At 48.4% G+C, this 115,343-nt stretch carries 111 protein-coding genes and 2 pseudogenes (2 of these 113 running past the window's edge); 86 read left to right on the top strand and 27 right to left on the bottom strand.

Translation table 11 applies throughout. The annotated features are described in order from the left end of the window. Positions 1-529, top strand: partial view of a hypothetical protein gene (locus Psch_RS12070; protein WP_190240476.1) — the 3' end only. Its footprint begins 638 nt before the window's first position; 529 of the gene's 1,167 nt are visible here — the last part of the coding sequence; its start codon lies off the left edge, out of view; it ends in the stop codon at positions 527-529. Between the two features lie 233 nt (positions 530-762). On the opposite strand, the gene Psch_RS12065 is transcribed toward Psch_RS12070, so the two are convergent. Further along, on the bottom strand, positions 763-2,010 hold the full coding sequence (locus Psch_RS12065) for a sensor histidine kinase (RefSeq protein WP_190240475.1): 1,248 nt from the start codon (positions 2,008-2,010) through the stop codon (positions 763-765). A gap of 343 nt (positions 2,011-2,353) precedes the next feature. Here Psch_RS12065 and Psch_RS12060 point away from each other — a divergent pair, with 343 nt between their 5' ends. The 4 genes from Psch_RS12060 to Psch_RS12045 are packed head-to-tail and all read left to right on the top strand — an operon-like array spanning position 2,354 to position 5,519. Next, positions 2,354-3,814, top strand: coding sequence for an aldehyde dehydrogenase family protein (locus Psch_RS12060; RefSeq protein WP_190240474.1), 1,461 nt, complete (start codon positions 2,354-2,356; stop codon positions 3,812-3,814). Between the two features lie 23 nt (positions 3,815-3,837). Beyond that, positions 3,838-4,425 carry a BMC domain-containing protein gene (locus Psch_RS21425; RefSeq protein WP_282432463.1) on the top strand — a complete coding sequence of 196 codons (588 nt, stop codon included), beginning with the start codon at positions 3,838-3,840 and terminating at the stop codon, positions 4,423-4,425. A 14-nt stretch (positions 4,426-4,439) separates the two neighbouring features. Continuing rightward, positions 4,440-5,228, top strand: coding sequence for a flavoprotein (locus Psch_RS12050; RefSeq protein ID WP_190240473.1), 789 nt, complete (start codon positions 4,440-4,442; stop codon positions 5,226-5,228). A gap of 21 nt (positions 5,229-5,249) precedes the next feature. Further along, positions 5,250-5,519: a EutN/CcmL family microcompartment protein gene (locus Psch_RS12045; RefSeq protein WP_190240472.1), complete on the top strand. Its 270-nt coding sequence runs from the start codon at positions 5,250-5,252 to the stop codon at positions 5,517-5,519. A gap of 41 nt (positions 5,520-5,560) precedes the next feature. Here the strand turns inward: Psch_RS12045 and Psch_RS12040 are convergent, their stop codons facing one another. After that, complete coding sequence (locus tag Psch_RS12040; RefSeq protein WP_190240471.1) at positions 5,561-6,640, bottom strand: response regulator transcription factor; 1,080 nt, start codon at positions 6,638-6,640, stop codon at positions 5,561-5,563. Between the two features lie 690 nt (positions 6,641-7,330). On the opposite strand from Psch_RS12040, the gene Psch_RS12035 reads away from it, so the two are divergent. Further along, positions 7,331-7,954, top strand: coding sequence for a DUF4145 domain-containing protein (locus Psch_RS12035; protein WP_190240470.1), 624 nt, complete (start codon positions 7,331-7,333; stop codon positions 7,952-7,954). Between the two features lie 249 nt (positions 7,955-8,203). Next, complete coding sequence (locus Psch_RS12030; RefSeq protein ID WP_190240469.1) at positions 8,204-8,356, top strand: hypothetical protein; 153 nt, start codon at positions 8,204-8,206, stop codon at positions 8,354-8,356. Between the two features lie 2 nt (positions 8,357-8,358). Here the strand turns inward: Psch_RS12030 and Psch_RS12025 are convergent. Further along, a pseudogene (locus Psch_RS12025) lies at positions 8,359-8,688 on the bottom strand (ATP-binding protein); the annotation flags it as partial. 338 nt (positions 8,689-9,026) lie between these two features. On the opposite strand from Psch_RS12025, the gene Psch_RS12020 reads away from it, so the two are divergent. Beyond that, entirely contained in the window at positions 9,027-10,232 is a 1,206-nt protein-coding gene (locus Psch_RS12020; protein ID WP_190240468.1) for an agmatine deiminase family protein, read from the top strand. 289 nt (positions 10,233-10,521) lie between these two features. Continuing rightward, a complete protein-coding gene (locus Psch_RS21420; protein WP_282432462.1) occupies positions 10,522-10,656 on the top strand; it encodes a hypothetical protein in 135 nt (44 codons plus the stop codon). Between the two features lie 76 nt (positions 10,657-10,732). Here Psch_RS21420 and Psch_RS12015 read toward each other — a convergent pair whose 3' ends face one another. Continuing rightward, positions 10,733-11,083 (bottom strand): spore coat protein, encoded by a 351-nt coding sequence (locus Psch_RS12015; protein WP_345789092.1) that lies wholly within the window; start codon positions 11,081-11,083, stop codon positions 10,733-10,735. A 422-nt stretch (positions 11,084-11,505) separates the two neighbouring features. On the opposite strand from Psch_RS12015, the gene Psch_RS12010 reads away from it, so the two are divergent. Further along, positions 11,506-11,982 carry a hypothetical protein gene (locus Psch_RS12010; RefSeq protein WP_243124070.1) on the top strand — a complete coding sequence of 159 codons (477 nt, stop codon included), beginning with the start codon at positions 11,506-11,508 and terminating at the stop codon, positions 11,980-11,982. Positions 11,983-12,403: 421 nt separating this feature from the next. Further along, entirely contained in the window at positions 12,404-12,682 is a 279-nt protein-coding gene (locus Psch_RS12005; protein ID WP_190240467.1) for a GNAT family N-acetyltransferase, read from the top strand. A 5-nt stretch (positions 12,683-12,687) separates the two neighbouring features. Here the strand turns inward: Psch_RS12005 and Psch_RS21685 are convergent, their stop codons facing one another. Together Psch_RS21685 and Psch_RS11995 are read right to left on the bottom strand one after the other, a co-directional pair. After that, a complete protein-coding gene (locus tag Psch_RS21685; protein ID WP_205079568.1) occupies positions 12,688-12,822 on the bottom strand; it encodes a helix-turn-helix domain-containing protein in 135 nt (44 codons plus the stop codon). Continuing rightward, entirely contained in the window at positions 12,792-13,022 is a 231-nt protein-coding gene (locus Psch_RS11995; RefSeq protein WP_486644311.1) for an AAA-type ATPase lid domain-containing protein, read from the bottom strand. The genes Psch_RS21685 and Psch_RS11995 overlap by 31 nt, the downstream gene beginning before the upstream one ends. A gap of 78 nt (positions 13,023-13,100) precedes the next feature. On the opposite strand from Psch_RS11995, the gene Psch_RS11990 reads away from it, so the two are divergent. Next, positions 13,101-13,316: a transcriptional regulator gene (locus Psch_RS11990; protein WP_427910097.1), complete on the top strand. Its 216-nt coding sequence runs from the start codon at positions 13,101-13,103 to the stop codon at positions 13,314-13,316. A gap of 813 nt (positions 13,317-14,129) precedes the next feature. Here Psch_RS11990 and map read toward each other — a convergent pair. The 3 genes from map to Psch_RS11975 all read right to left on the bottom strand — a co-directional run bounded on the left by map (position 14,130) and on the right by Psch_RS11975 (position 16,467). Then, the gene (gene map, locus Psch_RS11985) at positions 14,130-14,879 is read right to left on the bottom strand and encodes a type I methionyl aminopeptidase (RefSeq protein WP_190240465.1); all 750 of its coding nucleotides are present in this window, start codon (positions 14,877-14,879) and stop codon (positions 14,130-14,132) included. A 180-nt stretch (positions 14,880-15,059) separates the two neighbouring features. Then, the gene (locus Psch_RS11980; RefSeq protein ID WP_190240464.1) at positions 15,060-15,224 is read right to left on the bottom strand and encodes a hypothetical protein; all 165 of its coding nucleotides are present in this window, start codon (positions 15,222-15,224) and stop codon (positions 15,060-15,062) included. 133 nt (positions 15,225-15,357) lie between these two features. Next, on the bottom strand, positions 15,358-16,467 hold the full coding sequence (locus Psch_RS11975) for an HD-GYP domain-containing protein (protein ID WP_190240463.1): 1,110 nt from the start codon (positions 16,465-16,467) through the stop codon (positions 15,358-15,360). Between the two features lie 322 nt (positions 16,468-16,789). On the opposite strand from Psch_RS11975, the gene Psch_RS11970 reads away from it, so the two are divergent. From Psch_RS11970 to Psch_RS21415, 9 genes are all read left to right on the top strand, one after another. Continuing rightward, entirely contained in the window at positions 16,790-17,164 is a 375-nt protein-coding gene (locus Psch_RS11970) for an STAS domain-containing protein (protein WP_190258821.1), read from the top strand. A gap of 413 nt (positions 17,165-17,577) precedes the next feature. Then, on the top strand, positions 17,578-19,485 hold the full coding sequence (locus Psch_RS11965) for a cache domain-containing protein (RefSeq protein WP_190240462.1): 1,908 nt from the start codon (positions 17,578-17,580) through the stop codon (positions 19,483-19,485). Positions 19,486-19,521: 36 nt separating this feature from the next. Beyond that, positions 19,522-20,082, top strand: coding sequence for a SiaB family protein kinase (locus Psch_RS11960; protein ID WP_190240461.1), 561 nt, complete (start codon positions 19,522-19,524; stop codon positions 20,080-20,082). 39 nt (positions 20,083-20,121) lie between these two features. Further along, positions 20,122-20,493: a DUF1987 domain-containing protein gene (locus Psch_RS11955; RefSeq protein ID WP_190240460.1), complete on the top strand. Its 372-nt coding sequence runs from the start codon at positions 20,122-20,124 to the stop codon at positions 20,491-20,493. Next, positions 20,459-22,129, top strand: coding sequence for a diguanylate cyclase (locus tag Psch_RS11950; protein WP_190240459.1), 1,671 nt, complete (start codon positions 20,459-20,461; stop codon positions 22,127-22,129). The genes Psch_RS11955 and Psch_RS11950 overlap by 35 nt, the downstream gene beginning before the upstream one ends. A 214-nt stretch (positions 22,130-22,343) precedes the next feature. Further along, positions 22,344-23,240 (top strand): prenyltransferase, encoded by an 897-nt coding sequence (locus Psch_RS11945; protein WP_190240458.1) that lies wholly within the window; start codon positions 22,344-22,346, stop codon positions 23,238-23,240. Positions 23,241-23,346: 106 nt separating this feature from the next. After that, positions 23,347-23,625: a hypothetical protein gene (locus Psch_RS11940; protein WP_190240457.1), complete on the top strand. Its 279-nt coding sequence runs from the start codon at positions 23,347-23,349 to the stop codon at positions 23,623-23,625. Positions 23,626-24,114: 489 nt separating this feature from the next. Continuing rightward, on the top strand, positions 24,115-24,870 hold the full coding sequence (gene sigI / locus Psch_RS11935) for an RNA polymerase sigma-I factor (RefSeq protein ID WP_190240456.1): 756 nt from the start codon (positions 24,115-24,117) through the stop codon (positions 24,868-24,870). Further along, a complete protein-coding gene (locus Psch_RS21415; RefSeq protein WP_190240455.1) occupies positions 24,845-25,993 on the top strand; it encodes an anti-sigma factor domain-containing protein in 1,149 nt (382 codons plus the stop codon). The genes sigI and Psch_RS21415 overlap by 26 nt, the downstream gene beginning before the upstream one ends. A 100-nt stretch (positions 25,994-26,093) precedes the next feature. On the opposite strand, the gene Psch_RS11925 is transcribed toward Psch_RS21415, so the two are convergent. Both Psch_RS11925 and Psch_RS11920 read right to left on the bottom strand, forming a co-directional pair. Next, positions 26,094-26,570, bottom strand: a complete 477-nt coding sequence (locus tag Psch_RS11925; RefSeq protein ID WP_134216995.1) for a DUF441 domain-containing protein — start codon at positions 26,568-26,570, stop codon at positions 26,094-26,096. Further along, on the bottom strand, positions 26,567-27,208 hold the full coding sequence (locus Psch_RS11920; RefSeq protein ID WP_190240454.1) for a LysE family transporter: 642 nt from the start codon (positions 27,206-27,208) through the stop codon (positions 26,567-26,569). The genes Psch_RS11925 and Psch_RS11920 overlap by 4 nt, the downstream gene beginning before the upstream one ends. A 174-nt stretch (positions 27,209-27,382) precedes the next feature. Between Psch_RS11920 and Psch_RS11915 the strand changes: the two genes are divergently transcribed. From Psch_RS11915 to Psch_RS11865, 11 genes and pseudogenes are all read left to right on the top strand, one after another. Further along, positions 27,383-27,781, top strand: a complete 399-nt coding sequence (locus Psch_RS11915) for a thioesterase family protein (RefSeq protein ID WP_190240453.1) — start codon at positions 27,383-27,385, stop codon at positions 27,779-27,781. Between the two features lie 64 nt (positions 27,782-27,845). Then, positions 27,846-28,061, top strand: coding sequence for a hypothetical protein (locus tag Psch_RS11910; RefSeq protein WP_190240452.1), 216 nt, complete (start codon positions 27,846-27,848; stop codon positions 28,059-28,061). Between the two features lie 28 nt (positions 28,062-28,089). Beyond that, positions 28,090-28,881 (top strand): metallophosphoesterase family protein, encoded by a 792-nt coding sequence (locus tag Psch_RS11905; RefSeq protein WP_190240451.1) that lies wholly within the window; start codon positions 28,090-28,092, stop codon positions 28,879-28,881. A 925-nt stretch (positions 28,882-29,806) separates the two neighbouring features. Next, a complete protein-coding gene (locus Psch_RS11900; protein ID WP_190240450.1) occupies positions 29,807-30,265 on the top strand; it encodes a hypothetical protein in 459 nt (152 codons plus the stop codon). 23 nt (positions 30,266-30,288) lie between these two features. Then, a complete protein-coding gene (locus Psch_RS11895; protein WP_190240449.1) occupies positions 30,289-31,119 on the top strand; it encodes a sensor histidine kinase in 831 nt (276 codons plus the stop codon). Positions 31,120-31,132: 13 nt separating this feature from the next. Next, entirely contained in the window at positions 31,133-31,726 is a 594-nt protein-coding gene (locus tag Psch_RS11890; RefSeq protein WP_190240448.1) for an accessory gene regulator ArgB-like protein, read from the top strand. A 14-nt stretch (positions 31,727-31,740) separates the two neighbouring features. Next, the gene (locus tag Psch_RS11885) at positions 31,741-31,872 is read left to right on the top strand and encodes a cyclic lactone autoinducer peptide (RefSeq protein WP_345789078.1); all 132 of its coding nucleotides are present in this window, start codon (positions 31,741-31,743) and stop codon (positions 31,870-31,872) included. Between the two features lie 159 nt (positions 31,873-32,031). Continuing rightward, positions 32,032-32,265: an IS110 family transposase gene (locus Psch_RS21680; RefSeq protein WP_427910096.1), complete on the top strand. Its 234-nt coding sequence runs from the start codon at positions 32,032-32,034 to the stop codon at positions 32,263-32,265. 223 nt (positions 32,266-32,488) lie between these two features. Then, complete coding sequence (locus Psch_RS11875; RefSeq protein WP_190240446.1) at positions 32,489-33,193, top strand: LytR/AlgR family response regulator transcription factor; 705 nt, start codon at positions 32,489-32,491, stop codon at positions 33,191-33,193. Between the two features lie 176 nt (positions 33,194-33,369). Next, the gene (gene tnpA, locus Psch_RS11870) at positions 33,370-33,810 is read left to right on the top strand and encodes an IS200/IS605 family transposase (RefSeq protein ID WP_190240445.1); all 441 of its coding nucleotides are present in this window, start codon (positions 33,370-33,372) and stop codon (positions 33,808-33,810) included. Positions 33,811-33,987: 177 nt separating this feature from the next. After that, a pseudogene (locus Psch_RS11865) lies at positions 33,988-34,137 on the top strand (IS4-like element ISArch11 family transposase); the annotation flags it as partial. Positions 34,138-34,285: 148 nt separating this feature from the next. On the opposite strand, the gene Psch_RS11860 reads toward Psch_RS11865, so the two are convergent. Further along, complete coding sequence (locus Psch_RS11860; protein WP_190240443.1) at positions 34,286-35,107, bottom strand: hypothetical protein; 822 nt, start codon at positions 35,105-35,107, stop codon at positions 34,286-34,288. Positions 35,108-35,895: 788 nt separating this feature from the next. Between Psch_RS11860 and Psch_RS21675 the strand changes: the two genes are divergently transcribed. From Psch_RS21675 to Psch_RS11840, 5 genes are all read left to right on the top strand, one after another. Then, positions 35,896-36,141, top strand: a complete 246-nt coding sequence (locus Psch_RS21675; RefSeq protein WP_427910108.1) for an ATP-binding protein — start codon at positions 35,896-35,898, stop codon at positions 36,139-36,141. A 612-nt stretch (positions 36,142-36,753) separates the two neighbouring features. After that, positions 36,754-36,963 carry a hypothetical protein gene (locus tag Psch_RS11855; protein WP_190240442.1) on the top strand — a complete coding sequence of 70 codons (210 nt, stop codon included), beginning with the start codon at positions 36,754-36,756 and terminating at the stop codon, positions 36,961-36,963. 571 nt (positions 36,964-37,534) lie between these two features. Next, positions 37,535-41,017, top strand: a complete 3,483-nt coding sequence (gene addB / locus Psch_RS11850; RefSeq protein ID WP_190240441.1) for a helicase-exonuclease AddAB subunit AddB — start codon at positions 37,535-37,537, stop codon at positions 41,015-41,017. Further along, entirely contained in the window at positions 41,001-44,795 is a 3,795-nt protein-coding gene (addA, locus tag Psch_RS11845; RefSeq protein ID WP_190240440.1) for a helicase-exonuclease AddAB subunit AddA, read from the top strand. Before addB ends, addA begins: the two co-directional genes overlap by 17 nt. A 115-nt stretch (positions 44,796-44,910) precedes the next feature. Then, positions 44,911-45,543 carry a copper amine oxidase N-terminal domain-containing protein gene (locus tag Psch_RS11840; RefSeq protein WP_190240439.1) on the top strand — a complete coding sequence of 211 codons (633 nt, stop codon included), beginning with the start codon at positions 44,911-44,913 and terminating at the stop codon, positions 45,541-45,543. A 42-nt stretch (positions 45,544-45,585) separates the two neighbouring features. Here Psch_RS11840 and Psch_RS11835 read toward each other — a convergent pair whose 3' ends face one another. From Psch_RS11835 to Psch_RS11820, 4 genes are all read right to left on the bottom strand, one after another. Further along, positions 45,586-46,110, bottom strand: a complete 525-nt coding sequence (locus Psch_RS11835) for a DUF6125 family protein (protein ID WP_190240438.1) — start codon at positions 46,108-46,110, stop codon at positions 45,586-45,588. Positions 46,111-46,315: 205 nt separating this feature from the next. Beyond that, on the bottom strand, positions 46,316-49,381 hold the full coding sequence (locus Psch_RS11830) for an AAA family ATPase (protein WP_190240437.1): 3,066 nt from the start codon (positions 49,379-49,381) through the stop codon (positions 46,316-46,318). Next, positions 49,378-50,526 (bottom strand): exonuclease SbcCD subunit D, encoded by a 1,149-nt coding sequence (locus Psch_RS11825; RefSeq protein ID WP_190240436.1) that lies wholly within the window; start codon positions 50,524-50,526, stop codon positions 49,378-49,380. Before Psch_RS11825 ends, Psch_RS11830 begins: the two co-directional genes overlap by 4 nt. A gap of 176 nt (positions 50,527-50,702) precedes the next feature. After that, entirely contained in the window at positions 50,703-51,182 is a 480-nt protein-coding gene (locus tag Psch_RS11820; protein WP_282432461.1) for a hydrogenase maturation protease, read from the bottom strand. Positions 51,183-51,225: 43 nt separating this feature from the next. On the opposite strand from Psch_RS11820, the gene Psch_RS11815 reads away from it, so the two are divergent. The 6 genes from Psch_RS11815 to Psch_RS11790 all read left to right on the top strand — a co-directional run bounded on the left by Psch_RS11815 (position 51,226) and on the right by Psch_RS11790 (position 57,484). Next, positions 51,226-52,194: a hydrogenase small subunit gene (locus Psch_RS11815; RefSeq protein ID WP_190240434.1), complete on the top strand. Its 969-nt coding sequence runs from the start codon at positions 51,226-51,228 to the stop codon at positions 52,192-52,194. After that, positions 52,187-53,581, top strand: a complete 1,395-nt coding sequence (locus Psch_RS11810; protein ID WP_134217007.1) for a nickel-dependent hydrogenase large subunit — start codon at positions 52,187-52,189, stop codon at positions 53,579-53,581. The genes Psch_RS11815 and Psch_RS11810 overlap by 8 nt, the downstream gene beginning before the upstream one ends. Positions 53,582-53,799: 218 nt before the next feature. Further along, positions 53,800-54,021, top strand: coding sequence for a DUF433 domain-containing protein (locus Psch_RS11805; RefSeq protein ID WP_134217008.1), 222 nt, complete (start codon positions 53,800-53,802; stop codon positions 54,019-54,021). A 13-nt stretch (positions 54,022-54,034) separates the two neighbouring features. Further along, entirely contained in the window at positions 54,035-54,397 is a 363-nt protein-coding gene (locus Psch_RS11800; RefSeq protein ID WP_134217009.1) for a DUF5615 family PIN-like protein, read from the top strand. 48 nt (positions 54,398-54,445) lie between these two features. Next, positions 54,446-54,766 carry an HRDC domain-containing protein gene (locus Psch_RS11795; RefSeq protein ID WP_190240433.1) on the top strand — a complete coding sequence of 107 codons (321 nt, stop codon included), beginning with the start codon at positions 54,446-54,448 and terminating at the stop codon, positions 54,764-54,766. Between the two features lie 225 nt (positions 54,767-54,991). Next, positions 54,992-57,484 carry a DUF4855 domain-containing protein gene (locus Psch_RS11790; RefSeq protein WP_190240432.1) on the top strand — a complete coding sequence of 831 codons (2,493 nt, stop codon included), beginning with the start codon at positions 54,992-54,994 and terminating at the stop codon, positions 57,482-57,484. A 10-nt stretch (positions 57,485-57,494) separates the two neighbouring features. Here Psch_RS11790 and Psch_RS11785 read toward each other — a convergent pair whose 3' ends face one another. The 10 genes from Psch_RS11785 to Psch_RS11740 form a co-directional block, all read right to left on the bottom strand. Further along, positions 57,495-58,406 carry an alpha/beta fold hydrolase gene (locus tag Psch_RS11785; RefSeq protein WP_345789091.1) on the bottom strand — a complete coding sequence of 304 codons (912 nt, stop codon included), beginning with the start codon at positions 58,404-58,406 and terminating at the stop codon, positions 57,495-57,497. A gap of 254 nt (positions 58,407-58,660) precedes the next feature. Further along, the gene (locus tag Psch_RS11780) at positions 58,661-60,046 is read right to left on the bottom strand and encodes a C40 family peptidase (RefSeq protein ID WP_190240430.1); all 1,386 of its coding nucleotides are present in this window, start codon (positions 60,044-60,046) and stop codon (positions 58,661-58,663) included. A gap of 338 nt (positions 60,047-60,384) precedes the next feature. Further along, entirely contained in the window at positions 60,385-61,668 is a 1,284-nt protein-coding gene (locus tag Psch_RS11775; protein ID WP_134217014.1) for a phenylacetate--CoA ligase family protein, read from the bottom strand. Beyond that, positions 61,668-62,258: an indolepyruvate oxidoreductase subunit beta gene (locus Psch_RS11770; protein ID WP_190240429.1), complete on the bottom strand. Its 591-nt coding sequence runs from the start codon at positions 62,256-62,258 to the stop codon at positions 61,668-61,670. Before Psch_RS11770 ends, Psch_RS11775 begins: the two co-directional genes overlap by 1 nt. A gap of 7 nt (positions 62,259-62,265) precedes the next feature. After that, positions 62,266-64,041, bottom strand: coding sequence for an indolepyruvate ferredoxin oxidoreductase subunit alpha (gene iorA / locus Psch_RS11765; RefSeq protein ID WP_243124155.1), 1,776 nt, complete (start codon positions 64,039-64,041; stop codon positions 62,266-62,268). Positions 64,042-64,639: 598 nt separating this feature from the next. Further along, entirely contained in the window at positions 64,640-65,431 is a 792-nt protein-coding gene (locus tag Psch_RS11760; RefSeq protein ID WP_190240427.1) for an energy-coupling factor transporter transmembrane component T family protein, read from the bottom strand. Then, on the bottom strand, positions 65,415-66,263 hold the full coding sequence (locus Psch_RS11755; RefSeq protein WP_190240426.1) for an energy-coupling factor ABC transporter ATP-binding protein: 849 nt from the start codon (positions 66,261-66,263) through the stop codon (positions 65,415-65,417). Before Psch_RS11755 ends, Psch_RS11760 begins: the two co-directional genes overlap by 17 nt. Beyond that, positions 66,263-67,111 carry an energy-coupling factor ABC transporter ATP-binding protein gene (locus Psch_RS11750; protein ID WP_190258820.1) on the bottom strand — a complete coding sequence of 283 codons (849 nt, stop codon included), beginning with the start codon at positions 67,109-67,111 and terminating at the stop codon, positions 66,263-66,265. Before Psch_RS11750 ends, Psch_RS11755 begins: the two co-directional genes overlap by 1 nt. Before the next feature lie 111 nt (positions 67,112-67,222). Next, positions 67,223-67,789 carry a tryptophan transporter gene (locus Psch_RS11745; RefSeq protein ID WP_134217020.1) on the bottom strand — a complete coding sequence of 189 codons (567 nt, stop codon included), beginning with the start codon at positions 67,787-67,789 and terminating at the stop codon, positions 67,223-67,225. A 920-nt stretch (positions 67,790-68,709) separates the two neighbouring features. After that, positions 68,710-69,600, bottom strand: coding sequence for a S66 peptidase family protein (locus Psch_RS11740; RefSeq protein WP_282432473.1), 891 nt, complete (start codon positions 69,598-69,600; stop codon positions 68,710-68,712). A gap of 382 nt (positions 69,601-69,982) precedes the next feature. On the opposite strand from Psch_RS11740, the gene cbiQ reads away from it, so the two are divergent. From cbiQ to Psch_RS11610, 27 genes are all read left to right on the top strand, one after another. Continuing rightward, on the top strand, positions 69,983-70,759 hold the full coding sequence (gene cbiQ / locus Psch_RS11735; RefSeq protein WP_190240425.1) for a cobalt ECF transporter T component CbiQ: 777 nt from the start codon (positions 69,983-69,985) through the stop codon (positions 70,757-70,759). After that, on the top strand, positions 70,738-71,577 hold the full coding sequence (locus tag Psch_RS11730) for an ATP-binding cassette domain-containing protein (protein ID WP_190240424.1): 840 nt from the start codon (positions 70,738-70,740) through the stop codon (positions 71,575-71,577). Before cbiQ ends, Psch_RS11730 begins: the two co-directional genes overlap by 22 nt. A 105-nt stretch (positions 71,578-71,682) precedes the next feature. Further along, on the top strand, positions 71,683-71,964 hold the full coding sequence (locus Psch_RS11725; RefSeq protein ID WP_190240423.1) for an acylphosphatase: 282 nt from the start codon (positions 71,683-71,685) through the stop codon (positions 71,962-71,964). Between the two features lie 105 nt (positions 71,965-72,069). After that, entirely contained in the window at positions 72,070-73,023 is a 954-nt protein-coding gene (locus tag Psch_RS11720; RefSeq protein ID WP_190240422.1) for an MBL fold metallo-hydrolase, read from the top strand. Positions 73,024-73,047: 24 nt separating this feature from the next. Next, the gene (locus Psch_RS11715) at positions 73,048-74,451 is read left to right on the top strand and encodes a MurT ligase domain-containing protein (RefSeq protein WP_190240421.1); all 1,404 of its coding nucleotides are present in this window, start codon (positions 73,048-73,050) and stop codon (positions 74,449-74,451) included. Further along, positions 74,423-75,154, top strand: coding sequence for a type 1 glutamine amidotransferase (locus tag Psch_RS11710; protein ID WP_190240420.1), 732 nt, complete (start codon positions 74,423-74,425; stop codon positions 75,152-75,154). The genes Psch_RS11715 and Psch_RS11710 overlap by 29 nt, the downstream gene beginning before the upstream one ends. Positions 75,155-75,280: 126 nt before the next feature. Further along, on the top strand, positions 75,281-75,403 hold the full coding sequence (locus tag Psch_RS21410; protein ID WP_282432460.1) for a hypothetical protein: 123 nt from the start codon (positions 75,281-75,283) through the stop codon (positions 75,401-75,403). 160 nt (positions 75,404-75,563) lie between these two features. Next, positions 75,564-76,454, top strand: a complete 891-nt coding sequence (locus Psch_RS11705) for a Gmad2 immunoglobulin-like domain-containing protein (RefSeq protein ID WP_190240419.1) — start codon at positions 75,564-75,566, stop codon at positions 76,452-76,454. 917 nt (positions 76,455-77,371) lie between these two features. Continuing rightward, entirely contained in the window at positions 77,372-79,267 is a 1,896-nt protein-coding gene (locus tag Psch_RS11700; protein WP_190240418.1) for a PrkA family serine protein kinase, read from the top strand. Between the two features lie 12 nt (positions 79,268-79,279). Further along, positions 79,280-80,428, top strand: coding sequence for a sporulation protein YhbH (gene yhbH, locus Psch_RS11695; protein WP_190240417.1), 1,149 nt, complete (start codon positions 79,280-79,282; stop codon positions 80,426-80,428). Between the two features lie 267 nt (positions 80,429-80,695). After that, positions 80,696-82,099, top strand: coding sequence for a SpoVR family protein (locus Psch_RS11690; RefSeq protein WP_190258819.1), 1,404 nt, complete (start codon positions 80,696-80,698; stop codon positions 82,097-82,099). A gap of 114 nt (positions 82,100-82,213) precedes the next feature. Next, the gene (locus Psch_RS11685; RefSeq protein WP_134217033.1) at positions 82,214-83,491 is read left to right on the top strand and encodes an FAD-dependent oxidoreductase; all 1,278 of its coding nucleotides are present in this window, start codon (positions 82,214-82,216) and stop codon (positions 83,489-83,491) included. 119 nt (positions 83,492-83,610) lie between these two features. Then, positions 83,611-84,201, top strand: coding sequence for a nucleoside recognition domain-containing protein (locus tag Psch_RS11680; RefSeq protein WP_134217034.1), 591 nt, complete (start codon positions 83,611-83,613; stop codon positions 84,199-84,201). 4 nt (positions 84,202-84,205) lie between these two features. Further along, positions 84,206-84,736 carry a spore maturation protein gene (locus Psch_RS11675; RefSeq protein ID WP_134217035.1) on the top strand — a complete coding sequence of 177 codons (531 nt, stop codon included), beginning with the start codon at positions 84,206-84,208 and terminating at the stop codon, positions 84,734-84,736. Between the two features lie 440 nt (positions 84,737-85,176). Then, the gene (locus Psch_RS11670; protein ID WP_134217036.1) at positions 85,177-85,917 is read left to right on the top strand and encodes a pseudouridine synthase; all 741 of its coding nucleotides are present in this window, start codon (positions 85,177-85,179) and stop codon (positions 85,915-85,917) included. 126 nt (positions 85,918-86,043) lie between these two features. Next, a complete protein-coding gene (locus Psch_RS11665) occupies positions 86,044-86,514 on the top strand; it encodes a hypothetical protein (protein ID WP_190240416.1) in 471 nt (156 codons plus the stop codon). Between the two features lie 91 nt (positions 86,515-86,605). Next, the gene (locus Psch_RS11660; protein WP_134217037.1) at positions 86,606-87,073 is read left to right on the top strand and encodes a hypothetical protein; all 468 of its coding nucleotides are present in this window, start codon (positions 86,606-86,608) and stop codon (positions 87,071-87,073) included. A 117-nt stretch (positions 87,074-87,190) separates the two neighbouring features. Continuing rightward, the gene (locus Psch_RS11655) at positions 87,191-87,610 is read left to right on the top strand and encodes a HutP family protein (RefSeq protein WP_134217038.1); all 420 of its coding nucleotides are present in this window, start codon (positions 87,191-87,193) and stop codon (positions 87,608-87,610) included. Positions 87,611-87,943: 333 nt separating this feature from the next. Beyond that, a complete protein-coding gene (trpE, locus tag Psch_RS11650; RefSeq protein ID WP_134217039.1) occupies positions 87,944-89,422 on the top strand; it encodes an anthranilate synthase component I in 1,479 nt (492 codons plus the stop codon). After that, positions 89,406-89,975 carry an aminodeoxychorismate/anthranilate synthase component II gene (gene pabA / locus Psch_RS11645; protein WP_134217040.1) on the top strand — a complete coding sequence of 190 codons (570 nt, stop codon included), beginning with the start codon at positions 89,406-89,408 and terminating at the stop codon, positions 89,973-89,975. The genes trpE and pabA overlap by 17 nt, the downstream gene beginning before the upstream one ends. A 119-nt stretch (positions 89,976-90,094) precedes the next feature. Then, the gene (trpD, locus tag Psch_RS11640; protein WP_134217041.1) at positions 90,095-91,132 is read left to right on the top strand and encodes an anthranilate phosphoribosyltransferase; all 1,038 of its coding nucleotides are present in this window, start codon (positions 90,095-90,097) and stop codon (positions 91,130-91,132) included. After that, a complete protein-coding gene (trpC, locus tag Psch_RS11635) occupies positions 91,129-91,950 on the top strand; it encodes an indole-3-glycerol phosphate synthase TrpC (protein WP_134217042.1) in 822 nt (273 codons plus the stop codon). Before trpD ends, trpC begins: the two co-directional genes overlap by 4 nt. After that, complete coding sequence (locus Psch_RS11630) at positions 91,937-92,572, top strand: phosphoribosylanthranilate isomerase (RefSeq protein ID WP_134217043.1); 636 nt, start codon at positions 91,937-91,939, stop codon at positions 92,570-92,572. The genes trpC and Psch_RS11630 overlap by 14 nt, the downstream gene beginning before the upstream one ends. After that, positions 92,562-93,767, top strand: a complete 1,206-nt coding sequence (trpB, locus tag Psch_RS11625; protein WP_243120441.1) for a tryptophan synthase subunit beta — start codon at positions 92,562-92,564, stop codon at positions 93,765-93,767. Before Psch_RS11630 ends, trpB begins: the two co-directional genes overlap by 11 nt. After that, a complete protein-coding gene (gene trpA, locus Psch_RS11620; RefSeq protein ID WP_134217044.1) occupies positions 93,764-94,570 on the top strand; it encodes a tryptophan synthase subunit alpha in 807 nt (268 codons plus the stop codon). The genes trpB and trpA overlap by 4 nt, the downstream gene beginning before the upstream one ends. 340 nt (positions 94,571-94,910) lie before the next feature. Beyond that, on the top strand, positions 94,911-95,927 hold the full coding sequence (gene aroF / locus Psch_RS11615) for a 3-deoxy-7-phosphoheptulonate synthase (protein ID WP_134217045.1): 1,017 nt from the start codon (positions 94,911-94,913) through the stop codon (positions 95,925-95,927). A 23-nt stretch (positions 95,928-95,950) separates the two neighbouring features. Further along, positions 95,951-96,262, top strand: a complete 312-nt coding sequence (locus Psch_RS11610) for a hypothetical protein (protein WP_243120442.1) — start codon at positions 95,951-95,953, stop codon at positions 96,260-96,262. A gap of 187 nt (positions 96,263-96,449) precedes the next feature. On the opposite strand, the gene Psch_RS11605 is transcribed toward Psch_RS11610, so the two are convergent. Continuing rightward, complete coding sequence (locus tag Psch_RS11605; RefSeq protein ID WP_243120443.1) at positions 96,450-97,445, bottom strand: RNA-guided endonuclease InsQ/TnpB family protein; 996 nt, start codon at positions 97,443-97,445, stop codon at positions 96,450-96,452. Positions 97,446-98,123: 678 nt separating this feature from the next. Here Psch_RS11605 and Psch_RS11600 point away from each other — a divergent pair. The 16 genes from Psch_RS11600 to spoIIP form a co-directional block, all read left to right on the top strand. Further along, entirely contained in the window at positions 98,124-99,266 is a 1,143-nt protein-coding gene (locus tag Psch_RS11600) for an isochorismate synthase (protein ID WP_134217048.1), read from the top strand. Positions 99,267-99,281: 15 nt separating this feature from the next. Beyond that, positions 99,282-100,940 (top strand): 2-succinyl-5-enolpyruvyl-6-hydroxy-3-cyclohexene-1-carboxylic-acid synthase, encoded by a 1,659-nt coding sequence (menD, locus tag Psch_RS11595; protein WP_134217049.1) that lies wholly within the window; start codon positions 99,282-99,284, stop codon positions 100,938-100,940. A gap of 23 nt (positions 100,941-100,963) precedes the next feature. Beyond that, the gene (gene menH / locus Psch_RS11590) at positions 100,964-101,755 is read left to right on the top strand and encodes a 2-succinyl-6-hydroxy-2,4-cyclohexadiene-1-carboxylate synthase (protein ID WP_190240415.1); all 792 of its coding nucleotides are present in this window, start codon (positions 100,964-100,966) and stop codon (positions 101,753-101,755) included. 26 nt (positions 101,756-101,781) lie between these two features. Beyond that, positions 101,782-102,624 carry a 1,4-dihydroxy-2-naphthoyl-CoA synthase gene (gene menB, locus Psch_RS11585; RefSeq protein ID WP_190240414.1) on the top strand — a complete coding sequence of 281 codons (843 nt, stop codon included), beginning with the start codon at positions 101,782-101,784 and terminating at the stop codon, positions 102,622-102,624. 14 nt (positions 102,625-102,638) lie between these two features. Beyond that, positions 102,639-103,994: an o-succinylbenzoate--CoA ligase gene (menE, locus tag Psch_RS11580; protein WP_190240413.1), complete on the top strand. Its 1,356-nt coding sequence runs from the start codon at positions 102,639-102,641 to the stop codon at positions 103,992-103,994. Next, positions 103,984-105,093, top strand: a complete 1,110-nt coding sequence (menC, locus tag Psch_RS11575) for an o-succinylbenzoate synthase (protein ID WP_190240412.1) — start codon at positions 103,984-103,986, stop codon at positions 105,091-105,093. Before menE ends, menC begins: the two co-directional genes overlap by 11 nt. Before the next feature lies 1 nt (position 105,094). Continuing rightward, a complete protein-coding gene (locus tag Psch_RS11570; RefSeq protein WP_190240411.1) occupies positions 105,095-105,529 on the top strand; it encodes a PaaI family thioesterase in 435 nt (144 codons plus the stop codon). Positions 105,530-105,866: 337 nt separating this feature from the next. After that, positions 105,867-107,522, top strand: coding sequence for a spore germination protein (locus Psch_RS11565; RefSeq protein ID WP_206663770.1), 1,656 nt, complete (start codon positions 105,867-105,869; stop codon positions 107,520-107,522). A gap of 60 nt (positions 107,523-107,582) precedes the next feature. After that, on the top strand, positions 107,583-107,816 hold the full coding sequence (locus Psch_RS11560) for a hypothetical protein (RefSeq protein ID WP_190240409.1): 234 nt from the start codon (positions 107,583-107,585) through the stop codon (positions 107,814-107,816). 22 nt (positions 107,817-107,838) lie between these two features. After that, positions 107,839-108,954, top strand: coding sequence for a GerAB/ArcD/ProY family transporter (locus tag Psch_RS11555; protein WP_190240408.1), 1,116 nt, complete (start codon positions 107,839-107,841; stop codon positions 108,952-108,954). Continuing rightward, the gene (locus Psch_RS11550) at positions 108,951-110,189 is read left to right on the top strand and encodes a Ger(x)C family spore germination protein (RefSeq protein ID WP_190240407.1); all 1,239 of its coding nucleotides are present in this window, start codon (positions 108,951-108,953) and stop codon (positions 110,187-110,189) included. The genes Psch_RS11555 and Psch_RS11550 overlap by 4 nt, the downstream gene beginning before the upstream one ends. Before the next feature lie 378 nt (positions 110,190-110,567). Continuing rightward, positions 110,568-111,251, top strand: a complete 684-nt coding sequence (cmk, locus tag Psch_RS11545; RefSeq protein WP_190240406.1) for a (d)CMP kinase — start codon at positions 110,568-110,570, stop codon at positions 111,249-111,251. Then, positions 111,248-111,823 (top strand): lysophospholipid acyltransferase family protein, encoded by a 576-nt coding sequence (locus tag Psch_RS11540; protein ID WP_190240405.1) that lies wholly within the window; start codon positions 111,248-111,250, stop codon positions 111,821-111,823. Before cmk ends, Psch_RS11540 begins: the two co-directional genes overlap by 4 nt. 85 nt (positions 111,824-111,908) lie before the next feature. Further along, complete coding sequence (locus Psch_RS11535) at positions 111,909-113,909, top strand: bifunctional 4-hydroxy-3-methylbut-2-enyl diphosphate reductase/30S ribosomal protein S1 (protein ID WP_190240404.1); 2,001 nt, start codon at positions 111,909-111,911, stop codon at positions 113,907-113,909. 131 nt (positions 113,910-114,040) lie between these two features. After that, positions 114,041-114,829, top strand: coding sequence for a DUF1614 domain-containing protein (locus Psch_RS11530; protein ID WP_134217061.1), 789 nt, complete (start codon positions 114,041-114,043; stop codon positions 114,827-114,829). Next, positions 114,816-115,343, top strand: the start of a protein-coding gene (gene spoIIP, locus Psch_RS11525; protein ID WP_190240403.1) for a stage II sporulation protein P. It continues 771 nt past the right edge of the window; only the first 528 of its 1,299 coding nucleotides appear in the window; the start codon lies at positions 114,816-114,818; its stop codon lies beyond the right edge, outside the window. The genes Psch_RS11530 and spoIIP overlap by 14 nt, the downstream gene beginning before the upstream one ends.

Below are 115,343 nucleotides of genomic sequence, written 5' to 3'. Positions count from 1 at the left end.
GGTTGTGGGTTGGTATTACGCAGTGATTGTGTCTTGCTTTATGACGGCAAATATCCTTGACAACTGGCCATGGGTCTCACTTTTCCGTTCGCGCTGGACCCAAGCTATTGGTTCGTTCTTCGGTAACTTCATCTTAGGGACAGGAATTTACTGGTTTTTCCTGTTTTTACTTAAAACATGGCTGATTCCTGCGCAAGTTCAAATCAAGTTAGGAGAAGGGATTAACCAGTGGCCGGCTCAGCTGGGCGTAACCTTTGTCTTCTGGGTGCTGGTTTGGGCACTAATGTTTGGCAATTATCCGGATACGGGTAGGGCCGCTAGAGATCGAACAATACGTTTTGTCATAACCTTTGTTCTGTCTCTCATAACCTTTGTCTTCTATACCCAAGGGTTCGCCGTCGGGTTTTTACATGAACCTGCGGTAAGCGGCTCTTTTGGGGGGGATCCCTTGACTTTTATGGATTGGCTAATCTATGTCATGCTGGTTTACGTGGTCTATTTTGAGTCCTGGGGACTTAAGAGAAGATAAACCTAAATGGCCACATATCTATCAAATTGAACAACCTATACTGCAGGTAATATGTAAAAAAGTGAAAAAGGATGTTTTTCTAACACACAAGTCGGAAAAACATCCTACCAATAAAATATATACACCTTATTTTCTAGCCTTTCGGTTTTAATTGATGTACAAGTTTCCTGATTGCAGTAGTTTTTACTACTTTAACTTTACTCGTTGATAGGTCTTCCTTAGAATTACTTTTTCTACCTTTTCTGATAAGGAATACGAAGTGTGAATTTGGTTCCTTCGCCGTGAATGCTTTTCAAATCCCAGGAGAAGGATGCTCCGAAATAGTCATTTAGTATTCTTATGACATTATTTATTCCAATTGATACGGTTTTCGTATGCTCACTTGATTTGAGCAACAATATTTCTTTCAATACCTCATGTGGCATGCCGAGACCGGTATCTTCTATCTGAATGGTAACGGTATCGTTTTCTCTTACGAACGAAATCGAAAGATTACCGCCTTCTTCCTTTGGCTCCAGGCCGTGGGTCAAGGCATTATCAACCAGCGGTTGTATCGTAAAGATAGGAAGCTGACCATCTAGGCAGGATTCATCTACATGAAGCTCTATTTGTACGCGCCCTCTGATGACAAACTCCTTGATATAAAGATAGTTTTTAATGTAGTTTAATTCTTCTTCAATAGTTAAAATCTGGTTGGATGTTTTCAGGGTTTTTCTCAGAATAGCAGATAGAGCATGAATGATTTTTGGCGTTTCCACAGCCCCTTCTAATATAGCTTGCTGATTGATGGTGTTGAGCGTGTTGAAAAGAAAATGTGGATTCATTTGTGCTTGCATGTTTTTTAGTTTTAGCAAAGCGAGTCCTTTTTCCAATTCTGAATTGTTGTTTTTCTCTTGCAAGAGATTGACTTCATATTCACTAAGCTGCTTTTGAATAATATTACGATAGCCAATTTCGGCAATGTAATTGGCTATCACAAAAAGAAGATGCGCATAAGACAAAAACTTTTTCAACGAGACAAGGGTCAGACTCTGATAATGCCTGTCATAAAGTTCCTGTAAATCTGGCTGTAAATACTTGAGGTTAGTATCCGGTTTCACGATTTGTTCGAGTTTGTCCATGTCTTGTTTATCAAGGCGCGCCTGCCCTGTTAAAATGATTCCGAGATAATTTCCACATACAATGATAGGGACTGCGGCCTCTACCGCACCCATGTGGCAGCGATAGATAAAAGGTTTGCCGCTACGTGCCGCTTCCAGACCGGCATATGCGTCCGACTTTTCGCATAGATGACCCGCGGGGGAATTGCGAAGTCGGCGGCACAAGGGGTTAAAGTTGACTTCATCGTCAAATAAAGCAATTCCTTTATTGTCGGATAATAATGTGGTTAAACCTGTGACATTGGAAAGGTGACTTAAGATCTCTTGCATCGTATCGAACGATATGATATCACTTAACTGAAAAATGCGATCTTGGGACATTTGTCCTTTACCCTCCTTCATATCACTGTTGTAGATGTACAGTTTTATTGTAACATAATTGTTTTTGGGGAGCAGTTTTTGGTACACGTTTATATCGAAAAAAGCAATAAAAGTTCGATATTTGGCAGGTAATGCATTATCACCCAGAGGATACTAATAAAGCACGATATCAAACAACAAGATATGCAAGACCTACAGCAAATATACCCGAAGACAAAGCACTTTAAAAAAAATACAATATATAGCGATATAGCAATTAAAAAAATGCTCAATCATTTCCCGGCGGTGATGGTTGCAGCTAGAATCACCTGCCTTTTAAGCTGCCGGAGAAAAGGGGTTTATCATGGAAATGAACGAAGCAACAGTACAAATGATAGCTGAAATGGTAGCTAAAGTGATGGCCAAAGGCAAAATGCAGGAGCAGGATTCAGCAGAACCTATTCAATGCGATTTTAGAGGCGACTGTAAGAAGAATATTAAACAAAACGGGATTTTTACTAACGCAGATGAGGCGGTGCAAGCAGCTCATGCTGCACAGAAAAAACTCATGGAACTGACGTTGGAGGAACGTGCCGAGCTCATCGAGTCAATCCGTGAAAACACTAAAGAGAATGTTGAGCTTTTGGCAAAGATGGAATTAGAAGAAACCGGTATGGGGCGGTATGAGGATAAGGTTCGAAAGCTACTTTGGACGATTGCGAAGACACCTGGCACCGAGGACATTCGCCCAGAGGTTTTCTCTGGAGACTACGGTTTGACCTTGGTCGAACACCGTCCAATGGGTGTGGCATGTTGCATCACACCATCCACCGGCCCCTCAACGACGACAATTCACAACAGTATTTGCATGATCGCAGCAGGAAACAGTGTTGTCTTCAGCCCACATCCCAATGCATTTAAAACATCGATAAAGACTGTTGAAATCATCAATAGGGCGATTGCTACTGCCGGTGGCCCGGATAACGTAATCACTACCTTAAGTAGCACCTCCATGGAGATGACAGGAGAGCTGATGAAGCATCCGAAACTCAGCTTCATTCTTGCAACCGGCGGCCCGAGCGTTGTTAAGGCGGTACTGTGCTCAGGCAAAAGGGCCATCGGTGCAGGCCCTGGTAATCCTCCAGCACTTGTCGATGAGACCGCCGACCTAGCCAATGCAGCGAAATGCATCATTGCGGGTAGTCACTTTGAAAACGGAATACAGTGCGTGGGTGAAAAAGAAATTGTAGTTGTTGATTCTGTTGCGGATGTGCTTATTACGGAGATGGAGAAAAACGGTGCTTACTTCATCCGGGATAAGGCAATGATTGACAAACTAACCAATTTGGTAACCCGACCCGATGGTTCGCCTAATAAGGATTACATTGGCAAAGATCCGGAGATTATTCTAAAGGCAATTGGTATCAATACGACTGGTGAAGTAAAGGCCATTACCTATGAAGCACCCAAGGACCACATTACAGTTGTGGAAGAATATCTTATGTCCCTGCTGCCCATCGTGCGCGTGAAAGACATCGACGAGGCCATTGAACTCGCTGTTCGCTATGAGGGCGGACGACAACACAGCGCGATCATGCATTCAAAGAATGTCACAAACATGACCAGATTTGCCAAAGCTGTTTCCTCAACCATTTTTGTAAAGAACGGTCCTTCGTATAGTGGTCTCGGCCTCGGCGGTGAAGGCTACATGACCCTGAGTGTTGCAGGGGCGACCGGAGAAGGGCTCACGTCCCCACGAACCTTTACTCGCCCGCAGAGATGCTCCCTGATTGGTGATTTTAATTTGAGAAGTTCAACCCTTTAAATAATAATCGAGGTGAAGCTTTTGTGTCAAATGCTGAAGCTTTAGGCATAATGGAGGTTGTTGGTCTTCCAGCCGCGATTGAGTGCGCGGATGCTGCGGTGAAAGCGGCAAATGTCCGGCTCATTGGGTATGAACTGACAAAAGGAGTCGGATGGGTAACCGTAAAGGTGGCGGGTAATATCGGTGCTGTTCAGTCAGCGATTGCAGCTGGTACGGTGGCAGCGTCAAGAATAACCTCAGTTGTGGGCGTCCTCCTTTTGCCCCGACCTCATGAGGAAATTAAAGAGATGATTTACTCTCCAGATAATGTTTATTATCAGAAAACAACTAAACCCGAAAAGGGAGCTGTCGCTGAAGAGCCGGAAGTGGTTGCTGAAATCCTGTCAGAGAAAACTCACGCAATCGAAACGGAAATAGTTGAAATTGTGGAAGTAGAACCTGTATTGATAGATCTCTCAGATAAACCGGAACCGGTTAATGCAATTTCGTCATCAGACAGTAAGCCTGCAACGCGCAAGGCAACCTGCAACCTCTGTGGTGACCCAATTTGCCCACGAGGAAAAGGTGACCCTCATAAGGATTGCATCCATTACGGTGAGGTTGAACGGTGATGGAGGTATGAGCCGTGAACTATAGCAAAGAAACCGTGGAGCTGATTGTTCGTGAGGTACTCAAACAATTAGGAGAAGTACCTAGCAAGCCGGATGGCCTTAAACTGCTTGTACTCTTCAGTGGCGGGAAGTTGGGGGCTGATGAAGCGCTAGCTCAGTTAAAGGAGCTTCGAGCGAGTGGATACCAAATCACTGCTGCTTTTACACCAAGTGCAAAACGGGTGCTCGGTATTGATTGGTTCAGCTCGGTGCTTCCTGATTCAGAAATCGTAACCGAAAGCGATGTATTGTCTCCTCTTGATTTTGTCAAAGATGCCGACATGATCGCAGTACCGGTTCTGACCCTGAATACTGCGGCAAAGGTTGCCTTTGGAATCGCAGACAATCTGATGACAACCCTCTTTATGCAGGGACTGTTGCAGGGAAAACCAATAATTGCGGCTAAGGATGCCTGTGATGTGAACCATCCCATGTGTCCTAAATCACTGAAGAGCAGTCAAGTTTATGTTAATCGGCTGCAGGAAAATTGCAAGATCCTAGAAAAGTACGGAGTTCTTCTCGTGAATGCAGCCGATCTTAGCAGAGAGGTCAATCAATGCGCCAGACAGGACGTACGATATAGCGCAAACGCGTATTTGAAGCAACAGAACACTGACACGACGATATTTTCCGAAAGGGTACTGAGTATGGGTTCTGTGGCCGAATGGGAAGGCAAAGTGCTTCGGGTAAGCAAAGGGACACTCATTACGTCGGCGGCAAGAGATCTTGCTTATGAGCGCGGCATCGAAATTGTTAGGCCGTAGTAGTTAAGGGAGGCCAAAATTATGCTGATTGCAAAAGTTGTTGGACACGTGGTAGCAACCAAAAAAGATGAGCTCCTTACCGGATTCAAGTTGCTTACCATATGCCCAATGGAGAGCAAAGGCATATACAAAAATAAGGTAGAAGTTGCTATCGATGCGGTGGGCGCGGGCATCGGAGAGGAGGTTCTGGTGGTTAGAGGAACTGCAGCCAGATTGGCCGTGGGTAGCCCAGATACACCAGTTGATGCTGCCATTGTTGGGATTATCGATACGATTGATATTAATGAGTAAAGGAATAAACCCCGGCCGAAGCATTCGCTTTGACCGGGGGTCTATTCCTTTTCTTCAAGTTGCTTTTTGCTTGAAGTGCGATATTCGCTGGGAGATATACCCACAATTTTCTTAAAAAGACGGCGGAAAGAATTTGATTCCTCGTAGCCCGTTTTTAAGGCAATTAGCTCGATTGTATCATTAGTTGTGACAAGTAGTTGCTTGGCCTTCTCAAGTCGGCGTTCAATCACGTAATGCATGAAGGTGACTCCGGTTTTCTTTTTGAATAAATGACTCAAATAATACGGACTTATAAAAATTTCCTTGGCGATGCTTTCCAATGTTATATTGGTATGCAATCTTTGTTCGATAAGCTCCTTTGAACGTGAAATTTGTCTATATCCGGCTTCATGAATGTATTGATTAAAGCTATTGGTACAGTTTTCAACGAATTCTTTAAGGAAATTTTCGGTGGAATTGACGCTTTGTGCAGTAGATACTTTCTTGATAAAAGAATAGTAGACCGACGTAATTGCTTCTTTGCAACAATTATTCTCACCACATAGTTGGAGCACTGAATTAGCAAGATCAATGGAACTTGTACGCGTAAGAATCACGTCTTCTTTTGCAGCGGAAATCAGTTCCAACCAAATTTCATTCAGCAGCTTACAGGATTTTTGTGTATCCCCAGCTTGTATTTGCATCATCAATACTTGATATTTCGGAGGAATGACAGTAAGGTATGGTTTCACCGGAATACTTTCTTCTTCATTCAGTTGGGCACTTAACAAATCTAGTACATTGAGAAGTTCCTGCGACTGAACAGGCTTCAAAAGGTAGTCGTTTACACCTAGCCGCAATGCAGTTTGAATAAATTCGAATTCATCATAAGCGGTGACAATTACAATTTTTGTTTTGGGGGAAATCTCTTTTAATTTCCGGGTCATGCTAAGGCCATCCATACCAGGCATTTTAATGTCTACAAAAACAATGTCCGGATTTTTCTCCCTTGTAATTTCCAGCCCGCTATTACCGGTGAAAGCCTGACCCAGATATTTAATCTCAGGGCGGTATTTCTTCAATATATAATTAATGGCTTCCCCTTCCATAGGATAATCATCTACAACCAATACTTTAAGCATTCACATCACGTTCGCTTTCTTTATCTCAGTTAGCATCGCTTATGAAAAAAACCTCAAAAACCCATCTTTCAATGCTACAGCCATAAATATACTAATGTCTTTATAATAAATCGTAACAATTCCGATATGCTTGATGTCTTCAATATTATATCATGTTTTTATTAAAATACCAACAAATATTCTAAAGTAAGGATAGTAAAATGAATTTAGTAGTAACTGGATAGAGATTAAGATTATTAGAATATGCAACTTTCTATGGCTTGGCAAAGTTTGCTATTACTATGCGAGTGCTTTTCTCTGTGGTTATTAGTTGGCAACGAAAACATTACAATGTTCAACAAGGTAGCAGTTACACTAAAAATAACTTATTATTTAAAGAAAATTATCCAAATTTATTCTCTAAAATAAAAGTTGATGAAACTTTGAGTGTTATAGAGGCAACCGAACAGGAGCCATCCATTATTACAAACAATTCATAAAGCCGGGATGCTTATGTATGAAGATGATCTTGTCTTTGACTTGTATTCGGAGAAAACTTGATGACTTTCTTGTATTATTAATGGATACCATTGCTTTGCTAAACCAAACGGTCGTCAATAAGCATCTCATTCATGTATTTGTAAATGATGTTTTCTAAAAAAATTTTTAGAATGTATAGGCAGAATTTAACATGCAGGAGGGAAAAATGTTATGATACCATTTACTCCGCCACAGTATAAAAAAGATGTATTTACTTGCCCTCATTGTAATTCATATGCACAGCAATCTTGGCATCCGACAAGATATGATGTTTCAAATTATAATATTGCTTACCTTATGATATGTTTCTGCAGCAATTGCCAAAAGTATTCTTTATGGCATTATGAAAAAATGATATATCCCGATAATGGTGGCATTATGCCACCCAACCCTGATTTGGGTGAAGAGATAATATTGGATTATATCGAAGCAAGTTCAATCTTTAATAAATCCCCACGTGGAGCTTTTGCATTAATACGTTTGTGCGTTCAAAAACTAACAAAACTACTTGGTGAACCTGGAAAAAATATGAATGATGATATCGCTAGTCTTGTAAAAAAAGGATTACCTCTTCAAATCCAACAGGCCCTGGATATTATTCGTGTTATTGGGAACGCGGATGTATATCCTGGGGCAATAGATTTAAATGATAATCCTGATATGGTTTTAAGCCTTTTTGAATTAATCAACATAGTTGCAGATGTTATGATAACTCAACCTAAAAAAATTAAAGAGCTATATGATAGGTTGCCGCAAACAAAGAAAGAAGAAATAATAAAAAGGGATTCACCTTGATTTGTTTCTTTATTTAACTTGATCATAGGTATTAATACTGAGAAAATGAAACCCTGAAGCTGAAGAATAAAAGAAAAAGCTAATTTAGAGTAAAATGAAAAAAGCTTATTTTTCGACAAAACCAGGTGAGCGTGATGTCGCGAATCCCTATTTTAATGGTTTGTTTTAAGTTGTTGAAATCTGTGGTTGACACTAAAATATGGTCAAATTCTTATAACAAAGATACCAGATTTAGGGAGAGACATAATTTTGGGTCTTAACCTTTTTAAACTGGAAGATTTGATTGCTCGCAGCCTTCATGAAGATGTCAGCGTGGGTGATTTGCCCACCAAAGTGAGAAATTATTTGAACGGCGATGGTTGGGCATTTCTATTTCTGATCTTCTCGGTTTTGCTAAGCTAAGGTACCCCGTGATGGGCTAGCGAGACTTCACCAGGCTTGGGGATCCTTCCGCCGCCGATGATGCTTACAGTGGATGCAGAATGATGCGGGGAGCGAAAAGGGCGTTTGGTCAACAACGGCCGGCCCGCCGGGAGCAGCCCGGCCAGGCTGTGAATCTTGGTTACGTCTAAGGACTCCTGAAAAGTCAGATCCGGCAGTATGCCGGGCAGGCTGCGGGCAAGCATAGTTTTACCGGAACCGGGACTGCCGAGCATAACCACATTATCACCGCCTGCCGCGGCCACTTCCAGACACCTCTTGGCTGTCTGCTGGCCCTTGACATTTTCAAAATCCGGGTTTTTCTATACCCTAATACTATGAGTATGAGTTAGGTTGTCCCTGTGGAATTTGTTAACCGGGGGAAGTAGGGGTGAGATAAAAGGTTTTAACCAGAGATAGTTGGAGTTATTTTTTATTTATAGTTGGATGTCATTTTGAATGAATTTTATATTTATCCGGGATAGAGGACGACAATATGTCGTCCCTTTTCTTTTTGTATTTTAAAACTGTAAATGGGTACAATACTTAAGATATTTAAATTATGTAATATGGATTTATCAATTATAGATACTTATCGAGTTATTGTTTTGGATGATAAATTAAACCATAATTTTTACAGGTGGGTCTGAGAGTGAAAAAAAAGTATTCAGCCATCATTATAGCTGCTTTTGTTTGCTTGCTTATAGTGTTTTCTGTAAAATCTTTCAGAGACAACAGAGTTTACGAAAAGCCAAACATTAATGGCAATGGCGGAAGCGATCCGGTTTCTTATGTATTCCCTGGAGAATTCGAAAACCAGCAGGCCATCTGGCTGCAGTGGCCCGAAGGGATGTACAGCACTGCCAGCAACCCGGTTTACCCGGTATTTATCGATATTATTAAGTCTCTGGACCCATATGTTGGCGTAAACCTGATATCACAGAGCAACGAAGAAATTGCGCAGATTAAAGATTTACTCCAGGCAAACGGTTATTCTGGCTCAAATGTCCACTATTATATAATTGACCACCTGTCCATCTGGACCAGAGATGTCGGGCCGGTTTTCGTCAAAGACAGTCAGAACAGGCTGAATGTTGTTAATTTTGGTTTCAATAACTACGGCAGAGGTTCCAGTCAGTATTTTGCCGATATTGAAAGCAATATTGACAAGCGGGCAGCTGAAGCGCTTGGTCTGCCTGTCATCAGTACCAACCTGGTTTCCGAAGGGGGCGGCATAGAGTCTAACGGCAGAGGTACGATCATGCTTACCGAATCGGTTGCGTTGGACCGAAACCCGGGGCTGGCAAAAGAGCAGATTGAAAATGAATATAAAAGAGTCCTTGGGGTAAAGAAAGTAATTTGGCTTAAACAGGGACTTGCCGAAGATGATCTAATTACAAAAGGGCACATTAATGAAATAGCACGTTTTGCAAGTCCGGATACGATACTTTTGGCACAGGTCCTGCCGGAGGATAGATATACAAATTCTGATTCCCAAAATTCATACCTGCGCATGGAAGAAAACTACAATATATTGCTTAACTCTACTGATCAGGATGGAAAGCCGTTTAACATCATCAGGGTTCCGATGCCTCCCACACTTTACGGGGAGGTGGACGATACCGGCAAAATTCCCGTGCGCAGCTATCTGAATTATGCTGTTACAAACGGAGCGGTATTGATGCAGACTTATTGGAAGCCCGGGCGTTCAGAAAAACTGAAAGCTGCCGAAGAACAGGTTAAGGGGATATTTCAGAGTGTATTCCCAGGACGCAATATAATTGGTATCAATGCTGAAAGTGTTAACCTGTGGGGAGGCGGAATCCACTGTATAACCCAGCATATGCCTGCGAATTAGATTATCATCACCTGCCGTGGATTCGATAGAGATGGAACACTGTTGTTTTATCGCAACTTAAATCCCATGGACAATGGTACCAAATAAAGTTATTTTCAGAGACAAGGTCAAGCGTGTCATCATCAGCAAGCAATACGTTATAAGGGCTATCCATATCTGGCCCTATACAGCGATATCACTGCCTGAGCCCGGGCTCGTCCGCATTTCTACCTTGTCAAAAGGAGTTTTTTAGCGGGTCATGGTACCAGTAGATGGTAACATTCAGGACAACCGGGATCTTTTGTCCTAAATGCTCCTGGAGCTGTCCGGAGAACACGACCATGTGCTGGTCTTTACCACTGCAAGTGACGTGCAGATGGAAAACCCCGGCATCCCCAGCGTGAAGATGTTTATGGTGGAGGATGGGACCGTGGCGGCGCTTTAAGACAACTGAATAGCCCCGCTCCATATCGGTTAAATCCAGAGGCGAGGCGATTTACAGTATTTTTTTAGAATAGCTTTTATTGCGGCTTATTCATTCCGTTTTGTTGCATATAGTTCAATATTCCTTCACCGTGGTGCTGTTCTTCTCTTTGGATGTGCTGCAATGCCTGACGAACCTGCGGATTTGCCGTTTCAAAGATGCCAGTGTCGTAGCTGCCGGATACAAATTTTTCGGTCATCAGCATGTCTGTGCAGAGTGCGGCGTCTTCCTGGTTTATCATTCCGGCAAGTTTTTGGTTTTGCATCGGCTGGGCTTGCTGCTGTACGCCTTGATTAGCGGCAGTGTTGGGTTGTTGCCCTTGCAGAAGTTGATTGATGGTATTGTAGTGCTGCTGTTCCTGAGACACGTACTGGTTGAAAAGCTGTATAAGCTGCGGGTTACTGGCCTGTTGGGCGTAATTGGTATATTTCTGGATGTTTTGCTGTGTGGTAGTGCGCTGGTGCCCGAGACCGGAATCGAACCGGTACGGGGTTTGATCCCCGCAGGATTTTAAGTCCTATCCAGCCAATAGGTGTGCATGAGGACCATTGAATTTGGTTAAAATCCACAAAAAATAATGCTTTCGCGACTCGGGGGCTTCTATAAAATTGCATAGTGTGAGGGTGTTGGAGTATCGTTTTCATTGGCAATTTTCTTGGCTGTTTTGGTATTGGTGAGAGCGTAGTTTTATTGATAATTTTCCAAGCAGTACTTGATTAGATTAGTTCTTATTTATTAAATATTTAAATATTTTTCCTTCTTAGAATATAGCTATTATGGCTATATTCTTTTATAATGGAGGAAAGTACTATGCGAAGGAGCGACCCTCTTATGCCAAGCGTTTCTGTTCATGAGGCAAAAAACAAATTAACCGCATTAAGGCGGGAAGCAGCTATAGGAAAAGAATTCTTATTGGCAGATGCCAAAAGAAAGGACGATCAGCCTGTATCCCTTATTTCAACTGTGCTGCTTGACGAGCTATGCGAGGCCAAGACTTTTTCATACGAATGGCTTGACGAGCCTGGGAAAGAAAGCGAGAATTATACCCTATACAACCGGGAAACCGGAGTATATGGTGTGGGTCCTACAAAAGCGGAAGCTGTGGAAGACTTCATTGACAATATTATCGACTACTCAGGAGTTTATTTTGATGACTTGCCGTTTTATTTAAGTTCATCCGGTGGCCGCCGGGAGCACTATTGGTACTTGAGGCGTGTTCTCCGGTGTGAAGGGGACAGGGAGAGAATTTACCGTGTCCTGGATTTGGATAAGGTACTGTTAGTATAATGGGATATACGTTCAAGTGGGATGACATTGAAAAGATATGTCGGAAGTTGGGGATGCAAAGGCAGGGCAAGACCGCTGTTTGGAAAGGCCTCGGTCCCGATGGAATAAAACGTACTTGTATAATCCATGCAAAGCATAAAGGGAATGTGGGTAGCAGTTTGGTGCAGAAGATTGCCACAAAAGAATTGGGTTTTACTTCGGTGGAGGAAATGTACCGGTTTTTAAATGGGTAATAGAAAACCTGATTGCCTGGAGCTCCCTGTTTATCTTGCTATAGCAATCCATGCAAATATGCCATAAGAGCGCAATTTTGCAGTGTAAGAACAAAGCGAAATGTATCTAGCAAGTAAAAAATTGGCCAAAATATTTAGCAAGAAATTGAAGACAAAAAGCTTTCGATTCTCTGCAAGGGGGTCTCATTTTGGTAAATATAAAAAAAGGTAGTAATAATTTTTATGTAGGAGATAAGGAAGAAGAGCCATTAGCAATAATAAAATTCTCTTATAAAGGGTCAGACATCATTGTCGTTGACAGCACTTTTGTATCAGATGAGCTAAGAGGACAAAATGTTGGCAAACTATTAATACAAAGAGTGGTTGATTTAGCAAGAGAAGAAAACAAAAAAATAATTCCCCACTGCTCCTTTGTTAAAGCTGTATTTGATAAAACTAAGGATTATGAAGATGTGGCATATATATAAGAAATCTACTTTATCCCGAGCTTTTTCATCTTGTTCCGTAATGTGCTGGGGTTGATCCCGAGCAACTCGGCGGCGCCGTTAGGCCCGTTTATTCGCCCGTTCGTCTTTTTTAGCGCGACAGTATATTGTTGCTTATACATTCAGCCAGTCCCACGACCCTTTCCTCTCTGGAAGGGGTCGTTTTGTTGTCTTTGGAGGGAAAGAGCAGCGGCGCGATCTCTATCATGTCGTTTTTGCTAAGGATTACGGCGCGCTCGATGATGTTTTGCAGCTCACGGATGTTGCCCGGCCAGTCGTAGTTGACAAGCAGCTGCATATCGCGGTCGCTTATTGAGGGCACGGTGCGCTTATATATGTTTTGAGGAAGCCAAGGTATTTCCTTAACCCGTGTCGAAAACCCTTAACAGGAGGGATCACCTTGCTATTCGGTTCTAAAATCATGAAAAAAACCATTAAGGAACTGCGAAAGAATCAGAACCTAACCGCTAAGGAACTAGCTGATAAGCTTAAATTAGACACATTGGACATTCTGGATATCGACAACCTTAAGCTAAGGGATGTGCCAGAACCTCTGAAGTCTAATCTCCTGCCTATTTTAAGAGGTGACTATATGGACAAGATCCCATGGCTATAAATTTTGCGGCACCCGCCAACTTCCCCAGATATTTTTTAATGCGCCGGACCTTACGCTGGCAGTGCCCCCAAGGATACCCCAACACATACGGGACTCCGGCGCGCTGATCCGTGCGCTGCCGAACCTTACTCGTGCGTTTGCCCATACGCGGCCCATGCGTTTTTGACCGGCCCGGTGCATGAAAGGTATAATTCTCTGGGTTTTTTAGTGTCAGGAATATAGGCCGACGATTTCGAAGCTGGGCAAACCGCTTGACACATCTACCTCAACCTCCACGATTTGACCATCCAGACCGCTCAAAGCGGTGCTTTTCACAATGGCAATCATACTTGCCTCCGCGAAAGAAAAATAACTTAGACATATTTCTACCAGGTTGCTGTAAAATCCTGCCTGAATTTGAAAAGGTGGGGAGGTTTCTTCTGTGGTGGTATTTGAGAAGCTGTTTACAATGTTAGCGGACAACATTTATAAAGGCAGCGTTTTTCTTTAATGAGAGGTGCCGCTATAACTTAAAATCTTCGTTTTTACTTTACTGGAGCGTCAGTCTGGTTACCCTTTCCAAGGTACCCGTTCAAAGGCTGAGAGGTGTTGCAACCAAGCTAAAAAGTCCAAAAGCTGACGTGATTACCTGACCAGAAATTGCTGTATATAATGGATATATAATGGTAGCAAAGGAAAATACTACCTTGTCTGTATGTGCTACTGCGGCAACACGTAATTATGTGCAGCATTGTTTGCAAACGCAACCCGTTCGGGTGAGAAAGGGTATTAGTCCACGGATTAACACGTCCTTTCCCATTTAGCAAACCTGTATCAGTCCTGTTCAGTTAAAACCAGCGGACCGTTCTTGGTGATAGCAATGGTATGCTCATACTGAGCCGACAGGCTGCCGTCCGCCGTCCTGGCAGTCCATTCGTTCTGGTCAATTGTCAGGTCGTAGGAACCCATATTGATCATCGGTTCGATGGTAAAAACCATCCCTTCAAAGAGCCTAACACCCTTGTTGGGGTGACCATAGTGGAGAACTTGCGGAGCTTCATGCATGTTATGACCTATACCATGTCCAGTAAAATCACGCACTACGGAAAACCCATGGGATTCAGCATGAATTTGAATCGCATGTGAAATATCACCAAGTCGATTGCCGAGAACAGCTTTGTTAATACCGATGTAAAGGCACTCTTTAGTCACTTTGAGGAGTTGTTCAGCTTGTTCAGATATTTGACCCACCGGGTAAGACCAAGCGGAATCAGCTAGCCATCCATTGAGATTGACAACCATATCAATGGTGACGATATCGCCTTCCCGGAGAGGGGTTTGAGTCGGGAATCCGTGGCAGATTTCATCATTGACTGAAGCACACGTTGCAAAAGGATAGCCCTGGTAACCCTTTTGTTCGGCTTTGGCCCCGTGGGATTGAATGAAGTGCTCTGCGAAGTGATCGATTTGCAAAGTTGTTATACCCGGACGAATGATCTCGCGGAGTTCCCGGTGGCAGGCAGCTAATATTTTACCAGCTTCAGCCATCCGTGCAATTTGTTGCGCTGTTTTAATTGTAATCAATCTTTATTTCTCCTCGAAATTAACTTTAACGGAAACATGTTATGGCTCTGTTGGCGACTTGTTTTCTGCCATCCCCAAGGTTAAGCAGTAAACCTTAATACCGTGGGCAATAACTTCATTATAATTTTCAGGAACACGTGGCTTGCCTGTAAACACGACAGGCTCATTGATGCAACCAGCTCAGCCAAAACCCGTTCGTAGTTCCACAGTAATGGCTCCATCTCTGTTAAAAATATAGCCCCTGGCGTCTTTAGAAATTTCGACCTTGATCATTTTTGAATCACTTAGTACCTGTATGCCTGAATTTGCTACTTCATAGTTGTTATGGCAGTTAATGACAGACATTTTACCACCCTTCCTGTTTTTATTTTACATTAGTATATACTGCCAATAAAAATCCTTCTGTAACATTGTTACAAATATTGTGTGGTGAAAGAAATCGAGATGGAATTTGGAAACAAGTGATTTTCTCGATCACCTAGATTGCTGTAAAATCCTGCCTGAATTTAAAACTTCCCACTTTCTCTAAGGCCCTGTCAATTTCCTCTTTAATAATGTCTTCATGTTGTAATAGGCCGTTAATAACAATGCTTTTTTCTTGCACCAGATTAATTTCTTCCCTTGAATCTAATAACCTAATAATTGGCCTGAGCGGTAAGCTTGGATTTAACCTGCAGACTCTACCAACAAAGCCATTACTCAACCTTACTATTGAACCAATGTTGTATGGCACAATGCATTTCAGAAAAGCTTCCACTACCCTTTGCTCAAACATCATGTTGCCGGAAGCCATGATCATTTCGTAGACCTCGTGCGGCGGCATGGCTCTCCTGTATATACGGTCAGTAGTGATGGCGTTATAAACATCTGCAACTGCGCAGATAACAGACATTTCAGCGATTTCCTGTCCCTTAAGACCGCGTGGATAACCTGAGCCGTCATATTTCTCATGATGGTCCAAGACTATGTTGGCGCTTTCGGGGTCAATATCTTCATTGTTGTCTAAAAGCATTTTGTACCCGTATAAAGGATGCTTTTTTATCTCACTGAATTCTGCAGAGTCTAATACCCCCGGTTTATTCAGTATTTCCGGTAATACTTTGGTTTTTCCCAGGTCATGCAGCAAACACCCTGTCCCCAACTGGAGGAGTTTATCCTTTTTGTAGTTCAACCTGATGCCTAACATTAAAGAAAGTGTACATACGTCAACTGAGTGAGCGTATGTATACATATCTGCAGAGCAAATTTCTGTAAGATTTCCAATGATTTTTTTACCACTGATAATTTCATCAATCAGCATTTCCACTTGATTCGTGATGTTCTTAATACTAATCCGGTTTCTGTTCACCATTATCTCATGCTGCACCTTTTTCATGACACTGCAACGCACTATGTCTTCCAGCGCATCACTAAAATCCTCCTCGAACCCGCTATCTATATTAACCGTTAATATCCCGTGACGCCGCAGAGACATGATATATTGTGTTGTCAGGGTTGTTCCTCTGTTTAAGAGTGTCTCTCCGTTACGGCCGTATATCGGGCGGGTCAGCCTCATCCCTGTTTCTATGAATTTTGTGGAAATCCTCATGACAATCGTCTCCTCAAAATGAACTATATCTAAGTGCAGATGAAAGGCCTGGTTTTTAGTTTTATAAATAGCTTACTTATCTTACAACTGACTCTAATCCAAACGGAATAGGGCGTTTCTTTTTTTAAGATAAAAAACCAATAAAGCTTCAAATTTCGCTAGTAAAGATCATTTTAGAAATACAATAATAGTAAATTAAAAATCTGTCCAGGAAAATAGTCCCATTTGTTAATCTATTAAAGTATCTGCAGGAAATAAAGCTTATTAATGGAAATTATGATTTTATACATATTTGTGAGTCAATGAGACAAAAGGGGGATCTCTGCAGTTAACGACCGCGGTTTTTAAAGTAGTCAATATAGTTCGGCGTCTGGATACTGTCACCGCGCCGGATTATGACAAACAATGTGCGGTATGGATTGACGAGGGAAATAAAAAATTCGTTTTTGACTTTGCCAAGCTGGAGTATATTAGCAGCGCGGGACAGAGAAGTATTCTGGTTATTGTAAAGAAACTGCGTGCCTGCGGTGGTTACATGGCTTTATGCAATCTTAACGGACTTGTGCAGGAGGTAATATCCATTTCCGGCTTTGACAGCTTTCTTTCCATAAACGGGGTGCTTGATGAAACAATTGCGAAAAAAATGATCGGCATGTATGCTGCCAGGGTTGCAGCGGAGATGGAAACATCATCGTAAGTTTTGCAGTAAAAATCATAGACACTCACCTTGCAATGTATAAATAAACTCACCCTCAACATTTTAAAGGGTGAGTTTTTATTTATGCCCTCTAGTTCACGAATTTTTATTTATATACAAGGCGCCTTCAAATGTTTTCTGTAACGCATAATTAGTTATTTGTTCTGCTTTGGATTTTCTGATATTTATTATACTATCCAATACCCTTTATAATTCCATTAATTTTAAAATAATATCATTTCTGTGATTGTTTTACTTCAGATGGAAGGAAAATTAAGATAAAATAGAGAATAATTTATTAAAATTTGGAATATGGAAATTATTGCATTATAGCCTTCATCTGAAGTCGACCGGAGGAGAGAAACCAATCCTGATGGAATTTTTGCCGGACGGCTAATTAAGAGGTGTGATTATTGCATTTTAATAGTTTGAGGCCAAAATTTATATTTGTTACCTGCTTAATTTGTCTTACCTGCCTGTTTATCGTGTCCCTGGTAAGCTATCTTGTCTCGTATAAAATAGTAAAAAATGAAGTCAATCAAAAAGCTCTTGAATCGGTGATGAAGTATGCTAACCAGTTCAACAGCTGGTTTGTTGAGCAGGGCAGTATTGTGAACAGCATCGGCGAGGATCTTGAGATCAACGGTGATTTTAGCGACGCGTATTTGCTTTATTACTTGTCCAGCAAATTGAAGCGACAAGAGACATATGTTATTGATTATTATATGGGTTTTCCTACCAGAGACCGGCCATTTATCGATGGTTCCGGCTGGCTTCCCCCAGCGGAGTTTGATTGCACTACAAGAAAATGGTATCAAGGCGCGTTGCAAAATGATGGATTGGTTTATACTACGCCATACCTTGACGCCAGCACCAAGAAGATGATATTTACCATATCCAGACCGGTTAAGCAAGATGGAAAGCTTATTGGAATAGCGGCCGCGGATATACTGGTGACTGATCTGATGCAGCTTGCCGAAGAGTCAAAAACAGAGGAGGCCGACTATGCGTTTTTGTTGGATGACCAGCAGAACTTTCTGGTGCATCCGGAAAATAGTATTCAACCTAAGCCCGATGTCCTGGAGAAAGCTGACAGCGTTATGGGCGGGCTGTATCTACCGCTCGTTGAACAAATTAGAACCCAGAATTATGGCATAGTGGAACTGGTGGATTATGACGGGATTAACAGGTTTTTTGTTTTAAGTCCCATTGAGTCTACCAACTGGACCTTTGGCGTTGCCATACCAAAATCCCAATATCTAAAAGCCATAGACAAGCTGTGGCTGGGCTTTGCAACCGCCCTGGCTGTTTCTCTTGGTATTGGGGTCCTGGTTATTCTGTTTTTCATCAATACCTTACTAAAACCTATAGTAAAGCTTAAAGAAGCTGTGAACAGATATTCGCAGAAGGATTTTAGCAGCCGTTCTCCGGTTTTGACCAGTGATGAAGTAGGTGAGCTTAGCCGGAGTTTTAATATGATGGCGGATACTATTCAAGAATATAACCGGACCTTGCAGCAGCGGGTCGAGGAACGGACCAGAGAACTGCACGAAAAAAATGTGCGGATCATGCAAAGCATCGACTACGCGCAGAGGATACAATCCTCAATTCTACCCGACCTGGAGGAAACCTTGGGCACAGCTGCCAAAGACTATTTCATCATTTGGAGACCAAGAGACATTGTGGGTGGAGATTTCTACTGGTGCAAGAGAAACGGCTCAAACCTGTATCTTGCCGTAGCTGACTGCACCGGCCACGGGGTTCCAGGGGCTTTGATGACGATGACGGCCAGCGCTATATTGGATAGGATAACTGATGATGCTGAAGGCTTTGACCCGGCGTATATTTTGCAGAGACTCAATAAGCTCCTGAGAGAAACCCTGCGACAGGATAATCCGGGCGCCCTAACAAACGACGGCCTGGATATCGGACTTTGCCTGATTAAACCGGACGAAAACAAACTGATTTACTCGGGCGCCAGGCTTACGCTCTTCTATTGCCGGGACCATGAAGTATTTGAAATCAAGGGTGACCGGCAAAGTGTGGGCTACAAGGAATCGAAAATTGATTATCAGTTTACCAGCACAGAGATAAGCCTGGCAGCAGTAACTGCCTGCTATCTGACCACTGACGGGCTATTTGACCAAAACGGCGGGGAAAGCGAACTCGGCTTTGGTTCCAAACGCTTCAAGGAAATTATTATGCAAAATCAAGCAAAACCCTTGTCTGAACAGAAAAGAATATTAAACGAGGTGTTGGATGAGTTCATGGGAGAGGAAAACCAAAGAGACGACATTACCGTGCTCGGGTTCAAGATTTAAGGGCCGGATGACTATAGAAATGGAAAGGAGATGGCCATGGTGTTGAAAGAAAGCCTGACCGATTTAAAAAGCAAACTTGTTGAACATGGTATTTTGTTGACTTTTTCAGGTCCATTCTCACAGGAAATCATTGAAGTTCTAGGTGAAGCAATTCAAAAACACATTATGTCGGATGATAACATAAAGAGCAATACCTTGAATGTTTTCTCGGTTTTTATTGAGCAGACCCAAAACATCAGGAATTATCTGGGCAGTAAGCGTTTTGAAAATGAACTGCCGGGTTTTCTTAACTCGGGCATGGTGACTATTGGGAAAGCCGGTGACCGTTACTTTGTAGCTTCCGGTAATATGAGTAAAAAGGAAGATGCCAGAGCGCTTGCTGACAGAATTGAGGAACTAAATGGCATGGATAAAGGGCAATTGAAAGCAGCCTATAAAAGCCAGCTGAAAAAATCAAGAATTGTTGTTGATGAGGAACCCGGCGGCGCCGGCCTGGGGCTCCTGGAGGTTGCCAGAAAAGCATCCGCGCCCATTGAGTGTTCGATAGTATCCAAAAATGAGCGATATGACTATATAACCATTAATGTGTATATTTAACAATATGTGAAGGGACAAAAAATTAGGAGGGGTGATAACTTGGTCGGAATAAATATTGAGGCAACCAAGTCGACGCCGGAGATAAAGTTTGCCGGGAATACCCTGACGATCAAGGGGCAATCATACCCGGAAAATTCGGTTGGCTTTTATGCTCCGGTTTTCGCCTGGGTGGATGAATACCTGGAAGAGCTTGATGAGGGAAAAGCTATCTTTGAGTTTAACTTGATTTATATAAATACCAGCAGTTCCAAATGCATGATGGATTTCATCGATAAATTGCAAGAGGCATTCAGCCGTGGGAAGCAAGTCATGATCAAGTGGTACTGTGATCCTGATAACGAAAGCCTGCTTGAGTGTGCTGAGGAGTTCAAGGAGGATGTTGAATTCCCGTTCGAAATTATTCTCGTTTAAGGATATTGATAACATGGGGAAGAATCAAAAATATCGTGATTTGTTTGAGGCTGAAAAGAACGTTTTGAATGATGCCCTGCAAAATATTTCATCAGGGGAATATAAAGACAATTCTCTCCTGCCTCACTACAGGCAACTGGCGCTAAACTATAAAAAGCTGCTGAAGCTCAGTGACAAGGTGATAAGTATTAGCGACAGGCAACAGTGGGGCCTTAAGCAGGTCGAAAGCGCGCTCAAAGACCTTCTTGATAATGCTGGTCAGGGATTTTTGACTTTTGGGCAGGATCTGCGGATAGATCGGGAATACAGCGCTGAATGCCGGAGAATATTTAACGCAAATATTGAAAATGCCAATATTCTTGATTTATTGAGAGCCCCTGATGATGAAGAGCAGAATATTCTTTTTGCAAATGTCTTTAACGGTGTTTTTCAAGCTGCAGATGAAACAACAAAAATCAGTTATTTGAAGCGCTTGAAAAAAAAGATCCGTATTAATAATAGATATATCGCTATAGAATACAAGCTTATCAAACATTTTGAGCAAGAAAGCGAGAAGGAAGCTGTAATGCTGATCCTTTCCGATGTAACTGATAAGCATGCTGCGGAAGAAAAAATAAATTATCTTAGCTACCATGACAAGCTGACCGGTCTCTTTAACCGTGCCTATGTTGACAATTTCTTGTATGAACTTCATGATGAACAGCAATTGCCTTTGAGTTTGATTATGGCTGATTTAAATGGATTGAAGTTGACCAATGATGTTTTTGGGCATGTAACCGGCGACAAACTGCTGAAAAACATCGCCGCGGTTTTTCAGGAATGCTGCCGGCAGAGCGATGTTGTCGCTCGCTGGGGTGGGGATGAGTTTATTATAATTCTGCCTGCAACAAATAGAGAAAGCTGTGAGTCCGTTTGTCAAACAATCAGGCTTACCTGTCAGAAAGCCGAAGCTGATCCGATTGAGCTCAGTGTAGCATTGGGAACAGCTACTTTACATAGCTTCAAGGACGATATGCTGGAGTGGTTCCGCCAGGCGGAAAGTAAGATGTATCAGGATAAACTGACTGAGAGAGAAAATAATCGCCGCCGGATTATACGTGCCCTGGAAAAAAAATTGTGGCGGATAGAACATGAAAATGAGGAGCATTGTCAAAGAATAGCGAGCATGGTTGATAAGCTGGCTGAGCAGCTTAACCTGTCTCCGGATGATAAAAGGGACTTACACCAGATGGCCTTCTTGCATGATATCGGTAAGGGTGTCATCCCGTTGGAAATACTGGAAAAGCCCTTATCGTTAACGGAGGAAGAATGGGAAATGATGAAAAAACACTGCGATGTGGGTTACAGAATGGCCCAGGCCATTAACGAGCCCAAATTAGCAGAAGCAATTCTCTCCCATCACGAGTATTTTAACGGAATGGGCTATCCCCAGGGACGAAAAGGAGAGGAAGTACCACTTATAGCACGTATTATGGCGGTTGTTGACGCTTATGACGCCATGACCAATAACCGTCCATACAAAAAATCCATTGGTTCAGAAGAGGCTTTAGCTGAACTTGTAAAATTAAGCGGCACTCAATTTGACCCGCAGATTGTCGACTTATTTGTAAAAATGGTACGCAACGCCGGCGATTAGGCCATGGATCGGTCATGTCATATGAATATTCTTCCTCCATAGGTTCATTAGGGTAAACCTGTCATTAAGTGGTTGTCAAAGGAAGGACCGTCTTAGTCGGACGCTTTAGCTTGAAATGAATGAATTTTTTGTTTTCTTTTGGCAGGTAAAAAGCCTTGTGGCATTGAATAGTCATTTTGTAACAGTTACCATTAATTGAGGAAGGAGTATATGTATGCGGGGTGCTTTGACCGATTATGTGCAGGAAACACGTCCCCAGTTTCTAATTCTAACCCCGGTATGCTGCCTGGTGGGAGCGGCATCCGTCTACTGGAAAAATGGCGCTATCAACCTCCTGTACCTGGCTGTCGCTCTCGTCGGAGGGATAGCGGCGCATGCCGCTGTCAACGCCTTAAATGACTATCATGACTATATTAGCGGGCTTGACCTGCACACCACCACCACCCCTTTCAGCGGGGGAAGCGGGCTTCTGCCGGCCGGTCGCCTTTCTGCTACAGCAGCGCTTGTCCTCGGTGCTGCGTGCCTGGGCGTGACATTGGTTGTCGGCGTTTTCTTCCTGGTTGTGCATGGACCGGGACTTTTATGGGTGGGTCTGCCCGGAGTATTGCTGATAGTTTTGTATACAAAGTATATCACTCGCTCCCCTATTCTGTGCCTGCTGGCGCCGGGACTGGGGTTTGGACCGTGTATGGTATTGGGCACTTATTTTGTTCTGCAGGGTTCTTATGACCTGAATGCCGCAGTTGCTTCACTGATACCGGGGTTTTTGGTCAGCAACCTGCTGCTCCTTAATCAATTTCCAGACATTGAGGCGGACCGTATCGCCGGCCGCCGCCACCTGCTCGTTTTATGCGGACAAAACAAGTGCGCTCTGGTTTACGCTGCTATAGCTATGTTAACTTACGCCAGTATTGTTGTGGCGGTAGCCCTGAAGTTATTGCCGGTGTTGGTCCTTTTGGCTCTTTTGACATTTCCGTTGGCGCTTAAAACAATTCAGGGTGTACTGAGAAACAATGAACAACTAACGGTATTGATACCTCTTCTCGGCCGTAACGTGGCGTATACTCTTGCCACACCTTTCCTGCTGGCCATGGGGCTGTTTATGTCCTAGACCCAACCCTTACTTTTTTTCTATGGGGTCAATGTGCGAATTAATTCGTAGCGACATTTTGAGGCAAGGCCTGTGTATTTTTAGGGTGGATTGCAGGTGATTTAGAGTGGCGGCAACAGGTAAATCTGAAGCAGCCAAGTGGGGATGGCTGTCAATAGCAGTTACAGTACTCGGTGTGGCTATTATTTCGGCGCCTTGGATCCCGGACAAGTATAAAATCATGCTGGCTGTACCGGTTTACGCGATGTTTTTCTATGTTTACTATAAATACCTGCATTTAAAAAAAATGGCCAAAGCTAATACCGGGGCGGTTCAGGACAATGAAAACAGGGCTGCCAGAAGGCAAGCGCAGCGCCGGCAAAAGGGTAAAAATCAATTGCCTTGATTTTTCCGGATGAATAGCGAAACCGCGTCTTAAGCAGACGCGGTTTCTTAGTTTTCGACGCGGCGTATTTCATCTTTTGTCAATACAGGAATCAGGTTTAGTTTTACCGCTTCCGTCCCGTCAAAGAAGATATTAAAGAAACCTTTAAGTAGTTTTATTAACATCAAACAACACCTCCATATGTTATTATAAGGTGAACTGATCATAAGATCATTAATGTATTGCTGGATATTTTGGTACAAAGTGATGTGGTAGTATGTTTTGGAATAGTGAAATCCTGTGGCAAGCAGTTTAGCGCCGGAAGACTGTGGGAGGAATTTCCGGGTTTTAGGACGAATAAAAGTGAGGTGAGACAGTTTTCTTGTTAGCATTACTTCCCCCTTAAATTTATCTTATCCGACGTATATAAGAGCAAAGGGAACATACTCCCTACGCCTACTTAATCCATCGGAAAGAGGTGAGCACCGGTAGATAAAGGGGTGTGAATATTTGTTTCCTGTACAGGATCTGGAAAATACTATCATACAGATCAAAGATGGTGAAAATCTTGCCCGGGAAGATTTTCTAGAACAATGCAAGCCATTTGTGTTTAAAACAGCGTGCCGTATTTCCAGGCGCGCATTGGAGTGGGGTCGGGACGACGAGCTGGCAGTGGCCTTGATTGCCTTTAACGAGGCCATCGACCGCTACCGGGTGGAATCCGGTGTGCCTTTTTTAGCTTACGCCAGGATGGTAATGGGAAGCCGGCTCACCGACCATTACCGGAAGGAAAGCAGGATCGCCCAATCAAGTGTACTTCTACCCCCAAACGGATATGTTTCCGGCAGCCTGGAATACGCCAAATCCTGGGAAGTTTACTGGGAAGAAAAAGCTGCCGAGGAAAGGGAAGAAGAGATAAAAGAGTTTGGCAGGTTATTAACATCGTATGGGGTAACCTTTGAGGACCTGGTAAAATGCTCACCGCGTCACCGCGACACCCGCCAGACTCTGATGCGTGCGGCATGGTCGCTAGCGGAGGAAGGCCCGCTTTTCGAAGAGCTGAGGCAGAAAAAAAAGCTTCCCCTGATGGAACTTGAGAAAAGCACCGGTATTCGTCGCAAAAATTTGGAGCGGGGAAGAAAATATATCATCGCAATGGCTCTTTTAATCAGCATGCGGGAAGAATTTTTATATCTAAGTTCATATTTGAGGATGCCTTCCGGGTTTAAGGGGGATACAAATGAATGCTCACGGGATGGTTGTTAAAATAAAACGCAAAACCTGCATAGTGTTGACTGCGGATGGAGAATACCGGGAGGTTCTCCTGCCTGGAGGAGCCGTACCCCGCCTCGGCCAGGAGATTCAACTGGAAAACAGGAGAAAATTGCCTTATCCGAAACAGTTAATGGCTGCTGCCTCACTGTTCATTATTTTAATGGCCGGCTTGCTGTACTTTGGTGAGGCGCCTCCCGCTGCAGCCTACCTGACCATTGACATCAACCCCAGTATAGAACTGGCTGTCTCCACCGCGGGAAAGGTCATCTCAGCCCGCGCCATGGATGATGAAGGGGAGAAAATCCTGTCTGAGGTCAAGGTGAAGGGCCAGGACTTGCGTGAAGCAGTTAGATTGATTGTAGCGCAGGCAGTTGCGGATAATTATATTGAAAAATCGGGCGATAACGTAATCCTGGCGACCCTTACCGTTGCCTCCGGCGCCGAGCCCCTGGTTGACCTGAACTCGGTTTACGAAGCAATCAAGAGCCCGGTGGAGTCGAGCGGTCTGGAATCAGATGTGATTATAGAGCCGGTCGAGCCGGAACTGCGCCAGGAAGCTGTCGACTCCGGCATCTCCACCGGCAGGTATCTGCTGCTTAATAAATCAGATAAAAAAGGGTTGCAGATCAGCATAAGCGACATTACCTCGATGAGCCTGGGGAAACTGGAAAAGGAAAAGAAGATGAACCTGATAGACCTGGTTGCCGGTAAGGATGATGAGCGCCGGGATAATGACAGCAAGCAAGGTCAGGAGAATATCACTAGAAATCGTGGCATATATTTTGAACGTCAGAAATCAGCCGGAGGTCAAGGAGAGCCGGTGGGAAAGGTTCAAATATCGGAGGAAAAACAAACCGGAAGTAAGGCTGGTATGAAAGATGCAAACGGCAAGGGAGCCACAGGCAACGGCGAAGGTAAACATGAGGGCGCTGGGAACAGCGGCCGGGATAAAGACAAATCCGCCGGCAACTCTGACAAAGGCGGCAACTCTGACAAAGGCGGCAACTCTGACAAAGGGGGCAGCTCTGACAAAGGTGGTAACTCAGACAAAGGCGGCAACTCAGACAAAGGCGGCAACTCTGATAAACCCGACAACAAAAAGCATGACCGCTAAATGAGGCGCTGTCAGACTCTCATTTTTATGTTTCGTATTAACGACCCGTTACCGGTCTTGACCGGCTGGCGGGTCCTTTATATTTGATAACATGTCTTTGTTATCTGAGCAGGTTGGTAATCTGTAGAAAGACAGCAGTGACCGCGGCAGCCATAACCGGACCACAGGGAGTACCCCTGAGCAACAGTATGCCCAGCACGGTGCCGACCGTCATCCCAAATATAATTTCGGGGTTGGCATTCATAAGATTTAGCCCGTCGCCATTCAGCTTGGTAGCCAGCGCTCCCGCCACCAGGGCTAAAAAACCTTTAAAAGATACTAACGAGTACAGGTCGTCCTTGGTCAGATTATCTGTAGCTACAGGGGAAAGGATATGGAGCATCAACAGCACCAGTCCAATCTCCAGGCCCCGTTGTTCCAAAACCGGCAGCAGGACCGAATCCAGGTTGAAATACCTGATGCAAAGGAGGATACAGGCTGATGTAACCACCAGGTTGGAACGTCCGAAGAGGCCTAAAAAAAGCAAAGTGATTAATATCAGCTCGGGAGTGCTGAAGCCCCAAATGTCTTCACTCAAGCCCGGATCATCTCCATCATGGCAAAGTATACCCCGACCAGTCCGGTTAGAAGATAGCAAAGACCGGCTGCTTTCCGGACCAAATCTTTAATGCTGTTTCCCAGCCTGTGCCCAATAACTGCCGACATCAGGGCCAGCAGGGCGGACCATACCGCGCCCCCAAGAGTAAAGCCGGACAGGAGCAGCGCCACTTCCTGAAGCGTCCCGCTTCCTACCAGCATACCCAGGAAGGGGGCGGTCAGGATCAGTGTGGACGGGGTAAAAAGAGAGGAGGCCAGGCCAAAGAGGTAGGGATTATTAAACCAAATTGCCACGTACTTTACCCGCCCCTTAAGCCACTTGCCGGCAGGGCTCCTGCTACCCAGGAGGTAATAAAGCCCGACCAGGAAGAGAAAGAAAAAACAGGCCAGGATGACGTAAAACCTCAGGAAAGTGAACCTGTCAAAATAGAGGGTAAATCCAAATAACAATGCGCCGTAACAGAGAGTGTCCCCGGTAATATTACCCAGACCGACCAGGAAAGAGGACAAAAAACCCCGCTGCAAGCCACGGTTGACGGCTTCCATGGCGCCGCTGTCCGGGGGTAGCGAGAGGAGAAAACCTGCAGCAGTCCCTAAAGCTAAAGGATGAATGATCATGGTAATACCTGCTAACCCTGTTTAATGATAGAATATGCCTGAGGGACCACAATATTACATGCGGCGCCTAAGGTTTTCTTTTCCAGAATTACCGGTAATTTTTGAGCGTCCGGAAGGTATTTAGGCTATGGGCTGGAATTCGTTACTATAAATAGATTTTGGAGGTGTATTTTGATGGACCGTCAATTAAACGTCGGGATTCAGGGCGAAGCAAGGCTGACAGTGGATGAAAGCGACACCGCCATAGCGTACGGGAGCGGTACGGTGAGTGTCCTGGCCACTCCAGCCCTCATCGCCCTGTTGGAAAATGCGGCTCAAAACTCGGTAGCTCCATTCCTGGAAGCTGGAAATACAACCGTGGGGACGATGGTAAACATAAAGCACCTGGCCGCTACTCCGGTTGGCCTCAATGTCGTTGCAGTTTCCCGGCTGACAGAATTGGACGGCCGGCGTCTGGTATTTGAAGTGGAAGCGCGTGACGAGGTTGAAGTAGTTGCCACCGGGGTGCATGAGCGTTTTATCATTAAGGCGGACAGCTTTATGAAACGGGCGGCAAATAAGTCAAAAAGTTAAACTTTGATTCCCGGTCTTTGATATAATAATAATCAGAAAAAGCTGTAGCGGGGTGTAAACCCACATGACCATCAAACTTTTCGTTAAAACAGAGATAAAGAAAGGTGTCAACCAGAGTATCGTCAAGGTTACCTGGGGAGCAACCAACAATGCCGGAAGAATTTTTTATTCTCATACTGAACTGATGAGTATAGGGGATTTTGAAAAGCTCAAGGAACTTTTTGCTACCGTGGGGCTGGACGATGAAAAACGTGCAGATACAGGCCGCGATTTCTTTTAGCTAAAAAGGGTGGATAGGGGGATAACCGATGCGACTGATTTATCTCGCCGACACTCACATCAAAAGCACTACTCCCGAGAACCGCAAGGACAATTTCCTTGAAACGATTTACCGTAAACTCTTGGAGGTTGCCGGCCTTTGCCGGGACTTACAAGTTGATTTTGTCATCCATGGGGGTGATATTTTTGACCACCCCCACCCCGATCAGAGCTCCTGGGACCTTTTGAAATGGTTCTTGAAAGAACTGGATTGCCCGCTGTACTGTGTAGCCGGAAACCATGATCTGGTTAACCAGCAGTTGGACAGCCTGCAAAAAGCCGCACTGGGCTCCCTGGCCAGAAATAGAAATATTACACTTCTCCAACCCCGCGAAAGAATCTACCTGGACAAGGGCAACTGCGTCGTCCAGCTGAGTGGACAACATTTTTACGGAGGTATGGACCGGCACAAAAACAGTGAAGACTACATGGTCAAGAAAAAGGGTTGCGACCTGGCCATACATGTAGTACACGGAATGTTGCTGCCCAAAGCCTTCTCTAACAAGGTCGCCTGTACGCTGATTTCCGAAGTTGCCGCTACTGAGGCGGACTTTACCTTGGGCGCTCATGCCCACCTGGGCTACCATGAGGTTGTGGACGGTAAGTTTTTCTTAAACCCCGGCGCCCTGGTGCGCCTGACCAATCTGGAAAGAGAATTGGTGAGGACGCCGCAGGTGCTTTACCTGGACTTTACCACCTCCGCCGGTTACAGCTTCATTCCCCTGCAGTCCGCCCTGCCGGGCAGCGAGGTGATGGACATCAAATGTCCTGAGGAATCGTAATGGCGTATTTCCTCAAGCCTTACCTTACTAGTATCTGTAGTTTGGTCGTAGGATGTAAGGCGTAGGGCGTATAAAATGTCAATCTGAAACACCAGTTTCTGGAATTATCAAATTCAGTTCAGTCCCTAAACTCGTAATTATGTGAAGTCAAGGGTAAGGTGGAGATTTTCCAGTTGATTTGTGCTGGAAAATCTCCACCTTACCCTTGACGAACATTGTTGAAAACATAATGGGAAGAGGTCTTGCGACGGTTTTCAGGAGCAAGGCCTTAGTTGTTATGGTTTATATTGCTTCGGCTAGCCGATTCCTGTAATAGCGAGAACGCTTCTCTACAGGCGGATAGCCGCCGTTGATAGTGTATATTCTTTTACGGGTGTAATAAATTTCCACAAACCGGAACACCATGCTTTTGACGGTATCCATATGCATGTTTTCTGTTTTAAACTTGTAGATATGTTCTTTCTTCAATGTTGCGAAAAATAACTCAGTTCGGGCATTGTCAAAACATTTTCTGTGTTGCTTATGCTGCACCATAGGCGGTCAATACTGCCCGGTAAGTCCTGCTGGTATACTGGCTTCCCCTATCACTGCTATACTGAATTCGTCATAGTATCTTTTCCAACATAGTCGCTATAAAAGATCATGCCAAAGGCCTCCATTGAAGTTGACGGCAGCTAAAAAGGTCCAGGAGGCTAAGAACGCATTGGCCAGGACGTTGGAGGCCAGGAACAATCGTCAAGGTTGGCAGTGCTTGCCACTCCTAAAAAAAACTTATTCCATATCGGTTTCATATTTTCTTCACATCTAGTAAAGATATTCTGTTTTTTTTACTAGGGCATCTTAACCCCATAAACAGGCGTGATAGAATTTCATGCAGGAATATTAATAAAATATAACGAAAAATATTGTGGAGAGGGGTTAATATATGGATAGTATGCCAATATTATCTTTCTTGTTTTATTCCTTACCAGAGAGCTGTTTAATTTTTACCTTCGGTCTTTTGATAATTGGGAAAAAGCCTGGGGTGCCGAAAACAGTCCTTGCAACAATTATATCAGCTCTTTTTTCTTATATTGTAAGGATGATGCCTATAATGTTTGGCATCCACACAATAATTTGGGCTGTAATTATCTTTATATTATTTAAATATTTATTTAAATTAACCATGAGGCAGGCGTTTGTTGCAACAATGCTAAGCTTAGGTACTCTAATAGCTCTTGAAATATCAGTTACTCATCTTTTAGAGTCTAAACTTGGATTAACTTTAGAGAAGATATGGGGAAACCCAATTTTACGAACTATACTACCTCTTCCACAACTTGTAATATGGTCTATTATAACATTATTTATATATAAAAGGAAAATTAGCTTAAAAGTCTCATAGTAAAAACAAGGTGAATAAGTGAGATGAATTATTTAAACGAAAATAAAGCAGCTTTTAGGATTATTACTTTTTTTCTAACACAAACTTTTATAATTTTGCTAGCAGCTAGAGTGAGTAATTTTTATCATAAACAAATTGATTTGCCGGATTTATTTCTGACAATAATAGCATTATCGAATTTTATAATTGCCATATTTATAATTAAAGCGTTTTTAAACCGAGATTTTTTAAATAATCAGATTAGCTTATATAAAAATTTCACAAATGAAACGATCAGTATGATGCGTTGTGAAAGACATGATTTTATTAACCACTTACAGGTCGTTTACGGTTTGGTTTTCAGGAAAGAGCATGAGGCCGCCAAGGAATACCTTAACGATATAGGTATAAATTTTAGATTTAATAGTCAATTATTAAATCTAAAAAATATATATTTGAGGTTTTTACTGCAAAATAAAAAAAATTTAGCATTTGAAAATGGAATAACTTTGACGATAGATGTTAAAAGTAGTGTAGAAAACTTAAATATGGCTTCAACTGATATAACAACAATATTTGGTAATCTAATAGATAATGCTATTGATGTATTAAAAGAAATAACAAAAGAAGAGAAAAAAATTGAAATTGAAATTTTTGAAACTAAAAACTATTATTGTTTTGTTATTAAAGATTCAGGTCCCCGGATAAACATAGAAACGATAGATTTTATTTTTGAGAAGGGATTTTCAACTAAAGGCGCTAATAGAGGCTATGGTTTGCCTTTAGTTAGGGATATAATACAAAAGTATAATGGACAGGTCTTCTATGACGATACACACAATAAATCTTTTAATATAACTATACCTAAAAGGTAGGCAGGTTGTTTTTGTGATTCATATTTGGTCATTGCTTTTTTCTGAATATATTTGCAACGAATTAAATCTTAATAGATGCAAACAATCCATTATCTCTTATGGTTTGGAAGTAATTATAGGTGCTTCTATTAAGTTAATAATTTATATAACAATTCCACTTATCTCAGGTTTTTTAAATCAATTTGCTGCTGCATATTTAAGCGCTGGATTATTAAAGATTTGTTCTGGTGGTTACCATTGTTCTGCATACTATAGATGCTTAATTAGTACGTTTTTAATATTTAGTTTGATTGCGGTAATCTCGAAGTACATGGCAGGAACCATACCCTCTGAGCCGATTCTATACTTTTCTTTGTTTTTAGCATTGATAATATTTATATTACTTGCTCCTGTTGATGTTAAGGAAAAACCTATAATAAGTTTGAATCGGCGTAAACTGTTAAAAACTATATCTTGCTTAATGGTTATTATTTATATTTTATTGTTTTATTATTGGAAACCCGAACAAAATATCGCTTTAGCTTCCGGATTCGCAATACTTTTTCATGTATTCACTCTTACAAAGTTCGGGAATGCTTTTTTAAGATGGGTTGATAAAAGTTTATAATTAGAACGAAAGGAGTGAAAACTGTGAAGAAGCTTATATTAAGCATGATCGTTTCACTGGCCAGTTTAATAGCATTTATAGGCATTTACCCGACTTCTTGGGTGGGTTATTATCAACCTCAAATTCCGAAAGAATTAATTAAATAATCAGTACTATTTCCAACTATTTAAGAAAACTTGTTTTTCGCTATATCGTTTAGGTCATTCTAAAAAATCAGAGCAGCTGCCCTTGACATGGGAGCTTCTCACCCGTGTTTCCAATGGCCCAAGAAACAACACAGTAATCAAATTTCAACACCTGGACCGATGGATGCGGGACATCTGCAAGCAGCAAGAAAAGCAGAAGTCATCGCCGGTTTTGAGCACATTGAACATTACTGGTTCGCATTGGGAGACCACCTTGTATGCCAGGGTCATAAACTTGCAATAGTCAACTCTTTCCATGTCAAACGAACCAAGGAACTGGATGATAACAGCCCCACCAAGAACGACCGAAAGGATCCGAAGACCATTTTGGATAGGCATGACGAAGGTATTTAGGGCTAAGGCCCAGGAGGATGTGGGAGGTTTGCTGCTAGGAGACGATGTGGAATCCCACTGGATAAGATACAAAATACACGCGGCCCTGGTAAAAGTTACACATCGCCATCCATAATTACACATTGATGTAGATATCAAGCGTTTGGCTGTCCGAACACAAAGTGAAAATCTAAGGATAAAGAAGATATACAAAGATAGTCGAAGTTTATTAGGGAGGATTCTCATGAATGTGGTACTAGCTGAAGATAACCCTGTCGAATTAAATTACTTGAAAGATTTATTAACCCATGAAAAGAATATCAATATTATAGGTGAGGCAAGTAATGGAAAAGAAGCTTATAAATTAATAAAAGAACACAACCCTGAAGTAGTGTTTCTTGATATCTCAATGCCAGATATTACGGGTATAAACTTGGCTAAGAATATTGTTGATAGCACAATTATTGTTTTTGTGACAGCCTATAATGAATTTGCTATTGAGGCTTTTGAAGTCGGTTCAGTAGATTATTTGCTAAAGCCTTTTGGTCCTGAAAGATTAGGCCTTACCCTAGAGCGAATTAAAAAATATTTACCACAAAAAAGTTTAAACACAGTAAAAAAGTTGGCTATAAATTCAAAGGGCACAATAACACACATCGATATTAGCAATATTACTTATATAGAAAAAGCTTTAGGAGTACAAAAAACATTCATTAATACAATAAAAAATAAATACGTTACAAGAAAAACATTAAATTATTATGAAAGCAAATTAGCGGATTTTGGTTTTTTACGGGTTCATAAAAGTTACATAATAAATATTAACAAGCTTGAAAAATTAATGCCTTGGGGAGATAAGTCTTATTTAGCAATTTTGAATGGAGTAAAAGACGAAGTCCTAGTAAGTAGACATTATGCACCTATATTAAAATCCTTGGTCCAATTATAAAGATAACCAGTATTTAATTGAAAAGTAAAATAGCCCAAAGTATTGCTTTGTGCTATTTTACTTAATGTCTGTATAATGGGGTTAAATCCCTCGGCTTCCAGCCGAAGCCTTTAGGTTAACCCAGTAGTAGAATCATCGCTTCTAGCAAAAGGAATACTTAAGCTAGAGGTGATGAAATGCAGAACTACAGAAAGACATCACATGTAACCTTTGATATCAAGATACACTTGGTGTGGATAACAAAATATCGGAAACCGGTGTTGGGCGGGAAAATAGCGGTAAGAGTAAGGGACCTTATAAGGCTCGTGGCCAAAAACAACGAAGCTGAGATATTGGCCGGTCATGTATCAAAAGATCATGTACACTTGTTGGTGTCAGTCCCCCCGCATCTGTCTGTGAGCAAGCTGGTGCAGTATATCAAAGGTTATAGCTCAAGGAAATTGCTAATGGAATACAAAGAACTAAACAAGCAATTCTGGGGACAACACTTATGGGCAAGAGGATACTTTGCAGCAAGCAGCGGAAATGTCACTGACGAAATAATCATGGAGTATATAAAGAATCAGGATATAGAGGAAAACCAAAAAGCAGATAACTTTACGCTAGAGGAATTTTAAGCTGCTTTAGCAGCTATTACCAACCAACCTGCTTCAGCAGGTTGTGGTTGAGTTTATACTTGAGTAAGTTCTCCTGGCATGATTTTAGCCAGGAGAACAAAAAACCGCCCGCTGTACGGGTGGGATTCAAGGCTTAAGCAAAGCAACACCCTTCTGCCTTCTGTTAAAATGATGAGTGTTCAAGAACATGGTGGTTACTTCGTGAGCCGATTGAAAGGAAACAGTAATCCGCTGATTGTGTCCCCCCTGCGTAAGTGCCGGGGTTATTCCATTGACCTGAACGGGAAAAGAATCCGGTTCCTGTTGGAAAGTTTGAAAAGAGAGCTTGAGAACCCTTTTAAGGGTCTTGCCAAGTAATCAGTGCACATGGCTTGAACGAAGTTTAAGCCAGCGCCATTTAGGCGCTGGCTTATAATAAGCCCTTATAGGGCTCGTGCAAGCCACCCCATTTTGATTTTGGGGTGGTCTTGACTTTTTAGAAGAAATCTTCCTCTTCCTCGACCCAATGTCTTTCATTTAAGGGATCTACTTCAACACCCACAGAAACAAATCCGGAACTAACTGAAAAACTTACAGGAGGGCAATTAAAACCATAAGTGTGGCAATATTCTTGCACTAACTCACCATGAGCATCAAATGGACTTCCGCCGTCAAGAGGCCTTAACGTAACCCATGCCCAACCTCTAGAATTATCATCGTCAGTAGTTACCCCCATACCACCGGTTACGGTTTTAACACGAGTTAAATCACTATCGTGCCCTCTAGCTACAGCATAAACTGCATCGGTTTGCCAGTTAACTGCCCAACCGTCATCACTACCATCTATTTCTTCGCAATTACTCCAATTAAAGTAATAATCTACATCAATGTAACCAGAATCTCCCGATTGTGTTCTTGAGACAACAGCTGAAAGAGTTAGATCGGATTTTGTACCACCCATAATAATAATGTCATCAGTGTTTTTATCAGGATTATAAAAACCTGAATATTCCTTATTTGATATTACAACTGGGATCTGCTTACCTTGACTATCCTTGATAATTTTAATTTCTTTGACATAGGTTTTTTCCACTTCCATACCAATGCTGTTTAACTCTTTTTGATAATCTTCTAGCGATTTAGAATTTTCATGTGCTTTAACAATTTTATCGACAAACGACTTTTCATGTTCTGGTAGAGCATTATACCTTTCATCAAGGATTATAACCTGGGATGGGTTATCAGAAGCAGCAAAAACGGCAGTAGGCATTGTCACACAAAATGCTAAAACGAGTAACAACAAAACATATTTTTTCAAATTTGAGACCCCCTTTAGTAAACTGTTTAGGACATTCCACATTTTAGTTGGATAGATGTGATACTTTTAATCGGCGATAACTGTGCTTTGTCCTCTCTGATATATAAATTTTAATACACTTTAACCGCCTCCTTCGTGTTAAGATAGTTTATATTTAGATAAAGGATTAACCTTAGAAAGGAATTAACCTTCTGAAGTAACACAAAAAGCCTATTAGGAGTTATGTAATGCATTTTTTAAAGCCTATAGTGCCTATCTAGCCGAATACCACTTCAAACAGTGTTATTTCTTAAGTTGAAGCATAATGATTTGGAGACTAATAAACTTGTGGCGCAGCACCGGGTTAGCCGGGAGAAAGGAGCACTGGTCCAAAATACCACCACCTCTGTGACAACACGAAAAAGATCAATGAGCTATACGAAAAAACATTTAACTTGTTAGGGGCCACAGCACAGGCGACAGAGTTTCTGACTTGCATTCGCTGTGAGAAGCGCCGATATGTACGAGAGCAATTTGGCCTAATAGAGAAGTTGACACAGAAATATCCTCTGGGTGCGTAAAAAGGCAATTGACTGTTGTTTGGCCCGAAAGCTCTACAATGCAGTTGACTGCCGCGATGTAGCAGCATATATCCTAAGCCAAGAGAAAGCGCCAGCTCAAACATCCTGCCTGGCCAAACAAGGATACCGTTCGGGAGTGCTTAAGGTGAAAGCCGAACAGCGAAGTATCACTGCCCACACCCGGCTCCTCGGGGGGGAAAAGCTATGAGCAGTCAAGTATAAGAGGTTATTAGCGAGCTTCATCTGACCAGCGTCCGGGAGCATCTGAATGATTTTCTGGAGCCGGCCGTTAAGGACAACCTTTTTTGTCTTGATTTTTTACACCGTGTATTGACGCAGGAGGCTGTGGCTAGAAATGCCAAGTCGCTTGACAGAAGGATGAAGTATGCCGCTTTCCCCTATCATAAAACCATTGGTGAATTTGACTTTGGTTTTCAGACTTCTGTTACCCGACGTGGACCGGCTTGTCCATAACAGTGAGCTTTTCAATATGACTGACGAGAGTTATCGCTTAAAGCACAGAAATACAATATTGGAAGCGCCAAAACCCCTAGCTTGCGGGAGGAAGGGAGAGAGGGTTGCCTCCTCTCCTGTCTACATAATTTTAGTAGCCTAGTCCGTAAAGACCAACCGCGGCAGCGGCGCGCAACGAAGTGAAGCGGCCTTGACCGGTATGCTATACTGCTAAAACCCGACTGACCTGAACTCTGCTCAGCTCTCGGTTGTCGGTCGGGATCCTCCCCGTTGCATACCGGTCAAGGCTTGGGCTGGATGACGGTGGTTTAGGCAGTAGGTGCGTGGGGATTTAGTACGACAAAAGCATCCAAAATTATAGGCCATTTTTTATCCAAAGTTTTGACCGCTCACAGTGTATACATGTTAGATCAGCTATTCCGGAAGTGAGAGCCACTGCTCTGGTTAAAATATCATCAGTAGCGTTATCTAAGAAGAAATGGTATAGTCTAGTAGATAAAGAGTACCAACTTGGCAATCTTGAAAAAGCCTATCAGACTGACAGACTAACAAAGGAGCCCCCTAGAGTAGACAGCGGCTATTTTGAACCGATTTTATGAAAGGAGCTTACAAGTGAATTTTTTGAAAGAAATTCTTATTTATTTATTAAGTTCAGGTGTTGGAATTTTGCTGATTATATCTAGTTCTTTTATTGAGGGGCAAGGTGAAAGTTTAATTAAAATTTCTAAAATATTTGGAGCTATGTTATTTATACTTGGCTTAGTTTTACTTGTAGTAAGTATTATAGGCGAATTACTAACATTTATATTTGGTTTATTTTAAAAGATCATCCACTTTTTAAAAATGAAATAGTCTGTTCGGTACGACCTTGCCTGCCGGCAACCATTCTGGGGGTAAGACCAAGGGATGAAAAAATTTAAGCTTTAAGCAGATGTGATCAGGTAGCGATAATAGCCGGCCTTCAATTTTTGAAATTCTTTCCTTTAAAGTGGAGTAACAGTCTTCCCATCTTACATCTTCGTTGAAAAAAGAATGCCTCTAAGAACTTATTCCGCTTTCACGTGGATCATCGTTAGTATCATTCTTTTTTATTTTTTTAAGTACTGCATGAAGTTTGCTCACCATTCCTCCTAATGGAGGAATTTACGGGAATTAGGTAAACAGTACCCATATACAGAGGCGAATTCATTTAGAACCGTACCCCAGAGAAATACACTATGTAACGCCCTACGCACTAATTAGTAATTCATTCACACAAGACCTTTAAGGAATGCAGTATATAAATAATATGTCTTACGACCTACTACCTACTATCTAATCAGCCCTGGAAGGAATACAGGATGTTCCCACGTCCCAAGTCTCACGGCCCACGACTCACACGGAGGTTATTCAATTGAGTATACGCTTCATTATCGGGCGGGCCGGTACCGGCAAGACCCGCGCCTGCCTGGACGCTGTACGGGAAGAACTCCTGCGGCGGCCGGCCGGCCCCCCGTTGATCCTGCTGGTCCCCGAGCAGGCCACCTTTCAAACAGAGTACTCCCTGGCCTCCACACCCGGACTGCAGGGCTTTATCAGAGCCCAGGCGCTGAGCTTCCGGCGCCTGGCTTACCGGGTGCTGCAGGAAGTGGGCGGCGCGGCCCGGGCGCACATCGGCGAGCTGGGCAAGCGCATGCTGCTGCGACGCCTGCTGGATCACCGTAAAGGCCAGCTCAAGGCTTTCCGTCGTTCCGCCAGCCAGCCGGGATTTACCGATACCCTCGCCCGCGCCCTGGGTGAGATGAAGACCTATTGTATCGGTCCGGCTGAAATTGAACTGGCCCTCTCTTCGCTGCAGGCAGCAGGAGGGACGGACCAACTGGCCGATAAATTGGAGGACCTGTCTCTCCTTTCCAGCAGTCTGGAAGAAGCCCTGGCTGACCGTTTTACCGACCCGGACGATTACTTAAACCTGCTGGCGGACCGCCTGGAGCGTTCAGAGGCAGTCAGGGGGGCCACCGTCTGGGTCGACGGCTTTTCCGGTTTTACCCCGCAGGAATACAGGGTATTGGCCGCCCTGGCCCGCACGGCCAGGCAGGTCAATATTACTCTTTGCGCTGGGAGCGAGTCGCTGGCCGGTAAGCCGGAGGAAACCGACCTGTTTTATCCCATCCGTGAAACCTACGAGACGCTGGCGGAAATGGCGGTCCAGGAAAAGATAAGCGTGGAAAGGCCGCTTATTCTGGATGGGGCCAATCACCAACAATTCAGTTCTTCCATAGCTTACCTGGAAAAGCACTATTTTAATTTGCTTGCCGCTGCTAAGCCAGGAGCCGCGGCAGGAGTGACGCTGGCCGCAGCGGCCGGCCCGGGCGCCGAAGTGGAGGGTGTTGCCCGCGAAATCACAGCTCTCTGCCGTGACCAGGGTTTCCGCTACCGCGATATAGGCATAATTTTGCGTGATCTGGGCGCCTATGCCGACCTGATTTCCATAATCTTCACTGATCATGGGATCCCTTTCTTCATCGATCAGAAGCGCCAGGTAATGAGCCATCCCCTGGTGGAGCTGGTTCGCTCAGCGCTGGAAGCAGCCGTGACGGACTGGTCTTACAATCCCGTATTTCGCTTCCTCAAGACCGACCTGGCGCCTGTCTCCAGGGAGGAAGTAGATCTGCTGGAGAACTACGTGCTGGCCCACGGCATCCGGGGGAGCCGCTGGACGGACGGCAAGCCCTGGACATACCGCCGCCGGCTGACCCTGGAAGAGGACCAGGAGGTTACGGAGTTGGAAGCGGCGGAACTGGAAGCCATTAACCGCATCCGGAGACGGGCTGTTGTGGAACTGGCTGCTTTCACCAAAGCATTCAATTTATCGGAAACTGCCAGGGAAAAAACAGCCGCCCTCTATTCCCTTCTGGAAGCAATGGAAGTGCCGCTGAGCCTGGAGAGCTGGAGCAAGAGAGCCGAGGCTGAAGGACTGCTGGTTGCGGCCCGTGAGCATGCCCAGGTCTGGAGCGGCCTGGTGGCGCTCCTGGACCAGGTGGTGGAAACGCTGGGCGACGAGGTTATAAATGGTAAAGAATATTCCGCTATGCTGGACGCCGGGCTGGAGAGCATGCGTCTGGGGTTGATTCCCCCCGCCCTGGATCAGGTGATGGTGGGCTCCCTGGAACGTTCCCGCAGCCCCGGGGTGAAGGTCGCCTTCGTCATGGGAGTGAGCGATGGAGTACTTCCTGCCAGGCTGGCTGAGCAGGGTGTTCTCACTGAAGCGGAAAGGGAGAGGTTAAGGCTGCTGGGCTTAAACCTTGCTCCAGGAGTGAGACGGCGGTTGTTTAACGAACAGTACCTGGTGTACATCGCGCTGACCCGCGCCTCGGAGCGCCTTTACCTGAGCAGCCCGCTGGCGGACGATGAGGGAGGAGCAATCATGCCTTCCCAGGTTCTGGCCAGAGTCCGGGAACTACTGCCGGGTGTGGAGGAGCGTATCTGGCCGGTAGAACCCGACCCCTCGCTGCAAAACGATCTGGAGTTTGTTACCAATAAAGAGCGCTCTCTTTCTTACCTGGCCTCCAGAATCAGGGAGGCCAGGTCAGGAATCCCTATTAACCCGCTGTGGTGGGATGTCTACTCCTGGTTTGCGGGGGGCAGTCATAAAGCAGACTGCGCCAGGGTGCTGGCCGGCCTCTTTTACAGCAACCGGGAGGGAAGGCTCCCTGCGGGCCTGGGCCGGCTGCTGTACGGGCGTCCCCTGCGTACGAGCGTTTCCGGTGTGGAAAAGTTCCGCGCCTGCCCCTTTGCCCACTTTCTATCACATGGTTTGAAACTGCGGGAGAGAGCCGAATTCAAGCTGGACGCCCCGGATGTAGGCCAGTTTTTCCACGCCGCCCTGAAACTGTTCGGTGACCGGGTGAGCGGCCAGGGGATGGAATGGGGACAATTGACCCTGGAGCAGTGTAGAAATATGGCCGGGGAAGTGGTTGACCTTCTGGCGCCCAGGCTGCAGAGTGAAATCCTGCTCAGCTCCGCCCGCAGCCGCTACATCACCGGCAAGCTCAGGCGGATTGTACAGCGGGCGGCCCAGGTGTTGTGCGAGCACTCCAGGCGGGGCAGGTTTCAACCGGTAGGTCTGGAACTATATTTCGGGCCGGATGGGGATCTTCCGGCGGTAACGTTCACCCTGCGGGACGGCAGTGAAATGCTCCTGACCGGCCGTATCGACCGGATTGACGCGGTACAGGAGGAGGGCGGCGTTTACTTGCGGGTAATCGATTATAAATCAGGCAAGATCACCATTGACCTGCCCGACATCTACCACGGTTTGAGACTGCAGCTGCTGGCTTACCTTGATGTAGCCCTGCTGCATGCTCAAAAACTGGCGGGTGCGGATGGTTTGCCCGGCGCCGTACTGTATTTTCGCATCGACGACCCCCTGGTCAAGACGGACGGAGGCATCCCGCACGAGGAGGACCTGGAGAAGAAGCTGCTGCAGGAGCTGCGCATGACCGGTATGGTCCTGGCCGACCCCAGGGTGGTTAAGTTGATGGATGACGGTTTGGGAGCGGAATCGGACCTCATCCCGGTGCGCATCAAAAAGGACGGCGCCTTTGCCGCCCGTTCGGCCGTATTGACCGGGGAGCAGTTTGAGCTGTTGCGGGCGTTCCTGCGGGCTCAGCTTATTTCCGCCGGCAGCGATATTATCGACGGGGTGGTGGACATAGCCCCGCTAAGGCGGGGTACGGTCCGGTCATGCAGGTACTGCCCCTTCAAACCGGTCTGCCAGTTTGATATCCTCATCGAAGGCAATACCTACAAAAACGTGCCGCTGGAGGACCGCGAGACCATCTGGCGCAAGCTGGCGCGGGAGGCAAGGGGGGGAGACAATGGAGCAGTGGACTAAAGAGCAGCGTGACGCGATCACCAGCCGGGGAGGCAACTTGCTGGTGGCGGCTGCGGCCGGAGCGGGTAAGACCTCAGTGCTGGTAGAGCGGATTATTCGACGCGTCACGGACCCGGTTTCCCCGGTTGATGTGGACCGCCTGCTGGTGGTGACCTTCACCAACGCCGCCGCTTCGGAAATGAGAGATCGCATCAGCCGGGCGCTGGCGGGGGAATTAAACCGCTACCCGGGTTCGAAACACCTGCAGCGGCAGGTCGCCCTGCTGGGACGGGCAGCTATAAGCACCATGCATTCATTCTGCCTGGACCTGCTGCGGCAGTATTTTTACCGGATCGACCTTGACCCTGCCTTTCGTGTGGCCGACGCCACAGAGGCAGTCCTGCTCCAGACAGAGGCCTTGGAGGAACTGTTCGAACGCCGCTATGCGGCGGGGGAGAGCCTGCTTTTTACCGGGCTGGTCGACTCCTACGGCGGCAGGCGTGACGATACGCTTTTACAGGAACTGGTCCTGCAGGCCTATGAATTCGCCCGCAGCACCCCTGACCCCGCGGGCTGGCTGGCAAGGCTGCCGGAGAGCTTCAATGTTCCACAGGCCGCCAGCCCCGGTGAAGACTACTTTGACCAATTACCCTGGGCGGCGATTTTAAAAAAAGCTGTTGCGATGGGACTTGCCGGGGCGCGAGCGGATCTGGAGCAGGCTTTACGCCTGGCCGGACGTCCGGGCGGCCCTCAGCCTTACCTGGCCAACCTGGCGGAGGATTTAGCTGTGGTTGCAGGATTGAGTAAGGCTTGTGCCGCGGCGTCGAGTTGGTCTGCCCTCTACCAGGGCTTCCAGCAGGCCGCCTTCCGCAGGCTGGCCGCCTGCCGCAAGGAAATGGCTGATGAGGACCTGGTGGAGCAGGTTAAGAAGTTGAGGGACGGCGCTAAAAAGAAAATAGCCACGCTGCAACGGGAGTATTTTTCACGGACACCCGCGGAATTGTGCGCCGACCTGGCGACGGTGGCTTCGCTGGTGGGGGAAATGGCGGCGCTGGTCAAGGATTTCGGAGAAACCTACCGGCAGGTTAAAGCAGCGCGAGGTGTGGTGGATTTCAACGACCTGGAGCATTACTGCGTGCAGGTCTTGTCCGAGCCGGGCGAACATGGGCCGGTACCTTCCCAGGCGGCGTTGGAGCTCAGGAAAAGGTTCGAGGAGGTCCTGGTCGACGAGTACCAGGACATCAACGACGTGCAGGAGACCATTTTAAGGCTGGTCTCGCGGCAGGGGGAAAAACAACCCAATCTCTTCATGGTGGGCGACGTCAAGCAGAGCATTTACCGTTTCCGGCTGGCCGAGCCGGGCCTCTTTCTGGGCAAATACAAGAGCTACCCAATACTGGCCGGGGGCCTGGAACGCCGTATCGACCTTTCCAGGAACTTCCGCAGCCGGCGGGGTATCGTGGACGCGGTCAACTTTGTTTTCCGCCAACTGATGACCCCGGGTGTGGGCGAAATGGCCTACGACGCGGACGCCGAACTAATCTACGGGGCCGGTTACCCTGAAGAAAGCGCTTCATTTTCTGATGATACCGCTCACGGTAGGGCGCCGTACGAGTTTGTGGAACTGCACCTTATTGAGAGCGGCGCTTCTTCTGAGCCCCTGGCTCCTGTTCCGGCTGACGCCGGGGATGACCAGGCAGCTGGAGATAACGGGCAGGAACATGAGGTGGAGGAGGAGAAGGACGCCCTGCAGCAGGAGGCCGGGCTGGTTGCGGACAGGATCCGGGAACTGGTGCACGGCACACCCGGCGGGAAGCCGGGCATGCGGATTTATGACCGGGATAAAGGCGCCTACCGCCCCCTGGCTTACCGGGACGTGGTTGTGCTCCTGCGGGCGACCTCCGGCGCAGCCAATACTTTTGTGGAAGAGTTCCGGCTAAAGGGTGTCCCGGTCTACGCGGAACTGGCTACCGGGTATTTCGAGGCCACCGAGGTAGAGACCGTGCTGTCCCTTCTACATATCATCGATAACCCGCGACAGGACGTTTTCCTCGCCGGCGTGTTACGCTCACCCATGGTTGGCCTGAAAGCGGCTGACCTGGCCAAAGTCAGGCTGGCCGCCCGCCGTGGCGATTTCTACGACGCCGTGGTGGCGGCAGCCCTTGCCGGCCGGGGGGAGCTGTCTGAACGTCTGGTGGTGTTTTTGGAAAGGTTGGAACGCTGGCGGACCGCTTCCAGACAGGGCGCCCTGGCCGACCTGATCTGGTCCGTTTACCGCGACACCGGCTATTACGATTTCGCCGGCGGCCTGCCCGGCGGCAGCCAGCGCCAGGCCAACCTGAGGGCGCTGCACCACCGGGCCCGGCAGTACGAGGCCACCACCTTCCGCGGCTTGTTCCTGTTCCTGCGTTTTATCGAGCGTATCCGTGCGGGCGGCCGTGATCTCGGAGCTGCCCGCGCGCTCAGTGAGAAAGAAAACGTGGTCCGGATTATGAGCATCCATAAGAGCAAAGGCCTGGAGTTTCCGGTGGTTTTTCTGGCCGGTCTGAACAGAAAATTCAACTTCCAGGATCTCAACAAGGACTTGCTCTTTCATAAAGACCTGGGCCTGGGTCCCCAGTTGGTGGACGCCGTGGCGCGGGTAACCTATCCCACAGCAGCCAAGTTGGCCTTGAAGCACAGGCTGAGGATGGAGGCTCTGGCGGAAGAGATGCGCATCCTGTACGTAGCCATGACCAGGGCGCGGGAAAAGCTGGTGCTGGTTGGCTCCGTGCGCAACCTGGCGCAAAGCGCGCGGAAATGGTGCGGTCCGGCCGGGGTGGAGGGCTGGCTACTGCCGGACGGTTACCTGGGCGGGGTCAATTCGCCCCTGGACTGGCTGGCGCCGGCCCTGGCCCGTCACCGGGACGGGGCGGAGCTCAGGAAGCTGGGAATAAGTGAGGACCCGCCGCCGTTAGAAGTTGCCGGCGATCGCTCCCGTTGGAAAATCCTTTTAGCCAGTCGCGGTGAGGGCGCCGCAGCTGAAAAGACGCCTGAACCAGAATGGCTGGCCAGGGTCAGCCGCATGGAACCACTAGAGCCCGGGCCTCTGGCTGATGTTATCAAAGCCAGGCTTGAGTGGACCTACCCCGCTGCCGGGCTTCTGGGCCGGGCCGCCAAGACCACGGTGACAGAAATCAAACGCAGGTTTGACCAGGCGGAGGAGGGTGAGGATTCCTCAGCACGGGACTTCCGTCCACCTGTCGGGGGGAGGCCGCTTTTCCTGCAGGAAGAGCGCGGCCTGTCAGCGGCGGAAGCAGGCACAGCCCTGCACCTGGCTATGCAGAGCCTGGATTTAAAGGGACCGCTGGACACAGCAGCAATCAGGCAGTGTATAGAAAAGATGGTGGAAAGGGAAATACTGACTGCAGAACAGGCAGCAGCTGTACCGGCTGAGAAAATAGCCGATTTCTTTGCCGGCTCTCTGGGCGCCAGGCTGCTGGCAGGCCGCGAGGTGCTGCGGGAACTCCCCTTTACCCTGGCCCTGCCGGCGCAGGAACTCTACCCCGATTTGACCGGGTCTGATGGTGAAGTGGTGATCATCCAGGGCGTGGTGGACTGCCTGGTCGACGAGGGAGATGGCTGGCTCTTGGTGGACTATAAAACCGACCGCATAGCCCCCGGCCAGCTGCAGGAGGCGGTTAAGCGCTACCGTGGCCAGCTGGACCTATATGCCCGCGCGGTGGAAAGCATCCTGGGCAGAAAGATCAAAGAAAAAAATATCTACCTGTTCCATCACGGCCTGGCCATATCATTGTAAATTCGAATTAATTAGAGTTAGTTACTAAGAGGATACGTCCTGATGTGGGTGTAAATCATTCGCGGTAATCGGTTAAGAATACTTCCATTTAATTAATTTACAGGGAGGGCTTCTTATGAAAAAATTGGCGAAAGTTGTTATAATCGTTTTGATCCTTATTCTTTCCGTAGCGGGATGGGCCCTGGCAACAGGTACAAGTACATATGCCGGCTTTCCTGTCGTTAATCTGCTGCTAAACGGCAAACCAGCCGCCACTGACAGTCCGCCAATAATGATTGACGGGAGGACTTACGTCCCTCTTCGCTTTATAAGTGAATCCCTGGGGGCGTCCGTTGCCTGGGATGAAACGACCCAGACTGTTTCCATAGATAATTCAATAAATGTCCCGGAAGATACAACTCCACCGATTTCAGTCACTGATAAAGGGGTAACAATAACCTTGAAGTCGGTGAATACCGGTGATCATCGCTATACTACTTTAACATTGGGAGTAACGAACAATTCCGTTGCTAAAGTAAAATTCAAAGTTTCAGAGACTAAAATTTATTGTGCCGGCCTGTATTTTGAGAAGCCCAACGATGTCAGTTCTTCATTTGTAAATGATATTCTCCCCGGCCAAACAATTCAAGGGGAAGTAAGATTCCCTGCTTTACCGACAAACGAAAAGGTGTTTAAATTCTATGCTAAAGCCTTGATTGGAGATCCATACGTTGAGTTTGTCCCAGTTTTTAATGTAGTCCTTAAATAGACTGAGCAACCGCCGCAAGGCGGTTCTTTTTTTGAACTGCAATTATAAAATAGAGAACTCCCAGGCGCAACAGTATTCACTGGGGTGGTCATCCGGCGGGCAGGCGATGCAGCGGGTCTTGATGCGGGGATCGATGGTCCTGGCGAAGCTTTCGTATTCCACCAGTCCCACAGACTTGCAGGGAAAGTCCGGCAGGTTCTTGCGCTTTCTGGCTGACTGGACCCTGCAGTCGTTCATCCTGAAGATAAAATGTTTTTCGTTGACCTCGATGATTTCCTGTTTGTTGACGAAAGCATACAGTCTTAAACCCAGCGCCTTTTTCAATGACGGCAGTCCTCCGTTTGGGGCAATCTCCAAAAGCGGCATGATCCGTTTAGCCTCAACCACAGAAAACTTCTCCCAGGCAGCCGCGTCAAGACTGATGGCCTCTGCCATCCCGCATGATTTTTCGACTGCCTGGAACCAGAGGCCGTCATGCGCCAGCCAGCGCTTGGCCATATCCTCCAGCAGGGCCAAAAGAGACTCCCGTGTCTTAAATTCCTCGATTACAGGATTGTTGCCTTTCATTGTCAATCCCCCCGTATATATACTATCCCTGAAAATATAAGTTCTGAGTTGCCTTTAAAAATGTGGGCGCCAATTCATTCGCACGAATGTTGCACTAGATCCAACAAGTTCGGCGCTAACGCGCCGTGTGCGATTAAAATCGCACCCACATCACCATGTTTTATATTCTCCTATGCCGCCTCGCGGCATGGAAACTTCCCTCAAACTATGAGAACCTGAAACCCGCCACGCTGCCTTTTTCGGTAGGCACGACCTCCAGCCTGGCGTCAATACGCTCTTTCAACTCCGGCACGTGGGAGATGATGCCAACCAGCCGGCCGCCTTTTTGTAAATCAAGCAAAGCCCGCAGGGCAAAGTCCAGGGACTCCGGGTCGAGTGTGCCGAACCCCTCGTCCACAAAGATAGTATCCAGGTGGATGCCCCCCGCGTAAGACTGGACCACGTCGGCCAGTCCCAAGGCCAGGGACAGGGAGGCCAAGAAAGTTTCTCCGCCGGATAGCGTCGCCACGCCGCGGGCCGTCCCCGTGTAGGTATCGAACACCTCCAGGTCCAGCCCCCCGGCGGCGTTGCTGCGCGCCCGGTCCAGGGTGCGCTGCAGGTGGTAGCGGCCCCGGCTCATGAGCTTGAGGCGCTGGGTGGCGGCCACTGTCACGTCGTCCAGCAGCGCTCCCAGAACAAAGCGCTGGAAAGTCAGACCGTACTTGTTTTTACCGTTGGCAACCTCTGCGATGCGGCCGATTATCTCATGCCTGTTCTCTAACTCTTTGATACTGCCTGACAGCAGACGCAGCTGTTCCAACCAGTCTTTTTCCTGCCCCACCTGGGTCTGCAACCTTGTACGCAGGGTCAACAGATCGTCCCGCTCTTTTTCAAGGTCCCTTACAGCCTGTTTTAAAGCAACCAGGTCGGGCTCGACCAGTCCCTCAGCCGCCTGGACTGAGCGGTCCAGGCGGTCTTTAGCAGCCGCCAGGTCCTCATCATATTTCGCGAGTTCCCTTTCCAGCGCCAGCATGGCGGCTTTTCCCACCCTGGCCGCCTCGTATTCCGCCAGGGTCTTAAAGCCGGCTTCCTCCAGCCGCTGTTTGAAAGCGAGCTCTTCATTGGTCGCCCGCTCTTTGGCGGCCTGCAGGGCGCCGGCGGCTTCCTGCACGGCGGTCTCAGCCCTGGCCAGCGACTGAGCCGCTGCCTCCGCGGCCTTGCGGGCTCCTTCAAAACCGGCCAGCAGCAGGTCACGTTTTCTCCTGGCTTCCAACTGGGCTTTTTGCAGGGAAGCCTGGTCGCAGAGCTTCGCCGGGATGACGGACTCCCGTTCCTTTACCACAGCCAACGCTGCTTTATAGTCCTCACTCGCCTTTCCTGCATCCCTCTGCAAGGTTTCCAACTGCTCTTTTGCCTTTTCCAGCCGGAGTTTCAACTGCTCAATTTGATCGCTTAAGACGGAGGCGTTTGACGCCGCCCGGCCTGCCTCCAGCCAACCTTCTTTGGCTTTAACGACTGTCTCCAGGAGAGTCTGCAGGTTCGTTCCGTCCTTTTCCCCCAGTTCCTGCTCAAGCTCCCTGATGCCGCCCGAGATCGCTGCCTTTTTATTGGTGATGGCATTTAATTCGAGCTGGGCCTTGTCGCGGCGTTTTTCAAATTCAGCTGCGGCTTGCTGTTTAGCCTTGATTTCCATTTCGCCCGGAAGCCTGACATTGCTCTGCGCGGGGGAGGGATGGTCCGTTGAACCGCATACCGGGCAGGGGAGGCCGTCCTGCAGGGCGCCGCTCAAAATTGCTGCCTGACCCTTGTTCCAGGCTTCCTGCAAACGGGCAACTTCGTCCCTGGCTTTGCTGTAGTTGCCCTGGCACTGCCGCAAGGCGCCGGCCGCCCGCGCCAGGTCCTTTTCTACAAGCGACAGCTCGCCGCGTTTGTCTTCGAGAATTTTTCTCTTTTGGTATACCTGCTCAGTGTTATGGAAGACCGCTTCCAACTCAGCTGCCTTTGCTCCCTGGTTTACCGCTTGAAGGTGCGCCGTAATTTTTTCATCGATGGCCTCTCTGAGCCGGGTTACAGCCGCTTCAGCCTTCTTAAGCTGTATTTCTGCTGTAGAAGCTAGTTTGCCGGTTTCCGCAGCCAACACGCGGGCCTCAGCCAGTGCGGCGACTTTTCCGGTCAGTTCCTCCAGCCGGGTCAGCGTTTGACCGGCGGCTTCCCGCTCGGGTTCTCTTGCTGTTTCCGCTGCCAGCTCCTTTTCCGCCAGCTCTTTTGTTGCCAGCGCGTCAGCTCTGACCTTTTCTTTGGCCAGGAAGTTTGCAGCCGCGCCTGACGCGTCTTGTCGCCGGGCTTGCAGGGATTTCTCCGCGTCCGCCAGGCTGGAGGCCAGCCGGGCTTGAGAGAGCAAGGCTTTTTTTGCATTAATTATTTCAACTTTTGCTACCAGCCCGGCCAAAGCGCCGGCCGCCTGCTTTTTTTCCTCAAGCCTGTCTTTGGCCTGGTTTCCCTCATCAAGCTTGTCCCGTACGTCTTTAAGCTTTTTACCGCTGCGTTCAGTTTTAGCCGCCGCTTCATTTAGTTGGTCCGTATCCAGCTTGAGCCGTTTTTCAAGCGCATCCCCGTTTTCCGCTTTTGCTTCCTGCAGCACCCAGGTCTTTCTTTCCGACAGCTTTTTAAAGTTATCAGAGAGCTCTTTGGCGGACGCTTTCAGCGCCTCCTCAATACGCCGGTAGAGTTCTGTGCGGAACAGCGCTTCCAGGATCACCTGGCGTTCCCGCGAGTCGGCGTTCAAAAGCCGGCGGAACTCGCCCTGGGGCAGCATCACCACCTGGCGGAACTGGCTGCTCTTAAACCCTAAAAGCTTTTCCACCGCCTCAGTAACTTTACTCCACCCGTTTTCCAGGACGTGACCTTCCTCAGTGTCAGTAGTGAGACCTGTCCGTTTCCACAGGGTCGCGTTATTGGACATGACTGTAAAGCCTTCGCCGCGCTTCTTGGGCCGCTCTTGTTCGGGACTGCGCTTGATGCGGTATTGCTCTTGACCGACGGCAAAGTCAAAAGTTATTTCGGTAGAAACCGACGGGTCGGCATGGTCGCTGCGCATCTGCTTGCCGTCCCGCTGCGCCCCGCTGGTGTCTCCGTAGAGGGCAAAGCAGATGGCGTCCAAAATGGTCGTCTTGCCCGAGCCGGTGGGACCGTGCACCAGGAAGAAGGTACGATCCCCAAGTTCCGTAAAATCCAGTGTCTGCGTACCGGCATACGGCCCAAAGGCGTTCATCGAGAGCTTTAGTGGCTTCATGGCCGCGCCTCCCGTTCTTTTCGATACAGTCCCTCCACTGTTTCAGTAAAGGCGCCGGCCTGCCCGTCATCCAGCGGGGCGCCGGTGACCTGCTCAAAGAACGAGGAGAAGAGGTCGATCTCGCTTAAGCGGCGGTGGTCCCCGCCTGGCCCGCGCAGCTCTCCGCCCGAAGTGAGGTGGGGGCGCTCGATATGCAGGACGTTGGGGTAAACCTCGCGGAGCTTGCCGATGGCGTCAAGTACAGCTCCGGTGTCCTGCAAAGTGACCATCAGGTAGTCTTCCCGGCTTTCCCCGTTTTGCGGCCCGGTCAGAATATCCTTTATAAAACCCTCCAAACAGCGCACGTCGCGGCGGGGTGTGAGGCAGATTTCCTTCAGGGCGGTTTTCCCGGTGCCGTCCATTTCCGCCAGGGTCACAGACTTGGTATGTGCCGACTCAGAGAAGGAGTATTTCATCAAAGAACCGGCGTAGCGAATGTTGTCACCGTTATTTTGGGACTGGTGCAGGTGCCCCAGCGCCGTGTAGTGGAAGGGCTGGAAGCAGGAGGCGTCGACCGTCCCCGTGCCGCCGACGGACAGTGGACGCTCCGACTCGCTGGCCTCGCCGCCGGCCACGAAGGCGTGGGCTATCGCCACCTTGCGGGCATCCGGGGGGAGGGTTTTAACTGTCCGGTTAACCAGAGAATACATAGCCCGCTCATGGTCGACCGCTTCAGGGTCGGCCAAGATTTCTCTCACCACAGCCGGTTCGGCATAGGGGAGGGGGCAGAAGTAGACCGGTCCGTGCGAGTCGTGGAGCACAACCGGCGTCAGCCCCTGTAGCTGTCCGATAAGGTGCAGGCCCTGGCGGGCCAGCAGGCGGGTGCCGAACCCCAGCCGCTCCGGGCTGTCGTGGTTGCCTGCGATCATAACGATGGGGACACCGAAGTCCAGGAGTATGCTTGAGAGTGTCTCATCCAACAGTTTCACTGCTTCCGCCGGGGGGACGGAGCGGTCGTAGATGTCCCCGGCGATCAGGATAACGTCTGGTCTGGTATCGCCAACCAGTTTGACGAATTGGTCAAGTATGTAGGACTGGTCATCAGTGAGGTGCACGCCGTGGAAGATGCGGCCGAGGTGCCAGTCTGAGGTGTGAAGGATTCGCATATTGTTGTTCTCCTGTAATAAAATGCGGATATTGAAAAACCATTTACTTAATTTGACTAAATAGGCGGGTATTCCTTTATTGTTATTTGTTTTTGTTTATCTGTCAGATATAAAAGGGGTTCTGATTTGCTGCAATGAAAGAAGGGTGTTCCCACTAGCTGGAATCACCCTTTTACTTACCCTAATAAACGTTGTATTTCAGCAGTTATTAAAGCGACAAGCCTCTTTCCCGCCTGCTGTAAAGCGCTTGTAGGCGTTACCCCCAAATCTATATCCGCAGGCTCAACTCCGTAAATGGTCAATGTTTCAGGTAAACCAGTTATATTTTGGGCCTGCCTGATCACCCCGGGAAGTGACATATCGTGCAAGTCCTGCTCTTTATGATCCAGAACATCATCAATACCCAGACAGTAGACACTGCCCGGGCTATCCCCCGCGCGTATCGCGTCTATGGCAATAACGTGCCGGGAGCGGCTGATTTCCGCCAGATAATAAAATACAGATGTCCCCACCTCAAGTAGCTGTACTTCCGGGGGCCACTCTAACTTCTGAAGCTCTTCCAGCACGAAGATGCCTATCCCGTCATCCGTCATTAGCAGATTGCCTAATCCAAGTATTAATATTTGCAGCCTTGGGTCATCTTGCCCTATATTCATAATACATTTATATTAATGGATAAAAATTTTAGGAGTATTCTGCATGCAAAAAGAGGAATTTAATTACCGCTGCCGGGAGTTATCTGCCGGACTGGATTTTCAGTTGACTAAATATGTACTTGATACGGTACAGGAGCACAGAAAAAGCAAATCAGCCGGGAAACTCCCTGTGATCTGGATTGAGACCAGCGACAGCGGGGATAACAACATCGCCTTTATGAATACAACCTATCCCTATCTGGGTCAGGTCCTCTCCGGTTTGATAGACTTGTTGTACAGCAATACCTTTATGGCGGCTCAGGGAAAAGATGCGCTAAATATTCTGGAGCAGGCTGCCACAGAACTGCGGGGTAAATTCACCCTGGTGGTGGAAGGCGCTGTACCGTTAAAAGATAACGGCCTCTATACAGTAATTGCCCGTACTGAAAACTACAGCCTTACCGCCCGGGATGTCTTAACATGGCTTGGTCCGCTGGCTAAATACGTTGTGGCGCTTGGTACCTGCGCCAGTTTTGGCGGGGTTTCGGCTGCCAGACCAAATGTTGCCGGAAGTGTAGGTGTCCGGGACGTATTGAAACGGGAGGTCATAAATGTAAGCGGGTGCCCCGTAAATCCCGACTGGTTCGTGGGTACGTTGGCCCACCTTCTGCTTTTTGGAGCGCCGGAGTTAGACAGCTTGAACCGTCCAGCCCTTTTTTACGGTTTTACCGTACACCGCCATTGCCAGCGGCGTTCCTATTTTGACCAGGGGCATTTTGCAGAAAAGCTGGGTGACCTGGAGTGCATGTTTTCTCTGGGATGTGTAGGGCCTAGGACCGGCGCCGACTGCCCTTACCGGCAGTGGATTAACCACGTGAACTGGCCTGTCAGGGCCAATACCCCGTGCATTGGCTGTACCAATGAAGATTTTCCCGACGGTTCCTCGCCCTTTTTTACTCCCTTGCCGGAAAAAAATCCACCCCCGCATGAAGAACAACCGGCTGCTTCTAAAGGAGGGGCAAAAGGTGAGTAAAAAGAGAGTTATGTTTAGCCCGGTCACACGCTTAAGCGGCCTCTTATCGGTAGAAGTGGTAGAGGAGCGGGGGGGTATTATAGAAGCAAAGGCCGGCGGCACCCTGTTCAGGGGCATTGAAGCGATCATGAAGGGACGTCACATAACCGACGCGGTTTATTTAACCCAGCGGGTTTGCGGCATCTGTTCGCTGGCTCACGGCACTGTTGCCGGTTACCTGTTGGATGGGCTTTATGACCATGAATTACCGGAAAATGCCCAGTATTTAAGGAATATCATGCTGGCGGCAGATACTTTGCAGAACCATATCAGGCATTTTTATTTTTTCAGCCTGCCTGATTATGTTAAGATGCCGGAACAGCCGCCTTTTTTAAACCAAAACTTACACGATCACAGGCTGTCCCAACAGGATAACGCACGTTTGGTAAACCACTATTTTCGCTCTGTTGCCGTCTCTCAGGAATGTCACCAGTTGTTAACGGTATTTGGCGGCAAAATACCGCACCAGCATAGTTTTGTCCACGGCGGTGTGGCAGTGGCTCCCACCGCTGATAAAATAAGCCAGTGCCTGGCTTTAATTCATAGTGTGCATAGTTTTGTTAAGGAGTGCCTCGTTCCGGACACCGAGCTGATAGCAAGCGCTTACAGGGATTATTTTAGAATAGGGGGGACACCCGGAAGATTTTTATCCTTTGGCATGTTTCGTTTCGGGTCTAAAAACCAGTCCCCCCTCTGGCGCAGCGGTGTATTGGCAGGAGCTCAACTGAGTGTACCTGATGTCCGGTTAATCAGTGAGGATATAACCAGCTCCTGGTTTGTCAATGCCGATGGCCAGGAAATTCCCAGCCCAAGTAAACCCGCAGCCTATTCCTATATTAAATCCGTCCAGTATGCCGGACAGACCTTTGAAATGGGCCCATTGGCACGGATGTTGATCAATGGTTTCTACCGTGGGGGCAATTCCGCCATGGACCGGATTTATGCCCGCTCCATGGAAACCCTGCTGATAACTGAACTGGTAATAGATTGGCTGAATAAACTTGTTCCCGGCCCACCTCCAATCCAACAAAAGAAAGTACCGGTAAAGGAATACGCTGTGGCAGCAACGGACGTGATGCGCGGCGCTTTGCTGCACAGTGCCCGGATTAAGGGGGAGCAGGTGGAGGAATACAGGATTATTACGCCGACCGCCTGGAACTTTTCGCCTAAGAACAACAAGGTTCAGACGGGACCCGTAGAGAGCGCCCTGACAGGGACAGTCATTCCCGGGCCGGACATGTTATATACAGTTTTGGGGCGGATCATCCGTTCCTTTGACCCCTGTATAAGCTGCGGCACTCATGTGTTAAATGCTAAAGGAGATTTAACGGGTAAGATGGTTTTTTGAGGAAACGATATCTTATAACATCTGTTTAAATGTTTCGTTTTCTGGGAGAATAGAAAAACAAGTGTCTTTTTTTAAGTAGCTAAAAAATTAACATTGCTTCAAGTATAAAAATTGTATTGCTGAGATACTGGGCAAAATAAAGTCCTTGGTGTATATTGGTAATAGCAGTTGTTCTGATGGTGTATAAGACAGATATGAGTTGACTGGGGGTCTAAAAAATGTTTGGCTTTGACCGTGTAACGTTTGATAGGCGCATAATGGGAGGGCAAGCATGTATTCGTGGAATGCGCTTACCGGTTTCACTCATTGTTAATCTCGTAGCGCATGGTAAGAGTTTTGATGAAATTCTTGACGAGTATCCGGATTTGGAAATAGAAGATATCCAGCAGGCATTAAAGTATGCGGCATTTTTGACTCGTGACAATATATATGCTCAGTGACGGGGAAAAAGTTATGAGATTTTTGGCGGATATGGGTATCTCAAATCGAACTGTCAAATGGTTGCGTCAGAAAGGTTATGACGCTATTCATTTAAGTGAGGAAGGCTTGCAAAGGTTATCTGATCAGGATGTTCTTTTAAAAGCGCAGCGAGAAAATCGCACTATTTTAACGGTGGATTTAGATTTTGGCTATCTTGTTGCAACAAGTGAAAGTAATTTGCCAAGTGTTATTATATTCCGGTTGAACGACGAACGTTCTGAAGTAGTTAATAGACGTCTTGAAAAAGTACTAACAGTATGCAAGCATGATATCGAAGCAGGTGTAATTATTTCTGTTAATGAGAAGTCTATACGTACGCGAAGATTACCGTTTTAGAAAGAGCTCCCGGTTCGATATTTTTATTGCCTTATAATACCAGATCAATTGAAACAGGGGGGGCTCAGCACTCCCTGTAGTAATCTCGAGCCATATGCCCATTTTAATACCTTTTGTGCATGTGCTAAAGAAGAAGTAATTATTAGTAAAAATGGCAAAGAAGATCTTGTGAGAGAACTCAAGAGATTTAGATTAATAAAATCAAGGGAAGAAAGCATTGCAGTTTATTTGATCTTTAATAAAGAGGAAATGGATGCATTAATTACTGCTTATCCAACTAGCGAAGATGAGTTGCTTAAAGAAAAGGGGTTTGGTAAAATAAAGGTTGGTAAATATGGTAAAGATATATTAGAAATTTTCAAGGAGTAATTTATAGCTGTTAGTCTTGTAATCTATTATTTAGCGGTTAATCAATATCTTTATTCAGAAGGCCGTGAGATTTTTCTGCTAAGCTGGTTTATAGTGTTATTAAGTAGATAGGACGGTATATATATAGAGAGATATCCCAGGCCGTCCTTAAATAGGGAGTTAATGTAAAATACAAACAGACTTGTTTAATCTAAAACTTTGTTAATCTAAAACGTGGAGAACATAATGATATTCAGAATAACAACCTTTTTGCTGTTGCTTTCCCTTATATTCACACTCCCAGCTCAAGCCCAACCGGCTTCCCCTGCTTTTCAAGATATCACCGGTTCATTTGCCGAAAAGGCGATCCTGGAGCTGGCGCAGCAGGGCATCATCAGCGGTATCAACCCGGTAGAGTTCGGCCCTGAGCAGAGCCTAACCCGCAGGGATTTTGCCGTCCTCCTGGCCAAGGTGCTGGGGATACAGCCGTTTGCTCCCTTGAAGCCCACTTTTTCTGACGTGCCCTTCGATGCGCCAGGCGCCGGTTATGTGGAGGCGCTGGCCAAACTGGGTGTTTGGCATGGTGAGGGGGACGGCAGACTGGGTGCGGATGAGCCGGTCCTGCGGCAGGATGCTGCCGTAATGCTTTACCGCGCGCTGGAGGAGCAGTCATTGTCATCGTCCCTGGATGGACGCTATCTTGACTGGGGCCAGATATCTCCCTATGCGGAAGCAGGCGTGGTCTACGTGACCGGCCGGGGCTGGATGAGAGGCAGTGACGGCTGTTTCTTTCCCCTGCGGGAGTTGACCCGCGCTGAAGCGGCGATGATAGCCAACCAACTAGTGATTATGAGAAAGGGACAGGCCCTGACGGCTATTCCGGTAGTCTCATCGAGAAAGCTGGAACTAAAGGCAGGGGAAGCCATGCATATTGCTCCGGAGACGGCGCTTATACCTCTAGCCTTTACCACCGCCTACGGGGTGGACGACCCGTCCCTTGGAGCATTGTCAAATGACGGGATTATTACCGCCGGCAAACAGGCCGCTTCTGCCACCATCACAGTTAACGCCGGTTTGAACTCCTATGAGGTAATAACAAGCGTAAGGGCTTCACAGGCGGAAAACAAAAATGAGGGCGTGTTTGCAGAAAACAGCCAGCCTGAGAAGGAACTGACAACCGGCGCTTCCTACCAGGTGGAACAGCTGGCGCCCGATTTGGGGTTTCAAGAGAAAGAATACAAGAGCTACTCCGGCCCTGTCGAAGGGCTTACATCCCAAGGCCAAGCCTGGACTGGGTTTCTACGCCAGCAGGGACGGGAGATTACTGTCGATCTGAAAACAGCCCAAGTCGTCAGCAGTATTTCACTTGAGTTTTTACAAGATGCAGCGTCGGGAATAAGTCTTCCCGGTTTCCTAAAAGCTGTGGTTTCTCCGGACGGGAAATCGTGGTACCACTTAGGGCAGGTCAGCCATAATGTTGACCCTGCCGATACGGTGGTGCAGACTAAAAATTTGACTCTTTCCTTTGCGCCCGTCATCACGCGCTATATAAAGCTCAGCTTTCCCGTGAACAGCTGGGTCTTTGCGAGGCATCTTTCAGTCAGGGGAGGCAGACGTGTGGATAGTCCTGCGGTTCTGGCTCCTGCCGGTTACGCAGTCCCATCCGGTGAAGGCTTCTTGAATGTTCCGGACATGAACAACATTCTATTGGTCTATACCGGCGGCAACGGTGATGATGGAACCTGGAAAAGTAATGACTTTCAGCCGATGGTAGCCTACCAGGACAGCAAGTGGGTTATCAGGGGCAGGCTCTTTGATACGATGCTCTTTTTGCCCTATGCGGATGTACCCTGCACCAGGGATGGCTGGAATGCCTATCTGGACGACCTGTTTAAGGAGGGGGCGCAGCTTTCCGCCCTGGACGAGGTGGTGGGGCGTTTGAATGAAAACACTGCAATAACAGGAAAAGAAAAGGTCATCCTGACTATCCCCTACCCTGATCCAAAACAGCAAGATTTCGGAGCGCTGGAAGAAGGTGGGGCGACCCTGGATTTTTCCGGATCCGTTGATAGCGGAGAGCAGGCTGCTGTGAGCAGGCTAAAAGCCGTACGGTGGTTTTATGACAGCCTGATCAGCAGGTGGAAGATGGCCGGGCTAAACAACCTGGAATTATCAGGGATATACTGGTACAGTGAAACGATAGACCAAACTGTTAACGGAGAGAAAGAACTGGTGCAGGGTACGGCGCGTCTGGTACGTGGTGACGGGCTTGAGTTTTTCTGGATTCCCTACCACGGGTCGCGCGGTTATGAGGACTGGAGGTCATACGGCTTCACCCGCGTATTCCTGCAGCCGAATTTTTACTCGGTGGACAGCCCGCCGGAGGAACGCATGGATCGTACGGCGGACCTGGCCAGGCGCTATAACCTGGGAATGGAGCTGGAGTGTGACGGTAATATCCTCTACAACCGCTATTACTACGACCTGTTCTACAGACAGTTGAACAGGGCCAAGCGGCTGGGGCTGGACCAGGACATCACCTTGGCCTGGTATGCGGGTTCCAAGGCGCTGGTCAAGGCGGCCGCAAGCAGCAGCCTCAAAGTACGGGCCGTATACGACGACATTTACAGCTGGATCAACGGGACCTATGCGGCTCCGGCCGGCACAGTGCCTGAGGAGTCTGTGGGCGCCGCTGGTGGGCAGGTTGAAACGGAGAGCGACGGTCTGTCCAGGAAATAGTATCAGTAAACTAGCGTTTGTTAATGTTGGCGCAGTATGCATGGACGATTTCTTCAGCCACTTTTTGCTGGTACAGGATACGCATGTGCCCGAACAAGTCCAGCGGCAACATGGAGAAGCAGCTAACGGACAAAACATACCCTTTAGTTATCGGAGCTCCATACTCGTCTGTGAGGCAGGCCATGAACGGATTAACAACTACGTCCTGCCGGGTTCCAAATGTGGCCACGTGGATGCCTGCCTGAATCATCCTTCGGGCGGCTTCATTTTTTTGCCTTTCTATTCCCAGTTTGTCTTTCAACTGGTTTTCTGCGGCCAACTGTCTTACCGCCGGTGATCCCCATATTTTTCGGACTGACCCAAGTAAATCAATCCTGTTGTAGGATAAGCCGGTAAGGGGGGAATTAAGGGTAATAACTCCTTTGATGGGCCCCGCGTTTCCAAGGCGATACTTGGTGACATAGTCAAATACAATCCTGCCTCCGAGACTGTGTCCTACCAGGAGGTAATGGGCCTGCGGATGGCTCCGGGTGAATTCATCAATCATGTTTTTCAAATGGTTGACGCTGAACTGGATCGGCTGTCCTGTGTCTGCAGGCCGGTAAGGCTTTGGATACCACCGCCCTTCCTGCACCAGGCCGCCAGTATAGCTGTACATCAGAAAATGCTTGTCATTGTAGCTGAAGCCCAATCGTTCAAATGACGTGCGAAAATATTCAAAACCCATGGTATTGTAGGGGGTTCCATCACAACTGGTATCAAGCCCGGGCACGAAGATAACATAAGTTTCTTCCTGAGGGGGTGGGAGGTTTTGCATCTGTTGAATAGGGGTTACTGGTTGGGGGGTTGAAGACGAAAATATTAATATTTTAATGATGAGAATGGCCAACGCTGCCATGCTGGCCATTAGGCGTATGTTCATTACCACGGTCCGGGACTCCCATCTTTCGGCTCTATCACAATAGCGGCATTATTCTTTGTCATTTCCGGGCTAAACATACTGCCATTTTAAATAATAGAAAAGATCTGAATGCCTTCATTAAGATCTATAGAGTGTATATGAATTCACGATCATATTGTTTAAGAACAAGCTGATCACTGATACCGGTAAATATAAAACAGGGAGCGCCGTCACTCCCTGTAATCATTTCAAACGGTATGCGATTTGTTTCATATTTAACCAATAACTCTTCGGGCGCCTAAATACCTCGCTTTGTAATATGAATCAGATAGAGAAGTTATAGTAACAACACCCGCGCCGGAGCTGGAGTGGATAAATTGATTGTCGCCTATGTATATGCCTACATGTGACGGTCCTGCTTCATAGGTGCTGAAGAACACCAAATCCCCTGGCTGAAGCTTGCTGACCTTGCTGACCTTGCTGCCGGCACTATACTGCCCGTCGGCTGTACGCGGCAAATTAATATTGAAGTAATCGAATACATAGTAAGTGAACCCTGAACAGTCAAAACCTGACGGTCCTTGACCGGCCCAGGCATACGGCACTCCAAGGTATTGCCTGGCAAACGCTACAATCGCCTGAGTGTCCCGGTCTATAGCTTGTCCGCGATTGGCAAGCGCTACTTGAGGATTTGCGCTTTGCAGCGCCAGCAATGTTTTCTCGCCGGCGACGCCGTCTACAGTAAGCTTGTTGTCATATTGAAAGTTGGCGACAGCGCTGCGCGTGCCGGAACCGAAAGCGCCGTCAGGCACGCCCTGATAGTAGCCTAACTCGCTCAGCTTTGTTTGCAGTTTAAGTACGTTGTCCCCGGACATGCCTTGCTTTAGCGCTGCCGGCTCGCCGCCTGCCGCAGTATTCCCTGCAGAGGCCATCGTGCCTCCTTGGCGCAACGCTGCCAGTGTGCCCGCCCCAGCGATACCGTCCACTGTAAGGTTGTTGGCGGATTGAAAGCTGGCTACGGCGCTGCGGGTGCCGGGCCCGAAGGAACCGTCCGGCGTGCCCTGATAGTAGCCTAAATCACGCAGTTTTTGTTGGAGCTTTAACACGCTGTCTCCGGACATGCCTTCTTTTAACGCTGATTGTTCTCCATTATTTGAACTCAGAACGCGCAAGGCTTCCAATGTGCCCGCCCCAGCGATACCGTCCACCGTAAGGTTGTTGGCGGATTGAAAGCTGGCTACGGCGCTGCGGGTACCGGGCCCGAAGGAACCGTCAGGCGTGCCCTGATAGTAGCCCAGATCGCGCAGTTTTTGTTGGAGCTTTAACACACTGTCTCCGGTCATGCCTTCCTTGAGGACTCCGCCATTTGAGCCGGAAAGGCGCAACGCCTCCAATGTACCCACACCGGCGATGCCGTCCGCAGTCAGGTTATTGGCCGACTGAAAGCTGGCGACAGCACTGCGGGTGCCCGGACCAAAGACTCCGTCCGGCGTACCTTGATAGTAACCCAAATCGCGCAATTTTTGTTGAAGTTTTAGCACACCGTCCCCGGACATGCCTTCTTTTAACACGGATTGGTCAGCAAAACCGGCAGTGTTTTGGAGGAATAAAATCAACAGCGTTGCCAGGCAGATTGTAAAAAGCTTCAAACTCCTTTTCAATAATTCGCCCTCACTTTGTTGACCAAAATAGATGTTATTGACTTAATCTCCTTTCTTTAGCATGGCTCTTTAATTTCATTTCGTCTTGCATCGCGATTATTCCTCCATCAAAAACAAATTTCTTTAATTTCAGATAAATTGTTAAAAAATTCAGTCGTTTTTTTAATAATAAAGGAACCCAGGGACTATTTTGCTCTTCATCTGTCGATATTGTTAGTGTAATTTTTACCTGTGGCTCCGGGATGATTTTTACGCCGCATTGTAAGGCCAACCTGCGATGCTATTTTTCGTGCTGATTTACTGTAATTTATATTGCCGGTAAAAACAGGGAGTGCTTTTCAGCACTCCCTGTAGTCATATACTCTTTTGCTTTTCTTTTCGCTCCGTGGCAGAGAACCGTGTGGGACGGCTTCCACGTCCGTGAGGATCCCAATGCGGGTTTTTATATTTTTCTTCAGCTCGCCGGCCACCTTGTCAAGTGGTTGGCCCTCCAGCGCTTCAGCCTTAATCAGGATGGAGTCCTTGCCCTCAGAGCGTTTTACTATGATCTGGTATTCGCTGCCGGCTCCTTCGGTTATTTTCAGCACGTGGTCAATCTGGCCGGGGTAGATGTTGACCCCTTTGATTTTAACCATATCGTCGGTGCGGCCAAGGACCCGGGCGTGCATTGGGTAGGGGCTGCCGCAGGCGCATTGTTCAGTCAGAAGGCGGGTGATGTCGTGGGTACGGTAGCGCAAGAGGGGCATGCCCTCCTTGGTCAAGGTTGTAACGACGAGCTCGCCTTCCTTACCTGGAGGCAGCTGCGCGCCTGTGACCGGGTCGATGATTTCAAAAAGCAGGTGGTCGCTCCAGTAGTGCAGACCGGCGTGTTCAGGGCAGTCGATGGAGATACTGGGCCCGTAAATTTCGGTAAGGCCGTAGATATCAAAGGAATCGATGCCTAAAAGTTCTTCGATCCTGGCCCGCATTTTGTCGCCCCAGCGCTCCGAACCGATGATACCGATGCGCAGCTTGATCTTGTCTTTAAGTCCCCGCCTGTTGATTTCTTCTCCCAGGAGCAGGGCGTAAGAGGAAGTCGCGGTCAGGACGGTGCTTTGCAGATCGATCATAAACTCAATTTGTTTTTCCGTGTTGCCGGGGCCCATGGGAATGGCCATGGCGCCCAGCCGTTCCACCCCGGCCTGAAAGCCGATCCCCGCCGTCCACAACCCGTAGCCGGGGGTGACCTGGACGCGGTCCCGGTTGGTTACCCCGGCCATGGCCATGCAGCGGGCCATCATCTCGGCCCAAATTGAAACGTCGTTGGCGGTGTAGGGTACGATGATCGGCTTGCCGGTGGTGCCTGATGAGGAGTGGATACGTACCACTTTTTCTTCCGGAACGGCTTGCAGCCCCAGCGGGTAGCCCTGGCGCAGCTCCTCCTTGGAGGTGAATGGTAACCGGGCCAGATCGGCCATGGTTTTCACACCCAGCGGGTCTATTCCGGCCTCATCCAGCTTTTTGCGGTAAAACGGCGAATTCTTGTAGATGCGCGGTAAGAACTCACGCAGTTTGGCTTCCTGGCCGCCAATGATTTCCTCCAGGTCGAAACGCTTCTTGGTTTTAATTGATACCACTGACATTACGCCACCTCCATGGCCCGGCGCCCGACTTCAAAAGCGCGCTTGTTGGTATTCTGAAGCTTCTCCGGAATTAAGTTTAAGACTGCCTGCTGCAGTTGCTCCGGTTCAAAAGGAAGTCCCGGCAGGGTGGACAGGGCTCCCAGGATAATGACGTTGCCGGTCTTAATGTTGCCGGCGCTTTTGGCCAGTTCATCCAGGTCGAGCAAAACTACCTTTCCGGGTTGTTCCCGCAGGTACCGTCGCATTGCCTCCCGGTCGTAGCTGGAGATGCCCAGCTGCACCGAAACCGGGACGATGGCGGAGGAGCTGGCGATAATGACGCCGCCCGGTTTCAACTTGGGCAGGGCTCTTATGGTTTCCGCCAGTTCAAAACCGAGCAGGATATCGGCCTCGTGGTCCGGTATGGTGGCGCCGAAGAGCTGTTCACCTATCCGCACCTGGCTGGTGACAGAGCCTTCCCTTTGGGCCATCCCGATTATTTCCGAGGTGCGCACATCCAGTCCCAGGCCCATACCTGCGCCGGCCAGCGCCCGGGAGGCCAGCACGGACCCCTGACCGCCGACGCCGCTGATAACTATATCGAGCTTCATTGCTATACTAAACCTCCTCGATGGCCCCGACGGGGCAGACCTGGTCGCAAAAGCCGCAACCAAAGCAGTTATCCAGAATTTCCGGACTGCCGGCCGGTTTACCGATGGCGGGGCAGCCCAATTCGTCAACGCAGGCGCCGCATCCTGTACAGAGATCGGGGTTAATCCTGCGGCGCCGCCCTTTTTTCATTTGCGCAACACACGCACGCTGCATAACCACTACGGATGGCCCGTCAAAAGCAAGGGCCTCTTTAGCCACCTGCATGGCTGTTTTCAGATCAAAGGGATCAGCCACCCGCACAAACTCTACGCCACAGGCTTCAGCCATCCGGGCTATGTCAATCGACCTGTCAGTCGGCCCCATTGCTGTACGGTTAAGCCCGGGGTGGGACTGGTGGCCGGTCATAGCCGTGGTACTGTTGTCAAGAATAATCAGAGTGATGTTGGCGCCGTTGTGTACCGCGTTAATCAGGCCCGGTATGCCGGAGTGAAAGAAGGTGGAGTCTCCCAGAAAGGCTACCTGTTTGCGGTGCGGCTCCACCCGGCTTAAGCCTGCGGCGATGCTGACACTGGCGCCCATGCAAAGGCAGGTGTCCGTTGTGTATAAAGGCGCCATGGCGCCTAAAGTATAGCAGCCGATATCCCCGGCAAATAACGTGTCTTTGCCACGCGCGGCTTCTTTAAGAATATAGAAGGAGGCACGGTGCGAACAACCGGCGCATAGGACGGGCGTGCGCAAAGGCAGCTCCGGCGCAGTAAAGGTTGCAGCCTGCTCAGGCTGCCGGCCGTAAAAACTTTCCAGGATACTCCTTACTTTATTCACATTGAACTCGCCTTCACGTGGCGAATGATTGTCGTTTTTACCGGATATCTGCGTCGTATACCGGTTTTTCCAGGCCAGGGCGATAACCTGGTCTTCCACCACCGGCTCCTGTTCCTCAATTACCAGGATTTTTTTGGCATGCTGCAAAAGCTTTAGGACCGGACCGGCAGGCAAGGGGTAGGGAGTGCCGATTTTCAAGACGGAGGCTGCAAGGCCGGTCAGCTGCAGCGCCTCCATCACGTAGTTGTAGCTGACACCGCAGGCTATAATCCCCACGTCAGATTGTTTATTAATTGTTAGCTGGTTAAATGGTGAACTCTCGAAGCTATCCCGCGCGACTTCCTGCTGGCCGTTGAGCCAGACATGTTTACGGGCGGATAGGTTGGGAAAGATCACCCAGTTGGGACTTCTTTGAAAACCGGAAATAGGCTGGAGCGATGCGTTGCCATCCTGTATCTCCACGTCCTGGCAGGCGTGGCAGGTCCGCGTGGTTGGCCTTAAGATTACCGGCAGGAGCAGTTTCTCTGATAAATCAAAGGCGTACTTGGTCATTTCCAGCGCTTCACGTGGCGTGGCCGGGTCGAGGACCGGGAGTTTGGCAAACCGGGCAAACAGGCGGGTGTCCTGTTCGGTCTGGGAGCTGTGCGGTCCGGGGTCGTCCGCCACCACTAATACCAGCCCGCCCTTGACACCGATGTAGGCCAGGCTCATCAGTGGGTCGGAGGCCACATTCAGCCCGACTTGCTTCATGGCCGCCAGCGACCGCGCTCCGGCGTAGGCGGCGCCTGCCGCGACTTCCAGGGCTACTTTCTCGTTGACCGACCACTCAGCGTAAAAGCCCTTTTCCCGGGCCAATCCGGCCAGGGTGGACAGAACTTCCGAGGAGGGTGTGCCCGGATAGGCGGCAGCTACCTGAACGCCGGCCTCTATCGCGCCGTAGGCAATTGCTTCATTTCCCATGAGGAGTTTTAATGTCAAGTTTGTTTTCCCCCTATGTGGGACGTGGGACGTGGGTATATCCTGCATTTCTTCAGGGTCTCTTGTAATTCCGGAGAATCTCCTGAAATTTGCATGTCCCATGTGCCGCGTCTAAAGTACTGTCTGATTTCCTTTATCCGACCGTTTAGATTTGCATGGATTCAGACGGCAAATATAAGCTTAAAAGACGCAAATTTTTATATAATTCGACACCTGACGCTGGATTCCTTTGTTACGGCGCACATCGTCAGGGAAATACTCTATCTGAAAACAACTGTACAACTGTTCAGCCCACAGAGCGAATCTGAAAAATGCAGGTGCGAATTCATTCGCACAGAAGTTACATTAGCCACACAAGTCCGGCGCTAGTGCGCCCTTGTGCGATTGAAATGGCGCCTACATCGCCTGGTGTTTTATGTGTACGAAGCAGTTTAAGTATTCTTAAAGCATTTTTGGTGTGCGAAAGAATTCGTACCCCACATCGGAAAAATCCATACCTGCGGTCACAGGTTTTCAGCTTCAGAGAAATGCAAGCATACCCAAGACTCACTCTCACGACCCACGTCCCACGTCCCACGTCTCAAACGACACCGTAGCCTTTAACCCGTGCGTACACGCTGATGGCCAATAGCAGCGCCATCAGGCCTGTCAAACAGTAATCCGCGACTCCCAGGCGGGGATCACGCAGGTAGGTGCGGCGCCCGCCGCCGTAGCCCCTGGTTTCCATGGCCATGGCCAGGTTTTCGGCCTTGTTAAGAGAGAGCAATACCAAAGGTACACCTACCGGCGCGTAGGACATGATTTTTTTAAACGGGTTGAGCCCTTCTAAAGCGTGTCCTCTGGCCTGCTGAGCCTCACTGACCTGCCTGACCTCTCCGAAGAAAGTGGGGATAAAGCGCAGCGCCGTCAAAAAGGTAAAAGCATAGTCGTAAGGGATTTTAAGTTTCTCAACCAGGGTCAAGACGATATCCTGGGTGCGTGTTGTGGCCAGAAAAACCATGAAGCTCAATACCAGTGCCAGCATGCGGGCGGCCATTGCCAGTCCCGTGAGCAAGCCCTGGTCGGTTACTGGCAGGTAGTTGGCGCCGGGGACCAGATGGAAAAGGGCCTGCCCCTGGTCGTAGAAAAGGGCTTGAATGATTAATAAAATAAGGGCAAATATTGACAGTCCGGCGCAGGCCGGGAGGAAATTTTTCAGCACTCCGCCCAGGGCGGCTACAAACAGCACGGATAACAAGAGGGTCAGGAGGTAGCGGTAATCATTGAAGAGGAGCCCCGCCGCCAGGACAAAAAGAGACCAGAAAATCTTGGACATGGCATTTAACCGGTGTACCGGGGAGTTGCCATGGATATATTCAACGGCAGCAGCCAAGCTGCTCACCTCCCATCATTGTCAGCAATTGGTACATCTCCTCGACACTTAAAACTCCGGGGGGGATCGCGTGCCTTCCCAGGCTTTGAGCCAGGGCCGTTATCTGGGGCGGGCTGAGGTAGGTTTCTTTCAATAACTCAGGCCGGGCGAATACTGAGCGCACCTCCCCGTCAACCAGGACCTCACCCCGGCAAAGTACAATGACGCGTTTGGCGTAACGCGCCACCAGCGACATGTCATGGGTAATAAAGAGTATGGTATGCCCGGCTTCATTCAGCTTTCTGACCATCTCCATGATCTGCTTCGATTCGCGGTAATCCTGGCCGGTGGTGGGCTCATCCAGTACTATTGCTTCAGTCCGCATGGCCAGCACCGAGGCCAGGGCCACCCGCTGCCGTTGCCCCTTGCTCAGATTGAAGGGGTAGGTCTGGTAATGCCCGGTTAATCCCACTTCTGCCAGCGCTTCGTCGACCCTTTCTTTGATCTGCCCGGCAGGCAGTCCCAGGTTCTTTAAGCCGAAAGCGACCTCCCGGCCGACGGTATCATGGAAGATCTGGTGGTCGGGGTTCTGAAAGACGTAACCCACCGTACGGGCCAGTTCGGAAACTTTAAGGGGATTGGAGTCCCTGCCTCCGACGTAAACCTTGCCCGAGGAAGGCTTGTGCAGTCCGTTAAAGTGCTTGGCCAAAGTAGTTTTACCGGCTCCGTTTTGACCGATGATGGCCACACATTCTCCCTTGCCTATTTCCATGGAAATATTTTTCAGGACCGGGCGCCCTCCGTTATAGGCGTAGGAAAGGTTTTCTATTTTGATCAAAGCCGGTCTGGTCATTATATTTGCCTCCGCAGCATTCTTTCTACAAAAATGCGGCACTGCTCCACCGTCAGGGGCAGTGAATACTTGTCATGACCGCCGAGCATGCTTGCCAGCCGGGTCACCTGGGGTATCCTGACACCTATTTCCTCCAGTTCATTCTGCCTGGCAAAAACCTGCCAGGGTTCCCCTTCCAACGCGACCGTTCCGCCGTTGAGTACCAGGATCCGGTTGGCATAGGCGGCCAATTGCTCTGTCTTCTGCTCAATCATCAGGATGGTGATGCCGTGCGCACGGTTCAGGTGGCTCAAGACCTGAAATATTTCCTCTGTACCCACTGGATCCAACTCGGAAGTGGGCTCATCCAATAGCAGAATTTCCGGCAGCATGGCCAGGGCGGCGGCGATAGCCACACGCTGTTTCTCGCCGCCGGAAAGGTTGATGGTTGGCCGGTTGCGCAGTTCTGTGATGCCGACGAGTTCCAGCGCCTCGCTGATGCGCCGCTCAATTTCCCTGGGTGGAAAGCCGAGGTTTTCCGGTCCGAAGGCCAGTTCCTGTTCAACCTCGGTGGAGATAATCTGCGCCTCAGAGTCCTGAAAAACGCTCCCCACCAGGCGGGAAATCTGGGCGGTGCTGTGCTCGAATATTGATGTTCTTTGAAGGTCGATACGGCCCTGCAGTCTCCCACCCTGGAAATGAGGGATGATGCCGTTTAAGCAGCAGGCCAGGGTGGTCTTGCCCGCTCCGGTAGGCCCGGTGATACCGATAAATTCACCTTTTGCCACGCTGAAGTTGATGTCTTTCAGTGCCGGCTGCGGCGACTGGGGGTAGCTGAAGGTGAAATTTTTGATTTCCAGCAGTGGCATCACTCGTTCATCCTTCCATTGGGACGTGAGATGTGAGACGTGAGACGTGGGTATATACTGCATTCCTCTTGGGTCTTTGTGCGAATGAATTAATTTTGCTTAGCCGCAGCCTTAGAGCTTGAGGAACTTTTTGGCCGGCAGGTACAGGATCTGGGCCAGCACGGCATTGATCACGGTAACAGGAATTACCACTCCGATGCAGGCCGCTTTCCAGGCGATCATCATTTTATCAGGCGGCAGGTCCAGGGCAAACTTGAAGTTTAAAGTGATGTATAACAGGCCGCTGACCAGCGTACCGATGGTTGTTGCAAGGATTGGCTTGAAGGAGTAGTTGCTGAGGTTGAATTCCGGTAGGTACCTGACGATAAAAGCGCAGGCCAGCGCTCCGGCCGGCTCGGAGAATAAATTCAGGTAGGGGATGGGTGACTTGGAGAACATCATGGCCACCGCGCCGCCTACCAGGCCGATGCCTATAGCGCCGCCGAGGTTGGGACGAACCAACAGGATGGCAATACAGTACATGGCAATGACGAAGTTGGGAGTGATACCCGCGATGGGCGGCGTGAACATGCGCAGGACGGCTCCGATGGCAATCAGGACTGCTACAACAGCCAGCTGCTTGGAGCGCGCCATCCTGTTTTCGTTTATATTAATCTCGTAAGCTTGGGGTTCAGACATTATAAATAACCTCCTCAATAATAAATAAACCGGGCAGCGCGGCCCGGTCTTTGGACAAATAAAAAAAATCCTCGTCTCCACTCGCCCAGGCTCAGCTCATGCTCAACTCACCTCACTTATGCAATTGTCGATTCCAACTCTGCTACATGTGGAAGGCTACCCTTCCAACTTACTAAATATTATCACAGGACCGTCATAATGTCACTACAAAAATCTCATAGGGCCACAAAAATATTCATAATCCCGGCAACTGCCAAGGGATGATTTTTGTGTCAGATGGAACAAATATCTTTATATAGCATAATATGGCTATGTAAGTGTTGAAAGGGTGATCCCATTATGCCGGATAATGTATCTCCGAATGAAATGAATATTTCTGCAAACTGCGGAGAGGCTTTGGAGTCTATGTTACCCGGATATTTATCATTGTGTGTATCCGATGGTAAGAAGCATGTGCGAGATGTACGATGTTCCTGCAAATACTTGTATGTATCCTTCCCCAAGTAGAGCCGTTGTGAACAGATGGCTGACCAAATATATAATACCGTAGCAATTAACTTCGGGATTAGAGATGATGTGCAACCCATGCCGCGCCAGTTTGTAGGGCCGGGGTTTGTAGGACCTGGGTTTGTCGGGCCCGGATTTGGGGGACCTTTTGTTGGAAGAAGATTTTTAAGAGACTTGATTGCCATATTGTTAATCAGGGAATTATTATTCAGGAGAGGGAGGTTTTTTTAATACAGAATCATGATATCCGGTACCTACCTATAGAAAAACAATACAAAACAAAACAATTACCCAACGATGTGGGTGTGAATTCATTTGCGCATGACCCCGGAGGAATGCCCGCACCCACATGGCTAAGTTTTAGTAAGGAGCATGAGTGTCCAGGTTGTTAAAATATGGGTACCGGGTACTTATTATATAATAGTGGCTGATTCGGTTATGGTCAGAATGCATTCGGCTGCATCGATTTCCGCCTTTACTCCCAGCGGCAGGGTGGCCTTGTTGACTCCATGCCCGGTAGCGAGACCGTAATAACAGGGGACGGCTGTATCCTTCATTGCGTCCTTGAGTACTTCCAGAAGTGAAAAGGAACTCGTGTTTTCCTCCGCCTCACAACCGGCGAATTCTCCAAAAACAACACCCGCGACAAATCTGAATTTGCCGGCCAACCGCAATTGCTGCAGCATCCTGTCAACGCGGTAGGGCTGTTCATCTACGTCTTCCAGGAAAAGGATCGCCCCCCGGGTATCAATCTCGTAAGGAGTACCCAGGGTGGCTGCAATGAGAGTAAGATTGCCGCCCAGTAGGCGGCCGCTGGCCCGGCCCGGCCTGATTACCTCGCACCTGGTGTCCGGGGCAGGTGGGATGACCCCCAGCGTAAAGGGGCTGGTAAGGGCTTTATAAAAATGGTTGATTGTGTATGCCCCTGCTCCCCGGCCAAAATCGGATACCAGCATGGGACCGGAGAAAGTCACCAGTCCGGCATGCTTCCAGATAGCGAGCTGGAGAGCGGTAATATCGCTATAACCCACCAGTATCTTGGGATTGTTCCTGACGACGCGGTAATCTATTTGGGAGAGCAGTCTCATACACCCATACCCCCCCCGCAGGCAGAGCAGACCGTCTATGGCGGGTTCAAGGAACATATGTCTCAGGTCGGATAATCTTTCTGTGTCTGTTCCGGCCAGGTAACGGTTTTTCTTTAATGCGTTCGGAGCCACAGCAACCTGGAAGCCTAGCTCTTCCAGCAAATATTTTCCAAGCTCTACTTCCAGGGGATCGTATGAGGGACTTGCCGGCGCGATGATACCCAGGGTAGAGCCATAAGCCAGAGCATGTGGTTTTATCAGTTGCGTTTTTCATCACCACTGGTTTTTTAACTGTTATACTTGTTCTAATATATGTTCCGGCAGCAGAAACGATCATTGTGGTTTGCTTATAACTATAAATTACCAGAAGTTATTACTTTGCAATAACTCGATAACGCATATTGGTACGCATTTCAACTTTACTGTTATTGCCACCGTGGAGGTGTGGTAGTATAATAATCTCAATGGGATCAAGAAGATTCCTCTTTCAATGATTACAGCCTTAATTTATGAATTGAATATAAGGAACTCAGGCCATGAAGGTTTTGCCGGGAAAACGGCAGGATTTTTATGGCATTTTTTATGGGGGTTTAAATTGTTGGAGACATCAATAATACATAATCTTGACGCCCGGGTAAAGGTGGTTGCCATCTGCAGTTTTGTCGCGCTCACCTCTACCATGAACTCCATCCCTCTCTTGGCTACTGCGGTGTTATTCCTGCTGTTCCTGGTGGGCATCGCCCGTATTCCGGCAGGTAGCTTCTTCAAGAGGCTGCTTTGGATTATCCCTTTCGGTGGCATGCTTGTAGTGTTGTTCCCTTTCATCACACCGGGCGTGCCGGCTTTTGAAATTAAAACGGGCCTGTTCACCCTGACGGCTTCCGAAGATGGGATTAACCGTGCCGCCGTGCTCTTCTGCAGGGTTTTGGCCGCAGTATCCGCTCTTTCCTTACTGACGTCCACTACCGGGTTCAGCGCTCTGACGGCCGCTTTCAAAGAGCTCCGGGCGCCGTCTCTGCTGGTGAGCCTGATTGAGTTTACCTTCCGCTACATGTTTGTACTGTCCGATGAGATGCAGCGCATGCGCACCGCCCGTCGCGCCCGCTGCTTCGAGGGAGGAGGCAGCCTGTTTAACCGTCATGTTTTCAAAACCACCGGCCAGTTGGTGGGAGTCCTTTTCATCCGTTCCTGGGAACGGGGAGAGCGTGTTTACAACGCCATGCTGGCCCGGGGGTATTCCGGCCAGGCCGGGCCGGTCGCCGGGCGCAGCTTTAGCATCAAGGATTTGTGCCTGGGAGCCGGCATTCTCGTTTTTGCCCTCAGTCTCCGCCTGATAGAAATCGGGGGTCAATTATGGCAAATGTCATTGAAATAGAGAATTTGCACTACACCTACCGGGACGGGACCAAAGCTTTGGACGGTCTGAATCTTACCATTGAGGATGGCGCCAGGGTGGCCTTGCTGGGGCCTAACGGGGCCGGCAAGTCAACACTCCTGCTGCACCTGAACGGTATCTACCAGGCCCAACAGGGCAAAGTGAAGGTACAGGGCCAGGAGCTTACCTCCAGGAATCAGCAATGGGTGCGCGGTGTAGTAGGCCTGGTTTTTCAAGATCCTGACGACCAGGTTTTTTCAGCAACGGTCTGGGAAGACGTGGCTTTTGGTCCCACCAACCTGCGACTGTCCAAAGATGAAATCGCGAGCAGGGTGGAAGGGGCTTTGGCCGCGGTCAGGATGGCGAAGTACCGTGACAAGGCTCCCTATCACCTGAGTTACGGGCAGAAAAAAAGGGTGGCCATTGCCGGAGTGCTGGCTATGAACCCGCGGGTAATTATCCTGGACGAGCCGGCCGCCTACCTTGATCCATGCGGTAAAGACATCTTGATGGATATTTTGAGCCGGTTGAACCAAAATGGCGCCACCGTGGTCATCGCCACTCACGATGTCGACCTGGCGGCAGAGTGGGCTGAACAAGTGCTGGTGATCAAGGATGGCCGGACTCTGGCTCAGGGAGGTACCTCCCTTTTAGCCGACGAACACCTGGTAAGGGAGGCTGAGTTGCGCTTTCCGGTCGTTGCCCAGATTTTTCGCAACCTGCCGGAGTTGCAGCCCGACCCCCTGCCCATAAAAATTACAGACGCGGTTTCCCAGATAAGGAACTCACTCAGAATAAAAGATACGGCAGGCCGGTGATTTTAAAATCACCGGCCTTTTTGGTATAATAATATATAAATTGGATCAAGTTGCAATTAAATGGGAATGAAGTAATTATTACCCATTATGCTTGGGGGGATAGCAATGCCACAGGCTGTTAGAGCGCACCTAATTGTAACCGGCCTGGTTCAGGGGGTATATTACAGGGCCACGGCGAGGCAAGAAGCCCGTACTCTCAATATAACCGGCTGGGTTAAAAACAGAACGGACGGAGCCGTGGAAGCTGTGATTGAAGGGGATAGGGTAAAGGTCTTAAAATTTATTGACTGGTGCCGGCAAGGTCCCCCAGCGTCACAAGTCCGTGGCGTACAAGTTGAGTGGGGGGATTTTAGAGGTGAATATCAAGATTTCAGCATCGTTAGTTAGGAGAGTTACCAGTTAGCTTACAGTAAAAGGATAATTGACCCATCACATAAGTTATATTCGGGTGCGTTTCGCACCCATGCATATAGTTTTATAAAGGAGATAAACATGCTTGATATTCGCAAGATTCATGTTCCAACACCTTACCAGGTTGGTCCGGTCAACTGCTACCTGATCAGGAACCGGCCTTATACCTTGATTGATCCGGGGCCTGAATCGGCAGAGGGACGCAAAGGCCTGCTGGCCGGTCTTACAGCCGCAGATGTAAGACCTGACGAAATCGAACAGGTGATAATTTCCCACTGGCACGCCGACCATAGCGGCTTGGCCCGCTGGCTTAGCGAGCAGTGGGGGGCGCAAATTTACGTGCACAGGCTGGAAAAGCCAAAGCTCACGCCTGGTTATGACAAGCATGCGGAAAGACTGCCCTTCCTGCGTGAAGCCGGCGTGCCTGCAGGTGACCTGGAGGAAGTGCTCAACGACCGGGACCCGCTGCCCGGGCCGTTGCTGCCCGCAACCAGGGTCAATCTGTTGGAAGGTGGAGAGGCATTTGCCTTTACCGGTGGCGAAATTCAGGTTATACATATGCCCGGCCATACTACGGGACATATCTGCCTCTATGACACTGAAAGTAGAATATTTCTGGCCGGGGACTTCATCCTCGCACACATTACCCCAAATCCCTTTATGACGGCCAGACCGGAAGACCCCGTTAAAAGAGTCCCGGTACTGGCTCAATATTTGACGGGGTTAAATAGAATGAAATATATGGATATAGGTGTAATTTTAACCGGACATGGGGAGAATATTGACGATTGCGCCACGTCGGTTGAAAAGGTTTTAGAACACCGGTATAAGCGGCTGGATGTTATTGCAGACATCCTTGATGGAGCGGTTTTAAATCCCTACCAGGTAATGAGGACCATGTACCCCGCAGTCAGGGGGTTTGAAATTCTGCTGGGAGTTTCCGAAGTTTTCGCTTGTCTGGATTACCTTGAGACCCGGGGTAAGGTGAGACACGAAGTGCAGAATGGGGTTTCCTTGTACCGCCATTCCTCCTAAAAAAAATTTAAAGGGGGTATACGCATGAACCTGAGGGTATCCGCTGCCATTGCGGCCGGGAAGATCGCCTTCTGGCTTAGCAAAAAAAAAGGCAACAAAGGGTCTTCCTTGCCGGGTATGGTTGCTCTCAAAATATATTCCGGCACGCTGCGTTATTTGGCCGCCCAGGTCCGCAAGCAGATTGTCGTTGTCAGCGGGACCAACGGGAAAACTACCACCTCCAATATGATTTTCGGGATATTGAGCGCTGCCGGCTACAAGAACATCGCCAACTTGGAGGGGGCGAACCTGGTCTCGGGTGTTACTGCAAGCTTTATCAAGAGCGCCGGGCTTAGTGGGACCATCGACTGCGACTATGCGGTGTTGGAAGTGGATGAAGCCACCATGCCCATAGTTTTGAAAGAACTAAGTCCAGGGGGTGTGGTCCTGACCAACTTTTTCCGGGACCAGTTGGATCGCTACTGGGAACTTGACAAAGTCACCGGTGTCATACGTAAATCCCTAAAAAATAGCGGTAAAAATATCACTCTGATCCTGAACGCAGACGACCCGCTGGTGGCCCAGTTTGAGAGGACCACCGGCTTACCTGTGGTGTTTTACGGCCTATCCGGCAGCGAGCGCTCGGTCAGTACCAGCACGCAGACCAGGGAGGCGCAGTACTGTCCTTTCTGTGGTTCGCCACTGGGATATGATTTTTACCATTATGGGCAGTTGGGCCGTTACCGCTGTAACGGCTGTGGGTTTGCCCGTCCACTCGCCAGGGTTGAGGCCGGGGAGCCGGATATAAAGGACGGTGTTGTCAACTGCCGCCTGTATTTTGACCGGCAGGAAGCTGCGCTGACCATGCAGGTACAGGGCCTTTATAACCTTTATAATGCTATGGCTGCCTTTGCCGTGGGATTGCACCTTGGGGTTGAAGTGCCGCTTATGCTGGAGAGCCTGCGCAAATACCGTCCGGTCCTTGGCCGGTTGGAGCGGTTTCACTATCAAGGCAGGAGCGCTTTCTTAAGTCTGGTCAAAAACCCCACCGGTTTTAACGAGGGCCTTGCAGATTTGCGCAATATCAAGGGAACAAAAAGCGTCTTCTTTGCCATTAACGACAATGATGCGGACGGGAGAGACATTTCGTGGCTGTGGGACGTTGATTTTGAGGTTTTGGATACAGACCACAATGATTTGGCGGTCTTTATCTGTTCCGGCAGCAGGGGAGAAGAAATCGCCCTGCGCTTGAAATACGCCGGCATACCTGTGAACAAAATCGTTGTCTACAAGGATATGGGGAGAGGCATCAGAAGTGTACTGGACAGTCGCACGGATATGGCCTACCTCTTTTCGACTTACACCGCTTTGTGGCCTGTCCACAAAATACTGAACAGCATGGCCGACAAGGAGGGTCCTTATGCTTCAGGTGTGTCATCTGTATCCTGACCTGTTAAACCTATACGGGGACCGGGGCAATATCATCGCCTTTGTGCAACGCTGCCGCTGGCGCAATATACCCGTTTCGGTGAGGGCTATCAACCTCGGAGAACCGGTTCATTTCAAAGATTACGATTTTGTCTTCCTGGGCGGCGGGTCGGACCGGGAACAAAACCTCATCGCGGCTGATTTAATTAAACGCAGGGACGAATTTGCGGCGGCCATCGAGGATGGGCTGGTGGTACTGGCTATATGCGGCGGCTACCAACTGCTTGGAAAGTATTATCTTACACTTGATCACCAAACTATACCCGGACTGGACATCCTGGATTTTTATACCCGCGCCGGAAACAAACGTATGGTCGGCAATGTAGCGGTCGAGGTGAATTTGGGCGGAAAGAAGTTCAACATAGCTGGCTTTGAAAACCACTCCGGCGAGACCTACCTGGGGAATATCCGGCCACTTGGCAGGGTCCTGGCCGGGCGGGGCAACAACGGTGTGGACGGGCTTGAGGGCGCCCGCCACAAAAATGTATTTTGTTCTTACCTGCATGGCCCGCTGTTGCCCAAGAACGCCGGACTGGCCGATCAATTGATTGCTCTGGCCCTGGCCAGGCGAGGCATGGAACCAGAACTGATACCCCTGGATGACCGGATCGAAAACAGCGCCTGCCAGGTTATGCTGGATAGGCTTAGAGTGGTGAAAGGATAGATATTTTGCTTTTATTTTTTCCTTTTAGGTCTTTTATTTCCGTTTCCATTACAGTCCCTGTTGTTTAAAATAAATATAGTATAGTGAATAAAGAATCCTGTATACAATGACAGGGGGTAGTGGACAGTGCAATACATCGTAACCTGGTCGGAGGGTGACGAGGTCTGTTACCGTTTTGTAGATGAAGATGAGATCGGCAGTTTGTTCGAGGAAGATAAAAAATATATAGTGGCCGTGCTGCCCAATTAACCGCCAAGAAGTACAAACAAGAAGTATAAATATTGTGATTAGATTTTTTCACAAGACTTGTCGTTAAACCTCAGATCCTAACATAATCTAAGGCTGGATTAATCCGGCCTTTTTGTATATATTAAAAGAACATAATGTCCATATTCAAGGAGGGAGAAACATGAACTGGTCCACCCTGAAAACAATCAGGGCTGCCGCCACCCTGGCGGCGTTACTCTTAGTATTATTATTGCTAAGCGGTTGTACACTTTTTGGCGGCAAGGGTTCCGGGCAGGTTGCGCCGGGTGGCGCGCCTCAAGGGCAGGAAGAAGATTTACCTGCTCAGCAATCATTGAATCTGGCCTTGTACTACGTCAAAATTACCGATAAAGACGCCTACCTGGTCCGCGAAGTGCACCAGGTCCCTTATACCAGCGAAGTGGCCAAAGCCGCCCTGGAAGAGCTTATCAAGGGCAGCCCGAAGACCCCGGGCGCAGCGGGGGTGCTCCCGCCTGAAACGAAAATCAGGGGCATCTCTCTTAAGGACGGGAATGCCAGTGTCGACTTTTCAAGTGAGGTACTGAAGGCCAACGTGGGGGCTGCGGGGGAAGCTCTGGGTATCCAGAGCATCGTAAATACTCTGACCGAGTTCCCGGAGATTAAGCAGGTCTCTTTTTTGGTAGAGGGTAAGCTGGATGAAAGAACAAAGGATTGGTGGGGTCATGTCGGTCTCTATACCCAGCCCTTTAAAAGAGATGTATCCTCAGTTTATGAGCCGGTCATTTGGGTGACCTCTCCTGAACCCGGTCAGAAAATAGCGTCCCCCGTGCAAATCCGGGGCAGCGCGAGGGTTTTTGAGGCTACGGTGAATGCCAGGATTATAGATGATTCAGGCAAAGAACTGGCCCGGGGGTATGCTACTGCCAGCGAGGGCGCGCCGGGCCGCGGAGACTTCGTGTTTTCGCTGCCGTTTACGCCCCCCACAACGGGCAGCGGCAAGGTGGAGGTGTTTTGGATCAGCCCGAAAGATGGAGAGGAGCTTGATAAGGTGGTCGTACCGGTTATCTGGTAGTGAAATCGGATAATACCAATGAAAATTTGTTAACTGAGTTCTCGAAAAGGCTTGACTTGCGGGCTTGGGGTTTTCCGGAGCGAACGGAGCACCTGGGTGCGTTCCTTAGCGCGTGTGTAGCTTGCAGAAAAGCTTAAATAGCGCGTAGCTACCGGATGGCAGTCTGCAGATGCGGTCGGTACGACGATCTTGATGCGCAAATGGAGAATTGCGAAGAGAGCGGAGGATAACCCCAAGCCCACTACCCCAGAGACTTTTCGAGAACGGCAGAACGGAGAACACCTCTGTTTCACTTACAAACATTGTTCTCGAAAAGGCTTGACATGCGGGCTTGGGGTTATCTGGAGCGAACGGAGCACCTGGGTGCGTTCCTTAGCGCGTGTGTTGCTTGCAGAAAAGCTTAAATAGCGCGTAGCTACCGGATGGCTGTCTGCAGATGCGGTCGGTATGACGCTCTTGATGCACAAATGGAGAATTGCGAAGAGAGCGAAGGATAACCCCAAGCCCACTACCCCAAAGGCTTTTCGTGACCCAGTTAACAATAACCTTTGCCATTGAGATACACTCACATTTTATATTGGGCTGCAAAACTATTTGAATATTAATTCGCATCCACAATTATCGAGATTGCATGTAGGATTATAGAGTAAGCTTTATGTCATGACGGAAGGCCGCAAAATTATTGTGGCCTTTTTTGTGTGCTCTTAATAGTTTGTAATGTGTAACTGGCGTGGCGGATGGCGATTGCTTTGCTGGTCTGTAAACCCTATGCAAATAAAAAGACAAAAAATGTCTCCTGGTGGCGCTAATACTTGTACCAACATTCTTCTTTTTAACCGCTTTGCATATAATGTAGCATTATTAACCCGTCTGACAGTATCGAGAAAGTCTAAATACAAAGGGAAGGAGTGAAGACGATGGACTTCCTGCGGCGTTTGGAAGAATACCGCTCCTTAGAAAAACAGATTACCTGGGAGGGAACGTTCCAGGATTATATTGCCATCTTAAAAGAAAGGCCGTATGTGTCACAGCTTGCCCATGCCAGGCTTTATTCAATGATCAAGGATGCCGGGGTGGAGGAAAAAGAAGGCGTAAAACACTATACTTTCTTTTCCTCGGAACTATTTGGTCTTGACAAGACACTGGAAAAACTGGTGGAAGAATATTTTCACCCGGCCGCGCGGCGTCTGGATGTACGCAAACGGATCCTGCTGTTAATGGGGCCTGTCAGCGGCGGAAAATCAACCCTGGTGGCCATGTTGAAGCGAGGTCTGGAGAAATACAGCCGTGAAGAACGCGGGAGCCTTTACGCGATTAAAGGCTGTCCCATGCACGAGGAGCCGTTGCACTTGATCCCCAAAGAACTCAGGGGAGATTTTCAAAAGACCTACGGAGTTTATATTGAAGGGGAACTATGTCCTTCCTGCCGGATGATGGTCGATCAGGAGTACAATGGTAAAATTGAGAAAATACCGGTGGAGAGAATATTTTTGTCCGAGGACAACCGGGTGGGTATCGGGACCTTTACACCTTCGGATCCCAAATCCCAGGATATCGCCGACCTTACCGGAAGCGTGGATTTTTCCACTATTGCCGAGTACGGCTCGGAATCGGATCCTCGCGCCTACCGCTTTGACGGTGAACTGAACATTGCCAACCGGGGCTTGATGGAATTCCAGGAGATGCTCAAATGCGATGAGAAATTCCTTTGGAACCTTTTAAGCCTGTCTCAGGAAGGCAACTTCAAAGCCGGCCGTTTCGCGCTTATTTACGCGGATGAACTGGTTGTGGCTCACACCAACGAAAACGAGTATAAGGCTTTCATCAGCAACAAAAAGAACGAAGCCCTTCAGTCCCGCATTATCGTCCTGAAAATTCCGTACAACTTGCGGGTTAGCGATGAAATAAAAATTTACGAGAAGCTGATCGGGCAAAGTGACCTGCGCAGCATCCATATCGCCCCCCACGCTTTGCGGGTGGCTAGCATCTTCTCGGTTATGACCCGGCTCAAGGAGTCCAAGAAGCAGGGTATGGATCTGGTCAAAAAGATGAAACTGTACGACGGTGAGGATGTCGAAGGTTTCAAACAAAAAGATCTTCATGAACTCCAGGTTGAGGCAATCGACGAGGGTATGAGCGGTGTCGATCCCCGTTATGTGATCAACCGGCTCTCATCGGCTCTGATTCGCACCTCCACTCAGTGCATCAACCCGCTTGACGTGTTGCGGGCGCTGAAGGAAGGGCTTGATCAGCATCCATCCATTACCAAAGAAGAGAAGGACCGGTTGCTCAATTTCATTTCTGTGGCGCGCAAAGAATATGATGAAATGGCCAAGAAGGAAGTCCAGAGAGCTTTTGTCTACGCTTACGAGGAATCGGCCAAAGTGTTGTTCGATAACTACCTCGACAATGTTGAAGCATTCTGCAACGGTGTAAAGATCAAGGATCCCCTGACCGACGAGGAAATGGATCCGGATGAAAAGTTGATGCGATCCATTGAGGAGCAAATCGGTATCTCTGAAAGCGCCAAGAAGTCTTTCCGGGAGGAAATTTTGATCAGGCTCTCCAGCTACGCCCGTAAAAACAGGCGTTTTAATTACAGCTCGCATGAACGCCTGCGGGAAGCTATTGAGAAAAAACTGTTTGCCGACCTCAAGGACGTGGTCAAAATAACGACTTCTACAAAGACGCCGGATGCCGGACAGTTGAAGCGGATCAATGAGGTTAGCGCCAGATTGATAGCTGAGCACGGGTACTGCCCGACCTGTGCCAATGAATTATTGAGATATGTCGGCAGCCTGCTGAACCGATAGGGAGGAAGCGCCATGGCCAAAACCAACTTCGTCATCTCCCGGGAGGACTGGTCGCTTCACCGCAAGGGGGAGATTGACCGGCAGCGGCACCAGGAAAAGGTACGGGACGCTATAAAAAAGAACCTTGCCGATATTGTCAGTGAAGAAAGTATTATTATGCACGACGGGCGCAAGGTAGTCAAAGTGCCGATACGCTCCCTGGATGAATTTCACTTCCGCTATGATTTCGGCAAGCAGCAGCATGGCGGTCAGGGTGACGGCAACAGCAAGCAAGGGGACGTAATTTATTCCGATCCGCAGCATGGTCAGGGTAAAGGAAAGGGCGCCGGCGAAGAGCCGGGTGTGGATTACTACGAGGCCGATATTACCGTTGATGAGCTGGCTGAGATGATTTTCGAGGACTTGGGCCTGCCAAACCTGGAGCAGAAGAAAAAACCGGAAATTGCCTCGGAATCGGTCGAATTTAAGGATGTCCGCAAAAAAGGCATTGCCAGCAACATCGACCGTAAACGGACGATTATGGAGGTCATCAAGCGCAACGCCCTGCAAGGGAACCCCGGTCTGCACGGCATTACGCCCGAGGACCTGCGCTATAAGACCTGGGAAACAACCTACAAATTTGAATCCAACGCCGTGGTCCTGGCCATGATGGATACCTCGGGGTCGATGGGGCCCTTTGAGAAGTACATCGCCCGCAGTTTTTTCTTCTGGATGGTCCGTTTCCTGCGTACCAAGTACAACAACGTCCAGATTGTTTTCCTGGCCCACCATACCGAAGCCAAGGAAACAACCGAAGAAGAGTTCTTCACCAAGGGGGCCAGCGGTGGTACCCGCTGCTCTTCAGTGTATAAACTGGCTCTGGAGATTATTGAAAAGCGCTATAGCCCTCAAGACTACAATATCTACGGCTTTCATTTTTCCGATGGTGATAACCTGTCCTCAGATAATGAGAACTGCGTCAAAAACATCAATGCGCTGCTGGAGGTCTGCAATATGGTGGGCTACGGTGAGATTGAGGGGCCCTACTACTACACCAGTACTTTGCGCAACACGTTCAAAAAAATCCAGAACCCCAAGTTTACCTGCGTCACCATCCGCGACAAAAGTGGGGTCTACCCCGCCCTGAAAAAATTCTTCAGCCAGACACAAGAGCAAAAGTAAGCTCTTGCACGGAACCTACCCTAACGCTAATGAAACAGCTAATGCGTCCCGAGGTGCGAATACATTCGTACAATGACCCCAAAGGATTACAGCATATACCCACGACCCACGACTCACGACCCACGACCAAATCAGCCTCGGTCTCCCTAAACGGGGGACTTTTTTATAATCCTTGCATCACTACCGTTTCCCGGACAGTGGCAATAAAAAGATTTCTTAGCATATTGTAAAACCAAGGAGTGATGACTGTTGAACCCACAGAAAGAAATGAGCTGCCTGGAAGTGGCCATGGAAAAGATTTCGGCAAAGGCCAGGGAATTTGGTCTTGATTTTTATGATATTTTTTTTGAAATTTGCCCGGCTGATATTATCTATACTTTTGGCGCTTACGGCATGCCCACCCGCTTTTCTCACTGGACCTTCGGCAAGGCCTACCACAAAATGAAGACACAGTACGATTATAATCTGGGCCGTATTTATGAGATGGTAATTAATTCCGATCCTTGTTACGCTTTTTTGCTGGAGGGGAACAGCCTGATCCAGAACAAGTTGATCATGGCGCACGTCATTGCCCACTGTGATTTTTTTAAGAACAATATTTATTTCAAAAATACTTCCACGGCTATGGTTGAATCCATGGCTGCGGCCGCCAACCGCTTCCGGGAATACGAGTTCAAGTATGGCAAAGCCAAAGTAGAGTCTTTTATCGACGCGGCGATTGCAATTCAGGAACATGTGGAGCCAAGACGGATGATCAGAAAAAACTCAAAAAAGGACGAGGCTTCAAAGCATGACTGCCGGCATAAAAAGCCTGAAACGCCTTACGACGATCTCTGGTCCCTGGATGATAAAGATACATTTAAATGCGATACTTGCGATCATCCCAGGAAGTTTCCAACTGAACCGGAAAAGGACCTGATGCTTTTCATAACTCAAAACAGTAAGGAACTGGAGGACTGGCAGAGGGATATCATGTCGGTAATCCGTCAGGAAATGCTCTACTTTTGGCCTCAGATGGAGACAAAAATAATGAATGAAGGTTGGGCGTCCTACTGGCACCTCAGGATTATGCGGGAAATTGAACTGGACGAGGCGGAAACAATCGAGTTAGCCAAGATGCACTCAGGCATCGTACAGACCTCCCGCACCCACCTCAACCCTTACACACTGGGCTTAAAAATTTTCGAGGACATTGAAAAACGGTGGGAAAACCCTACGGAGGAAGAAAAGGAAAAATATGGCCGTCCGGGTGGGGAAGGGAAACAGAAAATTTTTGAGGTGAGGGCAATGGAAAATGATATTTCCTTTCTCCGGAATTACCTCACCAAAGAATTGGTCGACGATCTGGACCTGTATTTATTTAAAAAAATGGGTTACGACTGGAAAATCAGCCAGAAGGAGTGGGAAAAGGTCAGGGACGGCCTGGTAATCAATCTTACCAATTGCAGTTTTCCACATATCGTGGTACAGGACGGTGACTTTAACAAGAAGGGTGAGCTCTACCTCAAGCACTACTTTGAGGGGGTTGAACTTGATGTTTTCTACCTGGAAAAGACCCTCCCTCACGTGTATACCCTGTGGGGTAAGACCGTTCACCTGGAAACACGCCTGGACAACAAGCCGGTGCTTTTTTCCTACAATGGTGAAAAGGGATCCAAAAAGTTTTTGTAGAGAAAAATAAAGTGCATATAGATAACAGCATTTATATTTTCAGCCTTAATCTGGTAAAGGCAGAAGCTTTTAGCGCTCCCATTGAATATACTGTTTTTTGGGGAGGGCTTTTTTATGACTGTTGTTATTGTCGGGGGCGGTTGGGCCGGGTGTTCTGCCGCTTATGCCGCAGCTGTGGCCGGAGCTGAAACGGTAATTATTGAAAAAACTGATATGCTCCTGGGCACCGGCCTGGTAGGCGGTATTATGCGCAACAACGGCCGCCTCACGGCTATGGAAGAAATGCGGGAACTCGGCGCCGGGGATTTCCTTAAGCTCATTGAGCAGTCTGCCACCCATCTGAACGTTGATTTCCCGGGGCATCGCCATGCCATGCTGTACGACGTAACCAGAATAGAGCCATCGATCAGAATGGCGCTTCGAACAGCAGGGGTTCGCTTAAAGCTGCAGAAAAGGATGTCCGGTGTTACAAATAACAATGGTTTTATTACCGGGATTGATACGGCCGACGGTGATCACATCGAGGGGGCTGTCTTTATTGACTGTACCGGTACGGCCGGACCGGCACAATACTGCACCCGGTATGGTTCTGGTTGCGCCATGTGCATACTGCGCTGTCCCACCTTCGGACCACGTATTAGCCTTACAGCCAAAGCCGGTATTAGCGAAATAACGGCCGGGGAGGGTTTCCCCCAGTTTGAGGCCATGAGCGGGTCCTGCAAGCTTGAAAAAAAGTCCATATCACCTGTCCTGGTGGCAAAGCTGGAGCAAACTGGGGTGCTGATCATTCCCCTTCCTGAAACCCTCCGCGCCAAAGCCAGGCTGGACCGCAAGGCCTGTCAGCAGTACTCCCTGCCTGAGTTTGCGGATAACCTGGTGTTCCTTGACACCGGCCACGCCAAGTTAATGGCCTCTTATTTTCCGCTGGAAATACTCCGCACCCTGGAAGGCTTAGAGGATGCCCGCTATGCCGATCCCTATTCAGGCGGGATGGGAAATTCAGTCCGTTTTATGGCGATGGCGCCATGCGATGACAGCCTTGCTGTTTCAGGCTCGCTAAACCTGTTTTGCGCCGGGGAGAAGACAGGCCTATTGGTTGGTCATACTGAGGCTATCGTAACCGGCTTTCTGGCCGGCCACAATGCGGTAAGGATGCTGGCCGGGCGCGAACTGCTCGTGCTGCCGTCCGAACTGGCCTGCGGCGATATTATTTCCTTTATGCACAGGGAAATGAAAACCTCTAAAGGGATGAGCAAGAAATATACTTTTTCCGGTTCAGTATACTTCCAGAGGATGCAGGAGCGGGGACTCTATACTACCGACATGGCGCAAATCCGTGAACGGGTCGGCAAAACCGGGCTGGCAGGGAGCTTCAATCGCAGGATCATGTGATTATTTTTAAAGACACCCTTAGCGTTATTTCCGTGATAGTAAAAATTACCATTATTTGTACTATTTGTCCGCTCCGACTCATAAAGTATCAGAGGACAAGCTTTAGTGGGGGTGTGGAAGTGGTCAACTTTGTCTGGCTGGCGATGGTTGTGTTCGGCATTGTTGTGGCCGGGATCAACGGAAATATCGAGGTTGTAACGAAGGCTGCCTTTGACGGCGCTAATAATGCGGTAAAAATATCCATCAGCCTGATTGCTATTATCACCTTCTGGCTCGGTATCATGAAGCTGGCCGAAGAGGCTGGACTGGTACGCGCGCTGGCGTGGCTGGTGCGCCCGGTAATGCGTTTTCTTTTCCCCAGTGTGCCCAGGGAACACCCGGCCATGGGCGCTATTGTTATGAACCTCAGCGCCAATATCCTGGGACTGGGGAACGCTGCAACACCCATGGGACTGATTGCCATGCGGGAACTACAGACACTGAACCACTCCAAAGACACTGCTTCGGACTCCATGTGTACCTTTCTTGCTCTTAATACCTCCTGTGTCACCCTGATCCCGACCACTATTATCGGTATCCGCCTGCTATACGGTTCCAGCGACCCCACTGATATCGTAGGGCCAACCATCATAGCGACCGCCTTCAGCATGTTGGTAGCTATATTGGTGGACCGGCTGCTAAGGTTGTTTTATTCGGGCAAAAGGAGGTAAGGTGTTGTTTGAGTTTATTTCGGAGCTGTCCCGCTGGGCCATACCGGTTATTCTACTGGTGGTTCCCCTGGTGGCGGTGCTTCGTGGGGTCAAGGTCTACGAAACATTTGTGGAAGGGGCCGAGGCTGGTTTTGCAACCGCTGTTAAAACCATTCCCTACCTGGTGGCTATGATGGTCGCCATCAGTATTTTCCGGGCTTCTGGAGCAATGGAAGTGCTGGTCGCGTCTCTCTCGCCCTTGCTTGGCTTTGTCGGTCTGCCGGCGGAGGTCTTGCCCCACGCGATCATGCGTCCTCTCTCCGGTGGAGCCGCCCTTGGCATTGCCTCGGATATTGTCAAAACCTACGGCCCGGACAGCTTCCTGGGGCGGCTGGTCTCCACCATGCAGGGCAGCTGCGATACTACCTTCTACGTCCTCACATTATATTTTGGATCGGTTGGTATCAGAAAATATCGTTACTCGGTGCTCCTGGGACTGGTAGCGGACTTTACCACCCTGGTTGCCTCGGTTTTTATCGTCAGTACCTTGTTTTGAGGATATAAAATTGATTACAGTACTGTTTAATCCGGAGACTCACAGCTCCGGTATTTTTTTGCGGCAAAGTTTACTTGGTTCCCTCCCCGATGGTCTCAATTTTCGTAACCTCTACGTATAAGAGAGTGTTTCTCGAAAAAGCGGCCCATTGTTTTTATTTGACAACAGAGTTTGGTTCTGATTAAATTTTCTTAGGGTCGGTTTTGTCCGCAGTGTGCAGCAAAAGGCTTCAGTATAAAACAGCGAGACTTTAAAAGATATTTTTATGATCCGTGGCGCCGCTGGCGGCATGGGCAACTATCCCCGAAAATGCGGCTGCGAATTCATTTACACATGCCCAGGAGAAATGCAGTCCACAGATTACCCATAATGATATTATTGGGTATAATTAAGTAAAGGGGCACAATCGTTAAAATACATGGAATACGGTCAGGTGGTATATGGAACGCATACAAAAAGTGATGGCGCGTGCCGGGGTTGCCTCCAGGCGGCACTGCGAGGCTATGATTGCAGCCGGGATGGTAAAAATCAATGGCCGGGTCGTAACCGAACCGGGTACCAAGGTTGACCCGGACAAGGATAAAATCCAGGTAGGCGGCGAGACCCTGCGTCTGTCGTCACAAAAATATTATCTCTTGATGTACAAGCCTCGCGGGTATATCACAACCATGAGCGATGAGAAAGGCCGCAAACAGGTAACCGACTTGCTTAAAGGAATCACTGCCAGGGTTTATCCCGTCGGCAGGCTGGACTACGATAGTGAAGGCCTGCTCTTGATGACCAATGATGGAGAACTTACTTTCGCGCTGACTCATCCCAGTCACCTCGTCCCGAAGACCTACCTGGTGCGGGTAGAAGGCGTTCCTGCCAAGGAACAGTTGGAACAGATGTCCGCAGGACTCAACCTGGAGGACGGCCTGACCGCGCCCGCCAAAGTCAGGCTGGTTGGCCAGCATGACGGTAACGCGCTGGTGGAGGTGACCATCCGGGAAGGCCGCAATCGCCAGATCAGGCGCATGTTTGATCATATTGGGTACCGGGTGTTACGGTTAAAACGGAGCAAGCTTGGAAACCTCGGCCTGGAGACAATGCGACCGGGGGAGTACCGGCACCTGAGTGAGCTGGAAGTGAAGCAGTTGAAAGCGCTGGCCGGGTTGAAGCCTGGCACAGGCAAGCAGTAAATTAACCTGTTGAAGTACTTGTCCTTGTGTAGAGAATGGCACAATCTGGCAATAGCGCGCAGGAATTTTTAATTTAGGGTTGAATTACCTTTAGCAGGGTAATCCCCTTTGACGGGAGGGTTTTTTTTGCCTAAACCATTAAGTGAGGACAACAACCTTCTTGATAGGAATGGCGTACTGTTTAAGGTCCGTCTTGATTTCAAGTCAAATGGCAAGCCGGGACGGCTGCTTTTTGGAGGAAAGCCTTCTGAAAAAGCAGCGGAGGAGGTCAGGGAGCAACAGGTTGCTGTTTTCCGGAACATTCCCCTGCAGGGTATTCAGATTATCGATATAGACGTAAGCACTGATGTTTACTCTGTTTATGACGAAATAGCCAATACATATGCTGCCTACGCCCCCCTGGTAATGACGATTAAGGCTGATAACCTGGAGAATATTGTCCGGTTCATAACCAGAGAGGATTTTAGAAAAATTGAAATACTGGATCCTGCGTCTATCAATCTCAGTCATTCCGACCTGGAGAGGCTTTTGTTCAGAGTGCATGAGGAAATGAGAGAATACAGGTTGCGCCTGGAAAAAAAGTATAACTTAAAATAAGTTTTTATGCTGGTTGAAACGCCTGTCAGTGTATTTTCTTCCAGGTGAGTTCATAGACTTTACTGGGTGAAAATTGGGCGGGGGTGTATTGATGAAAACAGGGATGCGCAGGCCGGGCCGGGATAGGCTGGAACGGGCTCTAATCCGGTTGGTGGTAGTTATAGCCGCGATAATAATGTTGGTACAGTCGCTTAGAGCGGGTGATCCCCTGCCGGAGGACGCTGTGCCGGTTGCCTCGCTTGAACGGACCCACCCCCCTCTTACAGCCGGCTTGTTGCAGGAACCTGTGGTTACCTTTCAGCTAAAAAATTATTCCACACTGCCATTGGCCAGGATACTGGTTAACGGTGAATCCCGTGGGGAATTCCGTGATCGGTACGTTACAGTTTTTGTCCAGGAAGGTGACCTGATTGAAGTGGATGGTTCCCGTTACAGCAGGCCTCTCGATATAGAGGTCTTGGACGTGTCAAAGGAAGTGCTGGTTCCATCCGCAGGCGACCATTTACGTGTTGAAGGTGGTATATCCTGCCTGGCCCGGGTGCGGCTGGGGAACAGATAGAGCCTTGTTGCTTTTTAAAAATCCCTCCAGTATAATGTTGCCAGGGGTATAATAATATTGGCTGTAACACTCCCTTTAAGGAGTGTATTTTAATGTATGCGGGAGGAGATGCCGTTTATGGCCCTTTACGGAAGCAGGAAAGTAGCGCGAGTGGCAATTGAAATGGCGTTAACCGAGAGCAGGGAAGAAGAAAAGACATTAAAGCAGCGCTTTGCCATGGAAGGGATTAAGACGGCCGCCGTTGATTATGGTGGAGATTTTATTGCTTCGGTAAACAAAATGATTGAGCGCGCTGTAGTTGCGGCAAAGCGGGAAGGCGTGATCAAGGAAGTGCACGCCGACGAAGGCGCCATTGCCGGGGCTGCCCACGAAGCTATCACGCAAATTATGACAAAGTCCATTGGTTTTAACGTTGGGGGAAAAATCGGGATAGCCAGGCAGGGTGACCATATCAGTGTAGCCGTATTCTTTGGTGTTGGCCTCCTGCATATGGATGATGTAGCTATCGGTTTGGGCCACAGGGCAGTACAATCTTAATGGTGGTAGACTATGGCTAACCTGGAATGTTATTTCCAGGGTGGTCTGTTGAAAATGATGCTTGACGTTCCCTTGTCCATCATGTTAATATTTGCATTAAGTTTAAGTAGGTAGTTAGAGCAGTAAGTTTAGAGCAGAGTAAAGTTGAGAAGTTTTGAGCTTAGCTGAGATGAGAGTTCGGTTGCTGGAATTGGAATTCCGCCGGCACTCGTTTGAGTGCCGGTTTTTGCTTTTTTGGGGTAATTACCCATACGATTATAGTCCCGAACCATAGGCCGCTTGTTAGCACACAGGTCAGCAGAGGTAATGTGTTCTTTTAAGGAGGTAAAGCCCTTGAGTTCACCGGGCAAAGGAGAATACCTGTCATTAAGTAAGCGCTACGATCTGATTCCGGTCAGTCAAGTAATCAACGCCGATTTGGACACACCTATCAGTGTCTACAAAAAAGTATCACCACAAGGCCCGGCCTACCTCCTGGAAAGCGTCGAAGGTGGAGAGAACCTGGCCCGGCACTCCTTTATCGGCTGTGACCCTTTTTTACTCTTTTCCTCCCGTGGAGAAACATCGTTTATTACCGCAGCAGGGCAGCAGGAAGCCTTACAGGGCTCCCCGCTGGAAAATTTGGCCCGGATTATTTCCAAGTACCGGGTTTACCCGGCGCCCGGACTGCCCCGTTTTTCCGGAGGCGCGGTGGGTTATCTCAGCTATGACGCAGTCCGTTTTATGGAAAGAGTCAATTTGCCTCGCTGTGGGGCGCCGGATCTGCCGGACTGCAGCTTTATCTTCGCTGGTACGGTGTTGATTTTTGACCACGTCAGCAGGTCCTTGACCATCGTTATTAACAGCCGGCCCGGCAATTGCCCTGATCATGCCTACGACGAGGCTGAACGGCGGATTGCGGAAGTGGCCAGGGCAATTTGTGGCAGACTGGCCGCAAAGGATGGGGCTGGCAAACCTTCCGCCGGTTTTGGTCCGGTCGAGTCCAATATTACAGCTGCAGAGTTTAAGGCTGGTGTGGCGCGGGCCAAAGAGTACATAAAGGCGGGGGATGTTCTGCAGGTGGTACTGTCGCGAAGACTTAGCATGCCTTTTCATGGTGATTCATTTAAAGTCTACCGTAGATTGCGGTCTCTGAATCCCTCTCCGTACCTGTATTATCTGGATTTTGGCGACGCCAAGATAATCGGGTCTTCACCTGAGATGCTGGTACGGCTGGATGGCGGTACGGTGGAGACCTGTCCAATTGCCGGCACCCGTCCGCGCGGGGATGGGCCTGAGGCCGACCAGCGCCTGGCCAAAGACCTTCTGGAAGACGCCAAAGAAAGGGCCGAGCACCTGATGCTGGTAGACCTGGGCCGCAATGACCTGGGCAAAGTGTCTGAAACAGGCAGTGTAAGAGTGTCCCGTTTGATGGAAGTAGAAAAATTTTCGCATGTGATGCACCTGGTATCCCATGTCACGGGCCGTATAGCTCCAGGCTTAAATGTCTTTGACGCACTCAAAGCATGTTTCCCCGCCGGCACGGTCACTGGAGCCCCCAAGGTGCGGGCTATGGAAATAATTTCCGAGCTGGAGCCGGAGGCGCGGGGAATATATGCCGGAGCAATCGGCTATTTCGGTTTTTCAGGCAACCTGGATACGGCCATTGCCATAAGGACGGTAGTTATCCATAATGGCTGCGCCTATGTTCAGGCCGGAGCCGGGATTGTCGCCGATTCCGACCCCGAAATGGAATACCGGGAAACCCAAAACAAAGCTATGGCGCTGATTAAAACACTGGAGGAGGTCGGACAGTGTGGTGCTGATGATTGACAATTATGATTCATTTACTTACAACCTGGTCCAGTATCTGGGTGAGCTGGGCCAGGAGGTCCGGGTGTACCGCAATGACACGATTACCTGCGAAGAAATTGAGGAACTCAAACCGCAGCACCTGGTAATATCCCCCGGTCCCTGCACTCCAAACGAGGCGGGTGTATCCATGGAGGTAATCAGGCGCTTTGCAGGCGTAGTACCCATCCTGGGTGTTTGTCTCGGGCACCAGGCCATTGGGCAGTGCTTCGGCGGCAGGGTAGTGCGGTCGGAGAGATTGATGCACGGTAAGACCTCCCCGATTCACCACGACGGCCGGACAATTTTCCGCCAGATTCCAAAGCCGTTTACCGCCACCCGCTATCATTCGCTCCTGGTCGAGCGGGAAAGCATCCCCGATTGCCTGGAGATAACAGCTTATACCATGGAAGGCGAGGTGATGGGTCTCCGGCACCGCAGCTGTACGGTGGAGGGAGTGCAGTTCCACCCGGAATCTATACTTAGCGAGCACGGCCACCGCCTGCTGCAGAACTTCCTGGCACTAGCCTATTAACGGATTTTGTTTAGCTCAGGAAGCAGGGGGACGGTTCTTTTGCTTCCTACGACCCCATAGGAATGCAGGATATACCCACGTCCCACGACCATTAGCATAGCTGAGAGGAGGTAAGCTGAGTGATTAAAGAAGCAATTAGAAAGGTCGTTTGCGGTCAGCACCTTACAGAAGGAGAGGCTGCCGCAGTTATGGAGAAAATTATGGCGGGGGAAACGAGCTCCGCGCAGATCGCCTCATTGCTGACGGCGATGAGCCTGAAGGGTGAGACTGTGGAGGAAATTACCGGTTTTGCACGGGTGATGAGGCAGAAAGCAGAGCCGGTCAAATCGGACTACCCGGTCCTGGTTGACACCTGCGGAACCGGGGGAGACGGTTCAGGGACCTTCAATATTTCCACCACTGCTGCCTTTGTGGTGGCGGGAGCCGGCTTACCCGTCGCCAAGCATGGAAACCGGTCTGTTTCAAGCCGCAGTGGCAGCGCTGACGCACTGGAGGAACTTGGGGTAAGGGTTGACCTCGCACGGGAAGCTGTGGAGGCCTGCCTGCGTGAGGTTGGCATAGCCTTTCTGTTTGCGCCGTCCCTGCACCACTCTATGAAATACGCCGCAGGCCCGCGCCGTGAGATCGGTATCCGCACCGTCTTTAATATTCTGGGGCCCCTCACCAACCCGGCCGGGGCCGGGGCGCAGGTTTTGGGTGTCTACAACCCGCCGCTTGCGGAGACGCTGGCCAGAGTGCTGGCCAGGCTCGGCTCGGTCCGGGCCTTCGTGGTGCACGGGGCAGGAGGTCTTGACGAGGTTTCCCTGGCCGGTCCTTCCGTCCTCTGTGAAGTTAAAGAAGGTTCTGTCCGTAAGGGCACCCTGGACCCGGCACGCTTTGGTTTTAAATACGCGCCTGTTTCCGCCCTGGCGGGGGGGACACCAAGTGAGAACGCCATGGTTACCCTGTCCATCCTGGAAGGGGAGAAAGGGCCGCGTCGTGATGTAGTCCTCATTAATGCCGCCCTGGGGTTAGTTGCCGGGGGAGCTGCCGGTGGTATTGCAGAAGCCCTGAAAATGGCTGCCTGCAGCATCGATAGCGGCGCTGCCCTGGGTAAACTCCAGAAACTGGTCGATTTTACCCGGCGCTGTGCGCCTTCCCAGGCGGTGGTTCAATGATCCTTGAGCAGATTGTAGCTCATAAGAAAAAGGAACTGGTTGAACGCAAACAGGTCATGCCCCTCGCCTTCTTGGAGACCCGGCTGCCGGATAGTCCACCTGCTCGTAATTTTACCGCCGCACTGCGCCGGCCTGGCCGGGTGGCCATTATCGCTGAGGCCAAAAAAGCCTCACCATCCAAAGGGATTTTACGTCAATCCTATAATCCTGTGGAGCTTGCGGTTCAATACCAGGGAGCCGGCGCAGCCGCGGTATCGATACTGACCGAGGAAAAATTCTTCCTCGGTCACCCTTCCCACCTGGCCATGGTACGAGAGGCGGTCCACCTGCCGCTCCTGCGCAAGGACTTTATCATCGACCCCTACCAGATTTATGAATCCTTAATTTTAGGGGCCGATGCAGTGCTTCTGATTGCTTCTATCCTTACGGATGAAGAACTGGCTCAATTAAAAGCACTTGCCGAAGGAATGGGCATGTCCTGCCTGGTGGAAGTTCACACGGAAGAGGAACTGGACCGCGCTCTTGCCGCGGGAGCTGAAATGATTGGTATCAATAACCGTGACTTGAAAATTTTTAAAACCGACCTGACCCATACCTTCAGGCTGGCGGAGTTGATTGACAGGGAAAATATCACGGTTGTGTCGGAGAGCGGGATAAAGGACCATAACGATATCCTGCGGCTTTTGGAGTCGGGCATACACGCAGCCCTGGTGGGTGAAGCCCTGTCGGCTAACCCTTTCCCAGGCCGCGCTTTATTAAAACTGGCCGGACCCGGCTTAAGGAAAAATACAGGTGAGCAAGATTATGAAAACAATTAACCCGGTTAGAATTAAAATATGCGGCATTAAAGATTTGGCTGGAGCAATGGCAGCGGTAGACGCCGGGGCTGACGCTTTAGGCTTTGTCTTTGCACCGGGACCACGTCAGGTGCCAAGGGAAGTAGTCCGGGATATCTGTACCCAGCTGCCGCCCTTTATAGCCAGGGTGGGGGTTTTTGTCAACGCCCCAGTTGCCCTGGCCGAAGAAACAGCGGCTTACTGTGGACTGGATACCCTGCAGTTGCACGGGGAAGAGACGCCGAAGTATTGCCGTTCTCTTAAATACAAGATTATTAAGGCCTTCCGGGTACGGAACACCAATACCCTGGATCTGGTCAAGGACTATGACGTTGAGGCTATCCTTCTCGACACCTACGTCCCGGGCGCAGCAGGGGGGACGGGCCGCTGCTTCGATTGGAATATAGCCAGGGAACTGGCGGCGGCAAGACGGGTCATCCTGGCCGGGGGCTTGAGGCCGGATAATGTGAGGATGGCCGTGGAAACCACCAGACCTTACGCCGTGGACGTTTCAAGCGGGGTGGAAAGCGGCGGGCAAAAAGATCCCGAAAAAATCAGGCTGTTTATTCAGGCAGCCAAGGGGGGTGTTGGATTTGAGCAATAAAAAAGCAGCTCTGCCGGACAATAGAGGTTACTTTGGGCTATATGGCGGGCGCTTTGTGCCGGAAACACTGATGCCTGCCCTGGAGGAACTGGAGCAGGCTTATCGGAGGGCACAGGAAGATCCGGATTTTCACCGTGAACTGGAATTGTACCTAAAAAATTATGTAGGCAGGCCTTCTCCCCTTTACCAGGCCGCCGGGCTGACAAAGCACTGCAGGGGAGCTGCTATTTACCTTAAAAGAGAGGATCTAAACCATACCGGCGCCCACAAAATAAATAATACCATCGGGCAAATACTCCTGGCGCGCCGCATGGGAAAAAGGAGGGTTATCGCCGAGACGGGGGCAGGCCAGCATGGTGTGGCCACTGCAACCGCAGCAGCTCTGTTCGGATTGGACTGTGCTGTTTACATGGGCGAGGAGGACATCAGGCGGCAGAGCCCCAACGTTTACCGTATGCAGCTTTTGGGCGCCAAGGTGATCCCTGTCGCAAGCGGCAGCAGGACCCTGAAGGACGCTATGAATGAAGCCATCCGGGACTGGGTGACCAACGTGGAAGATACCTACTATCTGATTGGGTCGGTGGCCGGTCCGCATCCTTACCCGGCCATGGTCCGGGATTTCCAGTCGGTAATCGGCGACGAGGCCGGCAAGCAAGCCATGGAACAGGCCGGCCGGCTGCCCGATTACGTGGTGGCCTGTGTAGGTGGAGGGAGCAACGCTATGGGAATTTTCCATGCCTTTCTAGATCAACCGCAGGTCAAGCTGGTTGGGGTTGAGGCGGCAGGGAGAGGACTGGCAACCGGAGAACATGCCGCTACCTTAAGCTGTGGCAGCCCCGGCGTGCTGCACGGGACACTGAGTTATGTTTTGCAGGATGATAACGGCCAGATTAAGTGCGCCCATTCGATATCGGCCGGGCTGGACTATCCCGGGGTGGGACCGGAACACGCCTATTTAAAAGACAGCGGCCGGGTAAGGTATACTTCCGTGACGGATGCTGAAGCGCTGTCTGCTTTTCATCTGCTCTGTCACACCGAAGGTATTATACCGGCTTTGGAAAGCGCGCATGCCCTGGCCGAGGCAGTGCGGCTGGCGCCTTCTCTCTCTCCGGAAAAAATAATCATGGTAAACCTGTCAGGGCGAGGCGACAAGGATATCCCAGCCGTGGCGGGCGCCCAGGGGGTGACGGTGTGAGTGCGCAAGGTCTAATTACGGACTGCCTTGAAAAGCTCCGGTCTAAGGGGAGAAAAGGATTAATCGCCTATATCACCGCGGGCGACCTAAACCTAGCAGCTACAGTTGAGATAGCACGGCAAATGTTTGCGAATGGTGCCGATGTTATTGAGCTCGGGATACCTTTCTCCGATCCCCTGGCTGATGGCCCGGTCATCCAGCAGGCTTCCTGCCGGGCCCTGGCTGCAGGTGTAGACTTAAGCGGCATCCTGCATGCTGTAGAGAATATAAGGAGGGATTGCCCCCAACCAATCATCCTGATGGGGTACTACAACCCTCTCTACCAGTACGGGATCCGGCAGTTTGCCGGGGATGCCGCTGCGGCAGGAGTCAACGGGTTAATCGTACCCGACCTGCCTTTTGAGGAATCAGCTCCACTGCGGGAAGCTGCCCTGGAGGCCGGCCTGGACCTGATTCCCCTGGTGGCGCCTACCACCACCGACGGCCGTTTGCATAAAATCACAAAAGCTGCGACAGGTTTTATCTACTGTGTTTCAGTAGCAGGTGTTACCGGCGCCAGAGCAGAAATAAAAACCGACCTGGCCGCCTTTACTGCAAGGGTCAGGTGTCATACCAACCTGCCTCTGGCCGTAGGTTTCGGGATCGCCGGCCCGGAACAGGCGGCCAGAGCGGCGGTTCACTGCGATGCTGTGGTTATTGGAAGCGCTATTGTGAAGGCTATTGCGGAGAGCGGAATGGTATCACCTGCTGTATGTGCTGCCGGCCTGGTTGAGAGGCTCAGGTTCGCATTGGATACGATTTAAGAACATTGCCATTTATTGCCCGGTATGCTAATATTATTTAAATTTGTAGAACTATTTATCGTGGAATCAGAGTAATATGTTATACTGACAGAGGATGGTAAAGTTGTCCATACTTTATGTGGATGTGATTCCAATCGCAGAAAACTGCGATGCAGTTTTATATATATTGAATTTCTTCTCCCACATTTATCGGGCATGGGTGTTTGCTGGACTCTCATTTTCAGTGTGGGCGATAAGGTGGCCTTATGGCCGGGCACAGCACTCCATGTGGAGTGCTCTTGACGTAAATGGGAATTATAATTATTTAATCTGTCTTTACGGGAGGTAAGGGGGTTAAAAAATGATTGTGGTCATGAGACATAAAGCTACGGATGATGAGATAGAAGCCGTTGTGCTCCGTCTGGAAAAGATTGGCTTCCAGATTCACCTTTCCCGTGGAGTTGAGCGTACCATCATCGGCGCTATTGGGGATAAAATAAGCCTGGGTGACGTTAGCCTGGAAGCGATGCCTTCTGTTGAGAGGGTTGTCCCTATTCTTCAACCCTACAAGCTTGCCAGCCGGACCTTTCAGGAGGAAGATACCGTAATCAGGGTCGGCGGCCTGGAAATCGGAGGGGACACCATTCATATGATAGCCGGTCCCTGTGCTGTGGAAAGCAGGGAACAGCTCATGGAGGCGGCAAGCATCGCACGCAGTTGCGGCGTCACAATGTTGCGGGGTGGGGCTTTCAAGCCCAGGACTTCCCCGTATTCCTTTCAGGGTTTGGAGGAAGAGGGCTTAAGGTTATTGGCCGAGGCCAGGGAGGCCACCGGCCTCCTGATCGTAACCGAGGTCATGGACGCCAAGACGCTCCCTTTGGTCGCTGAATATGCCGATATATTACAGATAGGCGCCCGCAATATGCAGAATTTTTTCCTGCTGCGGGAAGTAGCCAAGGTAGATAAACCCGTAGTGCTGAAGAGGGGGCCCTCCGCTACCATCGAAGAATGGTTGATGGCGGCTGAGTATATCATGGTCGGCGGCAACTACAACGTGATTTTATGCGAGCGCGGTATCCGCAGCTTTGAGAGTTATACCAGGAATACGCTTGACCTCACCGCTGTCCCGGTGGTCAAGCACCTTTCCCATCTCCCGGTAATAGTTGATCCCAGTCATGCTATCGGCAAATGGCGCTATATCCCTGCCATGTCTATGGCTGCAATAGCCGCGGGCGCCGATGGGCTGATGATAGAAATGCACCCCAACCCGGCCGAAGCTCTATGTGACGGGCAGCAGTCACTGACCCCCAATAATTTTATTAACGTAATGTCCGACTTGAAGAAAATCGCCGGGGTCATGGGAAGGAAAATGCCTTGATCTTATTGTGAAGCATTGGGGTATTGATTCCCCGCCTCATTTACGAGGTGCCGGTCCAGGCTGGAGCCGCCGCGCTGGCTGCAGGAACAACAGAAATCCGGGTTGCTGCGGAACTGAAAGTTAAAGAAAGCAACCGTATCTCAACTGTTGCCGGATTGCTGCCCGGCTTTGGAGCTAAGGTGGAGGAACTGCCGGACGGCCTGCTGGCTGAGGGAACAACATTGGTACGTGACGCTGAATGCATTAAAGTATCCTTTCCTGAATTTGAGGATGTACTTAAAAAATTGCTGGTCGAGCAGGAAGGTGGTCCCTCGTTACTTCGTCTGGGCAAGTGAACCTCCCCCGCTTGTAGAAGTGGGGGCTTCAGGGAGCTTACCGGTAAGAATTTCTGGCAGCAACCTGTTCAGGTAGCCTCATCCACAAAGGATGCTTTCCTTCCTGCCGATTCTCCCGACAACAATGGTACCAACGGCTTTTGCCTCCCATCGGGCCCGGTTCCAGGCTTCTACTACTTTCTACTTCTCACGAAGCAGGCCGTAGATACTTGATGTTTTCGACACTCCAATCCAGTGTTCGAATCTCGCCATATTTGTGCTTGGCGTAGATATTCCTTGCGCCATGCACATCCCGATGGCATATGTACCCGCAATGACACTGATACGTCCTGCCGGAAGGCTTTTTCTTCCGACCACAGACAGGGCATGTCTGCGTAGTATAACTCTCATCAATCTTGATCAGGTCGATACCAAGAGCAGCCAGCTTGTATGTAAGATAAGCCAGCAACAACCCGAATGGCCATTGGCTCATCTTTTGGTTTAATCCGCGGGAATGACGTTTCTGCTTAAGGTTTTTCTTATTGCGCCTGGACGTGTTCCTTTGCACGCCCTCTACGTTGCCGACTACGGCCGTTTTGACCCCCTGGTCGTTGGCCCAGGCGACAAACTTGTGGCTCATCTTGTGCAAAATGTCCCGCTGCTGGTTGTCCGTCTTGCTGCCTATGCGAGCAATGGCACAGGTGTATTTCTTCCACTTCCGGCTGCCTTTTTTGCACCGGCTGCGCTTTTGGTATATTTCCTTGAATTTCTTGTTGCGCAGCCGTTTGACACTGCGCAGTTTCCGGGATGTGACAACCAACGCCTCACCCGTGTCGGCTACAGCGGCAATCCCATGAATTTCGCCCATATCGATGGCGGCGATGCCTCGATTGAGGTTTTCCCGGGGCTGGGTACCATCATCGTAGCTTATCGCCAGTGTCAGCTTGCGGTCCCAGACAAGTTCAATCTCTTTGACTTTTCGTGGAGGGATGCGGTGGACGTGAACAATGATAGGTTTCTCCCGTTTACCGTTGTGGATGCCCATGGATAGCTCGATCTTGCCGTTAGGCTGGATGGTGAAACCGTCTTTTTTCCACCTGGTCGGGTAATTCTTTTTCTGCCGCCATGGGTAGCGGACATGTCCATGCCCTGCTTGTTTGGCTCTGTTGGCGTTGGTCCTGGCATCCAGGTAGCGTTCCTGCACAGCTTGGATACTCTGGCTATGCAGATAATACCGACCCTTAGTAAGTTTTGCAAGTCACTCTTGCCGATCCACTTACCGTTGGTTTTGTGGTATTCCCTGGCATAGTTGAGGCAGTCGTTCCATGCTTTTGCCGATTCCCGGTTGCAGGCAAACAATCTGTCCATTTCGTGTTTTGATGTTCGGAAAGTGGTCTTAAGAACGCGTATCATAGCTTTTCACCTCTTTTTATCGCGTATTGACCACTTTCATTGTACCACAAAATGCCAGCGATTGAAACATATGTTCTGGGACAGTAACCGGCATTCATCCCCCACTTTGGAAGTGGGGATCTTCTGCCGAGAGATGATAAATTGTTTCTGAAATAATTAGGTGAAAAAATGAATGGTGATTCAGTTATTTGAAGGAAAAGCCCTTGTCCTTATCGAAATATATGGTTGGTTACGATACCTGGAGGAGGCCTTTGATCATGCATTACTAAAATGTTATGCACTGATGCCTCAGGTTTAACACCTACAGACAGGAAGGACAGGCTATTAAGTTTCTGAACTTCGAAACCGGCTGGATATATGGGTCGCTTTCCTAATTAATACCTCTACCATTCCCGCCGGTGGCCAGTACGCCGGTTTTTTTGATCTAAGTAGCAACAGCTATTTTTCAATACATTCGGAGATGTATACTTTGAAATATCAGAAAACAGAAGTTAAGTTAGATAACTCACTTTCGTTCTGGAAGCATTTTGACAAAGAAGAGCGTGTTTTATTTTATAATCCGTTAAATAATGAGCTTATTATTGGAGCTAAACGCTTAAAAACCTTTGGGCAAGAAGAAAACTACAACAACTATTTATATGTATTTTCTTCAAGGACTTTCTTTGACTCAGTTAAAGATCAAAAGTGGGCAGAGTTTGGGAATGAAACGGTTGCTTTTGAATATTATCTTGTTGAAAAAAAAGGCAAGCAGACTCTTTATTACTTTGAAGATTTAGTGGAGATAGAAAATCTGAAAATAAAATCCAATGAACATTTTTACAATATTTCAGCAGATGATTATGAAGAATGGAAGGAACTATTTGCAAATGTATATTATGAAATTTCATCTCGAAAGGTAAATAAAGTTGTTATTTCGAGAGAAGTTAAGATTGTGTGCGAAACTTTGGTGAATACAGAGAGTGTATTAAAAAATCTTTTAGAAAAAAACCAAAACAGTTTTATTTTTGCGTATTTCAAGAACGGTAAAACTTTTCTGGGTGCGACCCCGGAGATCTTGGTTCAAAAGGAAAAGGATAATATTATAAGTTATGCTTTGGCAGGGACAATTTTACGAAATGATGAAGATGATGAGTTGCAAAAGATGATGCTGCTCAATGATAGAAAGAATCGTTATGAGCATCAAATAGTGATTGATAAAATAGCGGATGTGATGAAACAATATATCAGAGACGTTATAATTGATGAAATAAAAATTTTGACACTTAAAAATTTACACCATCTCCAAACACGTATTTATGGTAAGGATAATAGTACATTATCTGAATGGGTAACTCGATTACATCCTACTCCTGCTTTAGGAGGAAATCCTGCGTATAAAGCGTTGGAAATAATAAAAAAGTATGAAAAACATGAGAGAGGATTGTATGCCGCTCCAATTGGCATTATGGATGAAAATGGGGATGGAATTTTTGTGGCGGGAATACGCTCGGCACTCATTTGTAAAAATATGGTTTTTGCCTACACAGGTGGTGGTATAGTAGATAAATCAGAGTGTGAAGCTGAATATATCGAGACAAATAATAAATTAAAAACGATCATTGAAAGTTTATAATAAATGGGGATAGAAATGACGAACTATATTGCGGCGTTGGTAGATGAATTATATAAATTGGGTGTGCGTGAAGTTGTAATTAGTCCTGGTTCACGATCGACTCCATTATCCATATTGTTTTGTGAGCACCAATTTAAAATATTTTTAAATATCGATGAACGTTCCGCGGGTTTTTTCGCACTGGGTATTGCTAAAGAACATGAAAGACCTGTTGTGTTAGTTTGTACTTCAGGTTCTGCTGTAGCGCATTATTTGCCTGCTATTGTTGAAGCAAAGTATTCAAGAGTCCCTTTAATTGTTTTAACTGCTGATCGGCCTCATGAATTACGCCATGTCGGTGCGCCTCAGGTAATTGATCAGAATAAGATCTTTAACGATTATACAAAATGCTATGAAGAATTAGCTCTGCCTGAAGAAACAGAAAGCATGTACCGGTATGTCCGTGTGGTGATGCGAAAGGCATATGCTAGTGCTATGTCAAAAGAATATGGCGTGGCTCATATCAATGTACCGCTGCGTGAACCTTTAATCCCGGATTTAAGTAAGCTGGATTTTACCGCAGGCCAGACAAAAGATAAGTTTGAATTGATACAAAAAGAAGGGACTATTTCTTTTAATGATTTGGTTTTCCAAAATAAGAACGGGATCATCATTTGTGGCGGAGACGCTTACGCAGATTATCACAATGATGTGTTGGAATTAGGAGAACGGTTAAAAGCGCCGGTATTGGCTGATCCTATTTCAAATTTTCGAAATTATTCAAATGCTATTATCATTGATAGTTATGATGCCTTTTTAAAAAGTTATTTAATTAATAAAGAACTAAAGCCTGAATTCATCATTCATTTCGGGCAAGCTCCGGTATCCAAGCGTTTGCACCGATTTTTGTCTATGCACCAGGATGTATTATATTGTCAAGTGGATCAAACATTTCAATATCGAAATCCATCTCTTTCTACGGATAAATTCATTATCTCATCGCCAGGATTGTTTGCCAGGTCGATTCAAATTAAAAATAGAAACACGGAATATTTATCCAAGTGGCAAAACTATCAAAAACAAATGCGTAAACAGATAAGATATGCCAGAGATGAAAGCGGCATCTTCGAAGGTAAATTGATTCAAATGCTGCAGGCTATACTGCCGGAGGAAAGCAGGTTAGTTGTTGCCAATAGCATGGCAATTCGTGACGTAGATTACTTCTTTGAAGCTTGCGATCAAAATATTAAAATATTAGGCAACAGAGGAGCAAATGGAATCGATGGCGTTGTTTCAACTGCCTTGGGTATATCTATATCTAATAAACCAACGGTTCTGTTAACAGGTGATTTATCGTTCTACCATGATTTGAATGGATTATTAATTGGCATAACACATAAATTGAATTTAGTGATTGTTTTGTTGAATAATGATGGCGGAGGAATTTTTAAATATTTGCCGCAAAGTAACGAGAAGCATTTTGATTATTTATTCCTAACTCCTCATGAAATGAATTTTGCTGGGCTAAAAACCTTATACGGTGTAACCTATTTTAAACCACAGAGTTATGATGAGTTTGAACATGACTTAAAGGAAGCACTAACTTTAAAAGGAATTAAGCTAATCGAGGTAAAAATTGATTTAGATTTAAGTAAAGCATTACATGATAAATATACAATGTTACAGGAGTGGTGAACGGGTTTAAGGAGTATTGGAGTATGTTCATTACAATTAATAAAATAAGATATCACCTTGAAATAAGAGGTACAGGAAAGCCAATAATCTGTTTGCATGGTTTTTCGGAAAACTTAAGCACCTGGGAATCGATACAATTAGCGGACCATCAAATGATTTTGATAGATTTGATCGGACATGGAGAAAGTAAAAAACCTTATTCCAGGCAAGCTTATTACTGGAAAGTAATAATCAGGGATTTAAATAAGCTCGCTCTCAAATTAGGCCTCAAAAAATACTCGCTATTAGGCTATTCTATGGGTGGACGAATTGCCCTGGCCTACGCCCTGGCTTATCCTCAAGAGATAGACAAACTTATTTTGGAAAGTGCATCTTATGGGGAATGCGGCTTAATCAAGCGGTTAAAACGACGCAGAAATGATTTGAATCTGGCAAAAAATATCCGGCGAAATGGAATAGAATGGTTTAACCGTTACTGGTCCGGATTGGACATTTTTACCACTCAAGCCCTGTTACCCAAAGCTATTATCGATCAAATAAGTGCAAGACGTTTATTGAATATCCCTCATGCCCTGTCAAATACTTTGCTGGGCAGTGGACAAGGGAAATTCCCATGTTTTAAAAATCAAATCTGTAAGCTGTCAATGCCTGCTCTATACATCAACGGGGAATACGACTTAAAATACGAGCACGTCGGTCTTGAGTTTAAAAAATTAAATTCAAATATAAAGCATGAAATAATCAAGGGCGTAGGGCACAATACGCATATTGAAAATCCTCATGCTTTTATTGCAGTTATAAAACAATTCTTATAAACAAATTTTACAGGGGGTTCTTGCGAATGAATAAGTTTCCTTGGGAAAAATTAAACCGAAAGTATGAGGATGTTATTTACGAAACATACAGCGGAATTGCCAAAATCACAATTAATCGTCCGGAAGTCCGCAATGCCTTCCGCCCCAAAACCGTGATGGAACTTATTGATGCTTTTACCATAGCCCGTGAAGATGACAAAATAGGGGTCATCATTTTAACAGGCGCCAACCATGGACAAGGTCCGGATAAAGAAGCTTTTTGTTCGGGTGGCGACCAGAGGGTACGCGGACATGGGGGTTATGTGGGAGATGACCAGATTCCCAGGTTAAATGTTTTGGATCTGCAGCATTTAATACGCATTACACCAAAACCTGTTATTGCCATGGTCAATGGATATGCCATTGGCGGGGGACATGTACTGCATATCGTTTGTGATTTAACCATAGCATCTGAAAATGCTAAATTCGGCCAGACAGGACCTAAGGTGGGTTCTTTTGATGCAGGATATGGCGCTGGTTATTTAGCGCGCATCATCGGTCATAAAAAAGCACGCGAGATTTGGTATCTTTGCCGTCAATATACCGCCAGGGAAGCTCTTGAAATGGGATTGGTCAACACGGTTGTTCCCTTTAGCCAATTGGAAGAAGAGACGGTAAAATGGGCGAAAGAAATTTTAAAGCATTCACCTACCGCCCTGCGTTTCCTTAAAGCATCCTTTAATGCCGATACGGACGGTTTAGCCGGTTTGCAGCAGCTGGGCGGAGATGCGACTTTGTTATTTTACACAACAGAGGAAGCCAAAGAAGGACGGGATGCTTTTAAAGAAAAACGCAATCCTGATTTTCAACAGTTTCCTAAATTTCCGTAAATCCGGGTGGTAAAATGAACTGGCTTGAAAAACAATCCATTGAAAAACCAGATAAAAAATTCTTTAATAGTCTAACCTTTAAAGAAGTATATGAGCGTGTAACAGATTTGGCGAAAAGACTATATCTTTATGTAAAAAATCAGAGAAGAGTTGCTCTTTACTCCAATAACTCCGTGGACGTGGCTTTATTTTTTCTGGCATTACAAGTTATGCAAATTGAAGTATTGATGCTTAATACGCGTTTAACAGATGAGGAGATAACGGAGCAATTAAAGACTTTAAACATAAAAGTTGTCTTTTCTCAAAATAAAAAATTTATATCTTTTCAGGAAGTTTATCAAAGTGATCAAAAACAAGATATAAAATTAGCCGGAGAATTTAATCCGGAACAAATAGCTGTCATAATGAATACAAGTGCTACAACCGGTAAATTTAAATCAGTACCTTTGCGTTGGAAGCAGTTTTATGCCCATGTCGAAGCGTCGCAGAAGAGTGTGGGAATAAATGAAGAAGATAATTGGCTTATGGTATTACCCATGTATCATATTAGCGGTTTAACCATCTTACTGCGAAGTTTGTACAATGGGACAGCGGTTACTATTGTTGATAAATTTAATGAAGAACAAGTACTAAAATTGATTGGGGACGCTGCAATCAATATGCTGTCGATTGTCCCGACCATGTTAAATAGAATCATTGATCGAATAGAAAGACATAATTTGCGTGTAGTCCTGGTAGGCGGTGAATTTATTCCTGAACCACTGGTTGAAAAGTGTCTACGCAAAAATATTCCCATCTATAAAACCTATGGGATGACGGAGACCACAAGTCAGTCTGTAACTTTCTGTGTATTTAACTACCCTGAAAAAATTGATTCGGTCGGCGTACCGCTTGAGGAAGTAAGGATTTCTATTAAAAATCCTGATGAAGATGGAGCTGGTGAAGTCTTAATTAAAAGTCCGATGTTAATGGATGGATATCTTGGAATGGAAACCATCTCCGGTTTTTTCAATACGGAAGATATCGGGTATTTAGATGAGGACGGTTTTTTATATATCCTTGACCGCCGTGAAAATATAATTATTTCTGGCGGTGAAAATATTTACCCTCAAGAAATTGAAAATATTTTGTATGCGCATTCTGAGATATTCGAATGCGCAGTTATCGGTATGGAGGACAAAAAATGGGGACAAGTTCCTGTATTATTCGTTGTATCCTCATTGAATGAAGATGCAATATACAAATATCTTGTAAAGAAAATAGCTAAATATAAACTTCCGCAAAAAATAGTTTATTTGGACGAACTACCTAAAAATCCATCAGGCAAAATATTAAAAAAGGATTTATTAAAGAGATACTATGTGGATTAAAAGTATAGAACTATTTCAAATTAAAATGCCTTTGAATTTCACATTTAAAACATCACAAACCAGCTTAAACCACCGGGAGACAATTGTCATCAGAGCGGTAGATGAGCTGGGGAATACAGGATATGGGGAAGTTGTCGCCTTTAATGAACCATTTTATAGCAATGAATTACTAATGGATTCGAAAAGCGTACTAATCAATAGTTATATCCCTTGGGTTGTTAATCGAGAAATAAAGCATCCATTTGAACTCCATAAATGGATTGACTTAACCTATCCAATGGCAATTGCCGGTTTGGAAAACGCGCTGTTAGATCTGTTCGCCAGGCGTCAACAGCAGCCTATTATGGATGTTGTTTTTGCTGAAGCAACCCATGATAGGATCGCTGCAGGCATTGTCCTGGGAGATTTGGATATTTCAAGCCTCATGCAACAAATAGATTATTTTCAGAAAGAAGGGTATATCCGCTTTAAAATTAAAATCAAACCGGAAGATGGATTTTTCAAATTAAAGTTAATTAAAGAAAAATACCCTGATCTTAAACTGCTGGCAGATGCCAACAGGAGCTATGAATTGCAGCAAATGCATGAATTAAAAAAATTAGATCAACTGGACTTGCTTTGTATCGAAGAACCACTGGCCTCAATGGATTTATTAGCCTATCAAAAACTACAGAAAGAGATAAAAGTCCCCATATGCCTGGATGAAAGCATTCAAACAGTGGATGATTTAAAGAAAGCCATTCAGTTAAAAGCCTGCAAAGTCGTGAATTTAAAAATAGGCCGTATCGGTGGAATGTATTATGCAAAGCAAATGATTGAAATTTGCAGGGAGAATAATATTCTCTATTGGATAGGGAGTATGGTTGAGAGCGGTATTTCTAAAATATTACACGTTCATTTGGCAAGCTTAAAAGATACTTATATTCCCGGAGATTTAGCACCGTCCCGGCGTTACTTTCAAAAAGATATCATTGAACCTGAAATTATAGTTGAAAATGGCATGATTCAAGTACCTAAAGGCTCTGGTTTAGGAGTAGAAATTGATGAAAATTCTTTAAATGATTATACAATTGACCACATCAGAATAGTTGGTGAATAGAATGAACTTAATCGAGGGGTTAAATATTGAATATATTGGTGCGGGTACCGATACACTCGAGGCTAAAATGAATTTAACCCAGTTTCATAGTCAGGCCTTCGGGATTTTGCACGGTGGTGCGATCATTTCATTAGGAGAGACTGTGGCAGGCTATGCATCAAATCAAATAATAGACAAAGATCAAGCAGCAATCGGCCAGACCATTACTGCCAATCATATGAAATCGAAAAAGATAGAAGGTTATATCATAGCCAAAGGAAAACTCATGCATAAGGGAAAGACATCCCATGTTTGGGGTATTGAAATGTATGATGAAAATAATGTATTAATATCATATATGACAGTTGTGAATGCTATCATTAAGTTAAATAAAAGCCAAACGGAGGGCTTGCTGTCAAGTACTTTAAACACCCGGCAATTTGATGTTTTAGAATGAGTCAACGAAGAAAAAATATCCTTTCATGTGATCAAGACATGCGGATAGAAAATATAAAAAACGAGAAACACTAAAAGCCGCTTATTTCGCGGCTTTTAGTGTTCTCGTCTATATAGAAAACCACCTATATGCAGGTGGTTCCAAAGAGCTTTAGCCATGGTGTCATGGTTAGAGATTATGTTTTAAGAGATTCACATTATTCCTTGACTTTTATTTCAATGGAAGGTTTTAGCATAAACTGGACCTTTCTTGCAGAGAATATCATAGCTGTGGAAATAAATGCAACAAGCGGCGGCAATAGACAGTTACACCAATATGGTGCAGAAGGAGCATGGTTATGTTCCGCAAACCACGCAGACCGCAAACACTGGAAGAACGGAAACGGCAGCAAATAGATGCAAAGCTGGCGGCTCTCCAACCCGGTTCTGAGGAACTGAACAATTCTTTCAGTTCCAGCCTTGATGAGAATGTGTCCCTGTTCAAAAAACTGTTTGGCAACACCAGCGACCTGTTGGTACGGGAGTTTAATTTCGGTGTGCGCCAGGAGATCAGAGTGGCCCTGGTCTTCATAGATGGGTTGAGCGACTCGAACTCAATCAGCGAGGCAATTCTTAAACCTTTCCTCTATCGCTCGCTGAGTGACGATCAGGCTCCTCTTCTGCCCGGGAATGCCTATCCGATGATCCGTGACTGGCTGATCACCTTTGGCAGCATCAAAGAAGCGACCAGGATCAACGAGGTGCTCGACTACGTGCTGACAGGCTGCGCGGCCCTCTTCATCGACGGAACTTCCCAGGTCCTTGTCATGGTGGTCAAGGGCTGGAAGGCAAGGGCTGTGGAAGAAGCAAAGTCTGAGGCCTTTGTACGTGGCCCCCGGGATGCTTTCAACGAAACCCTCCGTACCAGTACTGCCCTGGTCAGACGGCGGCTCAAGACACCTCTACTTCGTTTCGATACACTCCAATTGGGACGTCTGACTAAAACCGATATCTCCGTAGCCTATATCCACGGCCTCACCGACCCGGCCCTCAAGGATGAAGTAATCAGCCGTCTCAAAAGGATTGATACCGACGGGATTCTGGAATCCGGTTATCTTGAGGATTTTATCAAGGACAACCCCTGGACGCCTTTTTCACTCCTCGACCGTACTGAACGCCCTGACAGGGTAGCGGCGGCGCTAATGGAAGGCCGCGTGGCCATTCTAGTTGACACCACACCTTTCGCCTTGCTTGTCCCGGCTGTTTTCAGTGAGTTTCTGCAGGCGCCGGAGGATTATTATGAGAGTTTTGACTTCATCCGCCCGTTCAGGTGGCTGGGGCTAATTGCCGCCACATTCCTGCCTTCAATTTATGTTGCTTTAAGTACCTATCACCAGGAGATGATCCCGACCGGTCTGGTTTTAAGCATGGCTGCCGGGCGGGAAGGAGTCCCCTTCCCGGCGGTGGTGGAAGCTCTCGCGATGGAAATATCCTTTGATTTTCTCCGGGAGGCAGGGGCCAGGATGCCCCGTTCGGTGGGGCAGGCGGTCGGTATCGTCGGGGCGCTCATATTGGGTCAGGCAGCTGTGGCAGCGGGGATCGTCAGCCCGATCATGGTGGTCATCGTTTCCGTGGCAGCGGTAGCCTCATTCATGATCCCCAATTACTCAGCCTCGTTTGCCATCAGGTTCATCCGCTACCCGTTTCTCCTGTTGGCGGGAGCCTTCGGCCTGCCGGGCATCTTCTGGGGTATACTGGTGCTTCTCTTACATCTGGCGTCGCTCAGGTCATTTGGTATTCCCTACCTTTACCCGGTTGCTCCCGGCGCGCCAGGAGAGTGGAAAGATGTTTTCTTCAATGCCCCCCGGTGGATGATGGACTTCAGGCCGAGCCTCTTACGCGCCCGCAAGCTCAGGCGGCAGGCGCCCGGCCAGATGCCCAAAGCGCCGCAAGAGTCCAGCGGGGAAGGGGACGATCCGCAGAGCGTTATGCCGGATAAAAAGAAGCGGGGTTAAGTGACGCTGTTAACTTATACGGGGGCTGCAAGCCAGTGTAATTAAAGAGGTGATGGGCTGATGGTGTACTTTAATTTGCTATTAATCATTGTGATAGGGGGTGTAATAACCCTCTTGGAACTTCCCGGATTATTGCAACAGGAAAAGAGAGGCGAGCTGATCGCCTTTTGCGGTTTTCTCCTGATCGGTATAGCCCTGTCCGTGGCCATGACCCTGAAATTGCCGGTTCCTAACCCTACCAACGGCATCGAATTCGTCTTTCGCCCTATCACAAGGTTGTTTTATCCCCAATAGCAAACAGTATTGAGGTGAAAGAATGAGTTTGGAAAAAGGGAGGCTCTCCTCCCGCCAGGTCATGTTTTTGGTTGCAAACATGGTCTTCGCCACCGAGGTCCAGTTTGTCCCGGCTCTTTTAACCAAGTACGCCGGGCAGGACGCCTGGGTGGTGGTTCTGATTGTGACTGTTTTAGGGATACTCTTCGGTATCCCGATCATTTCCCTGGGCTTGCGTTTCCCTGGTAAGAACCCGGTCGAATACGGCATGGATCTCCTGGGCAAATGGGGGGGGCGGGTACTGGGCATGATCCTGAGCCTTTTCTTTTTCTTTGTAGCAGCTGCCGCAGTCCGTGAATTGGCTGACCATCTGGTTATCGCTGTCATGCCAAGAACCCCGCTGGTCGTCTTCATAGCTTTATATGTATTTGCGATAGCCTATGGAGTTCACCTGGGTCTGGAAGTATTCGCCAGGGCCTGTGAGATTCTCTATCCGCTTTTTTTGATAGCGCTAATGGGCGGGTCATTGTTTCTGTTCCCGGTGGCGAATTGGGAGCTGCTCAAGCCTTTCCTGGAACACTCGCCGCTGGAACTGATGCGGGGCGCTGTTAATATGCTGTCTTTCTACGGTGAAGGCTTGGCCATCCTTTTTCTCATTCCGTACATGCGCCACCCTGAACAGGCGCCGGGCCTCAACTTGAAAATTACTTTATTATTAAACGTTCCGATACTAATAATGGTGATGCTGCAGATCGCCACGTTTGGAGCTTTAGAGAACAGCCGGATCCTTTTCCCCTCCTTTGAACTGGTCAAGATGATCAGTGTCGCCGGTTTTTTTGAGCGGGTAGAGGCGTTCCTCCTGGCTTTTTGGGTGACGACGGTATGCCTGAAAGTGTCGCTTCTCTTTTACACCGCACTGATCGCCTTTGCCCAGTCGGTCAACTTAAGTGAACACCGCCCGCTGGTATGGCCCGGTGCAGTAATCCTGGCGGCGTTTGCTACCCTAATATTTACCGATATTGTCCAGGCCAGGGGGTTCCTTGCGACAACCTGGAATATCTTTGCCCTATCCGTTGAAATGTCAGTGTTTATCCTTCTCTATATCCTGGCGCTGCTCAGGAAAAAAGGCGTACCTAAGACTGGGGAGACAAAAGAATGAAGAGACAGCTTGTGTCAAGGCGTATGGCAAAGCGGATCTATCTCTTTTTAATCATTATTTTGCTCGCAGGTATGTGCTCCGGCTGCTGGGATCGTGTTGAAATTGAACAATTGTCCTATGTCACTGCTGTGGGTATTGACAGTGCTGATTCTGACGGTGTGCTCGTCACCTTTCAGACTGTTATTCCCCGTATGCTCGGGAAATCGCAGGGTGGAGGCGGTGGGGGCGGTGGCGGCGGCGTGCCGGTCAAGCCTTATGCCAACTACAGTGTCCGGGCGCGCAATGTCAGCGACGCTGTGCGCATGTTTGAACTGAAGAACCCTCGTTCCGCGATGTTCAAGACGACTACAGTTATCATTATGGGGGAAGACGAAGCCCGTAAAAATATGCTGCCGCCTCTGGATTTCTTTACCAGAAAACCCATGATGCGTCGCTCCGTCTGGGTCCTGGTGGCCAAGGGAAGAGCGGAGGATATCTTGCTTAAAGGGGAGCCCGATCCGGGAAATTTTCCGGCTCAAACATTCAGATCCATGTTCCAGCGCAGGCAGGAAGTGTCCGTGATTCTCCCTGTCAATTTCGGACAATTCTTAAGCAAGGTGGAGAGGGCGGGCATTGACCCGTTCATAACTGCTATTAAACTGGTACCAGAGGTCAGCAGGGCGGCTGACGGTACCCAGGAAGAAAAACAGACCTTTGAGATTAGTAGCATGGGAGTCCTAAAGCTGGGCAGTCTGGTGTCTTTCCTTGAGCTGTCTGAATCCCGCGGTGTGGTCTGGGTGGAAGGGAGGGCTGCAGGGGGCACCGTCACTGTTCCTGTAAACGCAGAGAAACCGTGGGCCTCACTGTTGGTTTCTTCAGAAAGAAGCAAAATCACACCAATCATTACCGAGGATGGGTTTATCTTCAATATCGAGATCAAGGTGGAAGGGTATGTATCCAGTGTGGAGAAGGAGGATATCGACATCAACAAGCCCGAGGATATGCGGCTGCTGGAACAGGAGGAGGAAAAAGCGATCTATCAGGAGGTCATGGCTGCTGTCAACAAGTCCCGGGAACTGCACAGCGATTTTCTGGGTTTAGGGGAAAAAATTTACGAAACGAACCCGAAGCTTTGGAAAGAGATCAATCAAACCTGGCGCGACGAATGGCTTCCCAACGTACAGGCTGAAATCACTGTGAGCTGTAAGCTTACACGCACCGGTCTAACTGCAGAGCCGGTAAAACCCATTCCGTAGAGAAGCGCGAGCTTTAAATAAGCCTGGACCTACCAATAAAAAGGTAAAATACTAATTGGGAATTCATAGTCTCGAGCACCAGTTCCGTGAAGGGGCTTACCTGATGGGCGGAAAGGGCGCCTACGTGCGCTGCTCCGCTATGGATAACAGCAGGTCGAGCGGTTACAGTGCGCAGTAAAAGGTCACCAGGGCAATATAAAAATTGAGTGAGAACTTCCCCCGTGTATTAATAAATATTCAGGTAGAATAATACAACCTGGAAGGGTATTCCTTTCAGGCTTTTTGTTTAAGATTTACAAAGGAGAAAAATTATATGCTGTCGAATAATCAAAGTTGCATTGTTATTTATAAATGATAGCTGCTTCTTGGAGGGGCGCCATGAATTGCAAACCCAACATAGCCATTGACGGGCCGGCCGGGGCCGGCAAAAGTACAGTTGCAAAGCTGGTTGCTAAAAGTCTTGGCTATTTGTATATAGATACGGGAGCCATGTATCGCGCCGTTACGTTAAAGGCGCTGCGTGACGGGGCAGACTTAAACGACCACCAAAAACTCGGCAGGCTGGCGTCGAATGTATTAATAAGCCTCAAGGCAGGCTCTGATGGAAATCTTACCGTGTTGATGGACGGAGAGGACGTAACTGAAGAAATTCGATTACCGGCTGTTTCGAACAGCGTCTCGCTGGTGGCCAAAGTCCCTGCTGTACGCCGGAAAATGATTGAATTACAGAAAGAAATGGCCGCGGGGGGCGGTGTTGTAATGGAGGGCCGGGATATCGGGCAGGTGGTATTACCCGACGCCCGGGTCAAGATTTACCTCACTGCCGCCACCGGGGAAAGGGCCAGGCGACGCTGGAAGGAACTGGCCGATAAGGGAATAAACGTTGACCGGCGTCAAATCGAAGAAGATATCTGCAACCGGGATTTTATTGACACTTCAAGGGAAATGGACCCTTTAGCGCCGGCTCCGGACGCCGTCATTATCGACAGCACTTCCTGTACGGTAGAGGGAGTAGTTGACCTGATTGTGGCAAGGATAACGGGTGAAAGGAAGGAACGATGATTTTCAGTTTACTTAAAGCCGGCGCCAGGCTTGTCCTATTAGTGCTGAGGCGCTGGGAAATCCGGGGGGCGGAGAACCTTCCCGCCACCGGCGGGGTGGTGCTGGTGGCCAACCACGTCAGTTACTGGGACCCGGTTGCGATTATTTGCGCCTTTAAACGCCAGGTTTTTTTCATGGCCAAGTCCGAGCTTTTTAAGATACCCCTGGTCGGCTACGCCGTACGTTCTTCCGGAGCCTTTCCGGTCCGCCGGGATGTGACCGACCGGAATGCTGTGAGGACGGCCTTACGTCTGCTCCAAGCAGGCGAAGTCGTGGGACTTTTCCCCGAGGGGACCAGGAGCCATACCGGGGATATGTTAAAGCCGCACCTTGGCGCCGCCATGATTGCTCTTAAGGCGGGAACCCCGATCGTGCCGATTGCCGTAAGTGGGACTAGAGGTGTGTTTAGCAAGATAACGGTCCATGTAGGCAGTCCTATCCGCTTTCAGTCCATGACAAAGGCAACCAGGGAAGATCTTGAAATTATCAGCGACCGGATTATGGACGAGATTGCCCTGCTGCTCGGGAGCTAAACGGATTTTTCTGAAAATATATGGCGATAGGAAGGAAATTCGCGTACCTTATCGAATATTTCCACGATGGATAAAAGGTGATTTTATGGAAGTGAGGGTAGCCTCAAAAGCCGGTTTTTGCTACGGTGTCAAAAGAGCCATTGAGATGTCCAAGGACACCGTCCGCAACAGGCCTGGCCCGGTCTTCTCCTTGGGGCCACTAATTCACAACCCTCAGGTAGTTGCCTACCTCGGAAAATTGGGAGTTAGGGAAATTAATAATTTAGGGGAGATAAAAGAAGGCACGCTTATCATTAGGTCTCATGGGGTAGGTCCAGCCTTGTTAAACGCCGCCCAGGAGCTCGGGTTGGACATTGTTGACGCAACCTGTCCCTTTGTCCGCAGGACCCAAGTCGTTGCCCGTGACCTGATGACCAAAGACTACCAGGTGGTGATTGTGGGTGATAAAAACCACCCGGAAGTACAGGGAATCATGGGTTGGGCCAATGGCAAGGCGGAGGTCGTGGAAAATCCCTGGGAAGCAGGTCTCGTAAAGGCACGGGGAAAAAAGATCGGGGTGTTGGCCCAGACGACCCAACACATGGAAAACTTTAACGCTGTTGTGGAGACCCTGGAAAAAACCGGGTCGGTTGTCCAGGCATGTAAGACCATCTGCAGCGCAACATCTGAGCGCCAGAAAGCTGCCCTTGAGCTAGCCTGTCAGGTTGATGTGATGATCGTGGTAGGAGGCGCTGACAGCGCCAACACGAGAAAACTGGCCAGCCTCTGCCGTGCCTGTGGTACGACAACTTACCATATCGAGGAGGCGGGTGAACTTGATCCGGCGTGGTTCCGGGGTGTGAAGGCAGCAGGGTTAACAGCGGGTGCGTCTACACCTGACTGGATAATAGAGGAGGTTAAGAAGCGAATGAGTGAGATTGAAGAACTGAACGGCTCTGAGGAAGGTATGAAGGACGCGGTTGAAGTCAAAGCTGTTCGGCACGGTGAAATTGTTACTGGTACGGTTGTCCACGTTGGCCAGGACGAGGTGATGGTGGATGTTGGAGCTAAGTCGGAAGGCGTTATTCCAATCAGGGAACTGTCCTGCTGTGAAGTTACCTCCATCCAGGATATCGTCCAGGTGGGGGATCAAATAGAAGTATATGTGTTAAAAGCAGAGGACAACGAAGGCAAGCTGATCCTTTCCAAAGAAAAAGCCGATGCCGAAAAAGCCTGGGCCGGACTTGAGGAAGCCCTTGAATCAGGGCAGCCTGTTGAGGGCACGGTGCGGGAAGTAGTAAAGGGTGGTCTTTTGGTGGATATAGGGGTGCGAGCTTTTCTACCTGCTTCCCTGGTCGACCGCGGTTATGTGGAAGATCTCTCCAAATACCTGGGACAGGTCATATCCTCGCGTGTGATCGAGATGAACCGGGCCAGGAAAAAGGTGATTCTGTCCCGCAAGGCGGTGCTGGAAGAGGATTTCGCCAAGCTGCGCCAGGAACTGCTGACCAACCTTGAGGAAGGTCAGGTTGTTAAAGGAGTGGTGCGGCGGCTGACTCAGTTCGGGGCTTTCGTAGATATCGGCGGGGTAGACGGCCTGCTGCACATATCTGAGATGTCCTGGTACCGCATCAACCATCCATCTGAAGTGGTCAAGGTGGGTGATGAGATTGAGGTTATGGTACTTAAAATAGACCGGGATAATGAAAAAATATCCCTGGGTTTAAAACAAGTCCTGCCCAATCCTTGGGACACAGTTGACCAAAAATACCCGGTGGGCAGCGTTGTTCCGGCAAAAGTAGTCCGCCTGGCTCCTTTTGGCGCCTTTGTGCAGTTGGAACCCGGTGTGGAAGGTCTGGTCCATATCTCACACCTGGCGGAAAGACATGTGGCCAAGCCGGACGAGGTGGTGTCCGAAGGAGAAGAGGTCAACGTCAAGGTGCTTAGCGTAGATCCTGCCGAGAAGAGAATTCGTTTATCTATAAGAGAGGTGTCCAGGGAAAAACAGGAGCGGGAATACCGTGACTATAACCATAAGAAAACTGAGGATACCGGAGATGTGGTTACCATAGGTGACATGGTGGGAGACTTGTTCGATAAGAAGTAAAAGGAATAATAAGTGAATAATTATAACTAAGTAACAACAATATGCAAAAGCGGCGGAAGCCGCTTTTGCATATTTTTTGGCCAAATGGGAAGTCTAACTTTGATATTTCCAGAACAAGGAGGCTGATACATTTGGAGGGTTTTCCCATAGGTATTATTATCTTAATCGCTGTTTCGGTGCTCATATATCTGGGTCTGGCCCAACGCGCCCTGGACCGGATGAGGCTTTCCGACCGGGGAGCCCTGGTTGTAATCGGAGCCATTATTTTGGGCAGCTTTATCAACATCCCCCTCCCTTTTCTACCTTTTAGGACCTCAATAAACGTTGGGGGGGCATTGGTACCCGTGGGGTTGGCGATTTACCTTCTGGTAAGAGCCGGCACCAGCAGGGAGTGGACCAGGTCTCTGGTGGGGGCGGTCATAACAGCTGTCGTTGTCTATATCATCGGATCCCTGATTAACGCCGGAACAACCATAGAACCTGCGGGACGCTACGCTATAATCGACGCCATCTACCTTTACCCCCTGGCCGGAGGTATCGTGGCCTACCTGCTCGGCAGATCCAGGAGAGCGGCCTTTATTGCCGCTACCATCGGTGTCCTGCTGGTCGATGTATTTCATTACATCTGGCTACTGAGTCAGAATGCCCCTGCCAACTATGCTGTCAGCATAGGCGGCGCCGGGGCTTTTGATACTATAGTCCTGGCTGGTTTTGTGGCCATCCTGCTGGCTGAAATCATTGGTGAATCTTTTGAAAGGCTTTCAGGTGGACCCAGCGCCAAGGGACGTCCTTCGGAACTGGTTAAAGGTTTGAAAAAGCCGGAGCTAAACGCGACGGGTACGCAAGGCGACAAGAACGTGGAACAAGATAGACTGGCGCAAGACGAAAGAAAGGTGGCTGACCTTGATGAACGGGAGTAAACTCAGAATCCTGTTTGGTACTCTGGGGGTTTTAGCTTTATTGTTGCTTGTAGCTTTTTATTCAACAGGGAGCCTCAGCCTGCGTCACGCCCTGGCTATGCCGAAGCTTTTTGATCGGGGCACGCCGGACCACCTGGTCGATAGGTTCACGACAATTGTTGATGAGCAAGGCGAAATGCTCAGCATGATGTCCCGCACGGTTTTTATAGGAGACCAGTTGTATACAGCCGAGGGCCGCAGTTACCGCATCGGCAGAGTCGAAGGAGATCAGGCCGAGGCGCAGTTTCTGGGGATGGATCCACAGATTGTCGCCTATAACGAATTGTATGGGAATCAGGTAGCGCCTGTCACGACCAACCTGGCGGAACAGAAGAATAGCGCAATCGCAATCTATCATTCACATACTGACGAGTCCTATGTGCCTTCGGACGGAACAGAGTCTATACCCTTTAAAGGGGGTATTTACCAGGTCGGCAAGGCCCTGGTCGATAAGCTGCAAGGCAGGGGGGTTACT

Origin of the sequence: Pelotomaculum schinkii (genome assembly GCF_004369205.1) — a bacterium.
In the GTDB taxonomy this organism is placed as follows: domain Bacteria; phylum Bacillota; class Desulfotomaculia; order Desulfotomaculales; family Pelotomaculaceae; genus Pelotomaculum_C; species Pelotomaculum_C schinkii.
The sequence above is the reverse complement of the archived record's forward strand: the minus strand, read 5'-3'. Positions and strand labels throughout refer to the sequence as shown.

Coding starts and splice junctions, on each gene's coding strand:
- Psch_RS11945 (WP_190240458.1), top strand. CDS start 22,344: ATGCGGGGTGCTTTGACCGATTATGTGCAGGAAACACGTCCCCAGTTT.
- Psch_RS21685 (WP_205079568.1), bottom strand. CDS start 12,822: ATGTATAAGCAACAATATACTGTCGCGCTAAAAAAGACGAACGGGCGA.
- Psch_RS21415 (WP_190240455.1), top strand. CDS start 24,845: ATGAATGCTCACGGGATGGTTGTTAAAATAAAACGCAAAACCTGCATA.
- Psch_RS11790 (WP_190240432.1), top strand. CDS start 54,992: ATGATATTCAGAATAACAACCTTTTTGCTGTTGCTTTCCCTTATATTC.
- Psch_RS11540 (WP_190240405.1), top strand. CDS start 111,248: ATGATTTTCAGTTTACTTAAAGCCGGCGCCAGGCTTGTCCTATTAGTG.
- Psch_RS11550 (WP_190240407.1), top strand. CDS start 108,951: ATGAAGAGACAGCTTGTGTCAAGGCGTATGGCAAAGCGGATCTATCTC.
- Psch_RS11875 (WP_190240446.1), top strand. CDS start 32,489: ATGAATGTGGTACTAGCTGAAGATAACCCTGTCGAATTAAATTACTTG.
- Psch_RS11670 (WP_134217036.1), top strand. CDS start 85,177: ATGGAACGCATACAAAAAGTGATGGCGCGTGCCGGGGTTGCCTCCAGG.
- Psch_RS11700 (WP_190240418.1), top strand. CDS start 77,372: ATGGACTTCCTGCGGCGTTTGGAAGAATACCGCTCCTTAGAAAAACAG.
- Psch_RS12045 (WP_190240472.1), top strand. CDS start 5,250: ATGCTGATTGCAAAAGTTGTTGGACACGTGGTAGCAACCAAAAAAGAT.
- tnpA (WP_190240445.1), top strand. CDS start 33,370: ATGCAGAACTACAGAAAGACATCACATGTAACCTTTGATATCAAGATA.
- trpC (WP_134217042.1), top strand. CDS start 91,129: ATGATCCTTGAGCAGATTGTAGCTCATAAGAAAAAGGAACTGGTTGAA.
- Psch_RS11980 (WP_190240464.1), bottom strand. CDS start 15,224: ATGTCTGTCATTAACTGCCATAACAACTATGAAGTAGCAAATTCAGGC.
- Psch_RS11905 (WP_190240451.1), top strand. CDS start 28,090: ATGCGACTGATTTATCTCGCCGACACTCACATCAAAAGCACTACTCCC.
- Psch_RS11775 (WP_134217014.1), bottom strand. CDS start 61,668: ATGTCAGTGGTATCAATTAAAACCAAGAAGCGTTTCGACCTGGAGGAA.
- Psch_RS11560 (WP_190240409.1), top strand. CDS start 107,583: ATGGTGTACTTTAATTTGCTATTAATCATTGTGATAGGGGGTGTAATA.
- Psch_RS11960 (WP_190240461.1), top strand. CDS start 19,522: ATGGTGTTGAAAGAAAGCCTGACCGATTTAAAAAGCAAACTTGTTGAA.
- Psch_RS11630 (WP_134217043.1), top strand. CDS start 91,937: ATGAAAACAATTAACCCGGTTAGAATTAAAATATGCGGCATTAAAGAT.
- Psch_RS11745 (WP_134217020.1), bottom strand. CDS start 67,789: ATGTCTGAACCCCAAGCTTACGAGATTAATATAAACGAAAACAGGATG.
- Psch_RS11915 (WP_190240453.1), top strand. CDS start 27,383: ATGGACCGTCAATTAAACGTCGGGATTCAGGGCGAAGCAAGGCTGACA.
- iorA (WP_243124155.1), bottom strand. CDS start 64,041: ATGGGAAATGAAGCAATTGCCTACGGCGCGATAGAGGCCGGCGTTCAG.
- menB (WP_190240414.1), top strand. CDS start 101,782: ATGAATAAGTTTCCTTGGGAAAAATTAAACCGAAAGTATGAGGATGTT.
- Psch_RS11800 (WP_134217009.1), top strand. CDS start 54,035: ATGAGATTTTTGGCGGATATGGGTATCTCAAATCGAACTGTCAAATGG.
- menH (WP_190240415.1), top strand. CDS start 100,964: ATGTTCATTACAATTAATAAAATAAGATATCACCTTGAAATAAGAGGT.
- aroF (WP_134217045.1), top strand. CDS start 94,911: ATGATTGTGGTCATGAGACATAAAGCTACGGATGATGAGATAGAAGCC.
- Psch_RS11720 (WP_190240422.1), top strand. CDS start 72,070: ATGCTTGATATTCGCAAGATTCATGTTCCAACACCTTACCAGGTTGGT.
- Psch_RS11565 (WP_206663770.1), top strand. CDS start 105,867: ATGTTCCGCAAACCACGCAGACCGCAAACACTGGAAGAACGGAAACGG.
- Psch_RS12060 (WP_190240474.1), top strand. CDS start 2,354: ATGGAAATGAACGAAGCAACAGTACAAATGATAGCTGAAATGGTAGCT.
- yhbH (WP_190240417.1), top strand. CDS start 79,280: ATGGCCAAAACCAACTTCGTCATCTCCCGGGAGGACTGGTCGCTTCAC.
- Psch_RS11950 (WP_190240459.1), top strand. CDS start 20,459: ATGTTGAATTCCCGTTCGAAATTATTCTCGTTTAAGGATATTGATAAC.
- Psch_RS11705 (WP_190240419.1), top strand. CDS start 75,564: ATGAACTGGTCCACCCTGAAAACAATCAGGGCTGCCGCCACCCTGGCG.
- Psch_RS12035 (WP_190240470.1), top strand. CDS start 7,331: ATGATACCATTTACTCCGCCACAGTATAAAAAAGATGTATTTACTTGC.
- Psch_RS11785 (WP_345789091.1), bottom strand. CDS start 58,406: ATGAACATACGCCTAATGGCCAGCATGGCAGCGTTGGCCATTCTCATC.
- Psch_RS11820 (WP_282432461.1), bottom strand. CDS start 51,182: ATGAATATAGGGCAAGATGACCCAAGGCTGCAAATATTAATACTTGGA.
- Psch_RS11715 (WP_190240421.1), top strand. CDS start 73,048: ATGAACCTGAGGGTATCCGCTGCCATTGCGGCCGGGAAGATCGCCTTC.
- Psch_RS11835 (WP_190240438.1), bottom strand. CDS start 46,110: ATGAAAGGCAACAATCCTGTAATCGAGGAATTTAAGACACGGGAGTCT.
- Psch_RS11825 (WP_190240436.1), bottom strand. CDS start 50,526: ATGCGAATCCTTCACACCTCAGACTGGCACCTCGGCCGCATCTTCCAC.
- Psch_RS11815 (WP_190240434.1), top strand. CDS start 51,226: ATGCAAAAAGAGGAATTTAATTACCGCTGCCGGGAGTTATCTGCCGGA.
- Psch_RS11910 (WP_190240452.1), top strand. CDS start 27,846: ATGACCATCAAACTTTTCGTTAAAACAGAGATAAAGAAAGGTGTCAAC.
- menC (WP_190240412.1), top strand. CDS start 103,984: ATGTGGATTAAAAGTATAGAACTATTTCAAATTAAAATGCCTTTGAAT.
- Psch_RS11655 (WP_134217038.1), top strand. CDS start 87,191: ATGGCCCTTTACGGAAGCAGGAAAGTAGCGCGAGTGGCAATTGAAATG.
- Psch_RS11830 (WP_190240437.1), bottom strand. CDS start 49,381: ATGAAGCCACTAAAGCTCTCGATGAACGCCTTTGGGCCGTATGCCGGT.
- menD (WP_134217049.1), top strand. CDS start 99,282: ATGACGAACTATATTGCGGCGTTGGTAGATGAATTATATAAATTGGGT.
- Psch_RS11685 (WP_134217033.1), top strand. CDS start 82,214: ATGACTGTTGTTATTGTCGGGGGCGGTTGGGCCGGGTGTTCTGCCGCT.
- Psch_RS11710 (WP_190240420.1), top strand. CDS start 74,423: ATGCTTCAGGTGTGTCATCTGTATCCTGACCTGTTAAACCTATACGGG.
- Psch_RS11900 (WP_190240450.1), top strand. CDS start 29,807: ATGGATAGTATGCCAATATTATCTTTCTTGTTTTATTCCTTACCAGAG.
- Psch_RS11660 (WP_134217037.1), top strand. CDS start 86,606: ATGAAAACAGGGATGCGCAGGCCGGGCCGGGATAGGCTGGAACGGGCT.
- Psch_RS11555 (WP_190240408.1), top strand. CDS start 107,839: ATGAGTTTGGAAAAAGGGAGGCTCTCCTCCCGCCAGGTCATGTTTTTG.
- Psch_RS11690 (WP_190258819.1), top strand. CDS start 80,696: ATGAGCTGCCTGGAAGTGGCCATGGAAAAGATTTCGGCAAAGGCCAGG.
- Psch_RS11730 (WP_190240424.1), top strand. CDS start 70,738: ATGGCAAATGTCATTGAAATAGAGAATTTGCACTACACCTACCGGGAC.
- Psch_RS11535 (WP_190240404.1), top strand. CDS start 111,909: ATGGAAGTGAGGGTAGCCTCAAAAGCCGGTTTTTGCTACGGTGTCAAA.
- Psch_RS11805 (WP_134217008.1), top strand. CDS start 53,800: ATGTTTGGCTTTGACCGTGTAACGTTTGATAGGCGCATAATGGGAGGG.
- Psch_RS11895 (WP_190240449.1), top strand. CDS start 30,289: ATGAATTATTTAAACGAAAATAAAGCAGCTTTTAGGATTATTACTTTT.
- Psch_RS11840 (WP_190240439.1), top strand. CDS start 44,911: ATGAAAAAATTGGCGAAAGTTGTTATAATCGTTTTGATCCTTATTCTT.
- Psch_RS11755 (WP_190240426.1), bottom strand. CDS start 66,263: ATGACCAGACCGGCTTTGATCAAAATAGAAAACCTTTCCTACGCCTAT.
- Psch_RS12010 (WP_243124070.1), top strand. CDS start 11,506: ATGCGAAGGAGCGACCCTCTTATGCCAAGCGTTTCTGTTCATGAGGCA.
- addA (WP_190240440.1), top strand. CDS start 41,001: ATGGAGCAGTGGACTAAAGAGCAGCGTGACGCGATCACCAGCCGGGGA.
- Psch_RS12065 (WP_190240475.1), bottom strand. CDS start 2,010: ATGTCCCAAGATCGCATTTTTCAGTTAAGTGATATCATATCGTTCGAT.
- Psch_RS11570 (WP_190240411.1), top strand. CDS start 105,095: ATGAACTTAATCGAGGGGTTAAATATTGAATATATTGGTGCGGGTACC.
- cmk (WP_190240406.1), top strand. CDS start 110,568: ATGAATTGCAAACCCAACATAGCCATTGACGGGCCGGCCGGGGCCGGC.
- Psch_RS21680 (WP_427910096.1), top strand. CDS start 32,032: ATGGATGCGGGACATCTGCAAGCAGCAAGAAAAGCAGAAGTCATCGCC.
- Psch_RS12040 (WP_190240471.1), bottom strand. CDS start 6,640: ATGCTTAAAGTATTGGTTGTAGATGATTATCCTATGGAAGGGGAAGCC.
- Psch_RS11750 (WP_190258820.1), bottom strand. CDS start 67,111: ATGCCACTGCTGGAAATCAAAAATTTCACCTTCAGCTACCCCCAGTCG.
- Psch_RS11770 (WP_190240429.1), bottom strand. CDS start 62,258: ATGAAGCTCGATATAGTTATCAGCGGCGTCGGCGGTCAGGGGTCCGTG.
- Psch_RS11975 (WP_190240463.1), bottom strand. CDS start 16,467: ATGAGGATTTCCACAAAATTCATAGAAACAGGGATGAGGCTGACCCGC.
- Psch_RS21420 (WP_282432462.1), top strand. CDS start 10,522: ATGCTCCTGGAGCTGTCCGGAGAACACGACCATGTGCTGGTCTTTACC.
- Psch_RS11725 (WP_190240423.1), top strand. CDS start 71,683: ATGCCACAGGCTGTTAGAGCGCACCTAATTGTAACCGGCCTGGTTCAG.
- menE (WP_190240413.1), top strand. CDS start 102,639: ATGAACTGGCTTGAAAAACAATCCATTGAAAAACCAGATAAAAAATTC.
- Psch_RS11920 (WP_190240454.1), bottom strand. CDS start 27,208: ATGATCATTCATCCTTTAGCTTTAGGGACTGCTGCAGGTTTTCTCCTC.